General features: G+C 59.9%; 111 protein-coding genes and 2 pseudogenes (1 of these 113 running past the window's edge). 31 read left to right on the top strand and 82 right to left on the bottom strand.

What is annotated here, in order from left to right; translation table 11 throughout:
• From pyk to ACM6G4_RS04125, 4 genes are all read left to right on the top strand, one after another.
• On the top strand, positions 1-442 hold the final stretch of the coding sequence (gene pyk, locus ACM6G4_RS04140) for a pyruvate kinase (protein ID WP_056721650.1). 974 nt of this gene lie to the left of the window's left edge; only the last 442 of its 1,416 coding nucleotides appear in the window; its start codon lies off the left edge, out of view; the stop codon is at positions 440-442.
• A 203-nt stretch (positions 443-645) separates the two neighbouring features.
• A complete protein-coding gene (locus ACM6G4_RS04135) occupies positions 646-1,560 on the top strand; it encodes an urea transporter (RefSeq protein ID WP_414913112.1) in 915 nt (304 codons plus the stop codon).
• 21 nt (positions 1,561-1,581) lie between these two features.
• Positions 1,582-2,406, top strand: coding sequence for an ion transporter (locus ACM6G4_RS04130; protein WP_056721646.1), 825 nt, complete (start codon positions 1,582-1,584; stop codon positions 2,404-2,406).
• Between the two features lie 173 nt (positions 2,407-2,579).
• Positions 2,580-3,578 carry a sulfate ABC transporter substrate-binding protein gene (locus ACM6G4_RS04125; RefSeq protein WP_056721644.1) on the top strand — a complete coding sequence of 333 codons (999 nt, stop codon included), beginning with the start codon at positions 2,580-2,582 and terminating at the stop codon, positions 3,576-3,578.
• An 84-nt stretch (positions 3,579-3,662) separates the two neighbouring features.
• Here the strand turns inward: ACM6G4_RS04125 and ACM6G4_RS04120 are convergent, their stop codons facing one another.
• Positions 3,663-4,292, bottom strand: coding sequence for a hypothetical protein (locus ACM6G4_RS04120; RefSeq protein ID WP_414913111.1), 630 nt, complete (start codon positions 4,290-4,292; stop codon positions 3,663-3,665).
• Between the two features lie 235 nt (positions 4,293-4,527).
• Here ACM6G4_RS04120 and ACM6G4_RS04115 point away from each other — a divergent pair, with 235 nt between their 5' ends.
• Together ACM6G4_RS04115 and ACM6G4_RS04110 are read left to right on the top strand one after the other, a co-directional pair.
• Positions 4,528-5,733 (top strand): MFS transporter, encoded by a 1,206-nt coding sequence (locus ACM6G4_RS04115; RefSeq protein WP_414913110.1) that lies wholly within the window; start codon positions 4,528-4,530, stop codon positions 5,731-5,733.
• Positions 5,734-5,981: 248 nt separating this feature from the next.
• The gene (locus tag ACM6G4_RS04110) at positions 5,982-6,863 is read left to right on the top strand and encodes a LysR family transcriptional regulator (RefSeq protein WP_414913109.1); all 882 of its coding nucleotides are present in this window, start codon (positions 5,982-5,984) and stop codon (positions 6,861-6,863) included.
• 68 nt (positions 6,864-6,931) lie between these two features.
• On the opposite strand, the gene phnN is transcribed toward ACM6G4_RS04110, so the two are convergent.
• From phnN to ccmA, 12 genes and pseudogenes are all read right to left on the bottom strand, one after another.
• On the bottom strand, positions 6,932-7,498 hold the full coding sequence (gene phnN / locus ACM6G4_RS04105; protein ID WP_414913108.1) for a phosphonate metabolism protein/1,5-bisphosphokinase (PRPP-forming) PhnN: 567 nt from the start codon (positions 7,496-7,498) through the stop codon (positions 6,932-6,934).
• A 20-nt stretch (positions 7,499-7,518) separates the two neighbouring features.
• Positions 7,519-7,701 (bottom strand): annotated as a pseudogene (locus ACM6G4_RS04100) (alpha-D-ribose 1-methylphosphonate 5-triphosphate diphosphatase); the annotation flags it as partial.
• A 60-nt stretch (positions 7,702-7,761) separates the two neighbouring features.
• Entirely contained in the window at positions 7,762-8,169 is a 408-nt protein-coding gene (locus ACM6G4_RS04095) for a hypothetical protein (RefSeq protein WP_082562888.1), read from the bottom strand.
• 14 nt (positions 8,170-8,183) lie between these two features.
• Positions 8,184-9,386, bottom strand: coding sequence for a c-type cytochrome biogenesis protein CcmI (gene ccmI / locus ACM6G4_RS04090; RefSeq protein ID WP_056721635.1), 1,203 nt, complete (start codon positions 9,384-9,386; stop codon positions 8,184-8,186).
• Positions 9,379-9,852, bottom strand: a complete 474-nt coding sequence (locus tag ACM6G4_RS04085) for a cytochrome c-type biogenesis protein (RefSeq protein ID WP_409078493.1) — start codon at positions 9,850-9,852, stop codon at positions 9,379-9,381. Before ACM6G4_RS04085 ends, ccmI begins: the two co-directional genes overlap by 8 nt.
• Positions 9,849-10,385 (bottom strand): DsbE family thiol:disulfide interchange protein, encoded by a 537-nt coding sequence (locus ACM6G4_RS04080; RefSeq protein ID WP_150724492.1) that lies wholly within the window; start codon positions 10,383-10,385, stop codon positions 9,849-9,851. Before ACM6G4_RS04080 ends, ACM6G4_RS04085 begins: the two co-directional genes overlap by 4 nt.
• Positions 10,382-12,370 carry a heme lyase CcmF/NrfE family subunit gene (locus tag ACM6G4_RS04075; protein ID WP_056721630.1) on the bottom strand — a complete coding sequence of 663 codons (1,989 nt, stop codon included), beginning with the start codon at positions 12,368-12,370 and terminating at the stop codon, positions 10,382-10,384. The genes ACM6G4_RS04080 and ACM6G4_RS04075 overlap by 4 nt, the downstream gene beginning before the upstream one ends.
• Before the next feature lie 3 nt (positions 12,371-12,373).
• A complete protein-coding gene (gene ccmE, locus ACM6G4_RS04070; RefSeq protein WP_056721628.1) occupies positions 12,374-12,829 on the bottom strand; it encodes a cytochrome c maturation protein CcmE in 456 nt (151 codons plus the stop codon).
• Complete coding sequence (gene ccmD, locus ACM6G4_RS04065; RefSeq protein ID WP_060541438.1) at positions 12,826-13,002, bottom strand: heme exporter protein CcmD; 177 nt, start codon at positions 13,000-13,002, stop codon at positions 12,826-12,828. Before ccmD ends, ccmE begins: the two co-directional genes overlap by 4 nt.
• Complete coding sequence (locus ACM6G4_RS04060; RefSeq protein ID WP_056721625.1) at positions 12,999-13,754, bottom strand: heme ABC transporter permease; 756 nt, start codon at positions 13,752-13,754, stop codon at positions 12,999-13,001. The genes ccmD and ACM6G4_RS04060 overlap by 4 nt, the downstream gene beginning before the upstream one ends.
• A 90-nt stretch (positions 13,755-13,844) precedes the next feature.
• Positions 13,845-14,513 carry a heme exporter protein CcmB gene (gene ccmB / locus ACM6G4_RS04055; protein ID WP_007980754.1) on the bottom strand — a complete coding sequence of 223 codons (669 nt, stop codon included), beginning with the start codon at positions 14,511-14,513 and terminating at the stop codon, positions 13,845-13,847.
• Positions 14,510-15,145 carry a cytochrome c biogenesis heme-transporting ATPase CcmA gene (gene ccmA, locus ACM6G4_RS04050; protein WP_046037681.1) on the bottom strand — a complete coding sequence of 212 codons (636 nt, stop codon included), beginning with the start codon at positions 15,143-15,145 and terminating at the stop codon, positions 14,510-14,512. Before ccmA ends, ccmB begins: the two co-directional genes overlap by 4 nt.
• Positions 15,146-15,344: 199 nt before the next feature.
• On the opposite strand from ccmA, the gene ACM6G4_RS04045 reads away from it, so the two are divergent.
• Together ACM6G4_RS04045 and ACM6G4_RS04040 are read left to right on the top strand one after the other, a co-directional pair.
• The gene (locus ACM6G4_RS04045) at positions 15,345-16,919 is read left to right on the top strand and encodes a flagellar hook-length control protein FliK (protein ID WP_414913107.1); all 1,575 of its coding nucleotides are present in this window, start codon (positions 15,345-15,347) and stop codon (positions 16,917-16,919) included.
• Positions 16,916-17,245 (top strand): EscU/YscU/HrcU family type III secretion system export apparatus switch protein, encoded by a 330-nt coding sequence (locus ACM6G4_RS04040; RefSeq protein WP_414913106.1) that lies wholly within the window; start codon positions 16,916-16,918, stop codon positions 17,243-17,245. The genes ACM6G4_RS04045 and ACM6G4_RS04040 overlap by 4 nt, the downstream gene beginning before the upstream one ends.
• Before the next feature lie 155 nt (positions 17,246-17,400).
• Here ACM6G4_RS04040 and ACM6G4_RS04035 read toward each other — a convergent pair whose 3' ends face one another.
• From ACM6G4_RS04035 to flhA, 15 genes are all read right to left on the bottom strand, one after another.
• A complete protein-coding gene (locus ACM6G4_RS04035; protein ID WP_414913105.1) occupies positions 17,401-17,898 on the bottom strand; it encodes a DUF6622 family protein in 498 nt (165 codons plus the stop codon).
• A 311-nt stretch (positions 17,899-18,209) separates the two neighbouring features.
• Positions 18,210-18,602 carry a DUF2802 domain-containing protein gene (locus ACM6G4_RS04030; RefSeq protein ID WP_056721615.1) on the bottom strand — a complete coding sequence of 131 codons (393 nt, stop codon included), beginning with the start codon at positions 18,600-18,602 and terminating at the stop codon, positions 18,210-18,212.
• Positions 18,603-19,088, bottom strand: coding sequence for a chemotaxis protein CheW (locus ACM6G4_RS04025; protein ID WP_007980742.1), 486 nt, complete (start codon positions 19,086-19,088; stop codon positions 18,603-18,605).
• A gap of 76 nt (positions 19,089-19,164) precedes the next feature.
• The gene (locus tag ACM6G4_RS04020) at positions 19,165-20,091 is read right to left on the bottom strand and encodes a CheW domain-containing protein (RefSeq protein ID WP_414913104.1); all 927 of its coding nucleotides are present in this window, start codon (positions 20,089-20,091) and stop codon (positions 19,165-19,167) included.
• 117 nt (positions 20,092-20,208) lie between these two features.
• Positions 20,209-20,997 carry a ParA family protein gene (locus ACM6G4_RS04015; protein ID WP_056721613.1) on the bottom strand — a complete coding sequence of 263 codons (789 nt, stop codon included), beginning with the start codon at positions 20,995-20,997 and terminating at the stop codon, positions 20,209-20,211.
• A 43-nt stretch (positions 20,998-21,040) separates the two neighbouring features.
• Entirely contained in the window at positions 21,041-21,931 is an 891-nt protein-coding gene (gene motD, locus ACM6G4_RS04010; protein ID WP_056721611.1) for a flagellar motor protein MotD, read from the bottom strand.
• A 12-nt stretch (positions 21,932-21,943) separates the two neighbouring features.
• Positions 21,944-22,684 (bottom strand): flagellar motor protein, encoded by a 741-nt coding sequence (locus ACM6G4_RS04005; protein ID WP_057715870.1) that lies wholly within the window; start codon positions 22,682-22,684, stop codon positions 21,944-21,946.
• Entirely contained in the window at positions 22,684-23,814 is a 1,131-nt protein-coding gene (locus ACM6G4_RS04000; RefSeq protein WP_414913103.1) for a protein-glutamate methylesterase/protein-glutamine glutaminase, read from the bottom strand. The genes ACM6G4_RS04005 and ACM6G4_RS04000 overlap by 1 nt, the downstream gene beginning before the upstream one ends.
• Before the next feature lie 48 nt (positions 23,815-23,862).
• Positions 23,863-26,130 (bottom strand): chemotaxis protein CheA, encoded by a 2,268-nt coding sequence (locus ACM6G4_RS03995; protein WP_414913102.1) that lies wholly within the window; start codon positions 26,128-26,130, stop codon positions 23,863-23,865.
• Positions 26,131-26,184: 54 nt separating this feature from the next.
• Positions 26,185-26,973, bottom strand: coding sequence for a protein phosphatase CheZ (locus ACM6G4_RS03990; RefSeq protein WP_008052267.1), 789 nt, complete (start codon positions 26,971-26,973; stop codon positions 26,185-26,187).
• Between the two features lie 21 nt (positions 26,974-26,994).
• Positions 26,995-27,366, bottom strand: a complete 372-nt coding sequence (locus ACM6G4_RS03985; protein WP_003183998.1) for a chemotaxis response regulator CheY — start codon at positions 27,364-27,366, stop codon at positions 26,995-26,997.
• A 167-nt stretch (positions 27,367-27,533) separates the two neighbouring features.
• Positions 27,534-28,274 carry an RNA polymerase sigma factor FliA gene (fliA, locus tag ACM6G4_RS03980; protein ID WP_007894214.1) on the bottom strand — a complete coding sequence of 247 codons (741 nt, stop codon included), beginning with the start codon at positions 28,272-28,274 and terminating at the stop codon, positions 27,534-27,536.
• On the bottom strand, positions 28,271-29,101 hold the full coding sequence (gene fleN, locus ACM6G4_RS03975) for a flagellar synthesis regulator FleN (protein ID WP_008001746.1): 831 nt from the start codon (positions 29,099-29,101) through the stop codon (positions 28,271-28,273). Before fleN ends, fliA begins: the two co-directional genes overlap by 4 nt.
• Positions 29,102-29,217: 116 nt before the next feature.
• The gene (gene flhF, locus ACM6G4_RS03970) at positions 29,218-30,546 is read right to left on the bottom strand and encodes a flagellar biosynthesis protein FlhF (RefSeq protein WP_056721601.1); all 1,329 of its coding nucleotides are present in this window, start codon (positions 30,544-30,546) and stop codon (positions 29,218-29,220) included.
• A gap of 11 nt (positions 30,547-30,557) precedes the next feature.
• On the bottom strand, positions 30,558-32,687 hold the full coding sequence (flhA, locus tag ACM6G4_RS03965) for a flagellar biosynthesis protein FlhA (protein ID WP_414913101.1): 2,130 nt from the start codon (positions 32,685-32,687) through the stop codon (positions 30,558-30,560).
• 241 nt (positions 32,688-32,928) lie between these two features.
• On the opposite strand from flhA, the gene ACM6G4_RS03960 reads away from it, so the two are divergent.
• Positions 32,929-33,951 (top strand): RHS repeat-associated core domain-containing protein, encoded by a 1,023-nt coding sequence (locus tag ACM6G4_RS03960; protein WP_414913100.1) that lies wholly within the window; start codon positions 32,929-32,931, stop codon positions 33,949-33,951.
• A 64-nt stretch (positions 33,952-34,015) separates the two neighbouring features.
• Here the strand turns inward: ACM6G4_RS03960 and ACM6G4_RS03955 are convergent.
• Positions 34,016-34,359: pseudogene (locus tag ACM6G4_RS03955) on the bottom strand (EscU/YscU/HrcU family type III secretion system export apparatus switch protein); the annotation flags it as partial.
• Positions 34,360-34,619: 260 nt separating this feature from the next.
• Here ACM6G4_RS03955 and ACM6G4_RS03950 point away from each other — a divergent pair.
• The gene (locus tag ACM6G4_RS03950) at positions 34,620-35,690 is read left to right on the top strand and encodes an RHS repeat-associated core domain-containing protein (protein ID WP_414913099.1); all 1,071 of its coding nucleotides are present in this window, start codon (positions 34,620-34,622) and stop codon (positions 35,688-35,690) included.
• A gap of 90 nt (positions 35,691-35,780) precedes the next feature.
• On the opposite strand, the gene flhB is transcribed toward ACM6G4_RS03950, so the two are convergent.
• The 38 genes from flhB to ACM6G4_RS03760 form a co-directional block, all read right to left on the bottom strand.
• On the bottom strand, positions 35,781-36,920 hold the full coding sequence (flhB, locus tag ACM6G4_RS03945) for a flagellar biosynthesis protein FlhB (protein WP_414913098.1): 1,140 nt from the start codon (positions 36,918-36,920) through the stop codon (positions 35,781-35,783).
• Positions 36,921-36,923: 3 nt separating this feature from the next.
• Complete coding sequence (gene fliR / locus ACM6G4_RS03940) at positions 36,924-37,706, bottom strand: flagellar biosynthetic protein FliR (protein ID WP_056721595.1); 783 nt, start codon at positions 37,704-37,706, stop codon at positions 36,924-36,926.
• 3 nt (positions 37,707-37,709) lie between these two features.
• Positions 37,710-37,979, bottom strand: coding sequence for a flagellar biosynthesis protein FliQ (gene fliQ / locus ACM6G4_RS03935; RefSeq protein WP_056721593.1), 270 nt, complete (start codon positions 37,977-37,979; stop codon positions 37,710-37,712).
• The gene (fliP, locus tag ACM6G4_RS03930; protein ID WP_008052881.1) at positions 37,976-38,734 is read right to left on the bottom strand and encodes a flagellar type III secretion system pore protein FliP; all 759 of its coding nucleotides are present in this window, start codon (positions 38,732-38,734) and stop codon (positions 37,976-37,978) included. The genes fliQ and fliP overlap by 4 nt, the downstream gene beginning before the upstream one ends.
• Positions 38,734-39,147, bottom strand: a complete 414-nt coding sequence (gene fliO / locus ACM6G4_RS03925) for a flagellar biosynthetic protein FliO (protein ID WP_409078514.1) — start codon at positions 39,145-39,147, stop codon at positions 38,734-38,736. The genes fliP and fliO overlap by 1 nt, the downstream gene beginning before the upstream one ends.
• Positions 39,148-39,177: 30 nt before the next feature.
• On the bottom strand, positions 39,178-39,624 hold the full coding sequence (fliN, locus tag ACM6G4_RS03920; protein WP_056721589.1) for a flagellar motor switch protein FliN: 447 nt from the start codon (positions 39,622-39,624) through the stop codon (positions 39,178-39,180).
• 65 nt (positions 39,625-39,689) lie between these two features.
• Positions 39,690-40,658: a flagellar motor switch protein FliM gene (fliM, locus tag ACM6G4_RS03915; RefSeq protein WP_008052878.1), complete on the bottom strand. Its 969-nt coding sequence runs from the start codon at positions 40,656-40,658 to the stop codon at positions 39,690-39,692.
• A gap of 9 nt (positions 40,659-40,667) precedes the next feature.
• The gene (fliL, locus tag ACM6G4_RS03910) at positions 40,668-41,171 is read right to left on the bottom strand and encodes a flagellar basal body-associated protein FliL (RefSeq protein ID WP_056721587.1); all 504 of its coding nucleotides are present in this window, start codon (positions 41,169-41,171) and stop codon (positions 40,668-40,670) included.
• A 235-nt stretch (positions 41,172-41,406) separates the two neighbouring features.
• The gene (locus tag ACM6G4_RS03905; protein WP_223541111.1) at positions 41,407-42,753 is read right to left on the bottom strand and encodes a flagellar hook-length control protein FliK; all 1,347 of its coding nucleotides are present in this window, start codon (positions 42,751-42,753) and stop codon (positions 41,407-41,409) included.
• Positions 42,754-42,853: 100 nt separating this feature from the next.
• Complete coding sequence (locus ACM6G4_RS03900; RefSeq protein ID WP_056721582.1) at positions 42,854-43,204, bottom strand: Hpt domain-containing protein; 351 nt, start codon at positions 43,202-43,204, stop codon at positions 42,854-42,856.
• A 30-nt stretch (positions 43,205-43,234) separates the two neighbouring features.
• Positions 43,235-44,941, bottom strand: a complete 1,707-nt coding sequence (locus ACM6G4_RS03895) for a fused response regulator/phosphatase (RefSeq protein ID WP_056721581.1) — start codon at positions 44,939-44,941, stop codon at positions 43,235-43,237.
• A 5-nt stretch (positions 44,942-44,946) separates the two neighbouring features.
• Positions 44,947-45,246 carry an STAS domain-containing protein gene (locus ACM6G4_RS03890; RefSeq protein WP_056721579.1) on the bottom strand — a complete coding sequence of 100 codons (300 nt, stop codon included), beginning with the start codon at positions 45,244-45,246 and terminating at the stop codon, positions 44,947-44,949.
• 89 nt (positions 45,247-45,335) lie between these two features.
• Positions 45,336-45,785: a flagellar export protein FliJ gene (gene fliJ / locus ACM6G4_RS03885; protein ID WP_056721577.1), complete on the bottom strand. Its 450-nt coding sequence runs from the start codon at positions 45,783-45,785 to the stop codon at positions 45,336-45,338.
• A gap of 6 nt (positions 45,786-45,791) precedes the next feature.
• Positions 45,792-47,150, bottom strand: coding sequence for a flagellar protein export ATPase FliI (gene fliI / locus ACM6G4_RS03880; RefSeq protein WP_414913097.1), 1,359 nt, complete (start codon positions 47,148-47,150; stop codon positions 45,792-45,794).
• The gene (gene fliH / locus ACM6G4_RS03875; protein ID WP_056721572.1) at positions 47,140-47,937 is read right to left on the bottom strand and encodes a flagellar assembly protein FliH; all 798 of its coding nucleotides are present in this window, start codon (positions 47,935-47,937) and stop codon (positions 47,140-47,142) included. The genes fliI and fliH overlap by 11 nt, the downstream gene beginning before the upstream one ends.
• A gap of 4 nt (positions 47,938-47,941) precedes the next feature.
• Positions 47,942-48,961 (bottom strand): flagellar motor switch protein FliG, encoded by a 1,020-nt coding sequence (fliG, locus tag ACM6G4_RS03870; RefSeq protein ID WP_007983391.1) that lies wholly within the window; start codon positions 48,959-48,961, stop codon positions 47,942-47,944.
• Entirely contained in the window at positions 48,954-50,741 is a 1,788-nt protein-coding gene (gene fliF, locus ACM6G4_RS03865) for a flagellar basal-body MS-ring/collar protein FliF (RefSeq protein ID WP_056721571.1), read from the bottom strand. The genes fliG and fliF overlap by 8 nt, the downstream gene beginning before the upstream one ends.
• Positions 50,742-50,757: 16 nt before the next feature.
• Positions 50,758-51,084, bottom strand: a complete 327-nt coding sequence (gene fliE, locus ACM6G4_RS03860) for a flagellar hook-basal body complex protein FliE (protein ID WP_008052868.1) — start codon at positions 51,082-51,084, stop codon at positions 50,758-50,760.
• 125 nt (positions 51,085-51,209) lie between these two features.
• Complete coding sequence (locus ACM6G4_RS03855) at positions 51,210-52,595, bottom strand: sigma-54-dependent transcriptional regulator (protein ID WP_414913096.1); 1,386 nt, start codon at positions 52,593-52,595, stop codon at positions 51,210-51,212.
• Positions 52,596-52,600: 5 nt separating this feature from the next.
• Positions 52,601-53,812 carry a sensor histidine kinase gene (locus ACM6G4_RS03850; RefSeq protein ID WP_414913095.1) on the bottom strand — a complete coding sequence of 404 codons (1,212 nt, stop codon included), beginning with the start codon at positions 53,810-53,812 and terminating at the stop codon, positions 52,601-52,603.
• A gap of 110 nt (positions 53,813-53,922) precedes the next feature.
• Positions 53,923-55,398, bottom strand: coding sequence for a sigma-54 dependent transcriptional regulator (locus ACM6G4_RS03845; protein ID WP_046037712.1), 1,476 nt, complete (start codon positions 55,396-55,398; stop codon positions 53,923-53,925).
• 172 nt (positions 55,399-55,570) lie between these two features.
• Positions 55,571-55,867, bottom strand: a complete 297-nt coding sequence (gene fliT / locus ACM6G4_RS03840) for a flagellar protein FliT (protein WP_414913094.1) — start codon at positions 55,865-55,867, stop codon at positions 55,571-55,573.
• Between the two features lie 10 nt (positions 55,868-55,877).
• Positions 55,878-56,273, bottom strand: a complete 396-nt coding sequence (fliS, locus tag ACM6G4_RS03835) for a flagellar export chaperone FliS (protein WP_414913093.1) — start codon at positions 56,271-56,273, stop codon at positions 55,878-55,880.
• Between the two features lie 130 nt (positions 56,274-56,403).
• A complete protein-coding gene (fliD, locus tag ACM6G4_RS03830) occupies positions 56,404-57,819 on the bottom strand; it encodes a flagellar filament capping protein FliD (RefSeq protein WP_414913092.1) in 1,416 nt (471 codons plus the stop codon).
• Between the two features lie 82 nt (positions 57,820-57,901).
• A complete protein-coding gene (locus ACM6G4_RS03825) occupies positions 57,902-58,270 on the bottom strand; it encodes a flagellar protein FlaG (protein WP_414913091.1) in 369 nt (122 codons plus the stop codon).
• A gap of 72 nt (positions 58,271-58,342) precedes the next feature.
• Positions 58,343-59,188 carry a flagellin domain-containing protein gene (locus ACM6G4_RS03820; RefSeq protein ID WP_414913090.1) on the bottom strand — a complete coding sequence of 282 codons (846 nt, stop codon included), beginning with the start codon at positions 59,186-59,188 and terminating at the stop codon, positions 58,343-58,345.
• Between the two features lie 275 nt (positions 59,189-59,463).
• Complete coding sequence (locus tag ACM6G4_RS03815; RefSeq protein WP_414913089.1) at positions 59,464-60,390, bottom strand: ketoacyl-ACP synthase III; 927 nt, start codon at positions 60,388-60,390, stop codon at positions 59,464-59,466.
• A 228-nt stretch (positions 60,391-60,618) separates the two neighbouring features.
• Positions 60,619-62,376 (bottom strand): methyltransferase domain-containing protein, encoded by a 1,758-nt coding sequence (locus ACM6G4_RS03810; protein WP_414913088.1) that lies wholly within the window; start codon positions 62,374-62,376, stop codon positions 60,619-60,621.
• On the bottom strand, positions 62,373-65,216 hold the full coding sequence (locus tag ACM6G4_RS03805; protein ID WP_414913087.1) for a glycosyltransferase family 2 protein: 2,844 nt from the start codon (positions 65,214-65,216) through the stop codon (positions 62,373-62,375). The genes ACM6G4_RS03810 and ACM6G4_RS03805 overlap by 4 nt, the downstream gene beginning before the upstream one ends.
• A gap of 63 nt (positions 65,217-65,279) precedes the next feature.
• On the bottom strand, positions 65,280-68,849 hold the full coding sequence (locus ACM6G4_RS03800) for a glycosyltransferase (protein WP_414913086.1): 3,570 nt from the start codon (positions 68,847-68,849) through the stop codon (positions 65,280-65,282).
• 87 nt (positions 68,850-68,936) lie between these two features.
• Complete coding sequence (locus ACM6G4_RS03795; protein WP_414913085.1) at positions 68,937-70,496, bottom strand: flagellar hook-associated protein 3; 1,560 nt, start codon at positions 70,494-70,496, stop codon at positions 68,937-68,939.
• A 13-nt stretch (positions 70,497-70,509) separates the two neighbouring features.
• Positions 70,510-72,567, bottom strand: a complete 2,058-nt coding sequence (gene flgK / locus ACM6G4_RS03790; protein WP_414913084.1) for a flagellar hook-associated protein FlgK — start codon at positions 72,565-72,567, stop codon at positions 70,510-70,512.
• Between the two features lie 23 nt (positions 72,568-72,590).
• Positions 72,591-73,880, bottom strand: a complete 1,290-nt coding sequence (flgJ, locus tag ACM6G4_RS03785; protein WP_409078506.1) for a flagellar assembly peptidoglycan hydrolase FlgJ — start codon at positions 73,878-73,880, stop codon at positions 72,591-72,593.
• An 11-nt stretch (positions 73,881-73,891) separates the two neighbouring features.
• Complete coding sequence (locus ACM6G4_RS03780; protein WP_056721516.1) at positions 73,892-74,980, bottom strand: flagellar basal body P-ring protein FlgI; 1,089 nt, start codon at positions 74,978-74,980, stop codon at positions 73,892-73,894.
• A 27-nt stretch (positions 74,981-75,007) separates the two neighbouring features.
• On the bottom strand, positions 75,008-75,703 hold the full coding sequence (flgH, locus tag ACM6G4_RS03775) for a flagellar basal body L-ring protein FlgH (protein ID WP_414913083.1): 696 nt from the start codon (positions 75,701-75,703) through the stop codon (positions 75,008-75,010).
• 52 nt (positions 75,704-75,755) lie between these two features.
• Complete coding sequence (gene flgG / locus ACM6G4_RS03770; RefSeq protein WP_056721513.1) at positions 75,756-76,541, bottom strand: flagellar basal-body rod protein FlgG; 786 nt, start codon at positions 76,539-76,541, stop codon at positions 75,756-75,758.
• Between the two features lie 45 nt (positions 76,542-76,586).
• Positions 76,587-77,327, bottom strand: coding sequence for a flagellar basal body rod protein FlgF (locus ACM6G4_RS03765; RefSeq protein WP_056721511.1), 741 nt, complete (start codon positions 77,325-77,327; stop codon positions 76,587-76,589).
• A gap of 263 nt (positions 77,328-77,590) precedes the next feature.
• The gene (locus ACM6G4_RS03760; protein ID WP_056721509.1) at positions 77,591-79,153 is read right to left on the bottom strand and encodes a sigma-54-dependent transcriptional regulator; all 1,563 of its coding nucleotides are present in this window, start codon (positions 79,151-79,153) and stop codon (positions 77,591-77,593) included.
• 417 nt (positions 79,154-79,570) lie between these two features.
• Between ACM6G4_RS03760 and phhA the strand changes: the two genes are divergently transcribed.
• From phhA to ACM6G4_RS03730, 6 genes are all read left to right on the top strand, one after another.
• Positions 79,571-80,362, top strand: a complete 792-nt coding sequence (phhA, locus tag ACM6G4_RS03755) for a phenylalanine 4-monooxygenase (RefSeq protein WP_056721507.1) — start codon at positions 79,571-79,573, stop codon at positions 80,360-80,362.
• Positions 80,363-80,466: 104 nt separating this feature from the next.
• Positions 80,467-80,823 carry a 4a-hydroxytetrahydrobiopterin dehydratase gene (locus tag ACM6G4_RS03750; protein ID WP_056721506.1) on the top strand — a complete coding sequence of 119 codons (357 nt, stop codon included), beginning with the start codon at positions 80,467-80,469 and terminating at the stop codon, positions 80,821-80,823.
• Complete coding sequence (locus tag ACM6G4_RS03745) at positions 80,823-82,016, top strand: amino acid aminotransferase (RefSeq protein ID WP_414913082.1); 1,194 nt, start codon at positions 80,823-80,825, stop codon at positions 82,014-82,016. Before ACM6G4_RS03750 ends, ACM6G4_RS03745 begins: the two co-directional genes overlap by 1 nt.
• Positions 82,017-82,292: 276 nt before the next feature.
• Positions 82,293-82,424 carry a hypothetical protein gene (locus tag ACM6G4_RS03740; protein ID WP_256220589.1) on the top strand — a complete coding sequence of 44 codons (132 nt, stop codon included), beginning with the start codon at positions 82,293-82,295 and terminating at the stop codon, positions 82,422-82,424.
• 71 nt (positions 82,425-82,495) lie between these two features.
• On the top strand, positions 82,496-82,681 hold the full coding sequence (locus ACM6G4_RS03735) for a hypothetical protein (RefSeq protein ID WP_046037768.1): 186 nt from the start codon (positions 82,496-82,498) through the stop codon (positions 82,679-82,681).
• 99 nt (positions 82,682-82,780) lie between these two features.
• Positions 82,781-83,980: an MFS transporter gene (locus ACM6G4_RS03730; protein WP_056721502.1), complete on the top strand. Its 1,200-nt coding sequence runs from the start codon at positions 82,781-82,783 to the stop codon at positions 83,978-83,980.
• On the opposite strand, the gene arfB is transcribed toward ACM6G4_RS03730, so the two are convergent.
• The 7 genes from arfB to ACM6G4_RS03695 all read right to left on the bottom strand — a co-directional run bounded on the left by arfB (position 83,977) and on the right by ACM6G4_RS03695 (position 91,739).
• A complete protein-coding gene (arfB, locus tag ACM6G4_RS03725) occupies positions 83,977-84,390 on the bottom strand; it encodes an alternative ribosome rescue aminoacyl-tRNA hydrolase ArfB (RefSeq protein ID WP_056721500.1) in 414 nt (137 codons plus the stop codon). The genes ACM6G4_RS03730 and arfB overlap by 4 nt on opposite strands.
• Before the next feature lie 240 nt (positions 84,391-84,630).
• A complete protein-coding gene (locus ACM6G4_RS03720) occupies positions 84,631-86,043 on the bottom strand; it encodes an amino acid permease (RefSeq protein WP_223541125.1) in 1,413 nt (470 codons plus the stop codon).
• Between the two features lie 856 nt (positions 86,044-86,899).
• Entirely contained in the window at positions 86,900-88,120 is a 1,221-nt protein-coding gene (rluB, locus tag ACM6G4_RS03715) for a 23S rRNA pseudouridine(2605) synthase RluB (protein ID WP_007984125.1), read from the bottom strand.
• Between the two features lie 310 nt (positions 88,121-88,430).
• Positions 88,431-89,402: an SMC-Scp complex subunit ScpB gene (gene scpB / locus ACM6G4_RS03710; protein ID WP_414913081.1), complete on the bottom strand. Its 972-nt coding sequence runs from the start codon at positions 89,400-89,402 to the stop codon at positions 88,431-88,433.
• An 11-nt stretch (positions 89,403-89,413) separates the two neighbouring features.
• A complete protein-coding gene (locus tag ACM6G4_RS03705) occupies positions 89,414-90,172 on the bottom strand; it encodes a segregation and condensation protein A (RefSeq protein ID WP_173862173.1) in 759 nt (252 codons plus the stop codon).
• Positions 90,173-90,232: 60 nt separating this feature from the next.
• Positions 90,233-90,862 (bottom strand): L-threonylcarbamoyladenylate synthase, encoded by a 630-nt coding sequence (locus ACM6G4_RS03700; protein ID WP_156385711.1) that lies wholly within the window; start codon positions 90,860-90,862, stop codon positions 90,233-90,235.
• A gap of 13 nt (positions 90,863-90,875) precedes the next feature.
• Positions 90,876-91,739, bottom strand: coding sequence for a PHP domain-containing protein (locus ACM6G4_RS03695; protein WP_056721484.1), 864 nt, complete (start codon positions 91,737-91,739; stop codon positions 90,876-90,878).
• 87 nt (positions 91,740-91,826) lie between these two features.
• Here ACM6G4_RS03695 and ACM6G4_RS03690 point away from each other — a divergent pair, with 87 nt between their 5' ends.
• The 6 genes from ACM6G4_RS03690 (at position 91,827) to ACM6G4_RS03665 (ending at position 95,989) form a co-directional block, all read left to right on the top strand.
• Positions 91,827-92,423, top strand: a complete 597-nt coding sequence (locus tag ACM6G4_RS03690) for a septation protein A (RefSeq protein WP_056721482.1) — start codon at positions 91,827-91,829, stop codon at positions 92,421-92,423.
• Between the two features lies 1 nt (position 92,424).
• Positions 92,425-92,724, top strand: a complete 300-nt coding sequence (locus tag ACM6G4_RS03685; RefSeq protein WP_414913080.1) for a YciI family protein — start codon at positions 92,425-92,427, stop codon at positions 92,722-92,724.
• Positions 92,725-92,846: 122 nt separating this feature from the next.
• Entirely contained in the window at positions 92,847-93,260 is a 414-nt protein-coding gene (locus ACM6G4_RS03680; protein WP_056721478.1) for a hypothetical protein, read from the top strand.
• 7 nt (positions 93,261-93,267) lie between these two features.
• Entirely contained in the window at positions 93,268-93,945 is a 678-nt protein-coding gene (locus tag ACM6G4_RS03675; protein ID WP_056721476.1) for a response regulator transcription factor, read from the top strand.
• 133 nt (positions 93,946-94,078) lie between these two features.
• Positions 94,079-94,528 (top strand): Spy/CpxP family protein refolding chaperone, encoded by a 450-nt coding sequence (locus ACM6G4_RS03670; RefSeq protein ID WP_414913079.1) that lies wholly within the window; start codon positions 94,079-94,081, stop codon positions 94,526-94,528.
• A 117-nt stretch (positions 94,529-94,645) separates the two neighbouring features.
• Complete coding sequence (locus tag ACM6G4_RS03665; protein ID WP_056721472.1) at positions 94,646-95,989, top strand: sensor histidine kinase; 1,344 nt, start codon at positions 94,646-94,648, stop codon at positions 95,987-95,989.
• Positions 95,990-96,132: 143 nt separating this feature from the next.
• Here the strand turns inward: ACM6G4_RS03665 and ACM6G4_RS03660 are convergent, their stop codons facing one another.
• Entirely contained in the window at positions 96,133-96,699 is a 567-nt protein-coding gene (locus ACM6G4_RS03660) for an NAD(P)H nitroreductase (protein ID WP_056721470.1), read from the bottom strand.
• A 120-nt stretch (positions 96,700-96,819) separates the two neighbouring features.
• On the opposite strand from ACM6G4_RS03660, the gene ACM6G4_RS03655 reads away from it, so the two are divergent.
• Complete coding sequence (locus ACM6G4_RS03655; RefSeq protein WP_056721468.1) at positions 96,820-98,274, top strand: TrkH family potassium uptake protein; 1,455 nt, start codon at positions 96,820-96,822, stop codon at positions 98,272-98,274.
• Here ACM6G4_RS03655 and ACM6G4_RS03650 read toward each other — a convergent pair.
• A complete protein-coding gene (locus tag ACM6G4_RS03650; RefSeq protein ID WP_082562887.1) occupies positions 98,231-99,292 on the bottom strand; it encodes an AraC family transcriptional regulator in 1,062 nt (353 codons plus the stop codon). The two genes, ACM6G4_RS03655 and ACM6G4_RS03650, sit on opposite strands and share 44 nt — an antisense overlap.
• Positions 99,293-99,451: 159 nt before the next feature.
• Here ACM6G4_RS03650 and ACM6G4_RS03645 point away from each other — a divergent pair, with 159 nt between their 5' ends.
• Complete coding sequence (locus tag ACM6G4_RS03645; protein ID WP_008051185.1) at positions 99,452-99,763, top strand: DUF962 domain-containing protein; 312 nt, start codon at positions 99,452-99,454, stop codon at positions 99,761-99,763.
• 27 nt (positions 99,764-99,790) lie between these two features.
• Positions 99,791-100,384, top strand: a complete 594-nt coding sequence (locus tag ACM6G4_RS03640; RefSeq protein ID WP_414913078.1) for an HD domain-containing protein — start codon at positions 99,791-99,793, stop codon at positions 100,382-100,384.
• A 159-nt stretch (positions 100,385-100,543) separates the two neighbouring features.
• Here the strand turns inward: ACM6G4_RS03640 and ACM6G4_RS03635 are convergent, their stop codons facing one another.
• Positions 100,544-101,359, bottom strand: a complete 816-nt coding sequence (locus ACM6G4_RS03635; protein ID WP_414913077.1) for a UDP-2,3-diacylglucosamine diphosphatase — start codon at positions 101,357-101,359, stop codon at positions 100,544-100,546.
• A gap of 134 nt (positions 101,360-101,493) precedes the next feature.
• Between ACM6G4_RS03635 and ACM6G4_RS03630 the strand changes: the two genes are divergently transcribed.
• Together ACM6G4_RS03630 and ACM6G4_RS03625 are read left to right on the top strand one after the other, a co-directional pair.
• Entirely contained in the window at positions 101,494-102,252 is a 759-nt protein-coding gene (locus ACM6G4_RS03630) for an AraC family transcriptional regulator (protein WP_414913076.1), read from the top strand.
• A 162-nt stretch (positions 102,253-102,414) separates the two neighbouring features.
• On the top strand, positions 102,415-103,308 hold the full coding sequence (locus tag ACM6G4_RS03625; RefSeq protein ID WP_056721458.1) for a DMT family transporter: 894 nt from the start codon (positions 102,415-102,417) through the stop codon (positions 103,306-103,308).
• Here the strand turns inward: ACM6G4_RS03625 and ACM6G4_RS03620 are convergent.
• The 4 genes from ACM6G4_RS03620 to recQ all read right to left on the bottom strand — a co-directional run bounded on the left by ACM6G4_RS03620 (position 103,302) and on the right by recQ (position 107,668).
• A complete protein-coding gene (locus ACM6G4_RS03620) occupies positions 103,302-103,589 on the bottom strand; it encodes a SelT/SelW/SelH family protein (RefSeq protein WP_414913075.1) in 288 nt (95 codons plus the stop codon). The two genes, ACM6G4_RS03625 and ACM6G4_RS03620, sit on opposite strands and share 7 nt — an antisense overlap.
• Positions 103,590-103,622: 33 nt before the next feature.
• Positions 103,623-104,861 carry a FimV family protein gene (locus ACM6G4_RS03615; RefSeq protein WP_414913074.1) on the bottom strand — a complete coding sequence of 413 codons (1,239 nt, stop codon included), beginning with the start codon at positions 104,859-104,861 and terminating at the stop codon, positions 103,623-103,625.
• A gap of 127 nt (positions 104,862-104,988) precedes the next feature.
• Complete coding sequence (locus tag ACM6G4_RS03610; RefSeq protein ID WP_007984163.1) at positions 104,989-105,423, bottom strand: MarR family transcriptional regulator; 435 nt, start codon at positions 105,421-105,423, stop codon at positions 104,989-104,991.
• A gap of 118 nt (positions 105,424-105,541) precedes the next feature.
• Positions 105,542-107,668, bottom strand: a complete 2,127-nt coding sequence (recQ, locus tag ACM6G4_RS03605) for a DNA helicase RecQ (RefSeq protein ID WP_056721452.1) — start codon at positions 107,666-107,668, stop codon at positions 105,542-105,544.
• Between the two features lie 389 nt (positions 107,669-108,057).
• On the opposite strand from recQ, the gene ACM6G4_RS03600 reads away from it, so the two are divergent.
• From ACM6G4_RS03600 to lapD, 4 genes are all read left to right on the top strand, one after another.
• Entirely contained in the window at positions 108,058-108,645 is a 588-nt protein-coding gene (locus ACM6G4_RS03600) for a YecA family protein (protein WP_056721450.1), read from the top strand.
• A 10-nt stretch (positions 108,646-108,655) separates the two neighbouring features.
• Entirely contained in the window at positions 108,656-109,051 is a 396-nt protein-coding gene (locus ACM6G4_RS03595; RefSeq protein WP_409078511.1) for a YbaN family protein, read from the top strand.
• A 101-nt stretch (positions 109,052-109,152) separates the two neighbouring features.
• On the top strand, positions 109,153-109,860 hold the full coding sequence (gene lapG, locus ACM6G4_RS03590) for a cysteine protease LapG (protein ID WP_414913073.1): 708 nt from the start codon (positions 109,153-109,155) through the stop codon (positions 109,858-109,860).
• 22 nt (positions 109,861-109,882) lie between these two features.
• Positions 109,883-111,823 (top strand): cyclic di-GMP receptor LapD, encoded by a 1,941-nt coding sequence (gene lapD, locus ACM6G4_RS03585; RefSeq protein ID WP_056721445.1) that lies wholly within the window; start codon positions 109,883-109,885, stop codon positions 111,821-111,823.
• Positions 111,824-111,931: 108 nt separating this feature from the next.
• Here lapD and ACM6G4_RS03580 read toward each other — a convergent pair.
• Positions 111,932-115,343: beta strand repeat-containing protein (locus ACM6G4_RS03580; RefSeq protein WP_414913072.1), on the bottom strand; the 3,412-nt coding region annotated here is incomplete at its 5' end.

Below are 115,343 nucleotides of genomic sequence, written 5' to 3'. Positions count from 1 at the left end.
GAGCAAGATCATCCGCCAGGTGGAAAACGGTCCGGACTACCAGACTCAACTCGACGTCAGCCGACCGAAAGCCGAGGCGACTGTTTCCGACGCGATCAGCTGCGCCATTCGCCGTATCAGCAACGTGCTGCCGGTGGCAGTGCTAGTGAACTACAGCGAGTCCGGCGCATCGAGCCTGCGTGCGGCGCGGGAGCGGCCGACGGTGCCGATCCTCAACCTGACACCGAACCTGCAAACCGCCCGTCGCCTGAGCGTGGCGTGGGGTGTGCACTCGGTGGTCAACGATCGTCTGCGTCAGGTCGATGAAGTCTGCTCGACGGCACTGGAAATTGCCCAGGCCCAGGGCATGGCGCAGCGTGGCGACACGCTGTTGATCACCGCAGGTGTGCCGTTTGGCCAGCCGGGGTCGACTAACTCTTTGCGCATCGAGACATTGATCTAACGAACGCTTTTTGTGGCGAGGGAGCTTGTCGGATCGCCGCATCGTCCCGCTCGGCTGCGTAGCAGTCGTCTTTCGGCATGACGGGTTCCACAGAGAAACCGCATTCACCGGAGTTGGGGTCGCTTCGCGACCCAGCGGGAGCAAGCTCCCTCGCCACAGAGTTTGTGCAACACCTTTGATTTTCCACTGCCCTAGATTTCAAAATGCCTGCCATTCACTTCAACACCCACTGCCCCGACTGGGCCGAAGCATTGCTCAACGGCTTCAGCCAGATCTTTCTCCAGCGCAATCCGCTGTGCGGCCTGCTGTGCGTCCTGGCCATCCTGTTTACTGCGCCCGCCTTGCTTGGCGGCGCCTTGCTCGGTGGTGTCGCCGGGCTGCTCACCGCGCAACGCCGCAACTATGCCAAGGCTGATCGCCAGGCCGGGTTGTTCAGCTACAACGGCGTCCTGCTCGGACTGTTACTGAGCCTGTATTTCCCCTGGTCGGCGATGATGCCGCCACTGATCCTGGCCGCCGGTGGCCTGAGCGCGATGGTCACCCAGCAGTGGCTCAAGCGCGTCCGGTTCAGCCGATGCCTGCCGGCCTACACCGCGCCCTTCGTCGGGCTGGGCTGGTTGCTGCTATGCTTCGCCACGCCCTCGACTGAGCCGCACTTGATCGAAGTCAGCACCCTGAACATGCTTGCCGCGCCACTCAAAGGCATTGGTCAGGTGATGTTCCTCGGTCATCCGCTGGCGGGTGCGATGATTGCCGCCGGTTTGCTGATCGCTGATCGCCGCGCCTTCTGCTGGGCGTTGCTGGCCTCGGTCGCTGGTATGGGCTGGAGCCTGCTGAACCACGATTTCTATACCGCACTGCTCGGCCTCGGTGGCTATAACGCCGTGCTGGCCGCCCTCGCCTTCAGCTCCCGGCGTCGCCAACCGTGGCTGCCGCTGCTTGGCATCGGCCTGGCGCTGTTGCTGACGCCGGTGTTTGCCGCCATCGGTCTGCCTACGCTGACCGCGCCGTTCATTCTTGCCGGCTGGCTGATTCGCAGCGTTGTTCAAATGCTCGGCAAAGCCTCGGTCGAAAGCGCGCCTTGCGCTTCCGGGGAGAATCAACCTAGGCTGCGCTGATTTGCGGCCAAGGCGATGTGCATGAACAGCAACGACACTTGGCGTAACCGCCTGTACGTGATTATTTTCCAGACCGACACCGTCGCCGGTCGACGCTTCGACTCCACCTTGCTGCTGATCATCCTCGCCAGCCTGGTGGTGGTGATCCTGGACAGCATCGATGACGTCCACCAGAACTACGCCAGCGTGCTTGCGTACATCGAGTGGGGCTTCACGGTGATCTTCCTCGGCGAGTACATCCTGCGCCTGTACTGCTCGCCCAAGCCCCTGCGCTATGCCTTCAGTTTCTATGGACTGGTGGACCTGCTGGCCATCGTGCCCGGCATCCTCGCGCTGTACTACAGCGATGCCCAGTACCTGCTGATCATCCGGGTGATCCGGATGCTGCGGATCTTCCGCGTGCTCAAGCTCGGCCCGTACCTCAAGCAAGCCCACTACCTGCTTGATGCCCTGCGTGGCAGCAAGCAGAAAATCCTCGTGTTCCTGCTCAGCGTCTGCACACTGGTCATCGTGTTCGGCACCCTGATGTATGTGGTCGAAGGCCCGCAACATGGCTTCACCAGCATTCCCAAGGGCATTTACTGGGCTATCGTGACCTTGACCACCGTCGGTTACGGCGACATCGTGCCCAAGACCGCACTGGGCCAGGTCATTTCATCGATGGTGATGATCACCGGTTACTCGATCATCGCCGTGCCCACCGGGATCTTCACCGCCGAACTGGCCACGGCCATGCGTGGCGGCCAGTTGCATCGCGACTGCCCGGTGTGCGCCAAAGACAGCCATGAACCCGAGGCGTCGTTCTGCTCCCGTTGTGGCAATGCACTGTTCAAAAAACTGGAATAAGCAAAGAGCTTTTTAATCTTTAAAGGACTATATGAGCCCGGCTATAGTCGACACATCGTTGATAACTAATAAATAACCCGTAGGAGCTGCCGTAGGCTGCGATCTTTTGATCTTGAAAATCAAAGCCAAAGGATCGCAGCCTGCGGCAGCTCCTACATCAAAAGGAATTCGCAGTGAAAAAACTCTTTGGCGCCTCGCTTCTCGCCGCTGGCCTGGCCCTGGGCAACATCGCCCAGGCTGCACCGACCCTGCTCAACGTTTCCTACGACGTGATGCGAGATTTCTACAAGGACTACAACACTGCGTTCCAGAAACACTGGCAAGCCGAGCACAACGAAAACATCGTCCTGCAGATGTCCTTCGGCGGCTCCAGCAAACAGGCGCGTTCGGTCATCGACGGTTTGCCGGCCGATGTCATCACCATGAACATGGCCACCGACATCAACGCCCTGGCGGACAACGGCAAACTGGTCCCGGAAAACTGGGTCACACGCCTGCCGAACAACAGCGCACCGTTCACCTCGGCCACCGTGTTCATTGTGCGCAAGGGCAACCCGAAAGCCCTGAAAGACTGGCCCGACCTGCTCAAGGACGGCGTCCAGGTCATCGTCCCGAACCCGAAAACCTCCGGTAACGGTCGCTACACCTACCTCTCGGCCTGGGGCTACGTGCTGAAAAACGGCGGCGACGAGAACAAGGCCAAAGACTTCGTCGGCAAGCTGTTCAAGCAAGCGCCAGTACTCGATACCGGCGGCCGTGCCGCCACCACCACCTTCATGACCAACCAGATCGGCGACGTGCTGGTGACCTTCGAGAACGAAGCGGAAATGATTGCCCGCGAGTTCGGTCGCGATCAGTTCGAAGTCATCTACCCAAGCGTTTCCGCCGAAGCCGAGCCACCGGTGTCGGTGGTCGACAAGACCGTCGACAAGAAAGGCACCCGCGCGGCGGCCGAAGAATACCTGAAGTACCTGTGGTCACCGGAAGGCCAGGAGATTGCCGCGGCGAACTACCTGCGCCCGCGTGACCCGGCTGTTTTGGCCAAATACACCGACCGCTTCCCGAAAGTGGACTTCCTGTCGGTGGAGAAGACCTTTGGCGACTGGCGCACCGTGCAGAAGACCCACTTCAATGATGGCGGGGTTTTCGACCAGATCTACAGCGGTCAGTGATGACTGGACGCTAACGAAAAAGGCGACCCGTGCAGGTCGCCTTTTTTGTGGCGGTCATTTTCAGCTCAGGTTGCCACGCGCCGGCTACATCGGCGGCGTCACGCCATCCTTGCCCGCCAAAATGGATTGAGCCGTGAGCGTGCCGTCAGCGCCCTGAGTCACAAAGGTCACGATCTTCACACCCACCTTCAACAGGCTGCGATCGGCCGGTATCAGGTTGACGATGGGTACGTCTTCGGGCACCAGAATCCTCTGTTGGCCGTCCTTGTAGTTGACGGTCAGCACCCGGCCATTGCTCACCACCAGGTCGCCGACGCTGCCGTTGGTCATGCTGCTGCCCTTGACCAGGTCAAACGGCCGATGACCGTCGCCACTACCGGCCAGCTCCGGAGGAAAGACATGGACCTCCAGGGCCTTGAGGGTGCCATCCTCCTGGGGAACAGCCGCCGAGCCGATGTAGCTGCCAGGCTTGATGTCTTCGATGTTGGCCAGGGTCACGGCGCGGACCTTGGTGTCCTTGGTCAGGTTGATCATCACGTTTTCACCGCTGTTGGCATGGACTTTCAGAATGTCCGCGCTGACGCCGGTGATCTCGCCGCGCACCCCGATGCGCGTGCCCGGAGCATCGTCGGCATCGGCCAGGCCAACGCCGAAGACGCTGATCAAGGTAACGACACAAGCGCGACGAATCAGCTGACGAAACTTCACCTTCATGGGACGACCCTCCGGTGGTGAGACAGGAAGAGAGAACATAAGCACGCCATCGAATAAGATGTAAGTGAATGTATCATTCACTTACATCGTTCTGACGCAAGGCTCTTCGACGGGCGACACACGCGTTCGTCAGTCATTGCGCAATGGAATGACTGTTATCACTCCAATCCCACTTCCGCCGTTTCAGTCAGCCTATTAGCCTGCGCGCATTCCTTTCCGTACAGCGAGACCCGTTATGAACCCAGCGACCCAGGTGCCCCACGGCACCGCGACAATGACCCCAGGGATGGTGCTGCTGTTCGCCTTCTGTTGCGGCGCGATTGTCGCCAACATCTACTACGCCCAACCGATCATCGGCCTGATCGCCCCGGACATCGGCCTGAGCAACGCCATGGCCAGCCTGATCGTCTCCCTGACCCAGATCGGCTATGCGCTGGGGCTGTTTTTCCTGGTGCCGCTGGGGGATCTGCTGGAGAACCGCCGGTTGATGATCATCACCACCCTGGTGGCGATTGTCAGCCTGCTGGGGGCGGCGTTTACCGATCAGCCGAACGTGTTCTTGCTGATTTCGCTGTTGGTGGGGTTCAGTTCGGTGTCGGTGCAGATCCTGATTCCGCTGGCCGCACACCTGGCGCCGGAAGAAACCCGTGGCCGTGTGGTAGGCGGGATCATGGGCGGATTGCTGCTCGGCATTCTGCTGGCCCGACCGGTGTCCAGCGTGGTGGCCGACCATTTGGGCTGGCGGGCGATGTTCATGATAGCCGCGGTGTTGATGGCGGCCATCAGCATCGTGCTGGCCGTGACCATTCCCAAGCGTGAACCTGATCACAGCGCGTCCTACGGCCAGTTGCTGGGCTCGTTGTGGACGCTGTTGCGCAAACAACCGGTACTGCGTCAGCGGGCGTTTTACCAGGGCTGCATGTTTGCCACCTTCAGCCTGTTCTGGACCGCCGTGCCACTGGAGCTGGCGCGCAATCACGGTTTGTCGCAAAGCGAGATCGCGATTTTCGCCCTGGTGGGCGCCATCGGCGCCATCGCCGCCCCCATCGCCGGACGCCTGGCCGATGCCGGCCACACCCGCATCGCCTCATTGCTGGCCCTGCTGTTCGCCAGCCTGAGTTTCATGCCGGCGTTTATCCATCCGGCCTACAGCGTCATCGGCCTGGCGGTGACCGGCGTGGTGCTCGACTTCTGCGTGCAGATGAACATGGTCCTCGGCCAGCGCGCGGTCTACGCCCTCGACGGCAAAAGCCGCAGCCGCCTGAATGCGCTGTACATGACCAGCATCTTTATCGGCGGCGCCTTCGGCTCTTCGGTGGCCAGCGCGGTGTACGAACACGGCGGCTGGTTGTGGATCGTGATCGTCGGCAGCGCGTTTCCACTGTTGGCGTTGCTGCGGTTCTTGAGTGTTTCGCAAAAGGGTTCGTTGGTGACAGCGTAAATCGCAAAAAAACGAATGCCATACCGCACACCTGTGTTGCGCCCGTGCCTATCCACGATCAACGATGATCCGTTATGCCGGGGTCAACCCCGATTACACTCAACGCCTGAAGCGATGCTGGATGCTATTCGCCTTGCTGAAAGGGCAAAGCGAATATCAGCCAAAAGCCAGTTGAGGGGTTTCCCTCAACCATAGAATCTCCCACAGGAGGCTTCCGATAACTTCCGGAGTTTGCACAAGGACCCTCAATGGACCGCCTCGGCTCAATGGAAACCTTCGTCTACGTGGTGGAAACCGGTTCGTTTTCCGCCGCGGCCCGGCGCTTGAATATCGGCCAGCCGGCCGTGTCGAAAACCATCGCGCAACTCGAATCGCGGTTGGCGGTGCGGCTGTTGCTGCGTTCGACCCGGGGCCTCACGCCCACCGAAGCCGGGCTGGCCTTCTTCGAACGGGCCAAGCGCGCCATCGAAGAAGCCGACGAGGCCGATAATGCCGCACGGGGCTGCGCCGACGGGCTCAGTGGCAACCTGCGCATCTGCGCGCCTGTCACCTTCGGCCGGCTGCACATCGTTCCGCACCTGGGGCCCTTCCTGGAGCAAAACCCGGCGCTGGACATCGACCTGATGCTCGATGATCGCAACGTCAATCTGGTGGAGGAAGGCGTCGATATCGCCCTGCGCATGGGCGTGTTGAACGACTCGGGCCTGACCGCCCGCAAGATCGCCGAATGCCGGCGCATGGTACTGGGCACGCCGGCCTACTTTGAAAAACACGGCGAGCCCACCTGCCCCGCCGACCTGCGCAAGCATCAGGCCATCCTCTATACCCTCGGTGGCAGCGCCAGTTGGCAGTTCAACAAGGCAGGCGAGGAGCAATCGGTGAACATCAGCGGCCGGATCCGCGTCAACGTCGCCGAAGGCCTGCGTGAAGCCGTGCTGGCCCATCAAGGGCTGACGATGGCTTCGCAATGGATGTTCGCACCGGAACTGGCCGACGGCTCGGTCCGGGAAGTGATGAAGGACTGGGCACTGCCGAACCTGGACCTGTGGGCGGTGTTCCCCACTGGGAGAATGGCCAGTGCCAAGGCTCGGGCGTTTGTGGAGTATGTGCAGGGGTTGTTGGCGGGGTAAAAACCGTTGAATCAAAATCAACAGATCGCAGGCTGGCACTTGCCGGGCATCACCGGTGCCCGGCAACGTCAGGCGCGAGGAGCTTGCTCGTCAATGCAGGCCAGCAAGCGTTCGACCGTAAGCTCCAGCGGCCCGGAGTTGTCGAGCAGGTGCACGGCAGAATCTTCCGCCAGCAGCCGCTCGTTGAATCGGGCATTGCGTGCCAGGCGCTGATCGATCTCGCTAACCGATTCACGCCCGCGCTTGAGCAGTCGTTCACGCAGCACCGCCTGGTCCACGCTCAGCAACAACACCAACACATCCGGATAGCGCAGGTGCGTATTCTGCAAATGCCCCCGCGAGCCATTGACCAGTACGTCCTGGCCAGCGGCCAGCCAATCGTCGATTTCCCGCGGGATGCCATAAGACAACCCATTGGCGTGCCAGCTCAGGGCAAACGCGTCCCGGGCTTCCATGTCGGCGAATTGCCGGGCACTGACGCCCAGCGCCGCCTCGCCCACGGCTTCGGCCGAGCGGGTAATGATCCGGCGCACGATACGGCAGCCGCGTTCGGCCAACCGCGTTCGCGCGGCATCCAGCAGGCTGTCCTTGCCCGAACCTGAAGGCCCGATGAGATAGATCAACCTGCCTGCCATCAAAACCCCCTCTTCGCTTGTCACCACACTTGTTGGACCACCGGCAAACCGTCCTGACTGCGTGCCTGCAGCAGTTCGGCCCGCAGGCCCGTCGCAATCTCGCCATGATCGTTCAGCCCGGCGGCCAGCTCTGCGGCGGCCACGTTACCCGAGTGCGACCGGCCGCGCACGATGTTCAGTGCGCCCATCAACATACTCCTGCCGTGAAAGCACAACTTCAACGCCCACAAAAAAGGCGCCCCCGAAGGTCGCCTTTTTTTGCATTACTGCCCGAATTTCCGTCCCAGGCCACCCGGTACACCGTGGATGTCAGTATCTTCCCACGGCCCGTTCGGACTGATCGACCTACTCCAGCCGCTATCCCAGCGGTAATAGGTACGCTGGCGATAAAAGGTATTGGGCTGGTCATCCAGCACATACACCCCAAGCTTCGGATCCCAATGGCTATTGCCCCCCGGTGGTGGCGCGAAGCTGGCAGAGGTGCGCGGCAACGGCTTGGAGGGTTTGGCCGGGACGGTCGGCTTGCTCGGTACGGGCGACGTCGATGGCGTGGGGCTCGGCTGCGACGGCGGGAACGGTGTTGGTGCCTGATGTTCCGTTGGTGGCTGGACCGCACAAGCGCTTAACCCCAAGACAGCGCTGAGCAGGGCAATACGAGCAATGGCGGTCATGGTGGCGTTTCCTGTTATTTATCCGGGCTGTCGATGGTCAGTGTTTGCGGCGCGGTGGTGCTGCTGGCCAGGGGTTGGCTGCGACCTATCCATTCGCCGGCGGTCGGTTTGCCGGCACGGGAAATGCGCGCAACCAGTTGGACTTCAGGGAAGTTCGACAGTTTCAATTGCGGCATCATTGCATCGGCATCGCCCAGTTCGACGGTCACCGGCAGGTCGGCCACGGTCATGCGCTTGACCGCCAGCGGGGCCGGAGGACCGGAGATCGCACGGGCGAAGATGAACACGCTGTCGCCGGGCTGGACCTTGGATTTGAGGTCCGCTGCCAGGTCGACGCTGACCTTGAGCAACGCCGCGGTCTTCGCTGCCGGTGCTTGCGCAACCTTGCCGCCACTGGCCACCAGCTTCTCCGTGGCCCGGGTAATCCCGCCTTGCAGCGCTTCGCGGGATTTATCTTCCGGCGGCAACTGCGCCAACAGCCGATTCCAGTAATCGATGGCGTCCTGATAACGCTCGCTTTCGAACGCGGCAATGCCCAGCAGGCCAAGGCTGGTGACTTCTTTCGGGTCGGCCTTGAGCGCTTCGTCGGTCAGGGCCTGGACCTTGTCCGACCACTTCTTGCCATCGGCGAAGTACTGGGCCTGGGCCCATTGACCGAGCAACTCGGGCTGGCGACCGGCCAGGTTGACGGTGCGTTCGAACATCTTCGCCGCGTCCGCCGGGCGATCCTGAGCCATGTAGGTACGACCGAGGAAGTACATGCCTTCAGCGGAATCCGGCTGAGCGGCGACCGCACGCTCCAGGCGCTGGGTCATCTCTTCCATCGACTGGGGTGCCTGGGAAAATTCGCGGGTCAGCTCGACCTTGTCGCTGGCACCGAAATGCAGATACAGGCCCAGGCCCAGCACCGGCACCAGAATGGCCGCCAGCAAGGGCAAGGGTTTGCCCAGACGCGACACCCGCGGCGCGTCAGCGCCTTCGGTGTCCGCCAGCAATTCACGGGCGGCTTCGGCGCGACCGGCGTCCATTTGCGCCGCATCGAGCACGCCCTCTTCCTGCTGAGTCTGCAACTCAGCCACACGCTCCTGATACAGCGCGACGTTCAGGGCGGTACGATCCTCTTCGCGCTGGGCGCGACGGCTGCGCAGCACCGGGATCAACAGAAAACTCAGGGCAACCAGAAGCAGCAGACCTGCAGCGAGCCAGAAATCAATCATTCTTGGTTTTATCCAACAGGTGGTCGAGGCGCGAGCGCTCCTCGGCAGAAAGCGAGCCCGGGGTGCCGGCGCGTTGCACGCGACGACGGCGGACGATCACCGCGATGATCACGACACCGCCCAGCAGCAGGCCGGCGGGGCCGAACCAGAGCAAGGCGGTCTTGGCGTTCAGTGCAGGCTTGTAGCGGACGAAATCACCGTAGCGATCGACCATGAAGTCGATGATCTGCTGGTTGTCCTTGCCCTCGCCGAGCATGCGGAAAATCTCTTTGCGCAGGTCGGCGGCAATCGGTGCGTTGGAGTCGGCGATGTCCTGGTTCTGACACTTGGGGCAACGCAGCTCCTTGGTCAGCTCGCGAAAGCGTTCGCGGTCACCTTCCTTGGCGAACTCGTAGGTGTCGATGGCCGCGTGGGCCACACCCGCCAGGCTCAGGCCCAGGACAACGGCAGCGATCCAGCGCTTCATGGCTTGGCCTCGTCGACCAGCGCCTGGTACTTGCCCGCCAGTTTTTCACGCCAGACCTGCTCGTCGATCACGCCGACGAACTTGTCACGGATGATGCCCTTGGCATCGATGAAGAAGGTTTCCGGTGCGCCGTACACGCCGAGGTTCAGGCCCAGCGAGCCTTCGTCGTCACGAATGTCCAGCGCATACGGGTTGTGGAAGTCTTTCAGCCACTTCAAGGCGTCGGCATTGACGTCCTTGTAGTTGATGCCGTAGATCACCACGCCCTGCTGGGCCAGCTTGTTCAACACCGGGTGCTCGACCCGGCAGGAAATACACCAGGTGCCCCAGACGTTGACCAGCGCCGGCTTGCCCAGGATGTCAGCGCGGGTCAGGGTCTTGTCGCCCTGCACCGACGGCAGGGAAAACTCCGGGAACGGCTTGTTGATCATGGCCGAAGGCAGCTCGGCCGGATCCAGGTACAACCCACGGTAAAGGAATACAGCGACCACCAGAAAAATCGCCAGTGGCAACAACATCAACCAACGCTTCATGCAGTGGCTCCCGACATGCCCAGTGCTTCGCGCACGCGGCTTTTGACCTTGACCCGATAACGCCGATCCAGCGCCGCCAGCAACCCGCCGAAGCCGGTCAGCAAGCCGCCGAACCAGATCCAGCGCACGAACGGCTTGACGTGCACGCGCACGGCCCAGGCACCGTTACCCAGTGGTTCACCGAGGGCGACATAAAGGTCGCGGGTGAAACCGGCGTCGATGCCCGCTTCGGTCATCACCGAGTTCTGCACGGTATAAAGGCGTTTTTCCGGGTGCAGCACGCTGATTTCCTTGCCGCCCTTGATCACCCGCACGGTGCCCTTGTCGGAAGTGAAGTTCGGGCCTTCGAAGTGTTTGGCGCCTTCGAAGACGAACTGATAGCCGCCCAGGTCCATGGATTCGCCCGGCGCCAGGCGCAGGTCGCGCTCGGCACTGTTCTGGCTCGACAGCACGACACCCAGCGCACACACGGCAATACCCAGGTGCGCGACCTGCATGCCCCAGTAGCTGCGGGTCAGGGTCGGCAAACCTTTGATCAGGCCTTTGTGGCGAGTCTTGTCGAAGATGTCACGCACGCCGGCCAGCAACACCCAGGCGGCTAGCATGAAGGTCGCGAGCACGGCCCAGTTGAAATCGCCATAGGCGACGCCGGCCACTACCGCCAGCGCAGCGCTGCCGAGCAGGACCGGGGTGAGCATGCTCACCAGCCATTTCACCGGGGTGTCTTTCCAGCGCACGATCACGCCGACCGCCATCACCACCATCAGCAATGCCATCAACGGAATGAACAGCGCGTTGAAGTACGGCGGGCCGACCGACAGCTTGGCGCCGGTCATGGCATCGAGAATCAGCGGGTACAAGGTGCCGAGCAGGATCATCGACGCGGCCACCACCAGTACCAGGTTGTTGCCCAGCAACAGGGTTTCCCGGGACCAGAGGTTGAAGCCCACCTGGCTCTTGACCACCGGCGCGCGCAGGGCGAACAGCGTCAGCGAACCACCGACCACGAACAGCAGGAAAATCAGGATGAACACCCCGCGCTCCGGATCGGAGGCAAAGGCGTGCACCGATGTCAGCACGCCGGAACGCACGAGGAAGGTACCCAGCAGACTCAAGGAGAATGCGGCGATGGCCAGCAACACGGTCCAGCTCTTGAACACGCCACGTTTTTCCGTGACCGCCAACGAGTGGATCAGCGCGGTGCCCACCAGCCATGGCATGAACGAGGCGTTTTCCACCGGGTCCCAGAACCACCAGCCGCCCCAGCCGAGTTCGTAGTACGCCCACCACGAACCGAGGGTGATGCCGATGCCGAGGAACGCCCAGGCCACGATGGTCCACGGACGCGACCAGCGCGCCCACGCGGCATCCAGGCGACCGCCCATCAGCGCGGCTATGGCGAAGGCGAAGGCCACCGAGAAACCGACGTAGCCCATGTACAGCATCGGCGGGTGAACGATCAGGCCGATGTCTTGCAGCAGCGGGTTGAGGTCGGCGCCGTCAGTGGGCATTTGCGGCAGGATGCGCTTGAACGGGTTCGAGGTCATGATCAGGAACAGCAGGAAACCGGTGCTGATCATGCCCATCACCGCCAGCACGCGGGCCAGCATGACCTGCGGCAACTGCCGGGAAAACACCGACACCGCGAAGGTCCAGCCGCCGAGAATCAAGGCCCACAACAACAGGGAGCCTTCGTGGGCACCCCACACGGCGCTGAACTTGTAGTACCACGGCAAGGCGCTGTTGGAGTTGTTGGCCACATAAGCCACGGAGAAGTCGTCGACCATGAAGGCGTAGGTCAGGCAACCGAAGGCGAACAGCAAGAATGCAAACTGCCCCCACGCGGCCGGCTGGGCCAGGCTCATCCAGAAGCGGTCACCGCGCCAGGCACCGACCAATGGCACCACGGCCTGAACCAGCGCGAAACACAGCGCCAGGATCATGGCCAGGTGGCCCAACTCGGGAATGAAGATTCCAGCTGTCATCAGTTAGCCCTCTTTCACGGGAGTGGGTGCCGACTGGCCGCTGTCTTTCAGGGCTTTGGTCACTTCTGGCGGCATGTACTTCTCATCGTGCTTGGCCAGCACCTCATCGGCCACCACCACGCCATCGGCATTGAGCTTGCCCAAGGCGACGATGCCCTGCCCTTCGCGGAACAGGTCCGGCAGGATGCCGCGATAAGTGATGGTCACGGATTTGTTGAAGTCGGTGACCACGAACTTCACGTCCAGCGAGTCGCCGGAGCGCTGCAAGGAGCCGGCCTCGACCATGCCGCCGGCACGGATACGCGTGTCCTGCGGGGCTTCGCCGTTGGCGATCTGGGTCGGCGTGTAAAACAGGTTGATGTTCTGCTGCAGGGCACTCAGGGCCAGGCCGACGGCAGCGCCGACCCCGACCAGGATCGCGAGAATGATGATAAGACGCTTTTTGCGCAGCGGATTCACTTGCCGTTCTCCCGGCGCAGACGACGCGCCTCTTGTTGCAGATACCGCTTGCGGGCCAGGATCGGCGCCGCCACGTTGAGGGTCAGTACCGCCAGGCAGATGCCATAGGCTGACCAGACATACAGGCCATGATGACCCATGGCGATGAAGTCGCCGAATGAAGCAAAACTCATCGAGCGACCTCCAGGCTGTTTTCCACTTCGGCTTTGACCCAACTGGCGCGGGCTTCGCGCTTGAGCACTTCAAGACGCATGCGCAGCAGCAGGACCGCGCCGAAGAAACAGTAGAAACCCAACGCCGTCAGCAGCAATGGCAGCCACATCTCGGCGGGCATCGCCGGCTTTTCGGTGAGGGTGAAGGTCGCGCCCTGGTGCAGGGTGTTCCACCACTCCACCGAGTATTTGATGATCGGGATGTTGATCACGCCGACGATCGCCAGCACCGCGCAAGCCTTGGCCGCGCTGTCACGATTGCTGATCGCGTTGCCCAGCGCAATGAGACCGAAGTACAGGAACAGCAGGATAAGCATGGACGTCAGGCGTGCATCCCAGACCCACCACGAGCCCCAGGTCGGCTTGCCCCAGATCGCCCCGGTGACCAGCGCCACGGCGGTCATCCACGCACCGATGGGCGCCGCGCATTGCAGGGCGACGTCGGCCAGTTTCATCTTCCACACGAGGCTGACGATGCCGCACACCGCCAGCATCACATAGATGGACTGCGCCAGCATGGCGGCCGGGACGTGGATATAGATGATGCGGAAGCTGTTGCCCTGCTGGTAGTCCGGCGGCGCGAAGGCCAGGCCCCAGACCACGCCAACGCCGATCAGCAGCAACGCCGCAACGCTCAGCCAGGGCAGCAGTTTGCCGCTGATGCCGTAAAACCATTTGGGCGAGCCAAGCTTGTGAAACCACGTCCAGTTCATACTGTTTCCATCACGGTTGCTCTTTACTGTGAAGAGCCAGGGCCTGCCTTCCGTCAAAAGAAGTGATCAAAAAATGACCAGGCCTCGTTATTATTCGCCGACGCTGATCTTCAGGCCAGCAGCTATTGCAAAAGGTGTCAGGGTTATCGCCAGGGCGGTCAGGCTGCCAAGCCACAGGAGATAACCGGTCGCCGGCATTCCCTGCAAGGCAGCCTGCAAGGCGCCACTGCCGAGGATCAACACCGGGATGTACAACGGCAGAATCAGCAGTGCCAGCAGCAGACCACCGCGTTTCAAGCCCACCGTCAGTGCCGCGCCCACTGCACCGAGCAGGCTCAGTACCGGTGTACCGAGCAGCAACGAAAGCAGCAACACTGGCAGACAGGCGGCAGGCAAACCGAGCATCAGCGCCAGCAAAGGCGCGAGCAAAACCAGTGCCAGGCCGGAAAAAGCCCAGTGTGCCAGCACCTTGGCCAAAACCAGAAGAGCCAGGGGGTGCGGCGAAAGGACCCACTGTTCGAGGGATCCATCCTCGAAATCACTGCGGAAAAGCCCGTCCAGCGAGAGCAAAACCGATAAAAGCGCCGCGACCCAGACCAGTCCCGGAGACAAGGTTTGCAACAATTGAGACTCAGGTCCGACCGCCAGCGGGAACAGCGAAACGACAATGGCGAAGAACACCAGTGGATTGGCCAGTTCCGCCGGGCGGCGGAACAACAGACGGGCCTCACGGGCGACCAGCAGGCCGAAAACACTCATACGGCCCAGCTCCCCAGATCGATGTCGCGATAACCGGCCGGCATCCGGCTCAGCGTGTGGTGGGTGGTCAACACCACCATGCCGCCGCGTTCGCAGTGGCCGGCCAGATGAGATTCAAGCTGTGCCACGCCCTGCTTGTCGAGGGCGGTAAAGGGTTCATCGAGGATCCACAGCGGCGGACTGTCCAGGTAAAGGCGCGCCAGGGCGACGCGTCGCTGCTGACCGGCAGACAGGGTGTGACAAGGCACATCCTCGAAACCACGCAGGCCGACCGCGGCCAGCGCCTGCCAGATCGCCTCGTGGGTCGCCGGATGATGCAAGGCGCACAGCCAGCTCAGGTTCTCTTCCGGCGTCAGCAAATCCTTGATCCCGGCAGCGTGGCCGATCCACAGCAGGTTGCGCGCCAGCTCACCGCGTTGTTCGTTCAGCGGCTGGCCGTTGAGCAGCACCTGACCGGCGGTCGGCTGCATCAGCCCCGAGAGCAGGCGCAACAGGCTGGTCTTGCCACTGCCGTTGGGGCCGCTGATTTGCATCATTTCGCCACTGGCCAGTCTCAAATCGAGATTTTCGAAGAGCAGCCGAAGGTCTCGCTCACAGGCAAGGGCAACGGTTTGCAGGACAGGACTGGTCAAGGGATCACGGGCCTTATACGGTTCAAGTCGGCTCTGGCGCGGCCGTTAAAGAGATGCAGCATAGATGCAATGACGTCTTGTTCTAGAGAGCTGCGTCAAACAATTGCAAAGTTTTCGCCATTTTTGGATACAACGGCGCGGCATTATACATGCCATGCCTTACTCTAAAGAGTGCATTTTCCTCAGGTTGTGACCGCGTATGACAGGCGAAATGAACATCCTCCCGCTACCGCAAACCCTCCCGGCGACTTCGCGCCCGCAGGTGGTCAGCGGTGAGTTGCTCAAGTTGCTGACGCCGGTGGAGGGGCTGATCAGCGTCGGTCAAACCGCCCAGGCCGAAGTGTTGTCGCTCAAGCAGGCGGACCAGACTTTCCAGATGCTGCTCAAGGTCACCCTCGACAGCGGCCGCCAGACCACGGTCCAGACCACCAGTAATCAACCGCTGGCCCAGGGCACCACGCTGGTCGTCAGCCAGCCCTCGGCCGGCAACCTGGCCGTGACGGTACAACAGGCCATTGCCTCCAACGTCACCACCCTCACCCGCCTCGACACCGCGCAACTGCCCGTTGGCACCCTGCTGCAGGGCAAGGTGCTGACCTCGCAAGTGCTGCCCCAGGTGCCCGGCCAGCCCACGGTGTTTCGCTCGATGGTGGGCCTGCTTAATACCGCACTGAACGGCAGCACCCTGAGCATCGACAGCCCCCGGCCCTTGCGCATTGGCACCTTGTTGAGCGCGCAGGTGCAAGACGCCCAGACCGTGAAATTCGTGCCCCTGGGCAACCGACAGGAACAACTGGCGGTGACCCGGCAACTGGTCGACCAGCAAAGCCGCCAGGGCTCGCTGGATGGCTTGCTCAAGCTGCTGCAGAACCTTGCGCCCTCGGACCAGACATCCGTTGAATTGCGCAGCGCCGCTGCCCGGTTGCTCGCTGGCCTGCCGGATGTTCAACAGCTGAGCACCCCCAAGGGCCTCGCCCAGGCCCTGGCCAGCAGCGGTGTGTTTCTCGAAAGCAAACTGCTCACCGGGCAAAACCCGACGCTCGCGCCGGACATGAAAGGCGACCTGCTCAAACTGGTTGCGCAATTGAGTCAGGGCTTGCCGGCCAACACCAGCCTCGGCGCGGTCATCGCCGCCAACACCCTGGCCCAGGCCATGCCGAATTTTGTCCGCAATGCTTTGGGCATGCTCGGCCAGGTCAGTGCCAAGCCGTCGCCGACCGGCTTCCCGCTGCCCGAACGCCAGTTGCAAGGCGCCGACGGCGAAAACGACCTCGAACACCTGCTGCGCCTGGCCGCCGCCGCGGTTTCACGCCTGCAAAGCCATCAACTGTCGAGCCTGGAACAAACCGGTGTAACTGCCGACGGACGGCTGATGAGCACCTGGCAACTGGAAATCCCGATGCGCAACATGCAGGACATCGTGCCCTTGCAGGTCAAGTTCCAGCGTGAAGACTCACCCGAAAAAGAACAGCCCAAGGAACGTCGCGAAGAACGCGACCCCAAACAACAGCTGTGGCGTGTGGAACTGGCCTTCGCCATGGAGCCTTTGGGGCCGCTGCAAATCCAGGCGCAACTGATCAATGGCAGCCTCTCCAGCCAGCTCTGGGCAGAACGGCCTTACACCGCCAGCCTGATCGAGAGCAACCTGAGCGGGCTGCGTGACCGCTTGCTGTCCGCCGGCCTGAACGTCGGCGACCTCGATTGCCACCTCGGCACGCCCCCCCAAGGCCCGCAAACCCGCCTCGAACAACGCTGGGTCGACGAAACCGCATGAAAAACCCCAACGCCCCACGCCAGGCCATCGCCCTCAAATACGACGGCACCCACGCCCCCACCCTCACCGCCAAGGGCGACGAAGCGCTGGCGGAAGAAATCCTGCGCATTGCCCGCGACTGCGAAGTGCCAATCTACGAAAACGCAGAGCTGGTGAGGCTGCTGGCGAGGATGGAGTTGGGGGATAGCATTGCGCAGGAACTCTATCTGACGATTGCCGAGATCATTGCGTTTGCGTGGAATTTGAAGGGGAAGTTTCCGGCGGGGCAGGAACCGGATGCGCTGATGGTGGAGAAGGATGTTACCGAACGCGGGGAAGACTACTGAGTTTTCAAGGCCGCCATCGCGAGCAAGCTCGCTCCCACATTTGATCTTCAGTGAACACGTATTTTGTGTACGAGATACAACTACTGTGGGAGCGAGCTTGCTCGCGATAGCAATCTCAAGAAACTGTAAAACTCAGTTCTTGCGCAACTTGCTCATCAACTCCGAGGCGTCACGTGTTCAAACCTGAAAAAACGCAATAGCCTGAAACTGCGACCAACAATCAAACCATTGATGAGCCCTGCCCCCAGCGCCGCCCCCGCGACCGCCGACATTTCATTGGCCAGTTCCGGGTACATGGCCGCCTGGTAACCTTCGTAATAACGCCAGGCAAAAAAGCCCCAATACACAATCAGTACCTTGATCGTACCGGGTAGAACCAGATGTTGCCCCTCGCACTGCACATTGTTGTACGAGAAAAAACGCAGTGCCAGCAACCACCCCGCAAGCAATCCCAATGTATAGACTGAAAGCTGGATTGCAATTTCCTGGGAGGGATTGAGCGATGCGAGGGACAACGCCACGAATATCACGGGCGATATCTGCAATGACCTTTTCGATACGTGGCTCCTGAAACAGGCGCTGACACCGTAGTAGCTCAGAATAAAAAACACCGCATAAACCCACAGCGGTGTACCACGCAAAATGTCGATCATAAGCCTTCCTGGCACTGTGTATGTTTGAGCAGATCAAACTACTGATCGCTGTTTGCGATCACAAGACGGTGGGATCTGAGAATGTTATAGGCAGGAGACTACGACAGCGTAATCCCTGTCTGAAGATAGAGAGGAATGAGTCGGATCGCGGGGAAGATTGCTGCGTATTCTAAGACGCCTTCGCGAGCAAGCCCGCTCCCACATTTGGTCTTCTGTGAACACAAATTTTGTGTACGACATTGATCCAGTGTGGGAGCGGGCTTGCTCCGGGCGGCGTTCCGACGAAAGCGATTTCAGCCTGATCGCAACACTCAGTTCTTGTGCAGCTTGCTCATCAACTCCGCTTCAGCCTGGGTCAAGCCGCAGGACTGGGTCAGTTCGTTGACGCTGGCGCCCATCCCGACCAGTCGCGCCGCCTGGGCAAACGACAGGCTTGTGGGGTCGCGTTGTTCCAGCTGAGCGAGTTTGTCCGGCAAGGGCGCCACGATCGCCCGCAGTTCATGCAGGTCTTCGCCCATGCGCACGTTGCCGTTCTGGTAGTCGTCGACGCGCTTGGCCAGGTCCTTGATGCGCTGATCGCGCAGCGCATCAACCTTGGCCTGTTGCGCGACGATCTGCTTCTGACCGCGAATGTACGCCAGGAACATTGCCAGCGTGCCTGCCCAGAACAGGAACAGGACAATGACCGCCACCTCGAGAATCAATCAGATACTCTCCAGTTCCGACCATTCTTCTTCGCTCATCATCTTGTCGAGCTCGACCAGGATGAGTAATTCGTTGTTCTTGTTGCACACGCCTTGAATGAACTTGGCGGACTCTTCGTTACCCACGTTCGGCGCGGTTTCGATTTCCGACTGACGCAGGTAAACAACTTCGGCCACGCTGTCGACCATGATCCCGACCACCTGCTTGTCGGCTTCGATGATGACGATACGGGTGTTGTCGCTGATCTCGGCATTCATCAGGCCGAAGCGCTGGCGGGTGTCGATCACGGTGACGACGTTGCCGCGCAGGTTGATGATGCCCAGCACGTAGCTCGGGGCACCCGGGACCGGGGCGATTTCGGTGTAGCGCAGGACTTCCTGGACACGCATCACGTTGATGCCGTAGGTCTCGTTGTCCAGCTTGAAGGTGACCCATTGCAGGATCGGATCTTCGGAACCCTTTGCCGCCGTTGCCTTGTCATTCATACCCTGCCCCCTCAAGAAACCGCCCTGGCGGTGTGTGTTCTGTGCAACATCATCAGAGTGACGTCGCCTGTTTTGTTTATTTGACTGATGTCGGTTTGTGGCCCGGCTTGCTGCCGGACATGTGCCTGGCGCCGCCACTTGCGATCAACTCGGCCAACGAGGCGACATCGAGCAAGGCGCACATGTGTTCAATCACCGTGCCGGCGAGCCATGGCCGCTGACCTCGGTGACTTCTCCATTTGATTTCATTCGGGTTCAGGCGCAACGAACGGCTGACCTGATGCACCGCCAGCCCCCACTCGTAGCCTTGCACCGAAATCACGTATTGCAGGCCCTGCTTGAAATCGTCGCGATAACGGTCGGGCATGACCCAACGCGCGGTATCGAGCACCTTGAGGTTGCCGGCCTGGCTCGGCAGGATGCCCAGGAACCACTCCGGCTGGCCGAACAACGGCGTCAACTCGTGGCCGGCCAGGGAGTAAATCGACCCCAGGCACACCAGCGGCACCGCCAGGGTCAAGCCGGCAACATCGAACAACAGGCATTCGAAGGGTTCGGCAGCCCAGGACGGCCGACCATCGGTTTCCACCGGTGGCGGCGTATTGCTCGGCGGCAGGTGCACTTCAACGACTGGCGGCACCAGCGCCGCAGGCTCCTCAATGACGGGAACCACCAGGGTTTGCAACAGTGGCGCAAGGGTCGAAACCGGCGCCAGAACGGGTTCCGGGGCTTCGGCCACGGCTACGGGAGTCTTTGCCAAAGGCGCAACAACCGGCGCGGCAGCCACAGCGGTCTTCTGTGCATCCCGGACCTGCTCCTCGAGCACCGCAGCCTGGAACTCGTCCAGCACGGCTTGCTCTTCGATGACTTTCACCGCTTCGACAACTTCGGCCAGCGCCTCAATCTCAGGCGCCATGTCCTCGGTCGCGTCTTGCAGCAGGCTGTCCAGGTACGACTGCAACGCCAGTTGCGGGCGCGATGTGAGCTTCAATGGCCGATTCATCGGCATCCCCCTGTAGGAGCTGCCGCAGGCTGCGATCTTTTAGCGATATCAAGGGCTCCGCCAAGCAAGATCAAAAGATCGCAGCCTGCGGCAGCTCCTACGGGAATTGGGCTCATGTCACGCCACCTGCGCGACAAGTTGCGCCGCCAGCAGATGCTTGAGCAACGCGCGGTAAGCGAGAACGCCACGGCTCTTGCCGTCGAACTGCGAAGGCGTCAGACCGGCGCGGCTGGCATCGCGCAGGCGCGTGTCCACCGGGATGTAGCCTTGCCAGATTTCCTCGGGGAATTTGTCGCGCAGCACGCGCAAGGTTCCGAGGGACGCCTGGGTGCGTCGGTCAAACAGGGTCGGCACGATGGTGAAGGGCAACGCCTGTTTGCGCGAACGGTTAATCATCGCCAGGGTGTTGACCATGCGCTCCAGGCCCTTGACCGCCAGGTGTTCGGTCTGCACCGGGATCACCAGCTGCTGGCTCGCCGCCAAGGCATTGACCATCAGCACGCCAAGCAAGGGCGGGCTGTCGATCACGGCGTAATCGAAGTCCTGCCACAATTGCGCCAGGCTCTTGGCAATCACCAGGCCCAAACCGCTCTGCCCCGGCGACTGGCGCTCAAGGGTGGCCAGCGCGGTGCTGGAGGGCAACAGGGAGATGCGTTCGTCACTGGTCGACAGCAGCAGTTGACCCGGCAGGCCCTGGGGCACGTTGCCCTTGTGCAGGAACAGGTCGTAGCTGCTGTGCTCCAGGGCGTCGGGATCGTAGCCGAAGTAGCTGGTCATCGAGCCGTGGGGGTCGAGATCGACCACGACCACGCGCTTGCCCGCCTCCGCCAGTAAACCGGCTAAAGCGATGGAGGAAGTGGTTTTACCGACACCACCCTTTTGATTGGCGACTGCCCAGACTCTCATTCGGATTGTTCCTCCCGGCCGAACGGATCGACCGAGAAATAGCTCAACGTGTTAATGCGGGTGACGGAGAATTGACGGCGTTCTCTCGTACCGGCGACTTGACCGGGGTCGGTGCAGTTTGTGTGCCAGCACGCTTCAATGCGGCATCCGGTTGCGCATGGGCGGTTCCGGTGCCGGTCAGGCTGCGGCGAACATCGAGGTTGCGCGATACCACCAGCACCACGCGACGATTGCGGGCGCGGCCTTCAGCGGTGGCGTTGTTGGCCACCGGCTGAAACTCGCCGTAACCCACCGAAGCCAGGCGACCGGGGTTCACTCCCTGCATCGCCAGCATGCGCACGATGCTCGCCGAGCGGGCCGAGGACAGCTCCCAGTTGGTCGGGTACTGCGCGGTGCGGATCGGTTGATCGTCGGTGAAACCTTCGACATGGATCGGGTTGTCGAACGGTTTCAGGATCGCCGCGACCTTGTCGATGATGTTGAACGCGATGTCGCTGGGCATGGCGTCACCGCTGCCGAACAACAGGCTGGAATTGAGTTCGATCTCGACCCACAACTCGTTGCCGCGCACGGTCATCTGGTTGGAGCTGATCAGGTCACCGAACGCCGCACTGATGTCGTCGGCAATGCTCTTGAGCGGATCGCTGGCGCCGGAGACGCCGGCATCGACCTGGTCACTGTCCTTGACCAGCGGCTTGGCCGGGGTCACGGTCTTCGGCCGCTCGTCACCGATCGGGATGGGCTTGAGCGAACGATCGGAATCGGTAAAGACCCCGATCAGCGCCTCGGAAATGACCTTGTACTTGCCTTCGTTGATCGACGAGATCGAGTACATCACCACGAAAAAGGCGAACAGCAAGGTGATGAAGTCCGCATAGGACACCAGCCAGCGCTCGTGGTTAACGTGTTCTTCCTGATGCCGACGACGGGCCATGAGTTTATTCCCTTAATCCATGAAGCCCTGAAGCTTCAACTCAATGGAGCGTGGGTTTTCACCTTCGGCGATCGACAGGAGCCCTTCCAGCAGCATTTCGCGATAACGCGACTGGCGCAACGCAATGGATTTGAGTTTGGCGGCGATCGGCAGCAGCACCAGGTTGGCACTGGCCACGCCGTAGATGGTGGCGACGAACGCCACGGCAATACCGCTGCCCAGTTGCGATGGATCAGCGAGGTTGCCCATGACATGAATCAGGCCCATCACCGCACCGATGATGCCGATGGTCGGCGCGTAACCGCCCATGCTTTCGAAGACCTTGGCCGCTTCGATGTCGCGGCTTTCCTGGGTGTAGAAATCCACTTCCAGAATGCTGCGGATCGCTTCCGGCTCGGCGCCGTCAACCAGCAGTTGCAGACCTTTGCGTGCGTAGTTGTCGGGCTCGGCGTCAGCGATGCCTTCGAGGCCCAGCAGGCCTTCCTTGCGGGCGGTCAGGCTCCAGTTCACCACGCGGTCGATGCCACCGGCCAGGTCGACACGGGGCGGGAACAGGATCCAGGCGAGGATCTGCATGGCGCGCTTGAAGGCGCTCATCGGCGATTGCAGCAGCGCGGCGCCAATGGTGCCGCCGAGCACGATCAGCGCTGCCGGGCCGTTGGCCAGGGCGCCGAGGTGACCGCCTTCAAGGTAGTTGCCGCCGATGATGGCGACAAAGGCCATGATGATGCCAATCAGGCTTAGAACATCCATCAGATACAGGCCTCGACCAGGTGCTTGCCAATGTCGTCGAGGCTGTACACCGCGTCGGCGAGTTCAGCTTTGACGATGGCCATCGGCATGCCGTAGATCACGCAACTGGCTTCGTCCTGCGCCCAGATCGAACTGCCGCCCTGCTTGAGCAGGCGCGCGCCTTCGCGGCCGTCGGCGCCCATGCCGGTCAGGACCACCGCCAGAACTTTGTCACCGTAGGTCCTGGCTGCCGAACCGAAGGTGATGTCCACGCACGGCTTGTAGTTGAGACGTTCGTCACCCGGGAGGATTTTCACCGCGCCACGGCCGTCGATCATCATCTGCTTGCCACCCGGCGCCAGTAGCGCCAGGCCCGGACGCAGGATATCGCCATCCTCGGCTTCCTTGACGCTGATGCGGCAGAGCTTGTCCAGGCGCTCGGCGAAGGCCTTGGTGAAGGCGGCCGGCATGTGTTGGACCAGCACGATCGGGGCCGGGAAGTTGGCCGGCAATTGGGTCAAGACCCGCTGCAGCGCGACCGGGCCGCCAGTGGACGTACCGATGGCCACCAGTTTGTAGGCTTTGCGTTTCGGCGCGGGCGACGCCGCCGTGGCCCCATGGGTCCGCGCAGGGATCGGTGCCGGCGCCGGACGCACGGGCGCGCTGCTGCCGTAACTGCCGATACTGGAAGGCGCGGGTGTTGGAGCGGGTGCGGCCACAGGCGCCGGAGCGCTGTAAGTGCTGACGCGACGATTGCTGCGCGAGATGCTCAGGATCTTTTCGCACAGCAGCTGCTTGACCTTCTCGGGGTTGCGCGAGATGTCTTCGAAATTCTTCGGCAGGAAGTCCACCGCGCCGGCATCCAGCGCATCGAGGGTGACCCGGGCGCCTTCGTGGGTCAGCGATGAGAACATCAGGACCGGGGTCGGGCAGCGTTGCATGATGTGCCGCACGGCAGTGATGCCGTCCATCATCGGCATCTCGTAGTCCATGGTGATCACGTCGGGCTTGAGGGCCAGCGCCTGATCAATCGCCTCTTTGCCGTTGGTCGCCGTTCCGACGACCTGGATATTGGAATCCGCTGAAAGAATTTCCGAGACGCGGCGGCGGAAAAACCCCGAATCGTCCACCACCAGGACTTTGACTGCCATAAACACTCCATTAGATGGAGCGAGGCCAGGCGCCCCGCTCCACCAGAATCAAATACGCCGTGTGGCGTAACGCTTGAGCATGCTCGGAACATCGAGAATCAGCGCGATGCGGCCGTCACCGGTAATGGTGGCGCCGGACATGCCCGGAGTTCCCTGGAGCATTTTGCCCAATGGCTTGATGACCACTTCTTCCTGGCCCACCAGTTGATCGACGACAAAGCCGATCCGCTGCGTGCCCACCGAAAGGATCACCACATGGCCCTCGCGCTGCTCTTCATGAGCGGCGGAGCTGACCAGCCAGCGTTTGAGATAGAACAATGGCAGCGCCTTGTCCCGCACGATCACCACTTCCTGGCCGTCCACGACGTTGGTGGTCGACAGGTCGAGGTGGAAGATCTCGTTGACGTTCACCAGCGGGAACGCGAACGCCTGGTTGCCGAGCATGACCATCAGGGTCGGCATGATCGCCAGGGTCAGCGGCACCTTGATGACGATCTTCGAACCCTGGCCCTTGGCCGAGTAGATGTTGATCGAGCCGTTGAGCTGGGAAATCTTGGTTTTCACCACGTCCATGCCCACGCCGCGACCCGACACGTCGGAGATCTCGGTCTTGGTCGAGAAACCCGGGGCGAAGATCAGGTTGTAGCATTCGGTGTCGCTCAGGCGATCGGCGGCATCCTTGTCCATCACACCGCGTTTAACCGCGATGGAACGCAGGACATTCGGGTCCATGCCTTTGCCGTCATCGGAGATCGACAGCAGGATGTGATCGCCCTCCTGCTCGGCCGCCAGGATCACCTTGCCGCCACGGGCCTTGCCCGAGGCTTCGCGCTCTTCCGGAGATTCGATGCCGTGGTCAACTGCGTTGCGCACCAAGTGGACCAACGGATCGGCCAGGGCCTCGACGAGGTTCTTGTCGAGGTCGGTTTCTTCACCGACCAGTTCCAGGTTGATCTCTTTCTTGAGCTGGCGAGCCAGGTCGCGGACCAGGCGCGGGAAGCGTCCGAAGACTTTCTTGATCGGTTGCATCCGGGTCTTCATGACCGCGGTTTGCAGGTCGGCGGTGACCACGTCGAGGTTCGACACGGCCTTGGACATGGCTTCGTCGCCGCTGTTGAGACCCAGGCGGACCAGGCGGTTACGCACCAGCACCAACTCGCCGACCATGTTCATGATCTCGTCGAGACGCGCGGTATCGACACGCACGGTGGTCTCGGCTTCGCTCGCCGGTTTTTCCGCAGCAGGCGCGGCCGGGGCGCGGGCAGCAGCCGGTGCGGCGGCGGCCACAGGGGCCGGTGTTTCGGCTTTTGGCTCAGGAGCCCTGACCACGGGTTTCGGCGCGGCTGCCTTGGCGGCAGGTGCCACAACCGAGGCGTTGGCGCCGGTTGCGGTTCCAGCCGTTGCGCCCACTTCAGTGAACTTGCCTTTGCCGTGCAATTCGTCGAGCAGCGCTTCGAACTCGTGATCGGAAATCAGATCGCTGCCGGCCGCCACCGCGCTTGGTGCCGCAGGTGCAGGCACCGAAGCAATGGCCGACTCCAAAGCCTCGACAGCAAAGTTACCCTTGCCGTGCAGCTGGTCGAGCAGTGCTTCGAATTCGTCGTCAGTAATATCGGAACTGTCGCCAGCCGCTTTCGGCACTTCTGGCGCAGCGGTCGCCGGGACAACCGCGTCAACGGCGAACTGGCCTTTACCGTGCAGTTGATCGAGCAACGACTCGAACTCGGCATCGGTGATTTCGTCGCTGCCAGCGGCATTGCCGGCGGGCGCTGGAGCAACCGTCGGGGCCTCGGCCTGGGCCTTGACGGCGTTCAGCGAGTCCAGCAGTTGTTCGAATTCGGTGTCGGTGATGTCGTCGGAACCGGATTCGGCCACCGGTTCTTCAATCACCTCGGCGACGGGCGCAGGCGCCACTTCGTCAGCCGATTGCGGCTCGGCCAGCCGGGCCAGCGCCGCGAGCAGTTGCGGTGTCGCGGCCGTGATCGGGCTGCGTTCGCGGACTTCGCTGAACATGCTGTTCACCGCGTCCAGGGCTTCGAGAACCACGTCCATCAGTTCCGAGTCGACGCGACGCTCACCCTTGCGCAGGATGTCGAACACGTTCTCGGCGATGTGGCAGCACTCCACCAGTTCGTTGAGCTGGAGGAAGCCGGCGCCCCCTTTTACAGTGTGAAAACCGCGAAAAATTGCATTGAGCAGATCCGCATCATCCGGACGGCTTTCCAGCTCGACCAGTTGCTCGGACAGTTGCTCTAGAATCTCGCCGGCCTCAACCAGGAAATCCTGAAGGATCTCTTCATCGGCGCCGAAGCTCATTAAGGGGGTGCTCCTACAGGTCTAAAAACCCAAAAAACCTAAAATTCTAAAACTCTAAAATCCCAGGCTGGATAACAAATCGTCCACATCGTCCTGACCGGACACAACGTCTTCTCTTTTATCGGCATGAATCTGCGGACCTTCACCCTGAGAGAGATGTTTTTGTGGATCTTTTTCAGCAAGCATCGCTTCACGGTCATGTTCGATGCCCGCAAAGCGGTCCACCTGGCTGGCCATCAGCACGAGCTTGAGCAGGTTGCTTTCGACTTCGGTGACCAACTGGGTCACACGCTTGATCACCTGGCCTGTGAGGTCCTGGTAATCCTGGGCGAGCAGGATGTCGTTGAGGTTGCCCGACACCGCGCGATTGTCCGTGCCGCTGCGCGTCAGGAAGCCGTCGACCCGCCGGGCCAGTTCACGAAACTCTTCGGCGCCGACTTCGCGGCGCATGAAGCGCCCCCAGTCCGCGCTCAACACCTTGGCTTCATCGGCCAGGCCATTGACCAGCGGCGTGGCACTTTCCACCAGATCCATGGTGCGGTTGGCCGCCGCCTCGGTCAGCTTGACCACATACCCCAGGCGCTCGGTGGCGTCGGTGATCTGCGACACTTCTTCGGCTTGCGGCATGTGCGGGTCAATCTGGAAATTGACGATCGCGCTATGCAGCTCGCGAGTGAGCTTGCCCACTTCCTGATACAGGCCGCGGTCACGGGTCTGGTTGAGCTCATGGATCAATTGCACCGCGTCGCCGAACTTGCCTTTCTCAAGGCTCTCGACCAATTCGACGGCGTGTTTTTTCAGGGTCGATTCAAAATCGCCCAATGAAGTTTCGTTATTGCCCATAGCTCCCCCGTGGCGCACTCATCAACCGATGCGTTCGAAAATCTTCTCGATTTTTTCTTTCAACGCCTGGGCCGTGAAGGGCTTGACCACATAGCCGTTAACGCCGGCCTGGGCCGCTTCGATGATCTGCTCGCGCTTGGCTTCAGCGGTCACCATCAGCACCGGCAGGTGCTTGAGCTTTTCATCGGCACGCACGTGACGCAGCAGATCGATACCGGTCATGCCAGGCATGTTCCAGTCCGTTACCAGAAAGTCGATGCTTCCGCTGTTGAGCACCGGAATGGCGGTAGTGCCATCGTCGGCCTCGACGGTGTTGGTGAACCCAAGGTCACGCAGCAGGTTCTTGATGATCCGCCGCATCGTTGAGAAGTCATCAACGATGAGGATTTTCATGTTCTTGTCCAATTCGACCTCCAAGCAGTCTTAAACGCGCCCAGCACCTGGACGCGCCATTTCAATCAATCCGGCAAAGCACTCAATGACTGTCTGGAGCACAACAGATCGCGACCGGCGCAGTTCAACACCACACCAGCCTCGTTCGCAGTGTCCCCACACTGCCTTCAGCGCGCTCGCCACTCCCCCAAACGCCCCCGCAAACGGGCCGCGCACTGGCTGTGTAACTGACTGACCCGCGATTCGCTGACCCCCAGGACCTCACCGATTTCCTTGAGGTTCAACTCTTCGTCGTAGTACAGCGCCAACACCAGTCGCTCACGCTCCGGCAAATTGGCAATCGCATCCGCCAGCGCCGCCTGGAAGCGTTCATCCTCCAGGTCGCGTGACGGCTCGAGATGAGCACTCGCGCCATCCTCGTGCAGCCCTTCGTGTTCGCCGTCCTGCAACAGATCGTCGAAACTGAACAGCCGGCTGCCCAGGGTGTCGTTCAAAATCCCGTAGTAATCGTCGAGACTCAATTGGAGTTCGGCCGCAACTTCGTGATCTTTAGCGTCACGGCCGGTTTTCGCTTCAATCGAGCGAATGGCATCGCTGACCATGCGCGTATTGCGGTGAACCGAACGTGGCGCCCAGTCCCCCTTGCGCACTTCATCGAGCATGGCGCCGCGGATTCGAATGCCCGCGTACGTCTCGAAACTGGCGCCTTTGCTGGCGTCATATTTGGTCGACACTTCAAGCAGGCCGATCATCCCGGCCTGGATCAGGTCTTCGACCTGGACACTGGCCGGCAAACGCGCCAGCAAGTGGTAGGCAATGCGTTTAACCAGCGGCGCGTAACGCTCGATCAGCTCGTACTGCGCATCGCGTGCCGACTTCTTGTAGAGGTTGTAGCCGCTGGCTGTCATAGAACAGGTCCTGCTGTCTGCTGCACGAGCCGCTCGACGAAAAACTCCAGGTGCCCGCGCGGGTTGGCCGGCAGCGGCCAGGTATCGACCTTCTGCGCGATGGCCTTGAACGCCAGCGAGCACTTGGAACGCGGGAAGGCCTCGTAGACGGCGCGCTGCTTCTGCACGGCCTTGCGCACGCTTTCGTCGTAAGGCACCGCACCGACGTATTGTAGGGCGACGTCGAGGAAGCGATCCGTGACCTTGGTCAACTTGGCGAACAGGTTGCGTCCTTCCTGCGGGCTCTGGGCCATGTTGGCCAGGACGCGGAAGCGGTTCATGCCGTAGTCGCGGTTCAGCAACTTGATCAAGGCGTAGGCATCGGTGATCGAGGTCGGCTCGTCGCACACCACCAGCAGCACTTCCTGGGCTGCTCGGACGAAACTGACTACCGAGTCACCAATGCCCGCAGCGGTGTCGATCACCAGTACGTCGAGGTTGTCGCCGATATCACTGAAGGCCTGGATCAGGCCGGCGTGTTGCGCGGGGCTCAGATGCACCATGCTCTGAGTGCCGGATGCGGCCGGAACGATACGGATGCCGCCGGGTCCCTGCAGCAGTACATCGCGCAGTTCGCAGCGGCCTTCGATCACGTCGGCCAGGGTACGTTTGGGTGTCAGGCCCAGCAGAACGTCGACGTTCGCCAGTCCAAGGTCGGCGTCCAACAGCATGACGCGCCGGCCAAGCTCGGCCAAAGCCAGGGACAAGTTCACTGACACATTAGTTTTCCCGACGCCACCTTTGCCGCCGGTCACCGCGATCACCTGTACGGGATGCATGCTGCCCATGTTATTTCTTTACCTTGTCTTGCATAGACGGAGGCCACATTACTGGCTGCGCGTTCACAAACGGAACAATGCATGGCAGACCATCGATGTAGGTACAAAAACTGTTCATTTTTACCTCAGCCAACCTGCTTGGTCGGACTGTGGTAGATGTCAGCGAACATGTCAGCCATGGCTTCTTCGCTGGGTTCTTCCTGCATTTGTACGCTCACGGCGCGGCTGACCAACTGGTGACGACGCGGCAGATGCAAATCATCCGGGATCCGCGGGCCATCGGTCAGGTAAGCCACCGGCAGTTCATGACTGATGGCAAGGCTCAACACCTCGCCCAGACTTGCCGTTTCATCCAGTTTAGTCAGGATGCAGCCTGCGAGCCCACAACGCTTGTAACTGTGATAAGCGGCCGTTAGAACCTGTTTCTGGCTGGTGGTTGCCAGGACCAGATAATTTTTCGAGCGGATGCCGCGACCGGCCAGGCTTTCGAGCTGCATGCGCAGGGCCGGATCGCTGGCCTGAAGGCCCGCGGTATCGATCAGCACCACGCGCTTGCGCAGCAATGGCTCCAGCGCCTGCACCAGGGACTGGCCCGGATCGACGTGGGTCACCGACACATTGAGAATGCGCCCCAGGGTCTTGAGCTGCTCCTGGGCACCGATGCGGAAGCTGTCCATGCTCACCAGCGCAATGTTCTGCGCGCCGTACTTGAGCACGTAGCGGGCAGCCAGCTTGGCCAGGGTGGTGGTCTTGCCCATGCCGGCAGGGCCGACCATGGCAATCACACCGCCCTCTTCCAGCGGCTCGACTTCCGGGGTAACGATCATGCGCGCCAGGTGCGCGAGCAACATGCGCCAGGCCTGACGGGGTTCTTCGATTTCGGTGATCATCGCCAAAAGGTCACGCGACAGCGGGCCGGACAGGCCGATGCGTTGCAGGCGACGCCAGAGGTTGGCCTGGTCCGGACGGCTGCCTTGCAGCTGATTCCAGGCCAGGGAGCCGAGTTGTACTTCCATGAGTTCGCGCAGGCTGTTGAGTTCGAAACGCATCGAGTCGAACGCCCGCGGGTCCACGCCAGCGGACGCTGGCGCAACGGCCGGTACAGGACGACGGGGTTCGGCGTAGGTCGGTTCGATCAGCGGCTCGGCGGCGGTCAACGGCAAGCCGGCGAACAACTGGCGATTGGTTGCATTGTCGCTCTCGCCATCGCCACGCAGACTCAATTCGGCCTGGGCGGTGACGATCCGCGACTGAGTCTTGCGCAGCTCGTCTTCGAGTTCCATGTTCGGAACCCGCGGCGCCAGCGCCGACAGCTTGTAATCCAGCGCAGCCGTCAGCTCGACACCCCCGGCGATCCGGCGGTTGCCAATAATGGCCGCATCAGCGCCCAGCTCATCGCGAACCAGCTTCATGGCCTGACGCATATCGGCGGCGAAAAAACGCTTAACTTGCATAAACCACTACCTCAGCCGTTGGGCCCTACTGTCGCAACGATGGTCACTTGCTTGTTGTCAGGGATTTCCTGGTAAGCCAACACATGCAAACCCGGGACTGCGAGCCGGCCAAATCGCGAGAGCATCGCGCGAACCGGACCGGCCACCAGCAGAATCACCGGCTGACCTTGCATCTCCTGACGCTGCGCCGCGTCAATCAACGAACGTTGCAGCTTCTCAGCCATGCTTGGCTCCAGCAGAACGCCCTCTTCCGAGCCTTGTCCTGCCTTCTGCAGACTATTGAGCAATATTTGTTCCAACCTGGGCTCCAGCGTGATGACTGGCAGCTCCGACTCAGTGCCTACAATGCTTTGGACGATTGCGCGGGATACGCCAACCCGCACGGCAGCCACCAGCGCGGCGGTATCTTGACTCTTGGCGGCATTGTTGGCGATCGCCTCGGCAATGCTGCGGATGTCGCGCACCGGCACTTGTTCGGCCAGCAGCGCTTGCAGCACCTTGAGCAGCTGCGACAGCGAAACCACGCCCGGCACCAGCTCCTCGGCCAGCTTCGGCGAGCTTTTGGCCAGCAATTGCATGAGTTGCTGCACTTCTTCGTGACCGATCAGTTCACTGGAATGCTTGTAGAGTATCTGGTTCAAGTGGGTAGCCACTACTGTACTGGCATCGACCACCGTATAACCGAGGGATTGCGCCTGGGCGCGCTGGCTGATTTCGATCCAGACCGCCTCCAGGCCGAAAGCCGGATCTTTGGCGGTAATGCCGTTGAGCGTGCCGTAGACCTGCCCCGGGTTGATCGCCAGTTCGCGATCCGGGTAAATCTCCGCTTCGGCCAGGATCACCCCCATGAGGGTCAGGCGATAGGCACTTGGGGCCAGGTCGAGGTTGTCGCGGATATGCACCGTGGGCATCAGGAAGCCCAGGTCCTGGGACAGTTTCTTGCGTACGCCCTTGATTCGCGCCAGCAACTGGCCGCCCTGGTTGCGGTCCACCAACGGAATCAGGCGATAACCCACCTCCAGGCCGATCATATCGATCGGCGTCACGTCATCCCAGCCAAGCTCCTTGGTTTCCTGGGCGCGGGCCGGCGACGGCAGCAACTCCTGCTGGCGCTTGACCTCTTGCAGGGCCTGCACCTTGGCGACGTTCTGCTTTTTCCAGAACAGGTAAGCGCCACCGGCCGCCAGCGCCGCCATGCTCAGGAACGAGAAATGCGGCATGCCGGGCACCAGACCCATGACCGCCATCAAGCCCGCTGCCACCGCCAGCGCCTTGGGCGAGGCGAACATCTGGCGATTGATTTGCTTGCCCATGTCTTCCGAACCGGAAGCACGGGTCACCATGATCGCCGCTGCTGTCGATAACAACAGTGATGGCAATTGCGCCACCAAACCGTCACCGATGGTCAGCAGCGCATACACCTTGCCGGCGTCGCCGAAGGTCATGCCGTGCTGGAAGATACCGACCGCCATGCCGCCGATCAGGTTGATGAACAGGATCAACAGGCCGGCGATAGCGTCACCGCGAACGAATTTGCTGGCACCGTCCATGGAACCGTAGAACTCGGCTTCCTGGGCCACTTCCATCCGACGCAGCTTGGCCTGGTTCTGGTCGATCAAACCGGCATTGAGGTCGGCGTCGATCGCCATTTGTTTGCCGGGCATCGCATCGAGGGTGAAACGCGCGCTCACCTCGGAAATCCGCCCGGCACCCTTGGTCACCACGACGAAGTTGATGATCATCAGGATCGCGAAGACCACGATACCGACCACGTAGTTACCGCCGATCACCACCTCACCAAAGGCCTGGATCACCTTACCGGCGGCGGCATGGCCGTCCTGACCGTGGAGCATCACCACCCGCGTGGAGGCCACGTTCAACGCCAGGCGCAACAGTGTCGCCACCAGCAGAATGGTCGGAAACACCGCGAAATCCAGCGGCCGCAAGGCGTAGACGCACACCAGCAGCACGACGATGGACAGGGCTATGTTGAAGGTGAAGAACACGTCCAGCAGGAACGGCGGCACCGGCAACATCATCATCGCCAGCATGACCAGCAGCAACAGCGGCACGCCCAGATTGCCCCGACTGAGGTCGGCAACGTTTGTGCGGGCACTGTTGATTAACTGAGAGCGATCCACCGGTTTTCCCCGTTCCTTTAAAGCAAACTTTTGACGCCTGAAGCAGGCTCGGGGCGGCTACTGCAAGAAGCCTTCCAACTTTTGCGAAGGGGGAAATAGAGCGTTTTTTCAGGGGAATATGGATAGCCTGGACGGACGTCATCAGGTGCGACGCTCGCGGACTATCAGTTCTGCTAGTACCCGACCTCGGCACCTGCGCAGATACTCAAGCTCTCCATTTTTGCCCCTGCGGAGTAAGCCAATGACCGCCCTACCCACGACCTTGCTTTGCCAATATCGCTACGACCCACTGGATCGACTGGTCCACCAGACACAACCCGATACCCCCGTGCATCAGCGCTTCTACTGCAAAAACCGCCTGGCGACCGAAATTCAAGGCACAACGAAGCATTCGATCATTCAGCACGACGACCTTCTGCTGGCTCAGCAGAAACACGAAGGTAATGCACTCGATACCACGCTGCTGGCCACCGACCTGCAACGCTCGGTACTGCATACCCTCAAGAAAGGCACTCAGCCACAACCCATCGCCTATTCCCCCTATGGCCATCGTTCCCCACTCGGTGGTTTGCTCAGCTTGTTGGGTTTCAATGGCGAACGGCCGGACCCGGTGACCGAGTGTTACTTGTTGGGGAACGGGTATCGGGCGTTTAATCCGGTGTTAATGCGGTTTAATAGCCCGGATAGTTTGAGTCCGTTTGGGAAAGGGGGATTCAACGCGTATGCGTATTGTGGCGGAGATCCTCGAAACCGTACTGATCCAACAGGACACAATTTCCTTGCTCCGCTCTTAAAAAAGATCCTTATCAAAGTTCCGAACATGATTGACGACTTTGACATCCAACTTATGCAAAGAGAATTAACCAAAACTGCAAAAGAAGGATTCAAACTCCCCGGAGCATCGGAGGGCATTGTCCCATCATCTGAAAGAGAGCTAATCAATCAAACAGTTATCATTCAGAACAATAAAATCTCGAAATTACATAAGAACACTAAGACTTTATCCGACAAGCCAGATCATCCCGGAAAAATAGAAAACTTAGAAAAAATGATGGCCAAGGGAGACAGAAGAATCAGAACACTTCAACTTTTCAAAGAATACGCCACCTCGAAAAATGACTTACTTAAACCAATGATTAACAACCGCATCACTAAACAAACCGAATTAAAGCAATTGTTACTCCGCGACCAACCTCCCTCGTATGAAAGCCTCTTTCCAAACACAAATAAAATCTCCGATTCAATAAAAACGATTAGAAATTAACTACATAAACTTACGCAAATTATTGACGCCACGCCAGATGAAAATCAGGCGTAAATTCCAGACTTCAAGAATCCCGTCTCAAATCCGGCGGAATCGGCAAATCATCCTTAAGCGGCTCCGGCCGCTTTCCTTTGCCCGCGCGGTGCTGGCGAATCTGATAGACATAAGCCAACACCTGCGCCACCGCCAGATACAGCCCGCCAGGAATTTCCTGCTCAAGATCGGTGAGTAATAGATCGACCGCGCCAGCGCCGGGGACTCCAGCAGCAAAATCTCGTTGGCCGCGATCTTCAGGGCCAGGAAGTCGCTACCCTTGGCCAGCAGTACCGGCGCATTACCCTTTTCCGGGTCGTACTTGAGGGCCACCGCGTAGTGGGTCGGGTTGGTGATGACCATGTCGGCCTCGGGAGTTTCAAAAAAAGGCTAGATTTCAAAACAATGGAGAACCCCGTGGGAGCGAGCTTGCTCGCGATGACGTCGGCACAACAAACATACCTGGTGGCTGCCCCACCGCTATCGCGAGCAAGCTCGCTCCCACAGGGATTGCGGCGCTCCGGACTGCTCCCCCTTCGCAAAGACTGCCGAACCTATCAGTTCTGCTAGTACCCACCTGCGACTGATCGACCGATACTCAATCGCCCTCCCTTTGAGAATCTGGAGCGACCTCCATGGAATCCACACAACCCATCCTGCGTTGCCGCTACAGCTATGACCCGCTTGATCGGCTGATCAGCCAACTTCAACCGGATGCACCCGCTCACCAGCGTTTTTACTGCAAAAGCCGTTTGGCCACCGAAATACAGGGGGCGATCGGATTCAGTGTCTTTCAGAATAACGACCTCCTGCTGGCGCAATGCAAAAACCAGGGCGGTGCCGTTGAAAGCACGCTGCTGGCGACTGACCTGCAACGCTCGGTGCTGCACACCCTCACTACCGACCAACAGCAACACCCCATCGCCTACTCGCCTTACGGCCATCGCCAGGCCGAAAGCGGATTGACGAGTCTTCTGGGCTTTAACGGCGAACGGCCGGATCCAGTGACTGGGCATTATTTATTGGGGAATGGGTATCGGGGGTTTAATCCGGTGTTGATGAGATTTAATAGCCCGGATAGTTTGAGTCCTTTTGGTAGCGGAGGATTGAACTCATATGCATATTGCTGGGGAGACCCCGTTAACCTGAGCGACCCGCTAGGACACACTCCGTTCGTACAATTATTTAAGAAAACGGCCTCGCACCATGTATTCAACGCAATATCTAAAAAAATAAAAAACACAATATCGAAAATACCAGGCCACCAACACCCAAAAATGAAACCTAAAACCCAAATCAAAGCTGAAAAACTTAAAGAAATTGAAATCCAGAAGACAATAACGCTATTAAAAGAAAGCACCACACTAGAGCAAAATGGAAAAATATCTGGCGATATAAACCCTTTAACACTCCACACATTCAAGTCGGAAGCCAGCAAACGATATTTCCGTCATCAAAAAGAAGGAATTTCATTCGACGACTCTGGCATCCCCTCTCCCAGCACCCCCATAACAACAACCAACAATGCAGGCCAAGAAGTGCTACGCACCGATTTTTTTGATGATTCCATATCCTTCTTTCACCATCAATCCAACAGCCCTGCATCCCAGAAATACAAAGACATAATGAGTCAAAGTGCAGGCGAAACGATTATCAAAAGAGCAGAATATATTCGACAGCATGCACTTCGAAACTACAAAGACTAGTAATTTCAACAAACCTGAATCCGACGCTCAGACATATATTGCGCACGCCAAGTCACACGACAACAAGAGCAATCAGGAATTACCCGATGGTTAATTATCCCGGCGCAAATCCGGCGGAATCGGCAAATCATCCTTAAGCGGATCAGGTCGCTTGCCCTTGCCCGCCCGGTACTGTCGAATCTGATAAACGTAAGCCAGCACCTGAGCAACCGCGAGATACAGCCCACCCGGAATTTCCTGCTCAAGCTCGGTGGAGTAGTAAATCGACCGCGCCAGCGCTGGCGATTCCAGCAGCAGGATCTCGTTGGCCGCCGCGATCTCGCGGATCTTCAGGGCCAGGAAGTCGCTACCCTTGGCCAGCAGTACCGGCGCATTACCCTTTTCCGGGTCGTATTTGAGGGCCACCGCGTAGTGGGTCGGGTTGGTGATGACCACGTCGGCCTCGGGAATGGCGGCCATCATCCGTCGCTGGGACATCTCGCGTTGCAGCTGTCGAATCCGCTGCTTGACCTCCGGCCGCCCCTCCTGGTCCTTGTGCTCGTCACGCACTTCCTGCTTGGTCATCAGCAGTTTCTTGTGGCTCTCCCAGAGCTGCACCGGCACGTCCACCACCGCGATCAGGATCAGCCCGCACGCCATCCACAGGGTGCTCCAGCCCACGACTTGCAGGCTGTGAATGATCGCCATGTCCAGGGGCTCATGGGCGATGCGCAGCAGGTCGTCGATGTCCGATGACAGTACCGCCAGCGCCACGAACAGGATAATGATGAACTTGGCCAGGGCCTTGAGCAGTTCGACCAGCGACTTGGTGGAGAACATGCGTTTGAGGCCGGGGCCGGGGTTCAAGCGGCTGAACTTGGGCGCCATGGAACTCGCCGCGAACAGCCAGCCCCCCAGGGAAATCGGACCGATGATGGCGGCCAGTACCAAGGTGATCATCACCGGCTGGATCGACCACAGGGCAATTTGCCCCGAGCGCATCAGGTAGGTGGCCATGGAGCGCTGATCCAGGATTACTTCCCGCGGCAGCGAGAAGTTGATGCGCATCAGCTCCATCATGTCCTGCGCCATGGCGCCGCCAAAAATCAGCAGCGCCGAGGCACCGACCAGCATGATCGCCAGGGTGTTGAGTTCCTTGGACCGCGCTATCTCACCCTTTTCACGGGAGTCCTGTTTGCGCTTCTCCGTGGGGTCTTCTGTTTTGTCCTGACCGCTTTCGCTCTCGGCCATGGCTCAGCTCGCCCGCGCCATTTCACGTAACAACTGCAAGGCCTCGGTGGCCAGCGGTTGATACTGGTTGAGAATGTCCGCCAGACCGACCCAGACAATGAACAGCCCAAGTACCAGGATCAGCGGGAAGCCGACAGAGAAAATATTGAGTTGCGGCGCCGCCCGGGTCATGACGCCAAACGCGATGTTGACCACCAGCAACGCGGTGATCGCCGGCAGCACCAGCAATAACGCCGCACCGAGCACCCAGCCGAGCTTGCCGGCCAGCTCCCAGTAGTGATTGACCATCAGGCCACCTCCCACCGGCAACGTGGTGAAACTCTCGGTGAGGATCTCGAACACCACCAGATGACCGTTCATGGACAGGAACAGCAGCGTCACCAGCATCGTGAAAAACTGCCCGATCACCGCCGTCGATACGCCGTTGGCCGGGTCGATCATGGAGGCGAAGCCCATGCCCATCTGGATGGCGACGATTTGCCCGGCAACCACAAATGCCTGGAAGAACAGCTGCAAGGAAAACCCCATCACGGCACCGATGAGAATCTGCTCGGCAATCAGCAACAGCCCGCTTAAATCCAGAGGGTTGACCGGCGGCATCGGCGGCAGGCCCGGCACGATGACCACGGTAATGGCCAGCGCGAAATACAGACGGATGCGCCGAGGCAGCAGGGTTGTGCCGAACACCGGCATGACCATCAGCAAGGAGCCGACGCGAAACAGCGGCAACATGAATGTCGCCACCCAGGTGCTGATCTGGGTATCGGTCAGCGCTAGCAGTGACATGGTTTAGCCGATGACCTGAGGAATACTGCCGTACAGCTGCAGGATGTAATCCATGAAAGTCTGCACCAGCCACGGGCCAGCCACGATCAGCGTCACCAGCATCACCAGCAGGCGCGGCAGGAAGCTCAGGGTCTGTTCGTTGATCTGGGTGGCGGCCTGGAACATCGCCACCAGCAGGCCGATCAGCAGACTCGGAATCACCAGCACCGCCACCATCATGGTGGTCAGCCACAGCGCTTCCCGGAAGATATCGACCGCTACTTCCGGGGTCATGGCGAGACACCACCGAAGCTGCTGGCCAGCGTGCCGATGATCAACGCCCAGCCATCGACCAGCACGAACAACATGATCTTGAACGGCAGGGAAATGATCAGCGGCGACAGCATCATCATCCCCATGGCCATCAACACACTGGCCACGACCAGGTCGATGATCAGGAACGGGATGAAGATCATGAAGCCGATCTGGAATGCCGTTTTCAGCTCGGAGGTCACGAAAGCGGGCACCAGGATGGTCAACGGCGCCTGATCCGGCGTCGCGATGTCAGTGCGCTTGGACAGGCGCATGAACAGCTCCAGATCGCTGGTGCGAGTCTGGGCGAGCATGAAGTTCTTGATCGGCACCTGCGCCTTGGCGACCGCATCCTGGGCCGTCAGCTTTTCCGCCAGGTACGGCTGCAGGGCATCCTGATTCACCCGGTCGAACACCGGCGCCATGATGAACAGGGTCAGGAACAGCGCCATGCCGGTGAGGATCTGGTTCGACGGTGTCTGCTGCAGGCCCAGGGCCTGGCGCAGGATCGAGAAGACAATGATGATCCGGGTGAAACTGGTCATCAGCATGACAAACGCCGGGATAAAACTCAGCGCGGTCATGATCAGCAGGATTTGCAGGCTGACCGAGTATTCCTGCGCACCCTGCGCATTGGTGCCCAGGGTGATTGCCGGGATCGACAGCGGATCGGCGGCGAATGCCAGCGGCGCGGCCAGCATCAGGGTCAGCGTCAAGACGATGCGCAGCGCACCCATTACTTCTTATCCTTGTGATCTTTACCCAGCATTTCCAACAGGCGCTGGGCAAATTCCGGCGTCGGCTTCTCGGTGCTCGGCACTTGCACCGGCTCCTTGAGGACGTGCAGCGCAGTGATGTTGCCGGGGCTCAGGCCCAACAGGATCTGCTCGTTGCCGACCTGCACCAGCATCAGGCGATCGCGAGGCCCCAGCGCGCGGGAGCCGACAATCTCGATGACCTGCCCCTTGCCGGCCGGGCCGGCCTGCTGGACCCGACGCAGCAACCAGGCAAGGAAGAAGATCAACCCCAGCACCAGCAGCAAGCCGAACACCAACTGCGTCAACTGGCCGGCCACACCGCTGCTCACCGCCGGCGCAGCGGCCGTGGTCGCCGTTGCGACAGGTTCGGCCGCCAGCACGCTGAACGGCATCGCCAATACAAACCCGAGAACCTTTTTCACTCAGCGCAGCTTCTTGATGCGTTCGCTTGGGCTGATCACGTCCGTCAGGCGGATGCCGAACTTCTCGTTGACCACCACCACTTCGCCGTGGGCGATGAGCGTGCCATTGACCAGCACGTCCAGCGGCTCGCCGGCCAGGCGATCAAGCTCGATCACCGACCCCTGGTTCAGTTGAAGCAGGTTACGGATGTTGATGTCGGTGCTGCCCACTTCCATGGAAATCGACACCGGGATATCGAGGATCACATCCAGGTTCGGGCCGTCGAGAGTGACCGGCTCGTTGTTTTTCGGCACGCTGCCGAACTCTTCCATTGGCAGGCGGCCGGATGCGGAATTGCCGGAGTCGGCGGCCAGCAGGGCGTCGATATCGGCCTGCCCGGCATCACCGGTTTCTTCCAGGGCTGCTGCCCACTCATCGGCCAGGGCCTGGTCGTCTTGCGTGTTCATTTGTCTGTGTCCTCGGCGAGCAAAAAATCAGAATTCGGTTAGTCGCAAACGGGTACAAGCGCCGGTCAACGGCGCTCGATCGGCTCGATCACTTGCAACGCCAGGTTGCCCTTGTGCGAGCCCATCTTGACCTTGAAGGCCGGCACGCCGTTGGCGCGCATGATCATTTCTTCCGGCATGTCGACCGGGATCACATCCCCCGGCTGCATGTGCAGGATGTCGCGCAGGCGCAACTGACGACGAGCCACCGTCGCACCGATCGGCACGTCGACGTCCAGCACGTCCTGGCGCAGGGCGTTGACCCAGCGCTCGTCCTGGTCGTCGAGGTCCGACTGGAAGCCGGCATCGAGCATTTCGCGCACCGGCTCGATCATCGAGTACGGCATGGTCACGTGCAGGTCGCCGCCACCGCCATCGAGTTCGATATGGAAGGTCGACACCACAATGGCTTCGCTCGGGCCGACGATGTTGGCCATGGCCGGGTTCACTTCCGAGTTGATGTACTCGAAGTTGACTTCCATGATCGCCTGCCAGGCTTCCTTCAAGTCGACGAACGCCTGTTCCAGCACCATGCGTACCACGCGCAGTTCGGTCGGCGTGAACTCACGCCCTTCGATCTTGGCGTGCCGGCCGTCGCCACCGAAGAAGTTGTCCACCAGCTTGAACACCAGTTTGGCGTCGAGGATGAACAACGCAGTGCCGCGCAGGGGTTTGATCTTGACCAGGTTGAGACTGGTCGGCACGTACAGCGAGTGCACGTATTCGCCGAACTTCATCACCTGCACGCCGCCGACCGCCACGTCCGCCGAGCGCCGCAGCATATTGAACATGCTGATGCGGGTATAGCGGGCGAAACGCTCGTTGATCATTTCCAGGGTCGGCATGCGTCCACGGACGATGCGATCCTGGCTGGTCAGGTCATAGCTTTTGACGGCGCCGGGTTCGGCAGCGTTTTCGGTCTGTACCAGACCATCGTCGACGCCATGCAACAGCGCGTCGATCTCATCCTGGGACAGCAGGTCCTGCACGGCCATGTCGTGTTCCTACTGCAGTACGAAATTAGTGAAAAGCAACTGTTCGATCACCACTTTGCCGAGCTCTTTCTGCGCCACTTCCTGGACACTGGCGGTGGCTTTCTGTCGCAGCATTTCCTGGCCGACCGGCGAGGCGAGGGTCGCGAAGTCCTGCCCGGAGAACAGCATCACCAGGTTATTGCGGATCACCGGCATGTGGACCTTGAGCGCATCCAGATCCGCCTGGTTACGACCGAGCATGGTGATGCTCACTTGCATGTAGCGCTGGCGACCGTTCTGGTTGAAGTTGGCCACGAAAGCCGGCGCCATCGATTCGAAAATCGCTGGCTGCTTGCCGGCGGGAGCCTGCTCCACTGCGGCGGCAGGCTTGCTCTGGGCGCCGTGCATGAAGTACCAGGTCGCCCCCACGGACAAACCGATCGCCAGCAGCAGGGCCGCCACGATCACGATGATCAGCTTGAGTTTGCCTTTGGTTGCGGGGTCTTTTACTACTGCTGCGTCGCTCTTCGCCATGCCAATAATCCGTCACTATTCGGGTTTTCACAGTCGCACGGCAAGGCAGGAGCAAGTGTTATGCCAGAACGGCTGGGAGCGGGGATGGGTGGGCTTGGCACAATTTGAAGACGGCGCAAAACCACTGTGGGAGCGGGCTTGCTCGCGAAGGGGCAGTGTCAGTCGACAGAGATTTTAAATGACTGACCGCATTCGCGAGCAAGCCCGCTCCCACAGGGTTTGGTGTATGGCCTGATCAGGCGTAGTAATCGACCGCGCTGGAGCCGATCACGCTGCTGGTATTGGCCGCTACTTCAGCGACGCTCGGGGTGATGTCGTCATCCATCGAGTCGAGGCGACCGCCGCTGGCACTGGTTCGTCCGCTCTGGCTTTGCCCGGCCTGTTCCTGCCCTTGCTGCGAACCACGGGACTGGTCCGAAACGTTGACATCGACCTGGCCCATTCCCTGCTGCGCGAACATGTCGCGCAAGCGATGGACCTGGCCATCCAGCGCCTCACGCACTCCCGGATGCGCACTCATGAAGGTGACCTGGGTCTGTTGATCGGGAACCATGCTCACCCGAATGTCCAGGCGTCCGAGTTCAGCGGGCTGCAACTGGATGTCCGCCGCTTTGAGATTGGCGCTGGACAGGTACATGACCCGATTCACCACCTCTTCGGTCCAGCCGCTCTGGTGCATGGCAATCGGCTGGTTCACCGGCAAGGCATTGGCAGTCTTCGGTGTGGCGGCCTGGGTCAGCGCTGCCAGACGGTTGGCGAAATCATCGACACGGGTGTCGCTGCTGGCGGACTTGAGGTCCTTCAGGCCGTCGTCGATCAAGCCGCTGAAAGCCTTGTCGTCACCCTGGCCGGTGCTGCTCTTGTCGCCCTGAACATCCAGCATGGTCGCCATGCCGGCGGCAAAGTTTTGCGCCGACGTCTGCTCAACGTCAGCCTGGGCTTGCGCCTGTGTCGGTGCAGCCTTGGGCTGCGCCTGGCTGGAGGCCGATACGTGACCACCCTGCTCCATCGCCAGGCGCACCGCCGGCAAGGCGTCTAGGGGATCGGTCGAGGGATCGAAATCACCGTCGGCAGTGGCCAGCACTGGAGCCGCCGTAGCCGTAGCAGTGGCGGCTACCGGCGCGTCAACGACAGGTTGCACAGCGTCGACCACGGCGAAGGCCACCGGTGCCTGTACGACGGATTGCAATGAAGGATCAAGCGCCGGATCGAGCGGTGCGGCATCGACGACAGGAGCCGGGGCGGCATCTGACGCATCATCGCCGGCGGTCTTGTCTTCAGTCTGCGCCGAATGGTCGGCAGGCAAGGATTTGCCGCCACCGGCAACCACCGGTTCCTCGACGGCAGACTTGTCGTCATTGGCGTCTTTTTTTCCGGCAACATCGCAGGTTGTGTCGCGACCCGGCTTGACCGGAGCATCCGCCAATGCATTGGGCTTGCCCTGGGCCTGGCTGGCATAGACATGAGCGAAGCTTGCGGCCTTGCCCCCGGGCTCAGCGGTCAGCGCCGCAGGATTGGCGGAGCCAGCCTGAGTCTTGGCTTGCCTGGAGGCCGGAAGCAGAATATCGGGGGTAACGGGCATGAAACGGTCTCCGCTGCACGGGGCTCGTAAGTACAGTTGGATGAGTTGACTGCAAAGGTCGAGCCAGTTTCACTTGAAGAAGACCCAATGCAGCGGATGCTCAGATTTTCGCCGGGCAACGCTGTCGTTCAGCTTCGTACAGAGGTCGGATACCGGCGAACTCGCGATCGATTTCGCCGACCAGCTCCTGAACGGCGGCCCATGGCAAATCTTTAGCCCGCTGTTCAAGTTGATGGCAGAGCTCTGTCAGCCGGAAGGCGCCCATATTGCTGCTGCTGCCCTTGAAGCTATGGGCGGTTTCTACGAGCCGTGCGGCACTGTCAGCTGTTCTCAAGACTTTCAGGCGCTCTTCGGAGTCCGCAAGAAAGATATCCAGCAGATCCGGATAGCCCCCTTCCATCACTTCCTGCAATGCACTCAGCACGTCGCGATCCACATGTGTGTCGTCCACTTGCTCACTCCTTGATCAAGAATGCGCGGATTATGCCAGAGCCTCCCAGATAAACTCCACGCGTGCACTTCGACCATTGTCGCTCCAGCGGGCATTACGCCCCAACTGGCGGATCAGACTGACCCCTCGCCCCGACAGGCGGACGTCTTCCAAAGGTCTTGCCATCACCCGCTCGACATCGAAACCCTTGCCGCTGTCTTCGATGTGAATGGCCAGGCAACCGCCGTCGTCCGTTGGCGTCACCTGCAAATGTAACCGTACATAGCCATCCTGCAGTTCGTCCAGCCGGGTATTACGCTCTTGATAATACCGCGCAAATCCCGAGGCATCGCGCTTGAGGCTCGAATCCAGCCCCAGCACGCCATGCTCCAGCGCATTGGAATAGAGCTCCGCCAGCACACTGTAGAGCGCACCGCTCTGAGCCCGAAGACCATGCACCTCAAGCAGCAGTTGCAACAGATAGGGCAACGGATTGAAACGCTTGAGCGTGGCGGCGCGAAACTCGAAACTCACCGACCAGTCCAGCGGGCAGGACTGGCCGCTGTCGGAGTAGACCAACGCCGGCGGCGTGATCTGCGCCTTCTCCAGCAGGCTGATTTCTACCATGCTGACATCATCGCGTGCTTCTCCGCCGAAATGACGCAGCGCCTGCTCGATCTCTTCGAACAGTGCATCCGGCTGGCGATTGGCGGCAAACACCCACTGCAATCGCTGCACGCCAAACAACTGATCATTGGCGTCGCAGGTATCGATCACGCCATCGGACAGGAGAAATACCCGGTCCCCGATGGCCATGGGATACACGTCGGTTCGCTCGTCGAAGGAGTCCGGGCTCAGCACCCCCAAAGGCAGGTGCCGCGCCGGCAGAGGCGTTCGCTCGCCACTGGCAACGCGATGCAGGTAACCGTCGGGCATGCCGCCGTTCCAGACTTCCACCGAACGGCGCTGAAAACTCAGGCACAGCAAGGTGGCACAGCAGAACATGTCCACCGGCAGGATGCGCTTGAGCTTGGCATTCATCTCGCGCAGGGTTTCCGCCAGGCCGTAGCCCTTGGCGGTCATCCCGTAGAAAACTTCGGCCAGGGGCATGGCGCCCACCGCCGCCGGCAGACCGTGGCCGGTGAAGTCGCCCAGCAGCACGTGCATGTCTCCGGCCGGGGTGAACGCGGCCAGCAACAGGTCGCCGTTGAACAGCGCATAGGGCGATTGCAGATAACGGATATTCGGCGCTGCATTCAGGCAGCCGGAGTGCGCCACCTTGTCGAAAACGGCCTTGGCCACGCGCTGTTCGTTGAGCAGGTAGTCGTGGTGCCGGGCGATCTGGTCACGCTGTTGCAGCACGGTGTCCTGCAAGCGCCGCAAGCGATCCATCGCCTTGATCTTGGCAGCGAGAATCACCTGGTTGTAGGGCTTGGCCAGAAAGTCGTCACCGCCGACTTCCAGGCAACGGGCCAGGGCTTCGCTTTCGGACAACGACGTGAGGAAGATGATCGGCACCAGGGTTTCCCCGGCCAGGGCCTTGATCTGCCGGGCCGCCTCGAAGCCGTCCAGGACCGGCATCATTGCATCCATCAACACCATGTGCGGTTGTTGTTGGCCAAACACCTCGACCGCTTCGGCGCCGTTGGCCGCCGTCAGCACGTCGTGCCCCTGGCGGCGCAGGATGCTCGACAGCAGCAGGCGATCGGCGGCGCTGTCCTCGGCAATCAGGATTGTCAGCGGCTCCAGTGGCTGCATGGCAATCAACTGATGTCGAACAGTTTGTCGAAGTTGGAGATGGCGAGGATTTTGCGCACGTCGGTACTGCTGTTGACGACGCGCACATCGGAGTCGTCGCCACCGGCGTGATCGCGCAGCAAAAGCAGCATGCCCAGGGCCGAGCTGTCGAGGTAGGTGGCATCCTTCAGGTCGACCACGACCGCCGATAGCTGTTTATCTTCGTAGGACTGACGAAATTCCTGATGCTTGGCGAAATCGAATCGTCCCCTGATCGAGATCGTCAGCCTTTGTCCATCCTCGGACACTTCTGTAATCACCGACATTTAATGGCTTCCTTGTCATTGGCAAACGTTTAGAAGGTTTAGCATCTGGAGAGGATGGGGGCAAGCCAGCCTGTTTTTTGAAAGCACGTTCAATAGGGGTTATCACGCGGCAGGCGCTGGGACAATTCATCCAGCAGTTTCTGTTCGCGCCGGTCTTCAAGCGCCCGCGCCTCGTCGGCATAGCGCTGAACCAGCTTGCGCAAGCCTTCGACCCGGGCAAACGCCTGCTGCCAGGTCTCCCGCGCCTTGTTCAGGTTGTTCTGATGCCAGGCCAGGCTTTGCCGCTGCTGGTCGATGGCCGTGCCCAGTTGCGCGAGAAAGCCCTGATAACCCAGTAACCATTGGCCCGAGACGCCGCCGCTGCCGCGCACGATCCATTGTTCCTGATAGTCGAGACGGAAGGCTTCGAGGTCGGCGAGCTTGCTTTGTGCCAGGCGAACCTGCCCTTGAAAGTGCCCCAGGCGCTGGACCGCGGTTTTCTCGGTCTTTTCGGCCATTTCCACCACCGGCGCCAGCCGTCCCGCCCGACTCAGAGCCATGACCGCTTAACCGCCTGCCGCGGGCGCGAAGATCGAGGCCAGATACGCTTCGCTTTCGCCCAGGCTGATGCTGTCGTTGAGGCCCTGACGCAGGTATTTGACCAGTTGCGGTTGCAGGGAAATCGCCAGGTCGGTCTCGCGATCACCACCGGCGACGTAGGCGCCAACGCTGATCAGGTCGCGACTCTGCTGATAGCGCGACCACAATTGCTTGAAGTACTGCGCGCGCATCATGTGCTCCGGCGACACCACCGCCGGCATGACCCGGCTGATGGAGGCCTCGATATCGATGGCCGGGTAATGCCCTTCCTCGGCCAGGCGCCGCGACAGCACGATGTGCCCGTCGAGCACGCCCCGCGCTGAGTCGGCAATCGGGTCCTGCTGGTCATCGCCTTCGGACAGCACGGTGTAGAACGCAGTGATCGAACCACCACCTTTCTCCGCGTTGCCGGCCCGTTCCACCAGTTTCGGCAGCTTGGCGAATACCGACGGCGGATAGCCCTTGGTCGCTGGCGGCTCACCGATGGCCAGGGCGATTTCCCGCTGAGCCTGGGCGAAACGGGTCAGCGAATCCATGAGCAACAGGACGTTCTTGCCCTTGTCGCGGAAATATTCGGCGATGCGCGTGCAGTACATGGCCGCGCGCAGACGCATCAGCGGCGCATCGTCCGCCGGAGACGCTACCACCACTGAGCGCTTGAGCCCTTCTTCACCGAGGATGTGCTCGATGAACTCTTTAACTTCACGCCCCCGCTCACCGATCAGCCCGACGACGATGATGTCGGCCTCGGTGAAGCGGGTCATCATGCCCAACAGCACGGATTTACCGACACCGGTACCGGCGAACAGCCCGAGACGCTGGCCGCGCCCCACCGTCAACATGCCGTTGATGCAACGGATGCCCACGTCCAGCGGCTCGCTGATCGGTTCGCGCTTGAGCGGGTTGATGGTCGGGCCATCCATCGGCACCCAGTCCTCGGCCTTCATCCCGCCCTTGCCGTCCAGCGCCCGACCGGCGCCATCGAGCACCCGCCCGAGCATGCTCATGCCCATGGGCAGGCGACCGGTATCGGACAGGGGAACAACGCGGGCGCCGGGTGCAATACCGGCAACGCTGCCGACCGGCATCAGAAAGATTTTGCTGCCGGAGAAGCCCATGACTTCGGCTTCGACCTGCACCGGGTGATAGCTGTCGTTGTTGATCACCATGCAGCGGCTACCCATGGCGGCGCGCAGACCTTCGGCTTCGAGGGTCAGGCCGACCATGCGCAACAAGCGGCCCTCAAGGATCGGCGCGCCGGCCAATTCAGTCGCCTCGGCGTAACTGCCCAGGCGCTTGGCGAAGCTGGTGCGTTCAAGGCGCATCAGGTGCATCCGCTTCTGGCGCGGCCGCAGGCTTGCTGTCGATCGGCAGTTCCAGGCTCAGGTCCGGCGCGGCCGGGTGCAAGGCCTGCTCGTGCAATTGATCGAACAGTTTGTCCATCACCTGCACGACACGGGTTTCGACCGTGGCGTCGATGCGGCTGTGTTCGGTCTCGACCCGGCAACCGCCGGGCAACAGCGATTCGTCCTCGACGATGCGCCAGGTTTCCTCATGACGCTCGCGCAGGGCTTTGACCTGTGCGAAGTCCTGGGGATTGATGTACAGCCGCACATTGCCCACGCCCAACGGCAAGAGCTTGAGTGCTTCGCGCATGACGTGTTCGATCTGCGTCGAGTCGATGGCCAGTTCGCGCTGGATCACTTGCCTGGTGATGTGCTGCACGAGCTCGACCAGGGACTTTTCAATCTGGGTGTCCTGCCCGGCGATGGGCTCGAACAAGTGCGCCATCAACTGTTCCAGCCCGGCAAGCTTCGGTGCCAGCGCCTGTTCGGCTTCCTGGCGGACCTTGAGCGTGGTGCTGTGGAAGCCCTCCTTCTCACCCACCGCGAAGCCTTCGTTGTAGGCCTCCTGGCGAATGCTTTCGAGTTCTTCCAGGGTCAGTGGCTGGACCTCCTCCAGCGGCACCTCTTCCATTTCCGGCGGTTCGGGTTCAGGCGCAGGTTCTGGCTCGGGTTCCGGCGGGTCGAAACTGGGCAGCGCCCAGGACTCGAAGCCACTGACATCCCTGGCCCGGATCAGGTCAGTGGGTGCATCATCATTCTTGACCATGGTGTTAGATCATTTCCTCGCCGCCTTTGCCGCCGAGAACGATTTCCCCGGCTTCGGCCATACGGCGGGCAATGGTGAGGATTTCCTTCTGCGCGGTTTCCACGTCGCTGACGCGCACCGGGCCCTTGGCTTCCAGGTCGTCGCGCAACAGTTCGGCCGCACGCTTGGACATGTTCTTGAAGATCTTTTCCTTGACGCCTTCGTCCGACCCTTTGAGGGCCAGTACCAGCACGTCGGAGGACACTTCGCGCAACAGTGCCTGGATACCTCGGTCGTCGACGTCGGCCAGGTTGTTGAATACGAACATGAGGTCTTCGATCTGGCCGGACAGGTCTTCGTCGACTTCGCGGATCGAGTCCATGAGCTGGCCTTCGATCGAGCTGTCGAGGAAGTTCATGATGTCCGCCGCGCGCTTGATGCCACCCAGGGTGGTGCGCGAGGCATTCGAGTTGCCGGAGAACTGCTTCTCGAGAATCTGGTTGAGCTCTTTCAGGGCCGCTGGCTGTACGGTGTTCAGCGAGGACACCCGCAAAATGATGTCCAGCCGCACCTTGTGGTCGAAGTTGCCGAGCACTTCACCGGCCTGGTCCGGATCGAGATACGCCACCACGATCGCCTGGATCTGCGGGTGCTCATAACGGATCACGTCGGCGACGGCGCGCGGCTCCATCCATTTCAGGCTGTCGAGGCCGCTGGTGTTGCCACCGAGCAGGATGCGGTCGATCAGGCCGTTGGCCTTGTCTTCGCCCAGGGCCTGGGTGAGCATCTTGCGCACATAGTCGTCGGAGCCGACGCCCAGGCTGGTCTGGTCGCCGACGATATCGACGAACTCGCTCATCACCTGTTCGACCTGCTCGCGGTGCACATTCCCCATCTGGGCCATCGCCACGCCCACGCGCTGGACTTCTTTGGGGCCCATGTGACGCAGCACCTGGGCGGCGTCGGTGGAGCCCAGGGACAGCAACAGGATTGCGGCTTTGTCGACCTTGGACAGTTTGGCGGCAACGGCTCGGTTATCACTCATCTGCGTTAATCCACTCTTTCACGACCTGGGCCACACGACCCGGATCTTCTGCCACCAGGCTCTTGATTGCGTTCAACTGAGCGTCATAGCCTTCGCTCGGACTCGGCAGCAGGATGCTGGTCGGGCCACCGAGGCTGACACGGTCGTTGGCCAGTTCGCCGTCCAGGCCGCCCATGCCGCCCAACTCGACGTCGCTACCCAAACCAACAAGCTGCTTGCCCTTGCCGCCACCGGTGATGTTGTTGAGCACCGGACGCAGCACACCGAACACCAGCACCAGAATGAACAGCACGCCCAGCACTTGCTTGACGATGTCCCAGAACCACGGCTGGGAGTAGAACGGAATTTCGGCAATCACCTCACCGCGCTCGGCGGAGAACGGCATGTTGATCACGCTGACACTGTCGCCACGGCTGGCATCGAAGCCGACCGCGTCCTGCACCAGGCGAGTGAAGCGCGCCAATTCATCGGCGGTCCACGGCGCACGGGTGGTTTCGCCGTTGGCCGGGTTGATCTTGACCTGATCATCAACGACTACCGACACCGACAGGCGATTCAACCGGCCCTGCTGCTGCTTGGTGTGGCTGATGGAGCGATCGAGTTCGAAGTTCCTGGTCGATTGTTGACGCTTGTCCGCCGGGTACGGCGCGAGCATCGGCTGACCGGTGGCCGGGTCCATGATTTGCTGGCCGTTGGCATCAACCAGTGGCTGGCCCGGTTGCACCATGCCTGCTGCCCCCGGAGTGCCGCCGGTGGTCTGCGGCGCGGAGGCCGGCGCTGGCGGCTGGTTGCTCAGGGCACCCGGCACGCCTTGCGGGCCATTGCTGGCGGTACGCTGTTCGTTGACCGACTGTTCGCTGCGCAATGCCGGTTGATCCGGGTTGAATTGCTCGGAAGTCGATTCGACCGCACTGAAATCCACGTCAGCCGAGACTTCGGCCTTGTAACGGTCGTTGCCCAGCACCGGCTGCAGGATGTTGTGCACGCGCTGGGTGAGCATGCTTTCCATGCGACGACTGTAGTCGAACTGCTTGCCGGCCATGGTCAGCTCGGAGTTTTCCGCCTGATCGGAAAGCAGGTTGCCCTTCTGGTCGACCACGGTGATCTGCGACTTGCCGAGTTCGGGAACACTGGTTGCCACCAGGTTGATGATGGCTACGACCTGGCCGGGTTCCAGGGAGCGACCGGAATAGAGTTCAACCAGAACCGATGCGCTCGGCTTGCGCTCGTCGCGCACGAACACCGAACTTTTCGGGATCGCCAGGTGCACGCGGGCACCCTTGACGTTGTTCAGGCTGGAGATGGTGCGGGCCAGTTCGCCTTCGAGGCCGCGACGGTAGCGGGTCGCTTCCATGAACTGGCTGGTGCCCAGTCCCTGTTCCTTGTCGAGGATTTCAAAACCGATGTTGCCATCGCTGGGAGTGACACCAGCGGCCGCGAGCTTGAGCCGCGCACGGGACAGGTCATCGGCCTTGACCAGCAAGGCTCCGGAATTGGGTTCGACGGTGTACGGGATATCGGCGGAGGCCAGGGTATCCATGACCTGCTTGGCATCCATGCCGGCAAGGCTGCCGTACAGAGGCCGATAGTCCGGTTGCTGGGACCACAACACCACGGCAAAACCAATCGCCACGCTTGCCGCCAGGCCGACCAACAGGCCCACCTGACGCAACATGGTCATCTCGGAGAGGTTTTCCAGGAAGGACAACCCGAACAGCGGCGGTTTGCCGTCTATTGGAGCGGCCTTGGCCGGAACGTTATCGGCGACTGCTTCTGCCATGACTCAATCTCGTCCTTTAAACCGGCATCTGCATGATGTCTTGGTAGGCCTGGACCACTTTGTTGCGCACCTGGGTCAACGCCTGGAACGACACACTGGCCTTCTGCGAGGAAATCATTACGTCCGTGAGATCGACGCCGCTTTTGCCGATTTCGAACGCACTGGCCAACTGCGTGGAAGCCTGCTGGGTGTCGTTCACTTTATTGATAGCCTGACCGAACATGTCGGAAAAGCTGCTGCCCGTCATTTCAGGGACGGCAGTCGATTTCGGCGCAGACATTGCATCCATTTGCATGGCGCGCATATCCAGCATCAACCGATTGAATTCAATACCTTGGCTCATGGTTTCTCTCTTTGACGACCCGCAATTTTTTGACACTCACTCGGCGGGTAGTGAGGTGTTAGCAACAAGGGTGCCAGCTCCATGGCCACTCTGAACAAAAGCCCTCCTGACTACCAAACCCACATTCAGGTCGCGAACAAAAAGGCTTCCACATCCATGCCGGCATCGCGCATCTGCGCCAGCTTGTAGCGCAGGGTTCGCGGGCTGATACCCAGGCGCTCGGCCGCCTCTTTGCGACGACCGCGCTCGGCGCGCAGGGTATCGATGATCATCTGGAATTCACGGCGACGCAGGTCATCGCCCAGCGCACCGGCCGACTCGGATCCGACTTCCACAGAACACACCGGCGCCTGCGCCAACGCAGGCAGTGGCGCACAAGCCACCGGCCCGGCCAGGCAGAAGTCCTGCGGCTGGATCAAGCCGCCCTGCTGCAAGATCAGCGCACGCTGAATCGCGTTGTCCAGCTCACGCACGTTACCCGGCCACGGATAACCGATCAGGCACGCCTGGGCTTCGGGGGACAACCTGGCAGCCGAATGCTTCATTTTATTGATGTGCCGGGCCAGCAGACGCTCGGCCAGTGGCAGGATGTCGGCGGTGCGCTCGCGCAATGGGCGCCAGGCCAGGGGAAACACCGACAGGCGATAGTAAAGATCTTCGCGAAAACGCCCTGCTGCCACTTCACCCGCCAGGTCGCGATTGGTGGTGGCGACCACGCGAATATCCAGGGTGATCGGCTTGCGCGCCCCCACCCTTTCGACCTCGCGCTCTTGCAGCACGCGCAGCAGCTTGGCCTGAAGCCCCAGGGGCATTTCGGAAATTTCGTCGAGCAGAATGGTGCCGCCGTCGGCCTGCTCGAACTTGCCGGCTTGCGCGGCAATGGCGCCGGTGAAGGAACCCTTCTCGTGCCCGAACAAGGTCGCTTCGAGCATGTTGTCCGGGATCGCTGCGCAGTTGATCGCAATGAACGGCTGACGGGCGCGATGAGAATGCTGATGGATGTAGCGCGCCAGCACTTCCTTGCCCGTGCCCGACTCACCCGAGATCAACACCGTGGAATCGCTGCGTGCGACCCGCGCTGCCAATTCGAGCAACTGCGCGCTCGCCGGCTCGAATGCTATCGGCCCTTCACCCTCGACCAGGCCGAGACTGCCCAGGGCATGACGCCCCACCAGATCGAGCAACGCCTTGGGCTCGAATGGCTTGACCAGATAGTCCGCCGCCCCTTGGCGCATCGCGTCGACCGCACGCTCGACCGCACCGTGAGCCGTCATCAGCAACACCGGCAACTGCGGCTGCCGCGCTCGCAGCAGGCCCAGCAACTGGTGGCCGTCCATGCCCGGCATGTTGACGTCGCTGATCACCAGGCTGAAGGCTTCGCCACCGACGGCAAGCAACGCCTCCTCTGCCGAGCCCACCGCCTTGTAATCGTGGCCCGCGAGCAACAGCGTATCGGCCAGCGCCTCGCGCAATGCGCGATCATCTTCGACCAACAGAACCTTGATACCCATCTGTGTCACTCCGCTCCTTGAGCGCTGCTGAACAACGGCAGGATCACCTGCGCGCAGGTGCCGCGACCGAGCCGCGAGCGCAACTGCAATTGTCCCTGATGAGCACGCGCCACTGCCTTGACCACGGTCAGGCCAAGACCCGTGCCGGTGGCCTTGGTGGTAAAAAAGGGCTCGCCCAATCGCGCCAGGACGGCGACATCGATACCGGAGCCACTGTCACTGACGCACAGACGCAGGTTGTTGCCGCGGGTGTAGAGGTGAATCTTGAGGCGCACTTGACCGGCACTGGCCTGAATGGCGTTCTCGATCAGATTGAGGATCGCGCCGACCAGGGTATCGCGATTGCACAGCAACTCCCCCGAATGACTGTCGCACTGCCAGCGGATCGGCAGATCCTGTACGTGGGTCAACGCCGCCGCTTGCAACGATTGCATCAATTGGCCTGGCGTCACGCGGTCGGTCAGCGGCAACTCGCCCCGGGCGAAGACCAGCATGTCGCGCACCTGGTGCTCCAGTTCGTGCAGGCGCTCCTTGAGACGCCCGGCAAAGCGTTGCTGGGTAGCGACCGGTAGCTCCTGCTCGGTCAAGTGACTGGCATACAGCAACGCGGCGGACAACGGCGTGCGTATCTGATGCGCCAACGAAGCGACCATGCGCCCCAGCGACGACAGCCGCTCATGACGGGCCAGTTGATCCTGCAGGTGGCGGGTTTCGGTCAGGTCGTTGAGCAACACCAACTGGCCAGGCTCGGCGTCCAGCGAGCGCGTGGCGATCGACAGGCGCCGACCATCCTTGAGGGAGACTTCATGACCATCGTCTTCGCGCGGCGCAAAACAGCGGGCAATGACGTGGCGCCACAATTCACCCTCCAGCGGCAGCCCCAGCAACTCGCACGCCGCCGGATTGGCTTCGCGCACGATGCCCTGGGCGTCAATGACGATGACACCGCCGGGTAACAGATCGAGGAGGTTTTGCAGGCGGTTGGCCAGGCGTTCTTTTTCTGCGAGCTCCTGCATGCGCTGGGCGCTGACCACCGCCAATTCACCCTTGAGCTCGGTGACCCGGGCTTCAAGCATGCTGTAGGAATCGGTCAACTGACTGGACATCTGATTGAACTGCGCGAATGCCTGCTCAAGGCCAAGCCGGCTCGCCTGCTCCGCGGAGGACGGTTGCCGCGAAGCATCAGGGACAGGAGACATCTGGGCGGCTTGGGGCATCGTGCTCTCTCGCTTGGCTGACCGTCAGTGAAACGGAACGTTGCGAGGGACGTAGCAATACCCGTGCCTAAAAAAAACTGCTTATAAATGAATGAGTTGAAAAACAGGCGTCAATCATCCGCCTGTTCGTCTCCATCACGACGGCTCATGCCGTACTTGCGCATCTTTTCCACCAGCGTGGTACGACGAATGCGCAGGCGCTCGGCTGCGCGGGCCACAATACCGTTGGCATCATCCAGCGCTTGCTGGATCAGCCCCTGCTCCAGGCCACCGAGGTAGTCCTTCAGGTCCAGGCCTTCCGGCGGCAGCATGGCATTGGCGGTGAAGTCCTGGGTATGGCCGTTGATGGCCACGCGCTCCTCCAGATCGCTGCGCAGGCTGTCGACCATTTGCTCATCTTCATCGTCGACGTAGCGGAATTTCTTCGGCAACTCGACTACGCCGATCACGCCGTATGGATGCATGATCGCCATGCGCTCCACCAGGTTGGCCAGTTCGCGGACGTTGCCCGGCCAGCCATGGCGGCACAGCGACATGATCGCCGCCGAGTTGAAACGGATCGAACCGCGCTTCTCGTGCTCCATGCGCGAGATCAGCTCGTTCATCAGCAGCGGAATGTCTTCGACGCGCTCACGCAGCGGCGCCATTTCGATCGGGAACACGTTCAGGCGGTAGTACAGGTCTTCGCGGAAGGTACCGATCTCGATCATGCTTTCGAGATTCTTGTGGGTCGCGGCAATGATGCGCACGTCGACGCTCTGGGTCTTGTTGCTGCCCACGCGCTCGAAGGTGCGCTCCTGCAACACGCGCAGCAACTTGACCTGCATCGGCAGCGGCATGTCGCCGATTTCATCGAGGAACAGGGTGCCGCCGTTGGCCAGTTCGAATCGACCGGCGCGGCTGGTGATCGCCCCGGTGAAGGCGCCCTTCTCGTGGCCGAACAATTCGCTTTCCAGCAACTCGGCAGGGATCGCCCCGCAGTTGACCGGCACAAACGGCGCTTCGCGGCGCTTGGAATGGTAATGCAGGTTGCGCGCAACCACTTCCTTGCCGGTGCCGGACTCACCGAGGATCAGCACGCTGGCATCGGTGTCGGCGACTTGCTGCATCATCTGGCGCACGTGTTGAATCGCCCGGCTGGTGCCGACAAGACTGCGGAAAAGATTGGGTTCGCGATGACGACCGCGCTCGCGGGCCTGGTCGTACATCTCGCGATAGACCTGGGCACGGTGCAGCGAATCGAGCAACTTGCTGTAGCTGGGCGGCATTTCAAGGGTCGAAAGCACCCGCCGACGCTGGTCTTCCGGCAGGTCAATGGAAGAATTATCGCCCATTAACAAAACCGGAAGGAACTCATCCCATGTCGACAGTGTCTTAAGCAAGCCCAGAAGTGCACCAGGAGCATTGACCGTCCCGATGAGGACACAGATCACTTCACGACTTGACGACAAAGAGCCGACAGCCTGCTGCCAGTCATGGCTACCGCAGGGTAAATTTTCTTCGCCAAGAAAATTTAAAATCACCGCCAGGTCGCGGCGGCGGACGCTATCGTCATCAATCAGCAGAATTTTGGTTTCACGCCACATGCAATAGCAACTTCCCTAGTCAACTCGATGCCCAAAATGCTGGGGCAAGCTAAACGCTTGCAGGCACAAATATGCCTGAAGACGACTGAAATCTGGAACAGCCACTAGTTAAGTCAAAAAACCGTGCACAGTCAAATTTATGGCGCACATGTCTGGATTAACTTGGGGTTAATTAACCGAACAGATGGTAAACCTTTGCTGCGTTTTGTGCTTGGTGGATCTGCGACATCTCATCGACTATTGCCTGGCGCTCTCCCGTTGCCGCCTCAAGCAGCTGCTTGTAGACACCCAGCAACTCTTCAAGGTTATCGCGCAACGCCGCCTCGTCCACCGAAGGTTCACTCAAGACGTCTTCCATGCAGGAACGGCAAGACTGGTCCAACTCACCGATGGCTTCCCAGTTACGCTCGGCCAGAGCGCCTACCAGACCTTCTCGGGTTTGTTCGATTCGCTGCAATACAAGACTCATGGTGATCTCCTTAAAACTGAGGAGCCGGCGCGGCAATACCGTCCCAGCCGTCCTTGACGGTGCGAAGCAGATCGGCGACTTCGTCGAGAATCTTTGGATCGCCCTTCACATTGGCTTCGGTCAGACGCTTCATCATGTAGGTGTACAGATTGTCCAGCTCACCTACGGTGTCGAGGGCGTTTTCCAGATCCAGCCCTTCACGCAAGCCACCGATGATGCCGATAGCCTTGCTGATGAAAATGCCCCGATTGGGAATATCCTTGCGCTCCATCGCGCCCCTGGCTTGAGCGATCCGGTCAAGTCCGCCTTCCATCAGCATCTGTACGAGGCGATGAGGACTGGCTTCGGAAGTTTGCGCCTGGGCGCCAATCTTCTGGTATTGGCGAAGGGCTAACATTGGATTCATGTTGTACCTCATCAGAAATCTGTGGATCGTATAACCAGTGTATCGACGATGCGTCAAAAAACTTTAACCACGACACGCAAAAGCCCGGGGCGTTGATCGACGCTGCCGGGCTTTTGGCGTTCATGGGCTATCAGCTGTTCTTCCGCTGCGCGGCCATCGCGTCAAACATTGAAGTGATGTTACTGGCGGTTGCTTTGAGCTTACCTACCAAAGTATCCATGTCGTTGTACTTTTTGGTCAGTACCGCCGTCAGCGTTTCAATACGACGATCAAGGGCCGCCTGATCGGCAGCCAGTTTGGCCGAAGTCTTGCTCAAGCTGGTGCTGCGCTGATCAAGAATGCCACCGGTTTCCGTGAACGGAGTAATCGCCTTGGTCATCCGCTCCAGCAGTCCGTTACTACCCGTGAACAACTCCTGGACTTCACCGCCCAGCTTTTTGTCATTCATCGCGATGGTGAATTTGGTGCTATCGAAATCCAGTGCGCCGGTCTTCTGATTGGTGGTAATCCCCAACTGAGCGAGCACCGTGAGCTGATTTCCGGCACCTGTTTCCGCTAATGGGCCGCGAACTGTGGACAGAATTGAACGAGGCAACGCGTCACCAGTCAATGCCGCGGAAACCGGATTACCATCAGCACCGACCGAAGGTGTAGTCAACTTCGAGATACCGTTGGCGAGGGCATTATAGGAATCGACGAATTTTTGAATTGATGCCTTCAGACCATCATTGTTAGCGGCCACCGTTACACTGGTGGCACCTTTCGCGACCAGATTCAACGTCAAACCTGAGATGGCTTTATCGACCGTATTAGTCTTGCTGGTCAACGCCATGCCGTCGACCGTGAAATTGGCATCAACAGCGGCAGCGCCAATAATACCAGCGGAATCCTTGGTCATCGGTGCGTCGGTGGTACCCACAACTTCACTGCCGATCGTCAACTCCGGAATGCCGCCGACCCTGATATCAGAACCTGAGCCGGTAGTGGTCGACCCCAGCACCAGGCGCGAACCGAAAGAGTCGGTCACGATGTTGGCACTGATACCTGCTGCCTTGAGCGACGCATCGGCGTTGATCGAGTCCCGCACCGATTGCAATGTAGCCCCACTATCGATGGTGAGGTTATACGTCGAGGTGCCTTGCTGGATGGTGAGAGGGCCAGCCGTTATCGAACTGGTCACGCCATTCTTAAAAGCCGCACTGGTGACTTTCGAGGAAGTCGCCATATTCTGGACATCAATGGCGTAACTACCACCCACAGCGGTATTACTCGCGGTAGCCGTGACGATTTTCACATCCGAGGAAGTGGCAGCAAAACCCGGAAACTGTGGACTGGTGGTGCTTCCCAAGTCAGTCATGGACTTTGCAAAGGCGGCCATCAAGGATTTCAAGGTACCAATACCAGAGAGACTTGCAGTATTAGCCTTGGCCCCTCGGTCAATCTGACTTTGCTTGGCCGCCTTGTCAGAATCGACCAGTGCCTTGACAATAGCAGAGGTATCAAGGCCGGACCCTAAGCCAAGACCCGGTAGAATTGGACTCGCCATGTGAAACTCCCTTCAGTGTCTCGCCGGTCTTTTGACCACTACAACGCCCAAAAGAACATAGCAACAATATTTGTGCCAACTGTCAGACTTTAACGCTGAACAACAGGCTGCTTGCATCATTCAAACTACTGGCCAACTTCAGGACTTCTTCGTTGGGGATTTGACGAACCACCTCACCGGAGTCACTGGCAATGACCTTTACAACAACCTTGCCTGAAGGCTCGTCAATCGAGAATTCAAGGTTCCGTTTGACCGACTGAACAAATTTTTCAATTTCCTGAACGGCCATCTTCAGTTTTTCCTGTTCGGACCGGTCGTTTTTACCTTCATCCTTGACGGTAACCACTGGTGCAGTTTCCGCGAGAGGTTTCCGTGCAGGCTTATCGGCAACGGTCGTCGTCGCCTGCTGGGACGCAGGATAAGACAAGTTCAGCTTGACGTTCATATCCATGTCCATCACCTCTTAAAGTAAAAAGCGAGAGAGCGCGACATTCGCACTCCCCCGCCAAAACTCACCGGGCTATTACTGAAGCAGTTTCAGTACAGCGGATGGCAGTTGGTTGGCCTGAGCCAGAACTGCGGTGGAAGCTTGTTGCAGGGTTTGTTGCTTGGTCAGCTGTGCAGTTTCAGCAGCGAAGTCGGTATCTTGTACGCGACCCAGTGCAGCACTGGCGTTTTCGTTGATGTTCTGCAGGTTGGAGATGGTGCTGGTCAGACGGTTTTGTGCAGCACCGAGGTCAGCACGGGAGCTGTTGATGGTTTGCAGGGCACTATCAATCGCGTCAACAGCAGCCGAGAAGTTAGCCTGGATGTCGCTGTCTGCACCAGAGATCGCAATTGTGCCGCTGTCAACACCCAGAGTGGTGGCCTTCAGATCACCCAGAGTAATCGAAATTTGGTTATCGGAGCTCGTTTCAGAACCAACCTGGAAGGTCATAGTGTTGCTAGCGGTGTTCAGCAGATTCTTGCCGTTGAGCTGGGTGCTGTCAGCAATACGAGTCAGCTCTTCCGACATTTGCGAGAATTCTTTGTTCAGCGCATCACGGTCGTCGGAACTGTTGGAGCTGTTACGCGACTGGATGGCCAATTCACGCATACGCTGCAGAATGTTGGTTTGCTCCTGCATCGCACCTTCAGCAGTCTGGGCGATGGAAATCCCGTCGTTGGCGTTTTTGATCGCCATGGTCTGACCACGGATCTGCGAAGTCATGCGGGTAGCGATCTGCAGACCGGCGGCGTCGTCTTTGGCGCTGTTGATTTTCAGACCGGAAGACAGACGGGTCATCGAAGTCGACAGTGCATCGGAAGCCTTGTTCAGGTTCTTCTGAACGTTCAACGATGTAACGTTAGTGTTTACTGTTAAAGCCATGACGAATTCCTCGTTGGTTGGGTACTGCGGCTTCCGGCCCTGGCAACCGCCGGGTGTGGCCTAGAGAACCTTCGTAATAGTTATCGTCGTCAAGGCAGGTTGCTTGAGGGGTTTTTTAAAAAAAATTACTAGCAGACTGCCACCCCCTGTAAAACAAGGGCTTAGCGATCTTGCGCCATAAAAAATGACGTCAAAAAAGCCACCAGCAAAAGCGCCAGACAAAAAAATAGCGCTACCGAAAAGCCGGTAGCGCTATTTGTGACAGCCTGAACGATTCAGCCACGATAAAGAATCGCCGACCCCCAGGACAAGCCTACGCCGAACCCACTGATAGCAACGCGCCTCCATGTCGAGGTCAATACATGTTTCTCCAGCAGAAGCGGAATGCTCGAAGACACGGTATTGCCGGTCTCGACCATGTCCTTGATGAATTTCTCTGGCTCGCCTTCAAAGCGTCGGGCGACTGCATCGACAATGGCCGCACTGCCCTGGTGGATGCAGAATGCATCGATTTCACTGGCTTGCAACTGCGACTCGTCCAACAGTTCGTGCAGATGCGCAGGCACCTTCAACAGGGCAAAGTTAAACACCTGGCGACCATTCATGAAAAACACGCCGTCGCTGACCTTCAGGTGCGGAGCACCCGAACCGTCGGTGCCGAACTTGGACTTGCCCAACTGCCACGGCGCGCCCTCGGTCATCCACGTTGCGGTAGCGGCATCACCGAACAGCATGGTGGTATTACGGTCTTCCGGATCGACAATTTTCGAGTAAGGGTCTGCAGTGATCAGCAAACCATTCTTTAATCCTGCCGCTTCCATGAAGCCTTTCATGGCGTAGATGCCGTAAACGTAGCCCGAGCACCCCAGGGAAATATCGAACGCGGCCACATGGGTCGGCAGACCCAGCTTGTCCTGAACAATGGCGGCAGTATGCGGCAGCCCTTCTTCATCACCGTTCTGCGTGACAACGATCAGTGCATCAATGGACTCGCGTTTGAGGTCCGGGTTATTGGCGAACAATGCGTTGACCGCTTCAACGCACAGGTCCGAGGTTTCCTGCTCAACGCCTTTGCGCGGCAGGAACGCCGAACCGATCTTGCCGAGGATGAATTCTTCATCTTTGGCGAATTTGGCACCCTGAGCGTAGTTATCGATACCGACGGTCGGTACGTAACTCGCTATGCTTTTTATGCCAATCATTGTGGCTTCCCGATAGATATGGCGGATTTTCACGAACGTCCAAGGCTAGACAGCAGCAGGCGGCCACCTCTGCGATCACACCCGACGCCGGTGCGGCGGCTGATTAGAGTAAAGATGCACGTTTCGACTGCCAAGTCACGATTTCGCATATTTTACTCATCACCCGGTGTTCGTTGCTCCTGTTGATCTATACCGCCTACATCGGGCTGCTACCGGCAGAAGGTGTATTTACAACACCGGATTGGTGAAAAAGCTGCCTGTCCAGTCATAAAAGACCTTGCGGAATTCTTCGTTCTCCGGCTCGACAATCAATGCCTGGCGCAAGAACTCAACCGCCTCATGCATATCTCCCAACTCTCGACTGAGATGGGCGGCAAGATGCAATTTTACCGCATCGAAAAACTCATAGGACAAGGATACCTTTAGCATCGCCAAAGCCTCACCCAACTGCCCGGCCTCCCACAGACGACTGAACTCATTGGCAAACGCCGTCTCCTCAGGCCAACGGGATCCGGCGAGTCCTTCGAATTTGCGCAATACAATAGTATGCCCATTGCCGACCTTGCTGTCGGTTTCCTCCACACATTCGATGTACCAGCTGCCCAAACCGCTATTGTTGAGGTGGTTGATCACCCGCAACATGCTTTGCAACGAGAACACTTGATAGTGCTCTCGCCAGTCGTTCTCAGGCATCGAATGAACATCGATGCCCATCTGGAACGCCTCTATCATCGCAGGCAATGTGCTCAATGCGCGTGTGGCATCACTTTTTGCCGCCACTCGCTTGGGAAAAATACAAAAGAACACACCAAAGTCTTTCAATACTCGCTGCGACTCAACATAGGCAGCCAGCACATTGGGCGCATGCTCGATCACATGGGAGCTAATGAGATAGTCGAAAGCCTGATCACTACAGTGAATGGACTGAAAGTCACCCACCAGGTCCACATTGATCATCTCTCCAGTCCGATCAACCTGAGCCTGCTTGTACTTGAGATAGTCCGCCAAGTCGCGCTCATGCACATAATTGACACCGTCACTCGGCGCAACATTCAGGCACTGCGGCAAATAGAATGCGTTGTGTGCCGCTGCGCCGAGTTCTATCCCACTGCCTACACAATACTTGTGAGCCAGTGCCATTCCTCGTTCGCTGCTGATGGCAGGCGCAGCCTTGCCCTGCCGAGACCGGCCGTATCGTGCAAGGATATTCTGCAGGCCTGCAATAAACTCCTCGGTTGTGGCCAATGGCAAAGCCACTGGTACAACGCCGTGTTTTTCCTGGAAGTAGGCGGTTGCGTTACGGGCAATCAGGTCACGATCGACCCTGGATGAAATGGTCGACTGTTCGACACTCCAGGCTTCATCCCCCAGATAGCTGGCCGAAGCGGGGATGTCTGCAAAATACCAGAACGCTGGATGCTGCCCGGACTGAATGATCCTGAGCGTGTGCTCGACATGCTCGAAGGCGTTGTAAAAACCCTCATCCATTCCTCCTGCGTCCAACAGACAACGCTTGGAATAATAAGAGAACGCTCCTACACAATGGGGATAAAACGGAACCTGCAAGCCTCCCTCGTACGTGATGGTGACACGTGGATTCGGGCTACCGTCCGATGCCTTGTTCATCAATCCATGCTGGCTGAAGTTGAGGTGCTGAATACCCGTGGCGCGAGACACCTCGATGTAACGCTCGAACACTGTCGAGTCTTGAACGAATATATCGTCCTCAATCAAAAAAATATGCTCGGCCCCCACCTTGAGCAGATGTTCAATGGCTTTATTCTTTGATTTGGCCACACCCAGGTTCTGTTCATTCTGAATGAAGATATAAGCTTCATCGCCAAAATCGGGCTCATAGGGTCGGCCATCGTTGACCACAACCACATGATCAATGATTCCCGACGGTAACGACCGGTACAACCGTTGCAACTGCTCTGGACGATTGAACGTGGTGATGCCACAGCCAACTACTTTGCCATCGATCACTGGCCATCCTCCAGGGCTGCAAGCCAAGTCAATTCGGGCGATTGTCGATCTGATACGGTTCTCGAAACATCGATACCATACTTCCCCTCGACCTCCGTACGAGCCGTAAAAGCGCCGGGCCAGCGCTCGGACACAACGGCTGCGCGTGCCAGTTCATCGGCCAGTACACCCGGATTAATCACCTGCGCCTGCGGAGCCCAAACTGTGGACCAGCCCGCCTGAGCCACTTTCAGACAGAAATCCAAATCACCGGCGACGGAGCTGCGCTCAAAGTACTCAAGGCCTCCCACCTGCTTGAATATGGATTTACGTACCATCAGGCAGTCGCTCGAAACCGCCTGGCAACTACGCTCACTACCGACTCCCAGAGCTGGTTCCAATGCCGTGTGCGAAAGCCCGACCCACGGGGAGACGACCCTTGTCGTGGCAACGAGATCGTATCCGGCATGACTGATGAATCCATCGACATCCTGCATCTTGCACCCGACAATCCCGACTTCCGGGCGCAGAGCCTGTTTCAACATCCATTCGATCCAAGCCGGTGTCGCGATATGACTACGACTGGACAACAGCACCAGATATTCGCCCGACGCGTACTGGCAAGCTTGGTTGAAGAGCTCGGCCCGTGACAGAACTTGCGGGCTCCAAAGCACTTTGATCCGTCCACCATTACCTTCGAATCTGGACAAATAGCTGCGGATTTCCTCGGGGCAGGCGGAATCTGCGACGACAATGACTTCGTAATGCTGGTAGCGGGTGCGCTGGGTTACACGCCCAAGACACTCTTTGAGTGCCTGGAGATCATTCTCCGCAGCCAACAAAATGCTGACTTGCGGAGTCTGGTAGTGACGATAATCGATATTTAACGTTTTGCCCGCCACGAGATCGACCTGCGCGCTATAACCCAAAATTGCCAGATGGCGCTTCAATGTCTCGATCGCCTCTGCATTCATCGAGTCGCCGGGGCTGTCGCTGATAACCAGGTATTCGTCCATATGGGCCAAGCCGGCCAAGCCCTGACGTTCAATCATTCTAAGCAACAGGTCGAACTCAAACGTCTCCGGACAGGCATTGCTGTAACCGCCAAGATTCATAACTTCCTGACGACGAACCAGCCAATGTTTAGACATCAAATCCGGACGGCTTCGTAGCAGTTCAAGATTGGTTCCCGGGCGCACCAGACTGACCAGCCGACCATCAACATCGCGATGAATTTCATTCGCCGAGATCGCCCGACACTCGCTCGCGCCAGGCAGCTCGGTATGCAGGCGCAGAAGACCGCCACGGGCCAGAACATCCCCTGCATCAAGTACCATCAGCCATTCAGTGCAAAGCTGGCCAACCAACTGGTTCAAACGTGCAATCAGGTTGTCTTCGGAGACTTTTACAAAATGCACCGTATCTTCGATCGTGGTAATTGTCGCTAGCTTACCGTCGCGCAAAACCACGATCTTGAACGTACGTAAACCGCTGGCAATCAAACTATCGAAGGTTCTTTGCAGGGCCTCGTCATTGCCCTGTAGATCAATGAGCAGAAATGTAACTTGAGGCGATGGATGCTTTTCCAGATGTTTGAGAACCCGCGCTGTGCTGGCATCGTCAGGTGCTGCGCATTGGATAGCTTCAAGTATCTGACCGGATGGGGTTTGCTCAAGCAGATGCTCAACGTGCACAGCACCTGATGCGATCAACCGCTGGTGCCAAGTGTTGATCTGCTGTGCCTGTAACGTGTCCTGTACTGCATCAAGTGATGCGATTAATCGCTCGATGACTTGCCTGTTAAACATACCGAGCGAGAACGCCTGCTGATAACGCAGCCGCAGACTATCGGGCGTATCGTTCAGGTGTACGGCCATTAGCTCACGCTGGCGCACCCATACGCCTTCCAGAGCATGGATGTGTTGCGACCCGGCTGGCCTGGCGTGGACAATGCACTCCAACTGCTCCAGCGAATTGAACAACCCCAAGTCGTAATAAGGCATCTCGACGAACTGGCGGCTTTCAAAACTCCACTGTGGCTTTTGCGACACACTGGTCCAACGGGAAGTAAACAGCAGCGGCGCAGTGCGAACGCTCAGAAAAACCCTGACGAATCCTTCGAGGACTTTGCTTCCCGCTTCCGTATTGCACAATTGCCAACGATCTGCGTCCCATTGACGGACAACCGGTGTGAGGCGAGCACGCTCAACATCAAGGTTATCGGCAATTGTTGCGTCGGCGGTGTATTCAACCAGGCCATGGGTCACAGGCAGGATCGCGGCGCTGTGCTCGGCCAGCAGCCCGAACGACAGAGCTGCCATTGCCCCTTCAAATGCAAGCTCGTTCGGCAGATCCTGAGCGACCTGTAACAAGACTTGTGTTCTGACGACTGCTCGCCAGGCTTCGATCCCGCATGCCGTGAACCGGCTGATCCGATCAAGTGAGGACTGCGCGTCGTTATACTTCACAAGTGCCGCGCCCTGCTTGTAAAAGCCAGTGCAGCCATTATCAGGTCGATAACCAAGCACATAGCCTTGGCTAAGCGAATACTGCAGATGCGTATTCAAAAAACCTATGTTTTCCTCTAGTGCATCGAACAACAGAAAGTCGCTTTCTGAAGCCAGTACGACATACGGCGTAACAACAGCCCGCAAGCTGGCAATAAGCGCAGGCTTCCAATTTTTTGCGGTTGATCGGGATGTTGGCTTACCCGCCACATCCATACTCACCGTCATCACATTGGAGATTCGGGAACGATAATACCCGTCTGCTCTTTGCAAATAATTTGATCCGGAACGTCCCAGCAGGATGATTGTGACGTCATTTAGCGTCGACGCAGCTGCCATTGACTCTTCACCCATAGCAGAACCCTTAATTCAGAAATTCAATGTCGAACCTGACAGATCGCCAAGTTGAACTGATGATCAGTTAACCAGCCAGGCATTAACCCATGGCTGAAGATTGTTTTGACTAAGTACAAAGTCACGCAGAACAACAGTCCGCAACTCATCTCCCATGCGGTAGCTGCCCTGGGGATCATTCAAATGCATGCGAATAGCTTCAAGCCATTCCTGAGTACTGTTGGTGCGCACGCGCGTGCACGGCAGATAACCGCGGTAAGCTTCTGTATCGGAGCAGACAACGGGGTAACCGCACGCGCCGTACTCCAACAAGCGCAGATTGCTCTTGCAGTCATTGAACAAATGGAACTCCAACGGAGCAAGCGCCAGATCGAGATTCAGACTGGCCAGCTTCTGCGGATAGGCATCAAGGCGTACGCAAGGATGGAATTCATGAATGTAAGGTCGTAACGCGTCGGGGCACATACCAAAAAACACCCACTCGACTTCATCTGCCAGCTCTCGCACCACTTCAGCGATGATTTCCAGATCTCCGGTATGGCTGGTGCCTCCTCCCCAGCCGACTCGTGGCTTGCTCGACGTTCCGCGCATACTGCGCACGCCGCTCCAGAGATGCTGCGCGAGCATATTGGGAACGACCCGGATATCGTGATGCATGTCGCTCAATGCATTGGCCAAAGCATTAGTGGTAACGATGACTCGCTCACATTGCGCAATACCTCGCTGCAACTGTTCCCGGACATCAGCGGGCTTGTCCCTTGCGTGAATATTCTTCTTCGGCACATCAAGGATGTAATCGTCAATTTCGAAGATACTCCTGGCATCGGAAAATCTTTTTAACCGCGCCATATCATCCACGGCTGACGCCGTGTGACGCAGTTGAAAGATCACGATATCCGGTTTCATCCGCTCAAAACCCATGACACCCGGAGTCTCATAGCTACAGCGCCCGGTTATGTGACCTGCCGACTCAAGCTGTAAAAATGGCTGCACGACGCGATAATGCCCTACAGCAGAAGCGTTCACTGGCAACCCAAGAACGAAGGGAAGTGAACGTGAGCGAAACGGGGCCCAACCACTTATCACCCCAGGATCCAGTGCAAAATTGGCTTTGGCAGGATTCAGAACGGGGCTGTAGGCGGGATCTTTGACAAATGTGGGAAGCCATCGGCGATAAAGCGCATCCCGTTCCTCCAGGTCCTTCGCAGAGTTCCCAGTGATCGTAAGATATGAAGCAGGGGAACCAAGCACCGTTGCATAGGGGGTGCTGACCACCAGATAACCCTGAGAACCGACTTTCAGACAAAAGTCGACGCCAGCAAGGGCGACACCAAACGAGTGTTCATCCAGTCCACCGACACTCTGAAAAACCTCTTTGCGAACCATCAGGCAGGCGCAGCTGACAGCACTCCAGTTTTGCACTACCTGCAAGCGCTGCATGTAACCAGGGCTGTGCGCGTCGATGCCTTCAAACGCCGCCGTTGCGCATGAGTCCAATGCCAATACAGCCCCCATGCCGACAGTTTTTCCCTCGACACTGACCACCTTGGGCCCGACAACACCGACTTCGGGGCGTACTGTATGATTCAACAATTCATTCAGCCAGTTGCCATTGAGTACACGTAATGTGGGCGACAGCAGCAAAATAAAATCACCCCGCGCCTGCCCGGCAGCAAAGTTAACGGCACCCGCGAATGTATCCGGTCCGGGAGTGTGCAGCACCCTGAGCATGGAAGGCGCCAGATGCGACATGGCCTCGAGCCAGTTATGCATTTCAATCGTGGACTTTTGCCCGCTGACGATCAGTATTTCGTAGCGGGTATAAGCTGTATGTTCAATGAGCCCTTCGACACAGACCTGCAAGGTTTCGAGATCCTCACCACTGGAGACAATAATCGAAACCATGGGTTGTTGATCAAGCAGATAGTCGACCCGATTGAGCCAAGGCTGCCCTTCCCTGTTGAGCTGATAGGCGACACCCAGTCGTTGAAGGTGTGCAGATAACACTCGTGAGTTTTGTTCGGTGACTTCAGAAGATGAAACCCACTGGGCGAAAGTAAATATTGATTCGACCTGAACCTCGGCGATGTGTTCGATGGCCGCCAGCCCAGCTGTCTCCACAATTCGCCAAAGCAGATCATGGGGCGCAAGCTCACCAAAATCGGTATTAAAACCGCCAAGCTCCACGAGTGTTTGGCAAGAGAACGCGAGGGATCGCCCTACGTAAGGGTAGCTTCGAAGCAAGTCCAGATTGAAATCGGGCTTGAACACCGGCTCGAAAGAGCGCCCCTCCTTTAGCTCGCCCTCATCGCTGTACACACAGGCCAGATTCGGTATGGTTGCAATACGCTCCGCCAGTACCAGCAATGCCGATTCGCTCAAGACGTCGCCAGCTCGCAGCAGATAGATCCAATCGCCAGCTAACTGAGCTGGCAATTCATTGACCTGAGAGGGCCAATCTTTTTGAAATTTGCCAGTGATCAGGTGTCCGTTATGTTCGACAAAGGTATTGGAAAACACCACAACGGTTGATGCTGTATACAGTTGGCCGGCTAGACTAGCCAGGGTAGACCGCACATCGCTGTCGTTTCCCTCAGGGTCAAGCACGACCAAAATGATTCGTGGCCTGGCAGGCCAGGCGGCGATGGTCTGTGGCAACAAGCGGCGCTGAACGTCAGAAAGCTTCCGGCAGGAGAGCCATTGCTGATAAAGCTCATCGTAACTCTCACAATCACTGCCGACCCTTGAAGACAGTCGGGTTTGCCACGTACCCAATATTCTCTGGATCGGTAACTCTTTCCATTGCCGGGGTGAAATTTGGGTGTCGATGAGATCGACAAAGCGTACCCAGCCGTCTGCAGGTGCGTCTTCCCCCGTACGCGACGAAAGCATCTGCATGAGCCAACTCCATTCGTTTTTTGCTTGAAGCAGGGTATCAACCTGCCTGCTCAAACGATTTGGATGCAATCGCTCTACGGAGCCAGTCCTATGGAGCATGATCAAATCAGCCCGACGTAGCAGGCAAACAAACATCACCAGATCCAGGATTGCCAGGAAACCCTGGCCTGGCTGAGTCAGCGCTGGTAGCAGGTCTCGTAAATCACTAGTACGCATCAAGGCGGATGAAAAGTTACCGAGAAAACTGACAGCTTGGCCGTCCAGGAATGCCAGAATGTCCTGTCCCTTGAGTAAACTGTCACCAAGTGGTAGCGCGATGTTCTGCAATCGATGCGGCAGGATGTAATTATTTTCATCAGAGAACAAACGCGGAGAAATTACAAGTTTAGACTCCGCGCAGCTATTCAGAGCAAGGGCCTGATCGCTCACGCAATGCGCGAGCAGTAGATCATCGTCACACAACACCTTGATGAACTCACCCTGGGCATTGTCCACGCACCGCTGAAGATTGTCGGCGAATCCAAGACGTTGCGAATTACGCAGATAACGTATGCCAGACTGGCCCGCATGAATCCTGGCCATGACCATCTGCTCGATCTCATCATCATCACTATCATCGCAGACGATGATCTCCAGGTTTTCATAAGTCTGATCTACCGCACTCTGTATCGCCATCTCAAAAAAACGCGAGTAGAAAGCAGGTATGACGATAGTGACGAGTGGATATAACTTCACGACTTATGTCCTTGACAAAAAAGCTCGCCAATTTCAAGCGAACATAAACTAGAGCACACCGAGTTAGTGGTACGACCTCAAATATCCTCAAACCTTATTAAACAGCCCCAACTGGGAGATTTTGCTGAACGCCAACTGCGATGCTTGCAACATGGTCTGCTGCAAGGTGAGCCGCGTCATCACTTCCGCCGAATCGGAATCACGAATCGCCGATTGCGTCTGAGAGTTTGCCAACACCAATGCCTGATTAGTGTCGCTTTGAGTATCCAGCGCCGAACCGCGACCACCGACCGAACTCAAACCGACGGACACCTGGTCAATACCACTGGCCAGGTTGGCCATACCCGACGTCATTGCCGACAATTGCTTTTGGGTGGCAACGGCATCACCGTCGGTTGGAGTATTCAGTGCGTTTTTCAGCTGGTTCACGGTATCCAGAATGTTCTGGGTTTCGTGGGTATTGACCGCCACGTTGAACTGATCGCCAGCTTCCAATGGGTCAGTCGCGGTGTCGTTCAACGTGAAACTCACACCCGACGCGGTCGCCACGTTGCCGACCATCGTGCCGCTGGAGACTGGGCTGCTGTCCGCGGCAATCGGTGCCGCGTACAAGTCGAAATCGGTGGCGCTGGTGAACTTCAGAACGGCCGAACCACTCGGAAAGCTGGCTTTATAGGCAGCCGGATCCGTCACGTTGGTGCCGGTCACCTGGGTTTGTGACGGGTTGCCCGGGCTGCGTGCCACGTTGAAGGTGTCTGGTTTGGCCGCCAGTTTGAACGTACGACCGATGAGTGCCGAAGAGCTGGTACCGGCCGGCAGGTTGACGCTCAGGGTCAGATCCACGCCGCGGAAGCTCACGGTCTGGTTCACGCCAGTGCCGACCACTCCGCCATTCGAAAGCTCGGAAGTTCTGTCGTTACCAGCCCCATCGGTAATTTTCAGTTGGGTACCGCTGACATATTCAATGGTGTAAGGCTCGCCGCCACGGAATTTATTGTTGTACGCCACGTTCGACGTCACTTGCCCGTTGGACAGATTCGCCAGACCATCATTCACCGAGGGAGTAACCTGGCTGCGGCTGGTGTTGATCGCCTGTTGGAACACATCCCAACCCGTGATATTACTGGCCATCGACATGCCATCACCCACCGGCAGATCCAGGGTCACCTGATCACCGTTGTAGCTGTAGGTGCCATCCGAGTTGTGGGTAAACGGTACGGTATTGCCCTTGGAACCGGCAAAAATGTATTTGCCGTTTTCGTCCTGGCTGTTCATCAGGCTCAGCAATTGCGCTTCAATCTGACCCAGCTCCGAGGCATTGGCCTGGCGGTCCGCATCGGTGTAGCTGGCATTATTGGCACCGATTGCCAGCTCCTTGGCACGTTGCAACACGTTGTTGATGCTGGTCATCACCGATTCGGCCTGACCCAGCGTCGCCTTGATGGTACTGGTGTTGGTCTTGTACTGATCAAGCATCGAAGCTTGCTGCCCCAATTGCAGCAAACGCGATGCGCCAACCGGATCGTCAGCGGCGGTATTTACACGAACGAGGCTGCTGACCTCTTCGCTGCTTTTAACGACGTTGGCAAAGTTCTTTTGATAGTTTGCTGCCGAGGACTCGTAAAACTGGGCGGTAGAAATGCGCATTAGCTACGACTCCTTAAAGACTGTTGATCAGTACGCTGAAGGTTTCCTGCGCAGCCTTGATGATCTGCGAAGAGGCGGTGTAATACTGTTGATACTTGACCAGGTTGCCGGTTTCCTCGTCGAGATCGACACCTGAAAGCGAGTCACGAGCGCCCTTGGCATTGGCCAGGATGGCGCCGGTCGCAGCACTGTCCAGCTTGCCTTGGGCTGCCTTGGAGCCGACACCCTCAACCAGTTTGCCGTAAGCATCGTTCAGGGAAATGCCCTTGCTCGCCGACCCTGTGTCCACGGTTTGCTTGGTCTGCAAATTCGCCAGCGCCGTGCCGCTACGGTTGTCCAGCGTGCCTGGCTGGCTGAGCGAGACGTTGATGGCGGTGCCTTTGCCCGGGGAGCCGGCAACGGCCATGTCGAAGCTGACGGTGTACTGAGTGGCAGGTGCAGGCGGGATCGGTGCACCGGTAGCGTCCTTGAGCGGTACCGTCAGACTCAGGGTGTTGTTTTCACCCGGCTTGATAGTGCCGCTGCTGATAACGCCACCTTTGGCATCCAGGAACTGGTAAGTCTGGCTGGTGCCGTCGGCGGAAACATCGCCAAACACGACCTTGGTCGGCATGGAGTTTTTCAGGCCGTTCTGCATCGCAGTGGTGGTGGCCGAGTCGTAGATATCAAATTTCGTGGTCAGGGTCGGCTGACCACTGGCCGGAATGGTCAACGTACCGCTACCACCCGCCGCGATCGCTGCGCCCAATGGCGCGGCGATCGCCAGACGCTTGGAGTCCGTCATCTCGGTCTTGATGCTGGTTGCCGCATTACGTGTCGGGGTGAATTTGAAGGTATCGCCCTTGGCCGCGCCACCGTTGAACGACATCGAGAACCCATCTATCACCGGCGCAGGCGTGGTCGCCGCGCTGAAGCTACCCATCGATGTGTTATCCGGCAGACGCTGAACGGTGAAGTCGGTAGCGCTCGTGAACGTGACCTTGTAATCATTGATGGTCAGCTTGCCGGTGTCCTCGATGCTCACATCGAAGTTACCGGAACCGGCACTGTTGCCGGTAGAAGCGATACTGCGCTGAGACATCTGCGCGGCACTGTTGATGCTGTTGAACAGGTTCGAACCGAAATCACCGTTCTTGTCGATGCCCTGAGCCTGGACACTGTTCATCTGATCGGCGACGACCAGCGCCACGCGCCCCAACTCGTTCATGGCCGGATCGAGTACTTCGCTGCGATAACGCAGCAGGCCGCCGATTTCACCACCGGTCATGATCGAGGTGATGTCGATGGTGCTCGAACCACGATTGAGCTGCAACGACAAACGTCCCGGATCATCTTTACCTGGGACAGCCTCCAGCTTGTTAACCGTATCGCCAATCACCAGCGGCTGACCGCTGCCCAGATAGATATCTACGTTGCCCTCGCGCTCAACATATTGTGCACCGGTGAAGGTCGAAAGCTGGCGCATGGTTTCGTTGCGAGCGTCGAGCAGTTCGTTCGGCGAGCCGCCGGTGCTGGAAATTTCGCTGATCTTCTTGTTCAACTGCGCCACGGTAGTAGCCAGTTTGTTGACCTGATCAGCCATGTTCGTCAGGTTGCCGTTGATGTTCGCGTTCTGCGACTTCAACTGACTGGACACTGAATTGAAACGATTGCTCAGGGCTTGGGCATCGCTGAGCAACAACTGGCGGGAGGCGTCGTCGCCCGGTTTGGCATTGACGTTCTGTACCGAGGCGAAGAATTTGGTCAAGGCACCATTGAGACCGGTGCCACTGTCAGACAGCAAGGTATCGAGTGGCGTGACTTGCCCAAGGTACGCCGCCGAATCACTGTTGAGCGACGTTGTGGTCTGCAACTGTGCATCGAGGTAGCTGTTGTATACCCGGCGCACATCGGCCAGCGTCGTGCCGGTGCCGACGTAGACATTGCCGTACTGAATCGCCCCCTTGGTGCCCTGCACGGTTTGCTGGCGCGAGTAACCGGCGGTGTCGGCGTTGGCAATGTTGTTGCCGGTAGTCGCCAAGGCGTTATGACTGGCACTCAGCCCCGACATCCCGATATTGAGCAAACTCATGATTCAGACCTTATACCTTGTGCCTATAAAGGCGTAGTGGAAACGCCCGCCGCAGCGTAGTTCTGGTAACTCGTCATCTGCCTGGCTATCTGCGAAATCTTGCTCGCGTAGTTCGGATCGGTTGCGTAACCGGCTCTCTGCAACTCGCGTACAAACTGTTCTGGGTTATCGGCCGACTTCACGACATCTTGATAGCGATTGTTGGTCTGCAACAAAGTTACAAGGTCGTGGAAACTGTCCTTGTAGGAGTCGTAGGAGCGGAACTCGGCCGTCTCCTTGACCATCTGCCCGTTCCTGAATTCGCTGGTGATCGCCCGCGCCGAATTGCCCTGCCAACTATTGCCGGCCTTGATGCCGAACAGGTTGTGGCTGCTGCTGCCGTCCTGGGCACGCATTACCGACTTGCCCCAGCCGGTTTCCAGGGCCGCCTGAGCCACCAGGTAACGTGGATCGACCCCAATCCGTGCGGCGGCCTCCTTGGCCATCGGCAACATGGTGTTGACGAACTGGTCGGCGGAACTGAAGGCTTTCTTCGCCGGCGCCAGCGGAATCTGCGCCATGGCGCGACCGTAGATCTGCATGCCTCCAGAGGAGGATTGTTGCGCGGTCGCCAGCCAGTCGCCGTTGTACAGCGGCCCCGTGCCGGTGTTCGTCGTGCGCTCTGGCAAGGCTGTCCGGTTGAGCATCGTGGTGGCAGCGGTCGTCGCCGAAGGCACCAGCCCGGCCAACAGCCGGTCAGCCAGTTTCGGTGGCAGTGCCAGGCGTCGCTGATTGATCAGCGCCATGTCATTGCGATGAGCACCCTCGCCCGCCTCTTGTGGCGTATGGATTGAGCGCGAAGCCCACAACGGACGCTGGCCATTGACCCGCGACAACGGGCCATTGATTGCCACCGTGCCGGCCGCCACCGGTGTCTGCACGGCGGCCTTGGCAGCCTCTTGCTTGGCCAGCGATGCAGCGGCCGCCTCGCCCGGCGCCAACGGCTTGTTCTTCGACATCTGGCGCATCAGCACGTCCGCCAAACCAATACCACCGCCCTCGCGGGACATGGAAACGGCCAGCTGCTGATCGTACATTTCCTGGTACTGCTTGGCCGCCGGCGTGTTCATCGGATTGTCCTGCCCCAGCGCTTCGGTTGCCGAGCGCATGGACTTGAGCATCTCACCGAGGAACAGCGATTCGAACTCCTGCGCCACCTTGCGCATATTGCCGTCGCTGTTCTTGTCGCCGACCTTGAGCTGATTCAGGCGATTGAGGTCCGAATAGGAGCCCGAATCGCTGCTGCTGACCAGACCGCTCTTGCGCATATCCACGATGGCCGTCCTCAGATCACGATCAGATCGGCTTGCAGGGCGCCGGCCTGCTTCAGCGCTTCGAGGATCGCCATCAAGTCACCCGGTGCCGCGCCAACCTGGTTCACCGCCCGCACGATTTCGTCGAGGGTGGTGCCGGGGCCAAACTTGAACATCGGCTTGGCTTCCTGCTGGGCGTTGACCTTCGAACGGGGTACCACCGCCGTCGTGCCATTGGACAGAGGGCCGGGCTGGCTGACGATCGGGTCTTCGGTAATGGTCACGGTCAGGCTGCCGTGGGTCACGGCGGCCGGGGAAACCTTGACGTTCTGGCCGATCACGATGGTGCCGGTACGGGAGTTGATGATGACTTTGGCCACCGCCTGGCCCGGATCGACTTCGAGATTTTCCAGGATCGACAGGTAATCGACGCGCTGGCTCGGATCGAGCGGCGCGGTCACGCGAATCGAACCGCCGTCGATGGCCTGGGCCACGCCAGGGCCGAGCATGTTGTTGATCTTGTCGACGATGCGCTTGGCGGTGGTGAAGTCAGAACGGTTGAGGTTCAGCGTCAGGCTGTTGCCCTGGTTGAAACCGCTCGGCACCGAACGCTCCACCGACGCACCACCGGGGATGCGACCGGCCGACGGAACGTTGACGGTAATCTTCGAGCCGTCTCGCCCTTCCGCATCGAAACCGCCGACCACCAGGTTGCCCTGGGCTACCGCATAGACGTTACCGTCGATACCCTTGAGTGGCGTCAACAGCAAGGTGCCGCCACGCAGGCTCTTGGAGTTACCGATGGATGAAACAGTGATATCGACCTGCTGACCCGGCTTGGCGAACGCCGGCAAATCGGCACTGATCGACACCGCCGCGACGTTCTTCAACTGCACGTTGCCCGAACCCGGCGGCACCTTGATGCCGAACTGCGAGAGCATGTTGTTGAAGGTCTGCAGGGTGAACGGGGTCTGCGTCGTCTGGTCGCCAGTGCCGTTTAGCCCGACCACCAGGCCGTAGCCGATCAATTGGTTGGAACGCACGCCGGAAATGCTGGCGATGTCCTTCAGGCGCTCGGCTTGAACGTTGAACGCTGCGGACATCAGGAACGCAGCCATCATGAGACTTCTGAAATTCAACGTAGCCACCTAGAAAGGGAACAGCGGGCTGAGGAAGAAACGGTCGAACCAGCCCGGCTGACTCGCATCGGCAAACGAACCGGTGCCCGAGTAGGTGATGCGCGCATCGGCGACACGGGTCGACGGCACGGTATTGTCGGTGGCGATGTCATCGGCGCGAACCAGGCCGGCAATCCGCACCAGCTCATCGCCGGTGTTGAGGGTCATCCACTTTTCGCCGCGTACCGCGATGATGCCGTTGGGCAACACATCGGCGACGGTAACCGTGATCGAACCGGTCAGGGTGTTGCCCTGAGCCGCCTTGCTGTCACCCTTGGTCGCGCGGTCACCTTCGTAGCTGGCACTCAGGCTCAGGTCGCCATCGCCGAACGGGTTGTTGGTGGTGGCGCTGCTGCCGAACAGCGAACTCAGGCCGATGTTGGCCTTGCTGTTCTTGCCAATTTGCGAGTTGGCGTTTTTGCTGGCCTGGGTCCTTTCGTTCAGGGTGATGGTGATGATGTCACCGATCCGGAACGCCTTGCGGTCGGTGTACAGATTCTGTTCGAAACCGGCCTGATAGATCGAGCCATTGTTCGCGGCCGCCGGCAACGGCGTGCGCGGCAACACCGGAGCGTAGTAAGGGTCATTGGGCTTGGGCGTCGCAGGCACGCAACCTGCGAGCGCGGTGATCCCACTCAGTGCCAGAACAGATACATAGCGATTCATGACCCTACCTCACGGTGTTGCAGGCGGCCCAATGGCCGCCACATAGACTTGATTACAGATTCTGCGTTACGAACGAGAGCATCTGGTCGGCGGTGGAGATCACCTTGGAGTTCATCTCGTAGGCGCGCTGGGTGGTGATCATGTTGACCATCTCCTCAACGGTGCTGACGTTGGACGTTTCCAGGGTGTTCTGCAGCGTGGAGCCGAAACCGTTCAGGCCCGGAGTGCCAACTTGCGGCGCGCCGCTGGCGGCGGTTTCCAGGAACAGGTTGTTGCCCACGGCCTGCAGGCCGGCCGGGTTGATGAAGTCGGCGGTTTGCAGGTTGCCGATCACCTGGGCTGCCGGGTTGCCGGCAACGGTGATGGACACGGTGCCGTCGCGGCCGACCGTGAAGGTCTGCGCTTCGTTCGGAATGACAATGGCCGGCTCCAGGGCAAAGCCGCTGGCATTGACGATCTGGCCGTTGGAGTCCAGGTGGAACGTACCGTCACGGGTATAGGACGTGGTGCCGTCCGGTTGCAGGATCTGGAAGAAACCGCGACCGTCGATGGCCATGTCCAGCGGCTGCTCGGTGGTTTGCAGGCTACCGGCGGTGAAGTTTTTCTGGGTGCCGACGATGCGCACACCGGTACCCAGTTGCAGGCCCGACGGCAGTTCGCTGTCCTGGGTCGACTGGGCGCCAGGCTGGCGCTTGATCTGGTAGAGCAGATCCTGGAACTCGGCGCGGTCACGTTTGAAACCCGTGGTCGACACGTTGGCCAGGTTGTTGGAAATGGTCGTCAGGTTGGTGTCCTGGGCGGACAGACCTGTCTTGGCAACCCATAGAGCCGGAAGCATTCGATTCTCCTCGTGCGCCTGTTTTACGGCGCGACGTTCTGGTAATTAGCTGATCTGCAAGACCCGAGCCATGGCCTGGTCATCGTCTTTGGCGGTGTTCATCATCTTGATGTGCAGCTCGAACTGCTTGGCCAAGGCCAGTACCGAGGTCATCTCTTCCACGGCATTGACGTTGCTCGACTCGAGGAACCCGGACACCAGCTTGACGTTGGCATCGGCCTGCGCCGGTTGGCCGTCCTTGGTATGGATCGAACCATCCAGACCCTTGGTCATGTTCTTGAGGTCCGGGTTGACCAGCTTGATGCGGTCGACTTCCGCCATCACCCGGGGACCTTCGCCCAACGCACGGATGCTGATGGTGCCATCCTCGCCGACTTCGATCTGCTGCTCCGGCGGTACGGCAATCGGCCCGCCATTGCCTATGACCGGCATGCCGTTGCCGGCGCGCAACACGCCCAGGGCGTCAACGTTCAGGCTGCCGGTGCGCACGTAGCTTTCAGTGCCATCGGGCGTCTGCACGGCAATCCAGCCGTTGCCTTGCACGGCAACGTCGAGGTCGCGACCGGTTTCCACCAGTGAACCAGGGGAGAAATCCGTGCCCGGGCGCTCGGACATGGCAAACGCACGCGCCGGAAAGCTGTCACCGAACACCGGCATCGAACGGGCTTGCTCCAGGTCTTTCTGGAAACCGTTGGTGGAGATGTTCGCGAGGTTGTTGGCATGAGCCTTTTGCGCCAGTGCATTCTGGCTGGCGCCGGTCATTGCCACATAAAGGTACTTGTCCACACTCTTTCCTCTGCCTGCCGGACGTTTGCCGCCCACTGCTGTACTGCTGAGCCATAAGCAATTTGCAGACCAACTTGTTTTTGGCAGCGCGAGGCCCGGCAAACAGGGGACTTTGAGGAATCAGAAGGGAATGGTGATTTGTATCAGAGACGAAAAACCGGCGGTGTCATGCCGCTTCGCGGCAACGGATCAAAAGATCGCAGCCTTCGGCAGCTCCTACAGGGTTCGACGTAGGAGCTGCCGAAGGCTGCGATCTTTTGATCTTAAATGCTGTTGTCCTTACCCACCTCATACTCACGCAACTTGTTGGCAATGGTGGTATGCGAAACCCCCAGGCGCTTGCCCAACTGCCGACTGCTCGGATGCTCGGAATACAGCCGCTCCAGCACCGCCTTCTCGAAACGCCCAACGATCTCGTCCAGCCCTCCTTCCAGCGAAAAGTCGCCAAGAGGCTGACGCACGCCATAGTCCGGCAAACGAATGTGCTCGGCCTTGACCGTGCCTCCGTCGCACAGGGAAACCGCCTGGAACAGCACGTTCTCCAGTTGCCGTACGTTACCCGGCCAATGGTAATGACTGAGCCGCTCCATGGCCGCCGGGGCCAGTTTCGGCAGCGGGCAACCAATCTGCCGGCTGGCCTGGTCGAGGAAGTGCTCCACCAGCGGCGTCAAACCGTCGAGGCATTCGCGCAACGGCGGGATGTGCAGCGACAACACATTCAAGCGGTGATAGAGGTCCTGGCGGAACTCGCCGCGAGCGCACAATTCGGACAGGTCGACCTGGGTCGCGCAGATCACTCGCACGTCGAGGTAGACCTCTTCATCACTGCCTACACGGCGGAAGCAGCCGTCCTGCAGGAAGCGCAGCAATTTCACCTGCAAGCGCGGGCTCATCTCCCCGACGCCATCGAGAAACAGCGTACCGCCCGCCGTCAGTTCCAGCAGCCCGAGCTTGCCTTCGGCCCGCGCCCCTTCGAATGCACCGGGGCCGTAACCGAACAATTCCGTCTCGGCCATGGATTCCGGCAGACCGGCGCAGTTGAGCGCCATCAACGGCGATTGCCCACGAGGACTGGCCAGATGGCAGGCCCGCGCCAGCAACTCCTTGCCGGTGCCAGTCTCCCCTTCTATTAACAGCGGCGCATCCAGCGGCGCCATGCGCCGGGCTTCGCGCACCACGGCGGCCATGACTTTCGAGCTTTGGAAGATGCTGTCGAAACCACGCAGCTCCTGCTTGCGCACGTTGTAGATGCGCTCGCCCACCCGGTCGGCGCGGTGCAGCGTCAGCACCGCGCCAGCCATGGCCTCGCTGTCGTCATGCTCCGATTGCAGCGGCGCGATGTCGGCCAGGAACACATCGCCCTTGACCTTGACCCGCAACCCGTTGATCCGCGACTTGTTGGCACGCACCAGTTCCGGCAAATCGAAATCCTCGGCGTAGCGCGACAGGGGAATCCCCGGCACTTCGTCGACCCGCACCCCGAGCAACTGCGCCGCTGCCCGGTTGGCCGCGACGATGGAACCGCCCATGTCGATCGACAGCACAGGGAATTCCAGCGCACCGAGCAGTGCATTGAGCTCCATGTGCCGACGCTCGCTGGGCATCAGTCCTACACGCTTGACGCCAAACACCCCGGCAATCGCTTCAAATTTCGGACGCAAGGCCTGGAACTGAATGTTGATCAGGTTCGGGCAATGCAGGTAGATGGCGTTGCCATGCTCACCGCCCACCTCACCGCGGGCCACGTTGATCCCGTACTCCACCAACAGGTTGAGAATGTCGCGCAGGATGCCGATGCGGTTCTGGCAGTGGACTTTGATACGCATATAAAGACCCGAAAAGCGATGAATAAGGTTGGTATCAACGCAAACCCTATGGGAGTGGCGGTGCGACGATTCGACTTGCTCGCGAAGGCGGCCTGCCTGATACATCAATGTTGGACGTGCCAGCGCTTTCGCGAGCAAGCCCGCTCCCACAGGGGTATTGCGGTGCGCGCTCGATCGCATTTTTCTTTCGAGTCGCTCAGATAGTCGTCAAGATTATGTGACAGGTAAAGCGTTTTTCAAACCGGGAAATCTCAATAGCTGCGCGATCGCGACCAATTCGTAACGAAAACTTTACGAAATTTACGGTTTTTTCCTACGCGTGTCGCTGCTCACCTGCTGCAACAGTGCAATCCTTGGGGTATTTCTAGGTCCATAGCAGTACATAACAAGAACGAAATCCCCTAGCAGGAGAGCAGCATGAAGCAGACGCAATACGTGGCTCGCGAGCCCGATGCGCAAGGTTTTATCGACTACCCCGCCGAAGAACACGCGGTGTGGAACACGCTGATCACCCGTCAACTGAAAGTGATCGAAGGGCGTGCGTGCCAGGAGTACCTGGACGGTATCGAAAAACTCGGACTGCCCCACGACCGCATTCCTCAACTCGGCGAAATCAACAAGGTCCTCGGTGAAACCACCGGCTGGCAGGTTGCCCGGGTTCCCGCACTGATTCCCTTCCAGACCTTTTTCGAATTGCTGGCCAGCAAGCAGTTTCCAGTGGCGACCTTTATTCGCACCCGCGAAGAACTGGACTACCTGCAAGAGCCGGACATTTTCCACGAGATCTTCGGTCACTGCCCGCTGCTGACCAACCCGTGGTTCGCTGAATTCACCCACACCTACGGCAAGCTCGGCCTCGAGGCGACCAAGGAAGAACGCGTGTACCTGGCGCGCCTGTACTGGATGACCATCGAGTTCGGTCTGGTCGACACCCCGCAAGGCCAGCGCATCTACGGCGGCGGCATTCTGTCTTCTCCGAAAGAGACCGTGTATTGCCTGTCGGACGAGCCTGAGCATCAGGCGTTCGATCCGCTGGAATGCATGCGCACGCCCTACCGCATCGACATCCTGCAGCCAGTGTACTTCGCATTGCCAAATCTCAAGCGTCTGTTCGACCTCGCTCATGAAGACATCATGGGCATGGTCAAGCAAGCGATGCAGATGGGTCTGCACGCACCGAAATTTCCGCCAAAACCAAAAGCCGCGTGATCCGCCGCTTTTAAAATCAAGTGAGCCTGTCAGAAACCATCGCTTTGGATTAGCGTGGTAGCACTGAGGGCCGATTTTCCAACATTCGATTTCAGGAACACATCATGACCGCATTAACTCAAGCCCATTGCGAAGCCTGCCGCGCCGACGCCCCACAAGTCAGCGACGAAGAATTGCCGATCCTGATCAAGCAGATCCCGGACTGGAACATCGAAGTACGCGACAGCATCATGCAGCTGGAAAAGGTCTTCCTGTTCAAGAACTTCAAGCACGCCCTGGCGTTCACCAACGCCGTCGGTGAAATCTCCGAGGCCGAAGGCCACCACCCAGGCCTGCTGACCGAGTGGGGCAAAGTGACCGTGACCTGGTGGAGCCACTCGATCAAGGGCCTGCACCGCAACGACTTCATCATGGCCGCGCGCACTGACGAAGTGGCGAAGAATGCCGAGGGGCGCAAGTAATGCATTTCGACGCCATCGGTCGAGTGCCTGGCGACCCGATCCTGGGCCTGATGGAGGCCTATGCGCAGGACCCGAATCCACGCAAGTTCGATCTGGGCGTGGGGGTCTACAAGGACGCCCAGGGCCTGACGCCGATTCTCCAGTCGGTGAAGCTGGCCGAGCAGCGCCTGGTGGATCGCCAGTCCACCAAGACCTACATCGGTGGTCACGGCGAACCGGCGTTCGGCAAAGCGATCAATGAGCTGGTGCTGGGTGCCGACTCGAAACTGATCAGCGCACAACGCGCCGGCGCCACCCAGACGCCGGGCGGCACTGGGGCTTTGCGCCTGAGCGCGGACTTCATCGCCCAATGCCTGCCGGGGCGCGGCGTATGGTTGAGCAACCCGACCTGGCCAATCCACGAAACGATTTTCGCGGCAGCCAAGGTCAAGGTCAGCCACTACCCGTACGTGGGCAGTGACAACCGTCTCGATGTCGACGGCATGCTGGCGGCGCTCAATGAAGCGCCCAAGGGTGACGTGGTGTTGCTGCACGCCTGCTGCCACAACCCGACCGGTTTCGACCTGTCCCGGGATGACTGGCAGCGGGTGCTGGAGGTCGTACGCAAGCGCGAACTGCTGCCACTGATCGACTTCGCCTATCAAGGATTCGGCGACGGGCTGGAACAGGATGCCTGGTCGACCCGGTTGTTCGCCGCCGAGTTGCCGGAACTGTTGATCACCAGTTCGTGCTCGAAGAACTTCGGCCTGTACCGCGACCGTACCGGCGCGCTGATTGTCTGCGCGAAAACCGCCGACAAGCTCACCGACATCCGCAGCCAGCTGGCCAACATCGCCCGCAACCTGTGGTCGACGCCGCCGGATCACGGCGCTGCCGTGGTCGCGACCATCCTCGGTGACACAGAGTTGAAAAACCTCTGGGCTGACGAAGTGGAAGCCATGCGCCTGCGTATCGCCCAACTGCGCAGCGGTCTGGTGGAAGCACTGGAGCCTCACGGTTTGCGCGAGCGTTTTGCGCACATTGGCATGCAACGCGGGATGTTCTCCTACACCGGCCTGTCGCCTGAGCAAGTGAAGAACCTGCGGGATCATCACAGCGTGTACATGGTCAGTTCGGGCCGGGCCAACGTGGCGGGGATTGATGCCACGCGCCTGGATCTGCTGGCCGAGGCGATTGCCAAAGTCTGCGCATGACCCTTGTGGGAGCGGGCTTGCTCGCGAAAGCGGCGGATCAGTCGACTTAAATGCTGGCTGTTAAAACGCTTTCGCGAGCAAGTCGAATCGTCGCACCGCCGCTCCCACATTTTGCTGTGTGTTGCCCCCTCCTCCAGTCATGTCTAGACAATCCCATCCGTCGAAACAAATGGATATAAAAGTCCGTTTGTCATTTTCAGTGCTGTATCCTGCCCAAGCTTTTTAAAAAGCGCGGATCTACCAGATCTATCAACAGACTTAGCGAGGAGCGCAACCATGCACGAGATTCCTAATCTCCCCTTCCCAAGCCTGCACGAACCTGAGCAGACGACCACGCAGCAAGCCGGAGCCCAACAGCCCGAGCCGAAAGAAGCCACTGACAGCCGCCAGGCTGACAGAGAAGACTGAAACACCCGCCGCACAGACCGTGTGGAAAGCGCTACCATGCGCTTTCCACACTGCCTGAAATGAGCCTGACCATGACCGATGAATTCAGTGAAGCGCAGGCCAGCGTCCTGATCGGCACCGCCGAGAAAATGATCGAGATCTGGAACCGCCTCTCCCCCGAGAAACAAGCCACCTTGCTCGCCCGCTTCGGCACCCAGGAAAATGCGCTGGCCGCCCTGGTCACCACGCAATTGGTCGCTCCCGCCAAACCTGAGTGACGCCGCCCGGCAAATAGTTTTACTTTTTCACGACCTGTGACCGTCCACACCGCTATCATAAGCAGCCTATCTATCCTGCTTTACCGTGGACCTTTACCCATGCCCGAAAACCAGCGCCCCCTGGCGGTCACGCTGCAAGTTGTCTCCATCGTCCTTTTCACCTTCATCGGCTACCTGAACATCGGCATCCCCCTGGCCGTATTGCCCGGTTACGTCCACAGCGACCTGGGCTTCGGCGCGGTGATCGCGGGGCTGGTGATCAGCGTGCAATACCTGGCCACCCTGCTCAGCCGCCCCTATGCCGGGAAGATCATCGACAACAAGGGCAGCAAGCTGGCTGTGATGTATGGCCTGGCCGGTTGCGGCTTGAGCGGGGTGTTCATGTTGCTCTCGGCCTGGACCCAGAGCCTGCCGACCTTGAGCCTGATCTGCCTGTTGATCGGCCGCCTGGTACTCGGCAGTGCCGAAAGCCTTGTGGGCTCGGGCTCGATTGGCTGGGGCATCGGCCGGGTCGGCGCGGCGAACACGGCCAAGGTCATCTCCTGGAACGGTATCGCCAGCTATGGAGCACTGGCTGTCGGCGCGCCCCTGGGCGTATTGCTCGTCCATCAACTGGGTTTGTGGAGCATGGGGGTGAGCATTGTTTTGCTGGCCGTGCTCGGTCTGCTGCTGGCCTGGCCGAAAACAGCCGCGCCGATCGTTGCCGGTGAGCGCCTGCCGTTCATGCACGTACTCGGGCGGGTTTTCCCCCACGGCTGCGGCCTGGCCCTGGGCTCCATCGGTTTTGGCACAATCGCCACCTTCATCACCCTGTATTACGCCACTCAACACTGGGACAACGCGGTGCTGTGCCTGAGCCTGTTCGGCGCCAGCTTCATCGGCGCGCGCCTGCTGTTCGGCAACCTGATCAACCGCCTCGGCGGCTTTCGCGTGGCCATTGCCTGCCTGTCAGTGGAAACCCTGGGATTGCTGTTGCTGTGGTTGGCACCGGATGCCCATTGGGCTCTGGCGGGCGCGGCGCTAAGCGGCTTCGGCTTTTCCCTGGTATTTCCGGCACTGGGCGTGGAGGCGGTCAACCTTGTCCCCGCATCCAGCCGAGGCGCAGCCGTCGGCGCCTATTCGCTGTTCATCGACTTGTCGCTGGGGATCACCGGACCGCTCGCCGGTGCGATTGCGGCAGGATTTGGTTTTGCATCGATCTTCCTGTTCGCCGCCCTCGCTGCACTCAGCGGTTTGCTGCTGAGCCTTTACCTGTACCGACAGGCACCGAAGCAACGCGAAGCGCGGGACGCCCGCTAGAAATCGACCTTGCCACGTCCGGCCTTGATGTTGCCACGCTTGGACTTTGACTCGAGTCGGCGGGTCTTCGAGCCGAGGGTCGGCTTGGTCGGGCGACGCTTTTTCTCGACCTTGGTGGCACTCTGGATCAACTCGGTCAGCCGCAACAGCGCATCGGCGCGGTTCTGCTCCTGCGTCCGGTACTGCTGGGCCTTGATGATCAACACACCGTCGCTGGTGATGCGGCTGTCGCGCAGCGCCAGCAGCCGTTCCTTGTAGAACTCGGGCAAGGACGACGCAGGTATGTCGAAGCGCAGGTGCACGGCACTTGAGACCTTGTTGACATTCTGCCCACCGGCACCCTGGGCGCGAATGGCCGTCAACTCGATCTCGGCATCCGGCAGCTGCACGTTGTTGGAAATCACCAGCATGGAAAAGCGTCCGTATTCAGAACGTGCAGGATACCGCGAATGTGTGTCAGGAACGCAGCAGATCCAATGTGGGAGCGGGCTTGCTCCGGGTGGCGCTCCGACAAATGCGGAGTGTCAGTCGACTTGAATGCTGACGGTTAAACCGCTTTCGCGAGCAAGCCCGCTCCCACAAAGGGTTTTGTGTGAACCTTGAAAACAACAAACCCGGCACTTGGCCGGGTTTTTTGTTTCTGCGCGGAGTTACTCCACTACGGCCTGCAAGGCACGCTGAGCACTGCGCTTGTTCTTGATGCCGTAGCAGACCCACATGAACACCAGCCACACCGGAATCGCATACACCGATGTCTGGATCCCCGGAATCAACAGCATCACGCCAAGGACGAACACTACGAACGCCAGGCAGATGTAGTTGCCGTACGGGTACCACAGAGCCTTGAACAGCGGCGTCTGTTTGGTCTTGTTCATGTGCTGGCGGAACTTGAAGTGCGAGTAGCTGATCATCGCCCAGTTGATCACCAAGGTAGCAACCACCAACGACATCAGCAGTTCCAGCGCGTTCTGCGGGATCAGGTAGTTCAGCAGTACCGCGATCAGGGTCACGGCGGCCGAGGCCAGGATCGAACGCACTGGCACGCCGCGCTTGTCGATCTTCGCCAGGCCCTTCGGCGCGTCGCCCTGCTCGGCCATGCCCAGCAGCATGCGGCTGTTGCAGTAGGTGCCGCTGTTGTACACCGACAACGCCGCGGTCAGGACCACGAAGTTGAGGATGTGCGCGGCGGTGTTGCTGCCCAGCATCGAGAACACTTGCACGAACGGGCTGCCGCTATAGGAATCACCGGAGGCGTTCAGGGTGGTCAGCAAGCTGTCCCACGGCGTCAACGACAGCAGGATCACCAGGGCACCGATGTAGAAAATCAGGATCCGGTAGATCACCTGGTTGATGGCTTTCGGGATCACGGTTTTCGGCTTGTCGGCTTCGGCAGCGGTGAAACCGAGCATTTCCAGGCCACCGAAGGAAAACATGATGAACGCCATGGCCATCACCAGACCGCTGACGCCGTTCGGGAAGAAGCCACCGTGGGACCACAGGTTGCTGACCGCTGCTTGCGGGCCGCCATTACCGCTGACCAGCAGGTAGCTGCCCAGGGCAATCATGCCGACGATCGCCACGACCTTGATGATCGCGAACCAGAACTCAGCCTCGCCGAACACTTTGACGTTGGCCAGGTTGATGGCGTTGATCAGCACGAAGAAGGCAGCTGCGGAGGCCCAGGTCGGGATGTCCGGTGCCCAGTAGTGGATGTATTTGCCGACCGCGGTCAGCTCCGACATGCCCACCAGAATGTACAGGATCCAGCAGTTCCAGCCCGACAGGAAGCCGGCAAAGCCGCCCCAGTACTTGTGCGCGAAGTGGCTGAAGGAACCGGCCACCGGGTCCTCGACGATCATTTCACCCAGTTGGCGCATGATCATGAAGGCGATGAAGCCGCAGATGGCGTAGCCGAGGATCATCGACGGACCGGCGGATTTCAGTACCCCGGCCGAACCGAGGAACAAGCCGGTACCGATCGCGCCACCGAGGGCGATCAATTGAATGTGGCGATTTTTCAGGCCGCGTTTCAGCTCGCCTGATTGCGGGTTTTGTCCACTCATGAAAAGGGTCTCACGCAAGGTTTGATGATGTTCAGTAGACGTTGCTGCTCAAGAAAGGCGTTAAGCGGCACCGATCAAACCCCAGCGCAGGCACCAGGAGTTCAGCGTAATTACAACGGTCATGCGTCACCTGTTTGTTTTTATCTGTGACGAAATCGAACCCGACACGCTCGTGACGCGACGGAGTGAACAAGGCGGATAGCCTTGAGGTTTGCGCAGATGCGCAGGAGGTCACAGGTAAAACGCGGCGCATTGTACACCTGTAACCCCCTGCTGCCAGACCCGCTGGACAAGCGTGTCTATGGCCGGGATTGCCTGTGTCCGCCCCGAGAGGCTCGGGCGGCTGCAAAAAATGGGTCAGACCCTTGCGGATCATCGACGGGAAAGGCAGGAAAACCGCCCCTCGCAGAGAGATGGAGATGGAATACGGCGTTCATTGCGCCTCCTTTTTGTTATGCACCTGCACGACAGGCATGGCGCGCATAACACCCTGCATGGAGCAGTGAAACAAGCGGGCCAGAGGGCTGGAAGGAGGAAGGAAGACGCTGTTGCGTAAGCGTTTTCTTACGGCATTCGGGGAATGGCGATTCCACGGGGTTAATCCGTGATTTTTGTCAGGATTTCTTTACAGGCCGTAACATCGGGTTTCCATTCGGGAGAGTGTGGTGTTGCCGCTATCGTCTTCGCGGGCAAGCCCGCTCCCACAATGGATCGCATTTCGACCAAACAACTCCGCCCCCCCCTGTGGGAGCAGGCTTGCCCGCAAAGAGGCCATTGAAAACACCTCACCACTGAAGCCTGACCCAAAAAAAACGCCAACCCGAAGGTTGGCGTTTTTTTATGAAGCGCTTACCGATTACTCAGGCTTGCGACGACCAAAGCCTGGACGCTGGCCCGAACCGGCCGGTGCGCCACGGCGCTTGCCCGATGGGGTATCGCCGTCGACCAGTTTGATCCCCGGACGCTTCGGCGCTGGCTTGGCCGGGCGCTTGGTATCGGCCGGGCGATCGGCTACCGGCGTACCACGACCTTCGCCCCGCTCGGTACGGCCATTGGCCGGACGGGGCGTGCGCGGCCCGCGTTCGCCGTCCTGGCGGGCGGCTGGCTTGCGCCCTGGGCGCTCGCCTTCGATCTGCGGCTCACGGCTTGCCCGTGGAGCAACAGGAGCGGCAGGAGCCCCAGCGGCTGGACGCAGGGTACGCACGCGCTCGGTCTTGGCCATTGGACGCGACGATTTGCGCTGCATCCGGTCAAGCTTGTCCTTGCTCTTGGCGTTCATCTGCGGCATCGCGACCGGCGTCAGGCCAACCTCGGCACTCAGGATGTCGACTTCGTACTGGCTCATTTCGCGCCAGCGGCCCATCGGCAGGTCGGAGTTGAGGAACACCGGACCGAAACGCACGCGCTTCAGACGGCTGACCACCAGGCCCTGGGATTCCCACAGGCGACGAACTTCGCGGTTGCGACCTTCCATCACCACGCAGTGATACCAGTGGTTGAAACCTTCACCGCCTGGCGCCTGCTTGATGTCGGTGAACTTTGCCGGGCCGTCTTCGAGGACAACACCAGCCTTCAGGCGCTCGATCATTTCGTCATCGACTTCGCCGCGCACACGTACCGCGTATTCACGGTCCATTTCGTAGGAAGGGTGCATCAGGCGGTTGGCCAGTTCACCGTCGGTGGTGAACATCAGCAAACCGGTGGTGTTGATGTCCAGACGACCGATGTTGATCCAGCGTCCCTCTTTAGGGCGCGGCATCTTGTCGAACACGGTCGGACGGCCTTCCGGGTCGACACGGGTGCAGATCTCGCCGTCGGGCTTGTTGTACATGATCACGCGACGCACCGACTCGGCGGCCTCTTCGCGCTTGATCACCTTGCCATCGATGGTGATAGCGTCGTGCATGTCGACGCGCTGGCCAAGGGTGGCGTCTTTACCGTTGACCTTGATGCGGCCGTGGCTGATCCAGGCTTCCACGTCACGGCGCGAGCCGACGCCGATACGGGCGAGGACTTTCTGCAGTTTTTCGCCTGCTGGGCCGATTGGCTGGTCGTCTTGCTGGTCTTTGATACTCATCTGGGCACCTCCCGGTGTGGTCTGAAAACTGGGTACTTGGGCGAAGGGATCGCCGAAGGGTCGCGAATCATACGCGCATGAGGGCGTTTGCGCATCAGAGACTAGCTGATCAAGGCAAGGTTATTTGTTTTTCCGCCGACCGGTGGTTCGCTGTTTTGCTATGAACACAATCCCCCTGTGGGAGCGGCGGTGCGGCGATCCGACTTGCTCGCGAATGCGTCAGGTCAGCCAACAAAAATGTCGTCTGACACGCCCTCTTCGCGAGCAAGCCCGCTCCCACAATGGATCTTCACAGCTCTCAAGAATCGTATCAATCTTCGAATTGGCGGCGTTCGGCTTCGATGGCTTCAGCCAGGGCCTGGGCTTCGGCCTCTTCGTCCGACAGCTCCGGCTCGGGTTTCGGCTGTTCAAGGGCGGCAACGGCGGCCAGGAGTTTTTCCCGGGCTTCGGCAACGCCGAGGATATCGTCGTCCTGCTCCGGCTCAGTCTCCGGCCCAGGCTCGGGTTGTGCCGCTTCGACTTCTGGCTCGATGACCGACTGTTCCGGATCGAACTCAGGCGGCGCACCATCACGCAGCAAATCGTCGAAGTCGGTCTTGATCCCCTCCTCCATGCTGTCCAGTTCCAGCAACAGCGTGTGGAAACTGGTTTCTTCCTTGGGTTCTTCCGGCTCGGCGCTGGCATCGGCCAACTCTTGCAACCCGGCGGGTACGGGGGCGTCGTCGAAGTCGAGCACCGGGTCCGGTTCCAGCTCGCGCAGTTCCGCCAGCGGCGGCAGGTCGTCGAGGTTCTTCAGGTTGAAGTGGTCGAGGAACGCCTTGGTGGTGGCGAACATCGCCGGTTTACCGGGCACGTCGCGGTAGCCGACGATGCGGATCCACTCGCGCTCCATCAAGGTCTTGACGATGTTGCTGTTGACCGCCACGCCCCGCACGTCTTCGATTTCGCCACGGGTGATCGGCTGGCGATAGGCAATCAGCGCCATGGTTTCCAGCATCGCCCGAGAGTAACGCTGCGGGCGCTCTTCCCACAGGCGCCCGACCCACGGCGCAAACTTCTCGCGAATCTGCAGGCGATACCCCGAGGCCACTTCCTTCAATTCAAAGGCGCGGCCATCGCAGGACTTGGCGAGAATCGTCAGGGCCTTCTTGAAGACCGGTGGTTCCGGGCGCTCACCCTCCTCGAAGAGTTCGAACAGGCTTTCCAAAGATTGCGGCTTTCCCGAGGCCAACAGAAAGGCTTCAAGCAAGGGTGCCAGATCACGGGGTTCAGTCAGGTTCATGTTTCGACTCGTTATTCGGCTCGGGCTCGCACGTGGATCGCGGCAAATGGCTCATTCTGCACCAGCTCGACCAGGGATTCCTTGACCAATTCAAGGATCGCCATAAAGGTCACCACCACCCCCAGGCGCCCTTCTTCAGCGGTGAACAGCTCGACAAACGGCACGAACCCGCCGCCCTTGAGGCGTTCCAGCACATCACTCATGCGTTCGCGGGTCGACAACGCCTCGCGGCTGACCTGGTGGCTTTCAAACATGTCGCCACGGCGCAAGACTTCGGCCATGGACAACAGCAGCTCTGACAAGCGCACGTCCGGCAACAGCTTGCGTGCCCGGGCTTCAGGGGCGTCCAGCTTGGGCACCACCACATCACGACCGACGCGGCTCAGGCCATCGATGCCTTCGGCCGCGGCCTTGAAGCGTTCATACTCCTGCAAGCGGCGGATCAGTTCGGCGCGGGGGTCGTCCTCTTCGTCTTCGACGGTTTCGGCCCGTGGCAGCAGCATCCGCGACTTGATCTCGGCCAGCATCGCGGCCATCACCAAATACTCGGCGGCCAGTTCCAGGCGCACCGACTGCATCAACTCGACGTAGCCCATGTACTGGCGAGTGATCTCCGCCACAGGGATGTCGAGAATGTTGATGTTCTGTTTGCGGATCAGGTACAGCAGCAGGTCGAGCGGGCCTTCGAACGCCTCAAGAAAGACCTCGAGGGCATCCGGCGGGATGTACAGGTCCAGCGGCATTTCCATGACCGCCTGGCCATAGACCATGGCGAAAGGCAGCTCTTGCTGGGCCCCGGCCTGACTGTCGACGGGTTCTACTGCAGACATCTAGGCCTCGACCATGAACGGCGCAGGGTCGCCGCAACCAACGCGAATGACTTCCGGCTCGCCGTCGGCAAGGCTGATCACCGTGGACGCCTTGATCCCGCCGAAGCCGCCATCGATGATCAGATCGACCTGGTGTTCAAGCAACTGGCGCATTTCGTGCGGATCGGTCAACGGGTCTTCATCGCCGGGCATGATCAGGGTCACGCTCATCAACGGTTCACCCAGTTCAGCCAGCAGCGCCAGGGCAATCGGGTGGCTCGGCACGCGCAGGCCGATGGTACGTTTCTTCGGGTGCAACAACAGCCGCGGCACTTCGCGGGTGGCGTTGAGAATGAAGGTATAGGGCCCCGGCAGATGGGCTTTGAGAATGCGGAACGTGCCGGTGTCTATCTTGGCGAACAGGCCTAGTTGCGACAGGTCGCTGCAGATCAGTGCGAAGTTGTGCTTCTCATCCAGCTGTCGCAGGCGTCGAACGCGCTCCACGGCCACCTTGTCGCCGATCTGGCAACCTATGGCGTAGGAGGAGTCCGTGGGATAAATCACCACCCCGCCCTTGCGGATGATTTCGACAGCCTGTTTGATCAGGCGCGCCTGCGGGTTTTCCGGATGAATCTGGAAAAATTGACTCACATTCTCTACCTGTTCAGACGGCGGCAATAACTGGGTCATGTTTGAATCGACACCATAGCGGCGGCAGATCCTCCGGGAGCGGCCGGTATTCACCGATCTCCGACCAGCCTCCAGGGCCATGAAAATCACTGCCGGCGCTGACCAGCAGACCGAACTCGCGGGCCAGGATGGCCAGGCTGCCCACTTGCTCGGCAGGCTGGTAACCATTGACCACTTCGATGGCGTGGCCCCCCGCTTGAATATAGTCGGCAATCAGACGACGGCGCTTGCTGCGTGTGAATTCATAGTGCCATGGGTGTGCCAGACTGACCCAGGCCTTGGCCGCGCGCAGGGTTTCGACGGTGTCCTCCAGAGTCGGCCAGTGTTGCTTGACGTCGCCCAGCTTGCCGGCACCCAGCCATTTGCGAAACGCCTCGGCGCGGTCCTTGACGAAACCTTCACGCACCATCCAGTCGGCGAAATGCGGGCGGGCCGGCGCGTTACCGCTGTCGCCCAGCTCCTGCTGGATCTCCCGAGCGCCATCCAGCGCCCCTGGCATGCCTTTGAGCGCCAGTTTGCGGCTGATTTCCTCGGAGCGTAGCCAGCGGCCATCATGCAATCTGGCGATGGCCTCGACCAACGGCGCGGCATTCACGTCAAAACCGTAGCCCAGGACATGAATGGTCGCGCCGCCCCAGGTGCAGGACAATTCGACGCCGTTGACCAGTTGCATCCCCAGCGCGGTAGCCGCGTGCCGGGCCTCGTCGAGGCCCTCGAGGGTGTCGTGATCGGTCAAGGCCAGGACTCGCACGCCTTTCTCGAACGCCCGCGCCACCAGAACCGCAGGCGCCAGGGCGCCATCGGAGGCCGTGCTATGGCAGTGCAAATCAACATTCACAGGGCTTTGTAACCTCAAATCAGCTGGCGCTATCGCGCGCCCATATGTTTGTTATTATGCCGCCACATCCTGCTTCTGGCTGCCACTGTGAAACAATTCATCGATTTCATCCCGCTCCTGCTGTTTTTCATCGTCTTCAAAATCGACCCACGGGTTGTCGACATCGCCGGTCATGAGTTCACTGTAGGCGGTATTTACAGCGCCACCGCAATGCTGATCGTCAGTTCCCTGGTGGTCTACGGCACACTGTTCATCAAGCAGCGCAAGCTGGAGAAGAGCCAGTGGCTGACCCTGATCGCCTGCCTGGTCTTCGGCAGCCTGACGCTCGCGTTCCACAGCGAGACGTTCCTGAAATGGAAGGCCCCGGTGGTCAACTGGCTGTTCGCCCTGGCGTTCATCGGCAGCCACTTCGTCGGTGACAGCCTGCTGATCAAGCGCATCATGGGCCACGCGCTGACCCTGCCGGAGCCGGTCTGGACGCGCCTGAACATCGCCTGGATCGCCTTCTTCCTGTTTTGCGGTGCCGCCAACCTGTTTGTCGCGTTCACCTTCCAGAGCTACTGGGTCGACTTCAAGGTCTTCGGCAGCCTGGGCATGACTCTGCTGTTCCTGGTCGGCCAGGGCATTTACCTGTCCCGCCATCTGCACGATGCCGACACCACAACGCCAAAAACCGAGGACTGACATGCTTTACGCAATCATTGCCACTGACGTCACCAACTCCCTGGAAGCCCGCCTGGCCGCACGGCCTGCACACCTGGAGCGCCTGCAAGTGCTCAAGGGCGAAGGTCGCATCGTATTGGCCGGCCCACACCCGGCGATCGACAGCAATGATCCGGGCGCGGCGGGTTTCAGCGGCAGCCTGATCGTTGCCGAATTCGACTCCCTGAGCGCCGCCCAGGCCTGGGCCGACGCCGATCCGTACATCGCCGCGGGCGTCTACGCCAACGTTCTGGTCAAACCGTTCAAGCAAGTCCTTCCGTAACTTTCTTCTTTCAACTGCCCCACGCGGTGAACCATATCGGTTCATCGCGTTCTCAATCGCTCATTATTCTCGTTTGCCGGCCGACAACGTCCCCAATACCCGTATTGGAACCAGGAGTCGCCATGCGCAAGGGTCCGTTGTGCCTGATGTTGGTCACGTTGTCGATCGGGGCGCCTGCCCACGGTGAGGAAAGTGTCGAGGGCGGTAATTCGACGCCGTTTTCCTTGAGCGCCGGCAGCCAGATCACCGAGTTGCAGCAACGCTTGAAAGAAAGCGAACGGCAACGGGAAGAACTGAACAAGCAATTGCAAACTGCCGATAGCGAACGCGAAAGCCCGCTGCTGGCCCGGTTGCGCCAGGAGAACCAGCGATTGAAGCTGCAACTCAAGGAAGCCCAGGCCAGCAGTCCCCTGCCGCGCCTGCTGACCGACCAGCAACAATGGTTCGTCATTGGCGCCGGGGTAGCGCTATTGGCTCTGCTCTGCGGTATCTTCGCCAGTGGAGCAAGTCGAAAACGTCGACAATGGCTAAATTGAGTGAGTCATGAGCGAGCTGTTACTTATTGATGATGACCAGGAGCTGTGTGAGCTCCTGAGCAGTTGGCTGAGCCAGGAAGGGTTTCAGGTACGTGCCTGTCACGACGGCCAGAGCGCACGTCGTGCGCTGGCCGAAACCGCTCCGGCGGCCGTGGTGCTGGATGTGATGCTGCCCGATGGCAGCGGCCTGGAACTGCTCAAGCAGTTGCGCAGCGATCACCCGGATTTGCCGGTGCTGATGCTCTCGGCCCGGGGCGAGCCCCTGGACCGTATCCTCGGCCTGGAGCTCGGCGCCGACGACTACCTGGCCAAGCCCTGCGACCCACGGGAACTGACCGCCCGCCTGCGCGCAGTCCTGCGTCGTAGCCACCCGGCGGCGGTGTCCAGCCAGATCGAACTGGGCGACCTGTGTTTCAGCCCGGTCCGCGGCGTGGTCAGCATTGACGAACAGGAATTTACCCTCACTGTCTCCGAAAGCCGCCTGCTGGAAGCCTTGCTCAAGCAACCCGGCGAGCCCCTGGACAAGCAGGAACTGGCGCAGATCGCCCTCGGCCGCAAGCTGACCCTGTACGACCGCAGCCTGGACATGCACGTCAGCAACCTGCGCAAGAAGATCGGTCCACACCCCGATGGCCGACCGCGCATCGTCGCCCTGCGCAGCCGCGGCTACTACTACAGCCTCTGACCCCTACGGGTTTGTCAGGGCGGCGCAAAACCATCTTTACCCAAGCTTTACCCTCCGCTGACCGCCGCTGACCTTGATCTGCGTAATCTGCACTCATCCGGAACGTACCGGGAACGAGACAAGGAGATACACCATGCGCAAGACTCTTATCGCCCTGATGTTCGCTGCTGCCCTGCCGACCGTTGCCATGGCCATGCCGGAAGGCGCGGGCCCCATGGATGGGTCGATGGACGGTTCGCGCCACGGCGGCCAGATGCACGGCATGCACGGCAAAGGCCCGTACAGTGAACTGGACCTGAGCCGCGAACAGCGCGAGCAGATCCGCAAGATCATGGGCGAGCAGATGCACGAGCGTAAGCAACTGGTCGACAAGTACCTGGAGAAGCTCTCGCCAGCCGACCAGAAAGCCATGAAGGACGAAATGGCCGCCAACCACAAGAAGGCTGAAGCGGACGTGCGCGCCTTGCTGAAACCGGATCAACAGAAGAAATTCGACGAGATCCAGAAAAAACAGGCTGAACGTCGCGCCGAGTGGGCCGAGTACAAGGCCTGGAAAGCGCAACAACCGCAAAAAGCGCAATAATGCGCTAACCCCGGACCCAACGGCTCAACCCCGTTGGGCCTGACACTGACACCACGCAATTTAAATGTGGGAGCGGGCTTGCTCCCACATGGCTTGACGTTTGTTCGAGGATTTCCTGTGCGTTCATTGTTCTGGCGTATCCTGGCCAGCTTCTGGCTGGCCATCGCTCTGGTTGCAGGGCTTTCCATCCTGCTCGGACACATGCTCAACCAGGACGCCTGGATTCTCAGCCGCCACCCGGGTCTCAACACGCTGGCCGAAGAGTGGACGCAAACCTATGAAAGCCAGGGCGAAGACGCCGCCCAGGACATTCTCCAGCAACGCAAACGCCAGTATCACATCGACGTTCAGGTGCTTAACGAAAGCGGCGATCCGGTGGTGCGCGGTACCTTCCCGAAACGCGCGGCGGCCTTTGAGGCGCGCCAGAACAACGAGGACCGACGCCTGCCGTGGCGGCGCCTGACCGATGAATTCACCAGCGAAAAAACCGGTGACACCTTCCTGTTCATCTACCGCATCCCGCACCCGGAACTGGATGCCTGGCACCGAGAGAGCCTGCTCTGGCCGCTCAGTGCCCTGGGAATCGCCCTGGTGGTGCTGACCCTGTTCAGCCTGCTGGTGACCTTTTCCATCACTCGCCCGCTCAGCCGTCTACGCGGAGCGGTGCATGACCTGGGACAAACCACCTATCAACAAAACAGCCTGGTCAAGCTGGCCAACCGCCGCGATGAGTTCGGCGTCCTGGCCAACGACTTCAATCGCATGGGCGCGCGCCTGCAAAGCCTGATTGGCAGTCAGCGGCAACTGCTGCGGGATGTGTCCCACGAACTGCGTTCACCCCTCGCCCGCCTGCGTATCGCGCTGGCACTGGCCGAACGGGCCACCCCGCAGGAACGGGAACAGCTGTGGCCGCGCCTGACCCGCGAGTGCGACCGGCTGGAAGCGCTGATCAGCGAAATCCTGGTACTGGCGAGGGTCGACTCCGATAACGCCAGTGCCGAAGAGGTGGACCTGAACGCCTTGCTCAATAGCCTGCAAAAGGATGCGCAACTCGGTTCACCCGAGCAACTCGTCCACCTCGAAGCCGAGTCGCAACTGAATCTGAAGGGCTGGCCGACCATGATCGAACGGGCCGTGGACAATCTGCTGCGCAACGCCCAGCGTTTCAATCCGGTGGATGGCCTGCCGATCGAAATGCAGGCCCTGCGTCAGGGTGAACGGATCGTCGTGACCGTACGCGATCACGGACCGGGGGTCAGTGCCGAATATTTGAGCCAGCTCGGTGAGCCGTTCTATCGGGCGCCAGGGCAAACAGCGGCCGGACACGGCCTGGGCCTGGCCATCGCCCGCCGCGCGGCGGAGCGACATGGCGGCAGCCTGGTGCTGGCCAATCACCCTGAGGGCGGGTTCATTGCCAGCCTGGAATTGCCGTTGGTGCCGGGGGCTGTCGTGCAGCCCTGAGCCTGGACCGACACGACAGGATCAAACGATACAAAACCAATGTGGGAGCGGGCTTGCTCGCGAAAGCGGCTAACTATTCAACATGTATGTTGGATGACAGACTGCTTTCGCGAGCAAGCCCGCTCCCACACTGATGTGTGGTGTCAGGCCTTGCCGGGCCAGGCGCTGACGAATTCGGCGAGATCGACTTTCTCCGCCACTCGCGGTTCTTTCTGCGGCGTGCCCAGATACAGGAAGGCAATCACCTCTTCCCCTTCTGCCAGGCCCAAGCCCTTGGCCACATGGGCCGAGTAAGCCAGGTCACCGGTACGCCACACCGCGCCAATGCCCTGCGCATAGGCCGCGAGCAAAATCCCGTGGGCCGCGCAGCCCGCCGCCAGCAATTGCTCGGACTTCGGATATTTGACGTGATCCTGCACGCGAGCAATCACAACCACCACCAACGGTGCCCGCAACGGACCACTGCGCGCCTTGTCGATGGCAGCTTCGCCGACTTCGCTGTCTGAAAGTTTCGCAGCTTCAGCCAGCAGCTCGCCCATCTGCTCACGCGCCGCGCCTTCCACCGTCAGGAAACGCCAAGGCTGCAAGTGACCGTGATCCGGAGCGCGCATGGCGGCGCCAAACAGCACCTCGCGCTGCTCGGCGGTAGGTGCCGGGTCAATCAGTCGCGGAACGGAAACACGGTTGAGCAAAGCGTCGAGAGCCTGCATCGGCCACCTCCTGAAAAATATGTGCGGCTATTCTAGCGGTAACTGCTGCAGCAGTGCCGGTTTACATGCCCTGCCCCGCAGGTAGAATGGCGCCCTTCCACTATCAGCCGAGCGGACCTCATGGCGTTGCCGACCTTACGGATCATTGGTTTCATCATCGGCATCTTCCTGATCACGCTGGCGATCTCCATGGTCGTGCCCATGGCCACGCTGGTCGTTTTCGACCGCACCAGCGATCTGCCGTCGTTCCTCTGGGCCAGCATGATTACCTTTGTCGCCGGTTTGGCGCTGGTGATTCCGGGGCGCCCGGAACACATTCACCTGCGCCCCCGGGACATGTACCTGCTCACCGTCAGCAGTTGGCTGGTGGTGTGCATCTTCGCCGCGCTGCCGTTCCTGCTGACCCAGCACATCAGCTACACCGACTCATTCTTCGAAAGCATGTCCGGCATCACCGCCACTGGTGCAACCGTACTCAGCGGCCTGGACACTATGTCCCCGGGCATCCTGATGTGGCGCTCGTTGCTGCACTGGCTCGGCGGCATCGGCTTCATCGGCATGGCGGTGGCGATCCTGCCGCTGTTGCGCATCGGTGGCATGCGACTGTTCCAGACCGAATCTTCGGACCGCTCCGAAAAGGTCATGCCCCGTTCGCACATGGTGGCGCGCCTGATTGTTGCGACTTACGTCGGCATCACTATTGTCGGCAGCCTGGCGTTCTGGTGGGCCGGGATGAGCCTGTTCGACGCCATCAACCATGCGATGTCGGCGATCTCCACCGGCGGTTTCTCCACCTCCGACCAGTCCTTGGCCAAGTGGCCGGAGCCTGCGGTGCATTGGGTCGCGATCGTCATCATGATTCTCGGTGCCCTGCCGTTCACCCTGTATGTCTCCACGTTGCGTGGTAACCGTCGTGCGCTGATCAAGGATGAACAGGTTCAAGGCCTGCTCGGCATGCTGCTGGTGACCTGGCTGGTGCTCGGCACCTGGTATTGGTGGACTACCCAGCTGCATTGGCTGGAGGCATTGCGGCATGTGGCGCTGAACGTGACGTCGGTAGTGACCACCACCGGTTTTGCACTGGGGGACTACAGCCTGTGGGGCAATTTCTCGCTGATGCTGTTCTTCTACCTGGGGTTTGTCGGCGGTTGCTCCGGATCGACCGCCGGCGGGATCAAGATTTTCCGCTTCCAGGTGGCCTATATCCTGCTCAAGGCCAACCTTAACCAGCTGATTCACCCGCGGGCGGTGATCAAGCAGAAGTACAACGGTCACCGCCTCGACGAAGAAATCGTGCGGTCGATCCTGACCTTTTCGTTCTTCTTTGCGATCACCATCTGTGTGATTGCGCTGCTGCTGTCGCTGCTCGGCGTGGACTGGATGACCGCCCTCACTGGCGCAGCCAGTACGGTGTCCGGTGTCGGCCCGGGGCTCGGCGAAACCATCGGCCCGGCGGGCAACTTCGCCACCCTGCCGGATGCCGCCAAGTGGATTCTCTCGTTCGGCATGCTACTGGGCCGGCTGGAGATCATTACGGTGTTTGTGCTTTGTATTCCGGCATTTTGGCGTCATTGATCGCGTCAGCCGATTGCATCAGCCGCATCCGGTACTCACCGGGTGTGGCATCGAACCAGCGCCGAAATGCACGGAAGAAGTTGCTCGGATCGGCAAACCCCAGCAAGTAGGCAATTTCCAGCAAGGTCATGTTCGGTTGCGCCAGGTACTGCTCGGCCAGTTCACGCCGGGTATCGTCCAGCAGCGCCTGAAAACTCGTGCCCTCTTCCTGCAAGCGCCGTTGCAAGGTGCGCTGGGACAGATGCAGCGTCTGCGCCACGGTGTCGCGCTTGGGCTCGCCTTGGGGCAACAGGCGGCACAACACCTGCCGCGCCTTGTGGGTTACGCGACTTTCGGAAAATCGCGCCAGGTACTCACCGGCAAAGCGGTCATGCAGCAGCGCCATGGCCTCGTTGGCCGTTGGCAGCGGCGCTTCCATATCGGCGCGCTCGAAAATCAGCGCATCGTAAGGCGCGTTGAACACCAGCGGTGCATGGAAGGCTTGCTTATAGGGCTCCAGGTTGGCCGGCTCGGCACCCTGCAGCAACACTTTGCGTGGTTGCAACGTACGCCCGGTCAACCAGCTGCACAGCGCCAAGGCACAGGCCAGCGAAGCTTCGGCGCTTTGCCGGGTCGGCGGCAGATGATCGCCATGGACCGTCAGAATCAGCGCGTAGCCTTCTTCCAGCAGCTTGAAACTCAGGTCGGCACTTTCGGCAATGATCCGCTGATAGCGCACCAGACGCTGAAAGCCTTCGGCGAGAGTCTGGCTGGACATCAAAGCGTAACCGGCCACATGAAACTGCGCCGGTCGCACCACCTTGCCCATGTTCAGGCCGATGGCCGGATTGCCGGACAGCTCGACCGCGCGCTGCCACAGCCGTGTCATGGAATCTTGCGGGAAGCGTGCGTCCGGATCGTCCAGTGCCGCGTAGTCGAGCCCCAGCTGCTTGAACAGGGCCCGGCAATCCAGGCCGTCCATCTCCAGCGCTTTGACAATCCCCATCGCCCAGCTTGCAGAAGTCGTTCGTTCGCTCATGGCGTTTTCTTACATGGTGGCCGCATGCTACGGCTATTGACCGAAGGATACTAAAGTGGCGCCTATTGTCAGTGGCTGATGCCATTGATCACTCTAGACTCAAATAAACTACCCGCAGAACAACTTGCAGCAAGAACAATAACCACAGAGATCGCTGTCGTGGAAAACGTCAAACGATTCAACAGCTTCGCTGAGTTCTATCCTTACTACCTCAGTGAGCACAGCAACAGCACCTGTCGCCGTTTACATTTTATCGGCACGACCCTGGTTATCTTGATTCTGACGCTGACCATTGGTCGCGGAGCCTGGATGCTGTTGTGGGCCCTGCCACTGGCAGGCTACAGCTTTGCCTGGGTCGGGCATTTCTTCTTCGAGAAGAACCGCCCGGCCACGTTTCAACACCCCTTCTATAGCCTGCTCGGCGATTTTGTCATGTACCGGGACATGGTCCTGGGGCGCGTTCCGTTCTAGCTGACATCCGTCACAAGAGAGTTGCCGATGAATGCCAATGCCCGCTTCACCCACATGAAGGACGGCACTCAGGAGGACTGGGCGATCATCGCCGCGGACTTCAGTGCCTACGCAAGACAATTGCCTGTACGGATCGTGGCGCACCTGAAGTTGCTGGAGGGTGATTTTGGCGGCTTCCCGGTGGATCGCCTGACCCACTCCCTGCAAACCGCCACCCGCGCCTGGCGCGATGGTCGCGACGAAGAGTACGTGGTCTGCGCCCTGCTCCACGATATCGGCGACACCCTGGGCTCCTACAATCACCCGGACATCGCGGCGGCGATCCTCAAGCCGTTCGTCAGCGCCGAGAACTTGTGGATGGTGGAAAAGCACGGGATTTTCCAGGGCTACTACTTCTTCCATCACCTGGGCATGGACCGGCATCTGCGCGAGCAATTCCAGGAGCATCCGCAGTACCAGGCGACCGTCGAATTCTGCGCCAGATACGATGCAGCGGCGTTTGATCCGGTGTACGACACGCTGCCGTTGAGCTTTTTCGAGCCGATGATGGAGCGCTTGTTTGCGCACCCCAGGAACTCGATCTACAAGGCGGCGATGGAAGAACATTCGCCAACCTCATGACCTATGGCGACCGTTGTGGCGAGGGGGCTTGCCCCCGTTGGGCTGCGCAGCAGCCCTAAAGCCATTCACCGCAGAACGCCAGATAGATCGCACTCCTAGGTTCACGGCGGCTTCGCCACCGAACGGGGGCAAGCCCCCTCGCCACAAAAAACAAATCAATCAAGCCAACTCCGTAACCCTGGCCGCCTTCAACTGCGCCTCGCGCGCCTGGGCATCCGCCAGGCGATACAACTCGATCGAACCATCCCAGTGCTCGATCAGGGCGGTGCACGATTCCACCCAGTCGCCGCAATTGAGGTAGTCCACCTCGCCGACCTTGCGAATCTCGGCATGGTGAATGTGCCCGCACACCACACCGTGCAGCTCGCGCTTGACGCATTCATGGGCGATGGCTTCTTCGAAGTCGCTGATAAAGCTGACCGCGGTTTTCACCTTGTGCTTGAGGTAGGCCGACAGCGACCAGTAGCCGTAGCCATATCGCGCGCGCCAATGATTGAGCCAGCGGTTGAGGGTCAGGGTGAATTCGTAGGCCGAGTCACCGAGAAACGCCAGCCAGCGATGATAACGGGTGATCACATCGAACTGGTCGCCATGGATCACCAGCAGGTGCCGGCCGTCGGCGGTGACGTGCACGACTTCGTCGACCAACTGGATATTGCCCAGGATCAGCTTCGAATAGCGGCGCAGGAATTCGTCGTGGTTGCCGGTGACGTAGATCACCTCCGTGCCGCGCTTGCTCATGGTCAGCAGGCGACGGATGACGTTGGTGTGCGCTTGCGGCCAGTACATGCCGCCGCGCAGTTTCCAGCCGTCGATGATGTCGCCGACCAGATAGATCTTGTCTGCGTGGTAGCCCTTGAGAAACCGCGACAGGTGTTCAGCCTGGCAATCCCGGGTGCCCAAATGCACGTCGGAAATCCATAAAGTCCGTACGCGTTGCTTACGGGTGGGTTTGGCGAGCTCGGCGCTGGTCATGGGCAACCCTCTGGCAAGTTTTGCCAAGTCTGCCCCGAGCCGGTTAATGGTCCATGACAGCGTCAAGTCAGTCCTGTGACAGCGCTTACAGGCCCGCTCGGTGTAGACTGACGCCCTGAGCCGGGAGACCCGCGATGAGACCGATCCTCACGCTTCGCCAATACAGCCACGACCTGATCGTCCACAGCCACGAACACGCGCAACTGGTGTTCGGGCTTTCTGGCGCCCTGGATTTCGAGGTCGACGGGCGTGGCAGCCAGGTGGTCCGGCAGAGTTTCGTGGTGGTGCCCTCCGGAGCGCATCACGCCTGTGGCAGCGCCAATGGCAGCCGCTGCCTGGTGCTGGATGTGCCAAGCGAACAATGGGTTGCCCAGTCGTTGGGCGATCACGCCGAGCCCAGCCGACGCCTGCTCGACAACGCCGGGCGCCTGCCCCTGAATGCCGGGCAAAGCCAATTGGTCAGTTGGCTGGCGAACAGTCCGGTGGATGATCCGCTGATCGCTCAACAAGGCGCGGTGCTGTTGCTGGCCAGTCTCAACAACGCCAGGCCCGAAGCCGTCGGCGGTCGGCGTCTGCCCTATGCGGCGCTGGACGCGCACATCGATCAGTACGCGGCATACCCGCTGCAAGTGGCCGACCTGGCCCGGGTGGCCGGTCTTTCCAGTGCCCGTCTGCATGCACGGTTCGTGGCCGAATGCGGGCAGACGCCCATGGACTACATCCGCAGCCGACGCCTGCACATCGCGGTGGGCTTGCTGCGCAACTCGGCACTGCCCATCGGCGAAATTGCCAGCCGTGTCGGCTACAGCTCCCAGAGTGCCTTCGCGGCGGCGGTACTGCGCGAGTTCGGGGCATCGCCCGGAAAACTGCGGCGCGAGACTGGCGACAAATAACGCGAGTTTGCCGACAGACACAACGGGGCAACACGGCTCAATGTAGGAGCTGCCGAAGGCTGCGATCTCTTGACGTTGTTTTTCAAGATCAAGATCAAAGATCGTCCGAACGCGGCCCGAGCCTTCGGCAGCTCCTACATGATTTTACTGTTAAGGATTGCAATGACTCCCCGTACCGCCCTTGGCGCCTTGCATATCGGCGCATTGATGTTCGGCCTGACTGGCGTGTTCGGCAAACTGGCCGCCGCGTCCCCGGCGATCATCGTGTTCGGCCGTGCCGCCTTTGCGGTGCTCGCGCTGGCGTTTTTTGCACGGTTCGCCAGCCAGACGCGCTGGCAGAAACTCGAGGCCGTGGACTGGCGTCGACTGCTGCTCAGCGGCTTGTTGCTGGCCGGACACTGGGTGAGCTTCTTCATTGCCGTGAAAGTCGCAGGCGTGGCGATAGCGACGCTCGGTTTCGCCAGCTTCCCGGCCTTTACCGTGATCCTCGAAGGGCTGATCTTCCGCGAGCGCATTCGCGCCAATGAGATTGTGCTGGTGCTGCTGGTGAGTGTCGGCCTGGTGTTGGTCACGCCCGACTTTGACTTGGCCAGCGGCGCCACCACCGGCTTGCTGTGGGCCGTGGGTTCCGGTTTGTTGTTCGCCCTGCTGTCACTGACCAACCGTGCCAGTTCCGGTCGAGTCCCGCCGGTCCAGGCGGCGCTGTGCCAGAACGTGGTGGTTGCCCTGTGCCTGCTGCCGGTGGCGGCGCCTCAATTGAGCGAAGTGCGCGCCATCGACTGGCTGTGGATCGGCCTGCTTGGTGTGTTCTGTACCGGTGTAGCCCACAGCCTGTTCGTCGCCAGCCTCGCGGTGATCAAGGCTCGCACTGCCGCCGTAGTGTTCGCCCTGGAGCCGGTCTACGGCATCACCGTCGCCTGGTTGCTGTTCAACGAAAACCCGACCCTGCGCATGTTGCTGGGGGGCGCGCTGATCATTGTGGCGATTGTGGTGTCCAGCCGGTTCTCAAGTGGCACAAGCAAGAAGGCCGTTGCAGCCGAGGCCGCGTCTCACTGAATGCGGTCGTTGTGCCCCAGGTCGCGGTCCGGGTCGATCTGGTCACGGACCCGCTGCTTGAGTACCTTGGCCTCGGGGAAGCCTCCGTCCGCCTTGCGCTCCCAGATCTGTACGGCGTCACAGTAGATATGAAAGACCCCGCCGGTGCCCGGCACCAGAGAGACTTTGCCCAAATCATCACCAAAGGTGCTGAGCAGTTCCTGGGCCAGCCAGGCCGCACGCAACAGCCATTGGCATTGCGTGCAATAGGTGATGATGATTTCCGGTTTGCTGACGGTCATGATGGGGCCTGACTCCAGAGTTTGACGACGCCGCTATGATAGCCCGACCGGTGACTGTCGAGACGGCGGAGCGAATGGCGTTTCCAACTCGAACTCTGGCTCGATCATGGCCGGAGCAGCCGGCTGCGGGTTCCCGCTGGGGCTGATCAGGTCCCAACTCGACGCCAAGGAAAACTCCTCCAGGTTGAGCCGGTACTCATCATCAATGGTGGATTCACCGGACATCGCCAAACCCGGAACCACCGCCACGGCAGCAGCGACCGAGGTGGAACGACTGCTGTCGACCCACTCAAGCTCATCGTTGGCCGGTACCGCGACGGGTTGCCTGACGGTGGGCCACGTCACTGGCTCGGCATAAAGCTCCGCCAGCGGTTCCGGCTGCAACGGCAGCGCCTCTGAAGCTGCGGCCTGATGTTGCTGGCGCCGGCGGCGAACAAACCAGCCCAGCGCCAGCAACGCTATCAGGGCCGACATACCGGCAATCGGCAGCCAGCCAAACCCGGTTTTTTCAGCAATGGCGGGGGCTGGCGGCACTGCGTCGGAGGCAATGGGTTGAGCCTTTACCTTCTTGAGCTCCGCCAGTTGGGTGTGCAGTTCGGCCAACTGTTTTTTCTGGCTGGCGATCAACTCATCCTGGCCTTGAAGCTTCGCGTTGAGCTCATCGACCGTGGTTTGCAACTCGTGGTTTTGCAGGGTGCTGGCGGCCAGTTGTTCGATAGCGGGATCAACAACGGCGACGTCCGTTTCTGGCGGTGCCTTGACCACGGGTGACGGCGCCAGGACCGGTTGAACACGGGGAAATGCGGACGCCGGGGAGATGGAAACCGCTTCATCGGCGGCGGGAACAACCCCTGGCGCACCCGGCGGATCGATCAAAACCGTGTACTCGCGCAACAATCGCCCATTCGGCTGATTGAGCTGCACAAGGAAATTCAGGAAGGGTTCATTGACCGGCTTGGCGGAGGTCACCTGGATCACGCGGCGATTACCGCGCAGCACCGGAGTGAACTTCAGGTCGTTGAGGAAAAATGCCCGGTCGACCCCGGCACGGCTGAACTCGTCTGCCGTTGCCAGGCTCACCGACAGCTGGTTTTCCTCCAGGCCGGCGGTATCCACCAGTGTGATATCGGCACGCAGCGGTTGATTCAGCGCCGAATGCAGGGTGATTTCACCCAGGCCCAGCGCAGGCGCCCATGCTGAGTATGTGACAGCAGCCCCGGCCAGCAACCACTGAGAACCACCGCGTAAAACCAATCGCCAACACTTGAGCATGAGCATCCTTGAGATCTACAGAAACCATCCGCACGGGTTCGTACATCCGTTACGAACACGATATTGCCGAGTAGTTCTTATAGTCTGCCCGATGCGGTCTCTCATAAACCTGGCGTTCGGTTATGCCTCAAGACTTTTCAAGGTTACCCAGGATGTGCCCGTGAACCCGCATGCACACCTTCAAATCCGCCTCATCAACGCCTTCGAACAGTTCGTGACGCAGTTGCGTGGCAATGGTTTCAATTTGTTCGATCAGGGGACGCGCCGGCGCGCAGAGCACGATTTTCTTCGCCCGACGGTCTTCCAGCACTGCCTGGCGTTGCACCAGGCCCTGGCTTTCCAGGCTGTCGAGCAAGCGGGCCAGGGTCGGGCCTTCGACGCCGACGCTTTGTGCCAGCTCACGCTGGGTCGGTGCTTCTTCGAAACGGGCCAGGTGCAGCAGCACCAGCCAGCGTGCCTGGGACAAGCCCATGCCCGCCAGTCGGCGGTCCAGTTCGGCACGCCAGCCACGGGACATCTGGGCCAATTGCATGCCAAAGCGGTGTTGATCGGTTAACGGCATAAAACACTCATGATTAGACTGAAATAAATAAAAACTAATTATTAGTCAGCTAAGCATGAGCCTCGATTTGAGGCAAGGCTTGATCTGTAGTGAATCGTTACATCAGCACGCAGATGTCTCAAATCTCGAATTCCGACTGCAAGGCCGCCCGAACGCAGTACAACACCCCTTCCGGCACCCTGCCTGCGAACAGTGCGGCGATCTCGGAAACCGGCGGCAACTCGCCTTCGCCGTCGAGGAAGGCGTCCTGCACTTCACCCATCAGGTCTTCAGGCAGATCCAGCGCCTGCTCCAACGACAACTGCTGCTTGCCGATCGCTTCGGCCAGCATGGTGTAGACATTCTTTTCCGAGCACTGCAACTGACCGGCGATCTGTACCGGTGTCATGCCGGCCCGCGCCAACGTAATCAGTTCGTGACGTACATCGGCCACCGGTTTCGGCGCCTCGACCTGCCCGCCGAGCACTTCGAGGAAAGCCTCGCCGTAACGCTCCAGCTTGCGCGCGCCGACACCGCTGACAGTGGCCATTTCCGCCAGCGAGGTCGGCTGGCTGCGCAGCATCTCCAACAAGGTCGAGTCGGGGAAGATGACGTACGGCGGCACGCCATGTTCTTCGGCGAGCTTGCGACGCAGGGCGCGCAAGGCTTCCCATTGTTCGCGCTCTTCGCCACGGACCAGCTGGCTCGCCTGGCTCTTGCTGCTTTTCGCCACGGTTTGCGCCTTGAGATCGCGGCGCAGCTCCAGGGTCACTTCGCCCTTGAGCAGCGGCCGGCAACTGTCGCTCAGGCGCAAGCCGCCGTAGCCTTCGAGGTCGATGTCCGCCAGACCACGGGCCACCAGTTGGCGGAACAGCGAGCGCCATTCGCCCTCCGCCATCGTCTTGCCAACTCCATACACCGACAGGTGCTGATGGCCGAAGCTGCGGACTTTTTCGTTGTCCTTGCCCAGCAATACATCCACCAGGTGCCCGACGCCGTAGCGCTGACCGGTGCGGTAGATCGCCGACAGCGCCTGACGCGCCGGCTCGGTGGCATCCCAGGTCTGCACGCCGTCGACGCAGTTGTCGCAATGACCGCAAGGCTCGGGCATGTCTTCGTCGAAGTAGGCCAGCAGCGTTTGCCGACGGCAGCGGGTTTCTTCGCAGAGCGAGAGCATGGCGTCGAGCTTGTGCTGTTCCAGGCGCTTGTGACGCTCGTCGCCTTCGGAGTTCTGCAACATCTGCTTGAGCATCACCACGTCTTGCAGGCCATAGGCCATCCAGGCATCCGCCGGCAGGCCGTCACGGCCGCCACGACCGGTTTCCTGGTAATAGGCCTCAAGGGATTTCGGCAAATCGAGATGCGCGACGAAACGCACATTGGGCTTGTCGATACCCATGCCGAACGCCACGGTGGCGACCATGATCAGGCCTTCCTCGTTGAGGAAGCGTTTCTGATGGTAGGCCCGCAGATCGTTGGGCAGGCCGGCGTGGTATGGCAACGCCGGGAAGCCTTGCTCGCTGAGGAACGCGGCGACTTCCTCGACTTTCTTGCGCGACAGGCAATACACGATGCCCGCATCGCTACGACGCTCGGCGAGGAATGCCAGCAACTGCTTGCGCGGTTGTTCCTTGGGCACGATGCGATAAAAGATGTTCGGCCGGTCGAAGCTCGACAGGAAGCGCTCGGCGTCTTGCAGGTGCAGGCGGGTGACGATTTCTTCCCGGGTGCGCTTGTCGGCCGTGGCGGTCAGGGCGATGCGCGGCACGTCGGGAAACATTTCCGCCAACTGGCCCAGCTGCAGGTATTCCGGGCGGAAATCGTGGCCCCATTGCGATACGCAGTGTGCTTCGTCGATGGCGAACAGGGCGATGTCCAGCCCCTGCAGGAAGGACAGCATGCGCGGCTGGACCAGACGTTCCGGCGCCAGGTAGAGCATTTTCACTTCACCGCGGCGGATGCGGACGGCGAGGTCGCGCTGCTGCTCGGCACTGAGGGTGGAGTTCAACGCGGCGGCGGCCACGCCCAGCTCTTCGAGAGTGGCGACCTGATCGTCCATCAGTGCGATCAGCGGCGAGACCACCACGGCCAGGCCTTCGCGCAACAACGCCGGGACCTGGAAGCACAGGGACTTGCCGCCACCGGTAGGCATCAGGACCAGGGCATCGCCGCCACTGGCCACGCGCTCAATGATTGCACCCTGGCGGCCACGGAAACTGTCGTAGCCGAAGATGTCCTTGAGGACGCGTTGAGCCTGTTCGAGCATAGAAACTCCAAAAATCACCGAAACATCCCTGCAAGGCTGGTTCAGAACCTGCGACGCTGCACCGATAAATCGTAAGTGCGCATTGCATGACGCTTCACATTTCAGCCGTGACGCCAGCAGGGCATCACAAAACGCGCGAGTATACCCGAGCCCCGTCCGGCAAAGGGCACCGCTGATAAGAGGGAATGGACATGATTCTCTGTAGGAGCTGCCGAAGGCTGCGATCTTTTGATTTTGTTTTTTAAAGCCAGGATCAAAAGATCGCAGCCTTCGGCAGTTCCTACCGGGAAAGGCGGTGGAGTCGGGAGGCAAATATGCCGTGCGGCTGGCCCAAGTGCTCAAGAAGGCCTAGAATTCCCGCATCGAACATTCCCCAAGGTAGTCCTTTAATGTCCTTCGCTGAGCAACTAACCCGCCTGCAAGTCTTCCTCGACGCTGATGAACTGCATGACGAGGCGCTGGACTACGTGGCCGCCCACGGCTACCTCACCGCGCTGTCGATCTGTTCCGAAACCGTTCCTGACCGTGAGTGGATCGACGCGCTGTTCGCCGAAGAACCGCATTACAGTGGCGAAGCCCAGCGTGAAGAGATCGAAGCCACGCTGATCGGCCTCAAGGCCCACATCGCTCGCCAGCTGGCCTCCGATGAAGAGTTCGAGCTGCCATGCGACCTGGACCTGGGCGACGACCCGGATGATTCCGACCTGCGCGGCTGGTGCATCGGCTTCATGGAAGGTGTATTCCTGCGCGAAGCGGCCTGGTTCGAAAGCGCCGAAGAAGAAGTCAGCGAAATGCTGTTGCCGATCATGGTCGGTTCGGGCCTGTTCGACGAGCAGCCGGAGTTCGAAGACATCGCCAAAGATGCCAACCTGATGGACGACATGATCGTACAGATCCCGGAAGCCCTGACCGCGCTGTATCTACTGTGCAACGCACCAGACGAAAAACCGGCGATTCTCAAGCCTCGCCACCACTAAGGTCCTGCCTATGGACAACCCCATAGGCAACCGCCCCCTGATGTTGCGCTACGTGCTGCTGGCCATCGGCTGGCTGAGCGTAGCGCTGGGGGTGATCGGGATTTTCCTGCCGGTATTGCCCACCACCCCTTTCCTGCTACTGGCGGCCGCCTGCTTCGCCCGCAGTTCCCCGCGCTTTTATCAATGGCTGGTCGAGCATCCACGGCTTGGCCCGTGGATCCGCGACTACCTCGATGGCAACGGCATTCCGCTCAGGGGCAAGGTCTACGCCATTGGCCTGATGTGGGCGAGCATCCTGCTCTCCTGCTACCTGGTACCGCAGCCTTGGGCACGGTGCTTCATGCTGACCAGTGCAGTACTCGTGACCATCTACATCCTCAAGCAGAAAACCCTGCATAAATCCTGAAGTCGCCCTTGGCCCTTTGTGGCGAGCCCCGTCCGACGACCTGCCCTCCCGCGCCCAAAACACCACCTAAACTTCACCCACCTACACTCGAGCAGCCAGACATGGCCCGCAGTCTGCGTAGTCCAGGATGGCCAACGCTCCGACTTCGGCTCGGCGGCGGGTTGCTGCTGGCTGGTTTGCTACTGACCGTATTCAACGGGGTCCGGGCTGACTGGGATTTTGCGCGGATTCTGCAAACCGTTGAAAAACAATACGGCCCGCTCGGAGCGGCACGAAGTCGGATCGAGGCCTGGAGTCAAATGCTGCAAAGTACACGCGGCGCTCCCGAACGCGAGCAGCTCAACGCGGTGAACCGCTTCTTCGATCAGCAGTTGGACTTCCAGGACGACATGCGCATCTGGCAACAGACCGATTACTGGGCCACGCCCGTCGAAGCCCTGATCAAGGGCGCCGCCGATTGCGAGGACTACGCCCTGGCGAAGTATTTCAGCCTGCGCCGGCTCGGTATTCCCAGTGAAAAACTGCGCATCACCTACGTCAAGGCCTTGAGCCAGAACCAGGCGCACATGGTGCTGACGTTCTACAGCACTCCCACGAGTGACCCACTGGTGCTGGACAACCTGATCGGCGATATCCGCCCCGCCTCCCAACGCAAAGACTTGCTACCGGTATACGCCTTCAACGCCGAAGGCCTGTACCTGCCGGGCAAGAATGGCGGCCAGCGCAGCGGCGACTCGAAAAAGCTGTCGCGCTGGCAGGAAGTGTTGAAAAAGATGCAGGCCGAAGGGTTCGACATCGGCGACGGCTAACCGCCTTGGCAAGGAGCGAAGCATGACACTGCGTAAACAGTTGTTCCTGGCCATCTGTCTGTTCCTGCTGGTGGCGTTCAGCGGCAGTTTTTTTGCCAGCCTGGAAAGCTCCCGCGAACAAACGCTCAGCCAACTGCGTGCCCACGCCCAGGACGCGGCCACCGCGCTGGGGCTGTCGCTGACGGCACAGGTCGATGACCCGGCAATGATGGAACTGATGGTCAGTTCGATTTTCGACAGCGGCTATTTCAGCAGCATTCGCGTCATCAGGCTCAAGGATCAGCAAACCCTGGTGGAACGCACTGCACCGACGAAAATCAAGGGTGTGCCTGACTGGTTCGTCAACCTGGTCGACCTGCGCCCGGAAGGTGGCGATGCCTTGATCATGCGCGGCTGGGAACAACTGGCACGGGTCGAAGTGCTGAGCAATCCGCAATTCGCCCTGGCCAAGCTCTGGGACGGCACCCTCGGCAGCCTGATCTGGTTGCTGTTGTGCGGGCTGTTCAGCGCCGTGATTGGAGGATGGATGCTGCGCCGGCAATTTCGCCCACTCGACAGCATGGTCCGACAAGCCGAGGCCATCAGCAAACGCGAGTTTATCAGCCTGCCGAAACTGCCACGCACACCGGAACTGAAACGGGTGGTGCTGGCGATGAACCAGATGGTCGAGAAGCTCAAGGCGCTGTTCGTCGAGGAGGCTGCGCGCAGCGAAAAACTGCGGGCCGAATCCTATCTGGACAGCCTCACCGGCCTGGCCAACCGACGCCTGCTCGACGAGCAACTGGCCGACCATTTACGCGTGTGCGAACAGAGCCGAGATGGCCATTTGCTGATGTTGCGAATCAACGACCTGAACGGCCTCAATCAACGCCTGGGTGGCCAACGGACTGACGCGCTGATCACTGCCGTCGGCGAATTGCTCAAGCGCCTGACTCAATTGCCGGAGCGTCGAACCTGGCTGGCGGCGCGCAATCGTGGCGGCGAATTCAGCCTGCTGACACCGGGCCTGGATGCTGAAAGTGCCGCGCGCCTGGCCGCCGATGTCAGCGTCAGCCTGGAGAACCTGCGCCTGACCGGTGCCAGCGATTGCATGCCGGTCGCCCATCTGGGCGTTGTCGCCTACCGCCCCGGTGAGCCGATCAGCACCGTACTCCTGCGCCTTGATCAGGCGCTGACGGAGTCGCGGCAACATCCCGAACGCCCCTGGGTCCATTTGAGTCATCGTGACACGGCACCGAATCACTCCCAGCACGACTGGCGCACCTGGATCGACGATGCCTTGACCGAAGGCAAAATGCAGTTGTACTTCCAGCCCGTCGTGCAATGCACCGACACCCGCCAGGTGCTGCATCACAAAGTGCTCGCACGCCTGCTCGACCCGCAGGGCGAGGCGATTGCCGCCGGGCATTTCCTGCCGTGGATCGAGCGTCTCGGCTGGTCGGGACGGTTCGACCTGGCGATGCTCGAAGCCACGCTGGACGACCTGGTGGTCAACCGCAGGCCTTTGGCACTGAGCCTGTACGGGAGCACCCTGCGCGATCCGGTGCAATGGCGAACAATCCTCGATCTGCTCGACTCCCTGCCGGAACTGGCGCCGTTGCTGATCCTGGAAATCGACGAACGCCAGTTACCTTCCCCCGAAGTGCTGCAAAACCTTTGCAGCTCATTGCTCAAGACCGGTTACCGAATCGGCCTGCAACACTTTGGCGGGCGCTTCAGTCAGATCGGCAACCTGACCCAATTGGGCCTGGCGTACCTGAAAATCGATGGGGCCTACATTCGCAACATCGACGAGCAGCCTGACAAGCGGCTGTTCATCGACGCGATCTTCCGCGCGACCCACAGCATTGATTTGCCGCTGATTGCGGAAATGGTCGAGACCCGTGGGGAACTGGAGGTAATCAGGGAGTTGGGAATATTCGGGGCCATGGGTCGATTGATCGGGGCGCCAGAGCCGATGTGATAATGGGTACATCGAGGGTCAGTAACCCCTGACCGGACATCGACCTTTGTCCCGGGCAAAAAAACCCGCCCCCTTCCCGGGGTGGCGGGTTTTTTGGCAGGTTTCAGGTCACACCGTATCCACCTTCAACGAATGATCATTGAGCATGCCGTTGATAATGGTCGCTGTGTCATGCCCGCCCGCGATCACCCCACCCGCCCCCGGCGTAACACCGTAGTGGCTGGCCAGGTCGACGCCGGCCAGGTCGATGGTCTGGTTCGGCGCGGCGCCGGCCATGGCGCTGACGTCGATGCTGGTCACTGTCGACGGCCCACTGCCGATGACGGTGAAGTGCAGGTAGTCATCCAGCGAAGCCGTGGTGCCGTTTTCCCCTTGCAGCAGTTGCGACAGGTCGAGCTTGTCGGTGCCGGGCGTGAAATCGGTGATCACGTCATGGCCACTGTTGCCCTTGAGCCACTGGAAGGTATCGGTCCCCGCCCCGCCGGTGAGGGTGTTGTTGCCCAGGCCACCGATCAGCAAGTCATCCCCGCCTCCGCCGTTGAGGATATCGTTGCCCAGGCCGCCGTTGATCACGTTGTTGGTGTTGCCTCCAGTCAGGGTGTCGTTGAAGTTCGAGCCGGTGAGGTTTTCGATACCGGTCAGGGTGTCCGAGCCCGCGCCCAGGGTGTTCTGCGCAGTGAGCAGGCTGAGGTCGACAGTCACCCCGGCGCTGGCATGGGCGTAACTGGCCGTGTCGATGCCCGTGCCGCCATCGAGGATGTCATTGCCCTGGCCGCTGAAGAGCAGATCGTTGCCGGCGCCGCCATGCAGCTCGTTGTTGCCGGAACCGGCAGTGAGCACATCGTTGCCGTCGCCGGCATTGATAATGTTGTTGCCCGTGCCCGCCACCAGTACGTCATCCCCACTGGTGCCGGTAAGGGTGTGGCCTTCCTGATAGCTGATGGTCAGGTTGGCCGAGTCGCTGCCGCCGTGGTTGTCGTTGGCGGTGTAGGTGCCGTGGTAGTCCGTGATGACGGCCTGTGCTCCGGCGTAGTTTACGGTCATGGTCAACTGATAGTTTTCCGCCGAATTCGTATCGCTGCCACTGGTGTTGGTGATGTTGGTCAGGTGGATCTGGTAAGTGCCATCCGCACTTGCGGTGATGGTGCCGCCATCGGCGATGCTGACGAACCCCCCACCGTTGAGCGAATACTCCATCGTGATGTGCCCAGGGTCCAGGTTGTGATCGAGGTTGAGCGTCTCACCCTGTTTCAGCTTGACCGTGATGAGGTCTTCATTGTTGCCATTGGAGTTGTTCGCCGCGCCAAGATAGCCACTGACCACCAGCAGCGCCGTCATGGTCGCCGCGTTGGCCTCAAAGGCGCTGCGCACGTTGGCCAGACTCTTGTTGGCGGGATTGTTGTTTTGACCGGCGAAGCTGATCGCGCCGGTTCCAGTGAAGTCCGCGTCCCCGGCGATCCAGCCGGTGTTGAACGAAGTCGGTGTCGCCGAGAGTTGATCGCCGTTGGGGTCGGTGTCGTTGGCCAGCAACAGTTCGCCCGGCACCACGACAGTGCCCGAGAGCACGTTGGTGATGACGTTATCATCAGCCGCCACTGGCGGTGCGTTCGGTATGACTTTGACCGTCAGGGTGGAGCTGGCCAGGTCGCCATCGTTGTCGCTGGCGGTGAATCCGATGTTTTCGGTAATCAACACCGACGTGGTTTTCTGCGAAATGTAGGCGTATTCACCGGTATCGAGATTGATCTGCAGGGTGCCGCTGTTGTTGGTGGAAATGCTCAACGTGTTGTCCACGGTGTTGAACGTGCCGTGGTTGAGCCCGCCGCTGAAGCTCAGCAAGCCCTGATTGCTGTTGCCGCTTGGATCGTAGGTGTAGGTGGTGCCATCCACCGTGATGGTCTTGATGAAGCCGCCATCGGCGCCGAATGTGCCACCTTCGCCCAGCAGTGAACCGGTCACCGGTGCGCCGATCACCGTGCCGGACAGCACCGAGTTGAGCTGGTTGAGGTCGGTCACCACCACCGCATTGGTGTCGGTATGGCTGCTGCCGTCATAGGCCAGTGGATTGAGGTTGGCGTTGCTCACGCCGCTGCCCAGGCCGATCGCGTAGTTCTTGATGTTGTTGGCATCGAGGAAGGTTTTCAGCGCGGTCTCGTCGGCGGTGCCGATTTCCTGGTCGGTGGTGGGCTTGCCGTCGGAGAAGAAGTAGCCGACGTTTTGCGCACCGGTGAGTTTGCCCGAGGTGTTGAACGCAGTCTGCATGGTCGCCACGGCCGCGTCGTAGTTGGTGCCGCCGTTCGCGGTGAGGCCGGCCAGCAGTGTCTTGGCGGTCGCGACATCCACCCACACCGAGGTCATGTCGGTGGCGCTGCTGCTGAAGGTGACGAGCTGCACTTTCACATCGCCCAGGTCGTCGTATTTATCCAGCAAGGCACTGATGGCCTGCTTGGCCAGGGCCAGCCGTGACAGGCTCGCGCCCGACGCGTCCAACACGCCGGAAGGGTCGGCCATGCTGCCGGAGACGTCGAGCACGATCAGCAGGTTGGAATCAATCTCCACCGCCGCCACCGAGCGATCCGTTGCCACCGCCTTGGGAACGTCATCGACGATGCTGACCACGATGGTGCTGGTGCTGCTGTTGCCCAGCGCATCGGTGGCTTTGTAGGTGAAGCTTTCACTCAGGCTGTTCGGCCCGTCGTTGGCGTTCGGCGAGGTTTTCGGTGCCGAGGTCAGGGTGTAGGTGTAGCTACCGTCGGGGTTGATCAGGATCTGCCCGTAGGTGCCGATGGCGCTGCCAACCAGGGTGTAGGTGAGCGCGCCACTGGCACCCGAGACCGAACCGACCAGGGTCCCGGACGCGGTTTCGCCCGTATTGCCCGGGTCACTGCCGGTGACCGTACCAGCGGCCAGGTCCTGCGCGCCCTGACTCAGGTCGAGGGCTTTTTCATAGACCGTCACGTCGCTGTCGGGGTTGGCCTTGATCGTGCTGTTGGCGACGTCGATGGTGATGGTGGTGGTGCTTTCATCGCCATCGGAATCACGCACGGTGTAGGTGAACGTATCCGTGGCCCCAAGATCGCCGACGGAATTCTGGTTGCTGTGATACACCGCGTTGCCGTTGGCATCGAGGGTCAGGTAACCATAGGTACCGTTGATCTGGCTACCCAGCCCACCAATGGCCGAGGTCAAGGTATTGCCGCCGGCACGTACGCCGACCACTGTCGCCGGACCATCGGCGCCGCTGACGTCGTTGCCCAGCACACTGATGTTGACGCTGCCGCCCTCCACTACCGACGACGAGTCAGGTTTGGCGCTTGGCAGGTCATCGACGATGCTGACGTCGAGGTTGCCCGTGGCAGTGGTGCCGTTGTCATCCACCACGGTCACGGCGAACTGCTCGGGCAAGGTGTTGGCGCCGTTGGCGGTCGGGTGGGCTTCGTTGTCATTGAGGGTGTAGCTGTAGCTCACGACGCCGGTCGCCGCGTTGAAGCCGGTGATGGTCAGGGTGCTGCCCAGCGGG

Source organism: Pseudomonas sp. IT-P258, from assembly GCF_949767825.1.
GTDB lineage: Bacteria > Pseudomonadota > Gammaproteobacteria > Pseudomonadales > Pseudomonadaceae > Aquipseudomonas > Aquipseudomonas monachiensis.
Note: the sequence above shows the minus strand (reverse complement) of the source record. Positions and strands in the feature narration are given on the sequence as shown.

Coding starts and splice junctions, on each gene's coding strand:
- fliI (WP_414913097.1), bottom strand. CDS start 47,150: ATGCGCCTTGAACGCACCAGCTTCGCCAAGCGCCTGGGCAGTTACGCC.
- phnN (WP_414913108.1), bottom strand. CDS start 7,498: ATGGCAGGCAGGTTGATCTATCTCATCGGGCCTTCAGGTTCGGGCAAG.
- ACM6G4_RS04045 (WP_414913107.1), top strand. CDS start 15,345: ATGACAGGCGAAATGAACATCCTCCCGCTACCGCAAACCCTCCCGGCG.
- ACM6G4_RS04130 (WP_056721646.1), top strand. CDS start 1,582: ATGAACAGCAACGACACTTGGCGTAACCGCCTGTACGTGATTATTTTC.
- ACM6G4_RS03845 (WP_046037712.1), bottom strand. CDS start 55,398: ATGTGGCGTGAAACCAAAATTCTGCTGATTGATGACGATAGCGTCCGC.
- ACM6G4_RS04135 (WP_414913112.1), top strand. CDS start 646: ATGCCTGCCATTCACTTCAACACCCACTGCCCCGACTGGGCCGAAGCA.
- ACM6G4_RS04000 (WP_414913103.1), bottom strand. CDS start 23,814: ATGGCAGTCAAAGTCCTGGTGGTGGACGATTCGGGGTTTTTCCGCCGC.
- ACM6G4_RS03995 (WP_414913102.1), bottom strand. CDS start 26,130: ATGAGCTTCGGCGCCGATGAAGAGATCCTTCAGGATTTCCTGGTTGAG.
- ACM6G4_RS03855 (WP_414913096.1), bottom strand. CDS start 52,595: ATGGGTATCAAGGTTCTGTTGGTCGAAGATGATCGCGCATTGCGCGAG.
- ACM6G4_RS03905 (WP_223541111.1), bottom strand. CDS start 42,753: ATGCCCGTTACCCCCGATATTCTGCTTCCGGCCTCCAGGCAAGCCAAG.
- ACM6G4_RS03660 (WP_056721470.1), bottom strand. CDS start 96,699: ATGCAGGCTCTCGACGCTTTGCTCAACCGTGTTTCCGTTCCGCGACTG.
- ACM6G4_RS03620 (WP_414913075.1), bottom strand. CDS start 103,589: ATGACCGTCAGCAAACCGGAAATCATCATCACCTATTGCACGCAATGC.
- ACM6G4_RS04075 (WP_056721630.1), bottom strand. CDS start 12,370: ATGACAGCTGGAATCTTCATTCCCGAGTTGGGCCACCTGGCCATGATC.
- ACM6G4_RS03610 (WP_007984163.1), bottom strand. CDS start 105,423: ATGCCGTTAACCGATCAACACCGCTTTGGCATGCAATTGGCCCAGATG.
- fliL (WP_056721587.1), bottom strand. CDS start 41,171: ATGGCGAAGAGCGACGCAGCAGTAGTAAAAGACCCCGCAACCAAAGGC.
- fliD (WP_414913092.1), bottom strand. CDS start 57,819: ATGGCGAGTCCAATTCTACCGGGTCTTGGCTTAGGGTCCGGCCTTGAT.
- lapG (WP_414913073.1), top strand. CDS start 109,153: ATGGCCCGCAGTCTGCGTAGTCCAGGATGGCCAACGCTCCGACTTCGG.
- ACM6G4_RS04095 (WP_082562888.1), bottom strand. CDS start 8,169: ATGACCGCCATTGCTCGTATTGCCCTGCTCAGCGCTGTCTTGGGGTTA.
- ACM6G4_RS03720 (WP_223541125.1), bottom strand. CDS start 86,043: ATGAGTGGACAAAACCCGCAATCAGGCGAGCTGAAACGCGGCCTGAAA.
- ACM6G4_RS04080 (WP_150724492.1), bottom strand. CDS start 10,385: ATGAAGCGTTGGTTGATGTTGTTGCCACTGGCGATTTTTCTGGTGGTC.
- ACM6G4_RS03825 (WP_414913091.1), bottom strand. CDS start 58,270: ATGGATATGAACGTCAAGCTGAACTTGTCTTATCCTGCGTCCCAGCAG.
- ccmB (WP_007980754.1), bottom strand. CDS start 14,513: ATGAGTGTTTTCGGCCTGCTGGTCGCCCGTGAGGCCCGTCTGTTGTTC.
- lapD (WP_056721445.1), top strand. CDS start 109,883: ATGACACTGCGTAAACAGTTGTTCCTGGCCATCTGTCTGTTCCTGCTG.
- ACM6G4_RS03760 (WP_056721509.1), bottom strand. CDS start 79,153: ATGCGTATCAAAGTCCACTGCCAGAACCGCATCGGCATCCTGCGCGAC.
- ACM6G4_RS03625 (WP_056721458.1), top strand. CDS start 102,415: ATGACTCCCCGTACCGCCCTTGGCGCCTTGCATATCGGCGCATTGATG.
- ACM6G4_RS03730 (WP_056721502.1), top strand. CDS start 82,781: ATGCCCGAAAACCAGCGCCCCCTGGCGGTCACGCTGCAAGTTGTCTCC.
- ACM6G4_RS04085 (WP_409078493.1), bottom strand. CDS start 9,852: ATGAAGCGCTGGATCGCTGCCGTTGTCCTGGGCCTGAGCCTGGCGGGT.
- fliA (WP_007894214.1), bottom strand. CDS start 28,274: ATGACAGCCAGCGGCTACAACCTCTACAAGAAGTCGGCACGCGATGCG.
- fliN (WP_056721589.1), bottom strand. CDS start 39,624: ATGAACACGCAAGACGACCAGGCCCTGGCCGATGAGTGGGCAGCAGCC.
- flgG (WP_056721513.1), bottom strand. CDS start 76,541: ATGCTTCCGGCTCTATGGGTTGCCAAGACAGGTCTGTCCGCCCAGGAC.
- ACM6G4_RS03740 (WP_256220589.1), top strand. CDS start 82,293: ATGCACGAGATTCCTAATCTCCCCTTCCCAAGCCTGCACGAACCTGAG.
- ACM6G4_RS04005 (WP_057715870.1), bottom strand. CDS start 22,684: ATGGATGTTCTAAGCCTGATTGGCATCATCATGGCCTTTGTCGCCATC.
- ACM6G4_RS03705 (WP_173862173.1), bottom strand. CDS start 90,172: ATGGTCTATGGCCAGGCGGTCATGGAAATGCCGCTGGACCTGTACATC.
- ACM6G4_RS04120 (WP_414913111.1), bottom strand. CDS start 4,292: ATGAAGGTGAAGTTTCGTCAGCTGATTCGTCGCGCTTGTGTCGTTACC.
- fliM (WP_008052878.1), bottom strand. CDS start 40,658: ATGGCCGTGCAGGACCTGCTGTCCCAGGATGAGATCGACGCGCTGTTG.
- ACM6G4_RS03745 (WP_414913082.1), top strand. CDS start 80,823: ATGCATTTCGACGCCATCGGTCGAGTGCCTGGCGACCCGATCCTGGGC.
- ACM6G4_RS03795 (WP_414913085.1), bottom strand. CDS start 70,496: ATGCGCATTTCTACCGCCCAGTTTTACGAGTCCTCGGCAGCAAACTAT.
- ACM6G4_RS03950 (WP_414913099.1), top strand. CDS start 34,620: ATGGAATCCACACAACCCATCCTGCGTTGCCGCTACAGCTATGACCCG.
- ACM6G4_RS03630 (WP_414913076.1), top strand. CDS start 101,494: ATGAGACCGATCCTCACGCTTCGCCAATACAGCCACGACCTGATCGTC.
- flgH (WP_414913083.1), bottom strand. CDS start 75,703: ATGAATCGCTATGTATCTGTTCTGGCACTGAGTGGGATCACCGCGCTC.
- ACM6G4_RS04110 (WP_414913109.1), top strand. CDS start 5,982: ATGGACCGCCTCGGCTCAATGGAAACCTTCGTCTACGTGGTGGAAACC.
- ACM6G4_RS03615 (WP_414913074.1), bottom strand. CDS start 104,861: ATGCTCAAGTGTTGGCGATTGGTTTTACGCGGTGGTTCTCAGTGGTTG.
- fliP (WP_008052881.1), bottom strand. CDS start 38,734: ATGGGTGCGCTGCGCATCGTCTTGACGCTGACCCTGATGCTGGCCGCG.
- flhB (WP_414913098.1), bottom strand. CDS start 36,920: ATGGCCGAGAGCGAAAGCGGTCAGGACAAAACAGAAGACCCCACGGAG.
- ACM6G4_RS04040 (WP_414913106.1), top strand. CDS start 16,916: ATGAAAAACCCCAACGCCCCACGCCAGGCCATCGCCCTCAAATACGAC.
- fliS (WP_414913093.1), bottom strand. CDS start 56,273: ATGAATCCAATGTTAGCCCTTCGCCAATACCAGAAGATTGGCGCCCAG.
- ACM6G4_RS03680 (WP_056721478.1), top strand. CDS start 92,847: ATGCGCAAGGGTCCGTTGTGCCTGATGTTGGTCACGTTGTCGATCGGG.
- fliG (WP_007983391.1), bottom strand. CDS start 48,961: ATGAGTGATAACCGAGCCGTTGCCGCCAAACTGTCCAAGGTCGACAAA.
- recQ (WP_056721452.1), bottom strand. CDS start 107,668: ATGCTCGAACAGGCTCAACGCGTCCTCAAGGACATCTTCGGCTACGAC.
- fliT (WP_414913094.1), bottom strand. CDS start 55,867: ATGAGTCTTGTATTGCAGCGAATCGAACAAACCCGAGAAGGTCTGGTA.
- ACM6G4_RS03990 (WP_008052267.1), bottom strand. CDS start 26,973: ATGGGCAATAACGAAACTTCATTGGGCGATTTTGAATCGACCCTGAAA.
- ACM6G4_RS03850 (WP_414913095.1), bottom strand. CDS start 53,812: ATGCCCCAAGCCGCCCAGATGTCTCCTGTCCCTGATGCTTCGCGGCAA.
- ACM6G4_RS03805 (WP_414913087.1), bottom strand. CDS start 65,216: ATGGGTGAAGAGTCAATGGCAGCTGCGTCGACGCTAAATGACGTCACA.
- arfB (WP_056721500.1), bottom strand. CDS start 84,390: ATGCTGGTGATTTCCAACAACGTGCAGCTGCCGGATGCCGAGATCGAG.
- motD (WP_056721611.1), bottom strand. CDS start 21,931: ATGGCCCGTCGTCGGCATCAGGAAGAACACGTTAACCACGAGCGCTGG.
- ACM6G4_RS04020 (WP_414913104.1), bottom strand. CDS start 20,091: ATGAATCGGCCATTGAAGCTCACATCGCGCCCGCAACTGGCGTTGCAG.
- ACM6G4_RS03895 (WP_056721581.1), bottom strand. CDS start 44,941: ATGCAGCCACTGGAGCCGCTGACAATCCTGATTGCCGAGGACAGCGCC.
- ACM6G4_RS03780 (WP_056721516.1), bottom strand. CDS start 74,980: ATGATGGCTGCGTTCCTGATGTCCGCAGCGTTCAACGTTCAAGCCGAG.
- fliE (WP_008052868.1), bottom strand. CDS start 51,084: ATGAGCCAAGGTATTGAATTCAATCGGTTGATGCTGGATATGCGCGCC.
- fliQ (WP_056721593.1), bottom strand. CDS start 37,979: ATGACCCCGGAAGTAGCGGTCGATATCTTCCGGGAAGCGCTGTGGCTG.
- flgK (WP_414913084.1), bottom strand. CDS start 72,567: ATGAGTTTGCTCAATATCGGGATGTCGGGGCTGAGTGCCAGTCATAAC.
- ACM6G4_RS03635 (WP_414913077.1), bottom strand. CDS start 101,359: ATGACCAGCGCCGAGCTCGCCAAACCCACCCGTAAGCAACGCGTACGG.
- ACM6G4_RS04025 (WP_007980742.1), bottom strand. CDS start 19,088: ATGAATGACAAGGCAACGGCGGCAAAGGGTTCCGAAGATCCGATCCTG.
- fliF (WP_056721571.1), bottom strand. CDS start 50,741: ATGGCAGAAGCAGTCGCCGATAACGTTCCGGCCAAGGCCGCTCCAATA.
- ccmI (WP_056721635.1), bottom strand. CDS start 9,386: ATGATTGATTTCTGGCTCGCTGCAGGTCTGCTGCTTCTGGTTGCCCTG.
- ACM6G4_RS04015 (WP_056721613.1), bottom strand. CDS start 20,997: ATGAGAGTCTGGGCAGTCGCCAATCAAAAGGGTGGTGTCGGTAAAACC.
- ACM6G4_RS03985 (WP_003183998.1), bottom strand. CDS start 27,366: ATGAAAATCCTCATCGTTGATGACTTCTCAACGATGCGGCGGATCATC.
- ACM6G4_RS03595 (WP_409078511.1), top strand. CDS start 108,656: ATGGACAACCCCATAGGCAACCGCCCCCTGATGTTGCGCTACGTGCTG.
- scpB (WP_414913081.1), bottom strand. CDS start 89,402: ATGAACCTGACTGAACCCCGTGATCTGGCACCCTTGCTTGAAGCCTTT.
- ACM6G4_RS04060 (WP_056721625.1), bottom strand. CDS start 13,754: ATGAACTGGACGTGGTTTCACAAGCTTGGCTCGCCCAAATGGTTTTAC.
- ACM6G4_RS03640 (WP_414913078.1), top strand. CDS start 99,791: ATGAATGCCAATGCCCGCTTCACCCACATGAAGGACGGCACTCAGGAG.
- flhF (WP_056721601.1), bottom strand. CDS start 30,546: ATGCAAGTTAAGCGTTTTTTCGCCGCCGATATGCGTCAGGCCATGAAG.
- fliO (WP_409078514.1), bottom strand. CDS start 39,147: ATGCCGTTCAGCGTGCTGGCGGCCGAACCTGTCGCAACGGCGACCACG.
- ACM6G4_RS04115 (WP_414913110.1), top strand. CDS start 4,528: ATGAACCCAGCGACCCAGGTGCCCCACGGCACCGCGACAATGACCCCA.
- ACM6G4_RS03815 (WP_414913089.1), bottom strand. CDS start 60,390: ATGATTGGCATAAAAAGCATAGCGAGTTACGTACCGACCGTCGGTATC.
- fliJ (WP_056721577.1), bottom strand. CDS start 45,785: ATGGCTCTGAGTCGGGCGGGACGGCTGGCGCCGGTGGTGGAAATGGCC.
- ACM6G4_RS03655 (WP_056721468.1), top strand. CDS start 96,820: ATGGCGTTGCCGACCTTACGGATCATTGGTTTCATCATCGGCATCTTC.
- fliR (WP_056721595.1), bottom strand. CDS start 37,706: ATGTCACTGCTAGCGCTGACCGATACCCAGATCAGCACCTGGGTGGCG.
- ACM6G4_RS04035 (WP_414913105.1), bottom strand. CDS start 17,898: ATGATCGACATTTTGCGTGGTACACCGCTGTGGGTTTATGCGGTGTTT.
- ACM6G4_RS03750 (WP_056721506.1), top strand. CDS start 80,467: ATGACCGCATTAACTCAAGCCCATTGCGAAGCCTGCCGCGCCGACGCC.
- ACM6G4_RS03685 (WP_414913080.1), top strand. CDS start 92,425: ATGCTTTACGCAATCATTGCCACTGACGTCACCAACTCCCTGGAAGCC.
- ACM6G4_RS03600 (WP_056721450.1), top strand. CDS start 108,058: ATGTCCTTCGCTGAGCAACTAACCCGCCTGCAAGTCTTCCTCGACGCT.
- ACM6G4_RS03960 (WP_414913100.1), top strand. CDS start 32,929: ATGACCGCCCTACCCACGACCTTGCTTTGCCAATATCGCTACGACCCA.
- phhA (WP_056721507.1), top strand. CDS start 79,571: ATGAAGCAGACGCAATACGTGGCTCGCGAGCCCGATGCGCAAGGTTTT.
- ACM6G4_RS03820 (WP_414913090.1), bottom strand. CDS start 59,188: ATGGCTTTAACAGTAAACACTAACGTTACATCGTTGAACGTTCAGAAG.
- fliH (WP_056721572.1), bottom strand. CDS start 47,937: ATGGTCAAGAATGATGATGCACCCACTGACCTGATCCGGGCCAGGGAT.
- ACM6G4_RS03890 (WP_056721579.1), bottom strand. CDS start 45,246: ATGTCGGTGATTACAGAAGTGTCCGAGGATGGACAAAGGCTGACGATC.
- ACM6G4_RS03675 (WP_056721476.1), top strand. CDS start 93,268: ATGAGCGAGCTGTTACTTATTGATGATGACCAGGAGCTGTGTGAGCTC.
- ACM6G4_RS03735 (WP_046037768.1), top strand. CDS start 82,496: ATGACCGATGAATTCAGTGAAGCGCAGGCCAGCGTCCTGATCGGCACC.
- ccmD (WP_060541438.1), bottom strand. CDS start 13,002: ATGAGTTTTGCTTCATTCGGCGACTTCATCGCCATGGGTCATCATGGC.
- rluB (WP_007984125.1), bottom strand. CDS start 88,120: ATGAGTATCAAAGACCAGCAAGACGACCAGCCAATCGGCCCAGCAGGC.
- fleN (WP_008001746.1), bottom strand. CDS start 29,101: ATGGGCAGCATGCATCCCGTACAGGTGATCGCGGTGACCGGCGGCAAA.
- ACM6G4_RS03670 (WP_414913079.1), top strand. CDS start 94,079: ATGCGCAAGACTCTTATCGCCCTGATGTTCGCTGCTGCCCTGCCGACC.
- ACM6G4_RS03650 (WP_082562887.1), bottom strand. CDS start 99,292: ATGAGCGAACGAACGACTTCTGCAAGCTGGGCGATGGGGATTGTCAAA.